Annotated in this window: 108 protein-coding genes and 1 tRNA gene (2 of these 109 cut by a window edge); 55 read left to right on the top strand and 54 right to left on the bottom strand. The window is 70.1% G+C overall.

Translation table 11 applies throughout. From position 1 onward, the window contains the following. From LG391_RS12230 to LG391_RS12190, 9 genes are all read right to left on the bottom strand, one after another. Positions 1–176, bottom strand: the beginning of a protein-coding gene (locus tag LG391_RS12230; protein WP_225768288.1) for a methyltransferase domain-containing protein. Its footprint begins 412 nt before the window's first position; 176 of the gene's 588 nt are visible here — the first part of the coding sequence; it begins with the start codon at positions 174–176; the stop codon falls past the left edge of the window. A gap of 53 nt (positions 177–229) precedes the next feature. Continuing rightward, complete coding sequence (locus LG391_RS12225) at positions 230–2,122, bottom strand: autotransporter domain-containing protein (RefSeq protein WP_225768287.1); 1,893 nt, start codon at positions 2,120–2,122, stop codon at positions 230–232. 107 nt (positions 2,123–2,229) lie between these two features. Next, the gene (locus tag LG391_RS12220) at positions 2,230–2,520 is read right to left on the bottom strand and encodes a hypothetical protein (protein WP_225768286.1); all 291 of its coding nucleotides are present in this window, start codon (positions 2,518–2,520) and stop codon (positions 2,230–2,232) included. 108 nt (positions 2,521–2,628) lie between these two features. Continuing rightward, the gene (locus LG391_RS12215; RefSeq protein WP_225768285.1) at positions 2,629–3,954 is read right to left on the bottom strand and encodes a YbiU family protein; all 1,326 of its coding nucleotides are present in this window, start codon (positions 3,952–3,954) and stop codon (positions 2,629–2,631) included. A gap of 234 nt (positions 3,955–4,188) precedes the next feature. Beyond that, positions 4,189–4,998 (bottom strand): calcium-binding protein, encoded by an 810-nt coding sequence (locus LG391_RS12210; protein ID WP_225768284.1) that lies wholly within the window; start codon positions 4,996–4,998, stop codon positions 4,189–4,191. A gap of 104 nt (positions 4,999–5,102) precedes the next feature. Continuing rightward, positions 5,103–6,524 carry a calcium-binding protein gene (locus LG391_RS12205; protein WP_225768283.1) on the bottom strand — a complete coding sequence of 474 codons (1,422 nt, stop codon included), beginning with the start codon at positions 6,522–6,524 and terminating at the stop codon, positions 5,103–5,105. A gap of 212 nt (positions 6,525–6,736) precedes the next feature. Further along, positions 6,737–7,432 (bottom strand): Crp/Fnr family transcriptional regulator, encoded by a 696-nt coding sequence (locus tag LG391_RS12200; RefSeq protein WP_225768282.1) that lies wholly within the window; start codon positions 7,430–7,432, stop codon positions 6,737–6,739. Positions 7,433–7,706: 274 nt separating this feature from the next. Then, positions 7,707–8,474, bottom strand: a complete 768-nt coding sequence (locus LG391_RS12195; RefSeq protein WP_225768281.1) for a LuxR family transcriptional regulator — start codon at positions 8,472–8,474, stop codon at positions 7,707–7,709. Then, positions 8,467–9,312, bottom strand: a complete 846-nt coding sequence (locus LG391_RS12190) for a response regulator transcription factor (RefSeq protein WP_225768280.1) — start codon at positions 9,310–9,312, stop codon at positions 8,467–8,469. Before LG391_RS12190 ends, LG391_RS12195 begins: the two co-directional genes overlap by 8 nt. A gap of 329 nt (positions 9,313–9,641) precedes the next feature. Between LG391_RS12190 and LG391_RS12185 the strand changes: the two genes are divergently transcribed. Beyond that, positions 9,642–10,553, top strand: a complete 912-nt coding sequence (locus LG391_RS12185) for a LysR substrate-binding domain-containing protein (RefSeq protein ID WP_225768279.1) — start codon at positions 9,642–9,644, stop codon at positions 10,551–10,553. 22 nt (positions 10,554–10,575) lie between these two features. On the opposite strand, the gene LG391_RS12180 is transcribed toward LG391_RS12185, so the two are convergent. After that, positions 10,576–11,013 (bottom strand): SRPBCC family protein, encoded by a 438-nt coding sequence (locus LG391_RS12180; RefSeq protein WP_225768278.1) that lies wholly within the window; start codon positions 11,011–11,013, stop codon positions 10,576–10,578. Positions 11,014–11,091: 78 nt separating this feature from the next. Next, a complete protein-coding gene (locus tag LG391_RS12175) occupies positions 11,092–12,297 on the bottom strand; it encodes a Tm-1-like ATP-binding domain-containing protein (RefSeq protein ID WP_225768277.1) in 1,206 nt (401 codons plus the stop codon). Positions 12,298–12,464: 167 nt separating this feature from the next. Between LG391_RS12175 and LG391_RS12170 the strand changes: the two genes are divergently transcribed. The 4 genes from LG391_RS12170 (at position 12,465) to LG391_RS12155 (ending at position 15,363) form a co-directional block, all read left to right on the top strand. Then, positions 12,465–12,875 carry a VOC family protein gene (locus LG391_RS12170; RefSeq protein WP_225768276.1) on the top strand — a complete coding sequence of 137 codons (411 nt, stop codon included), beginning with the start codon at positions 12,465–12,467 and terminating at the stop codon, positions 12,873–12,875. Positions 12,876–13,003: 128 nt separating this feature from the next. Further along, on the top strand, positions 13,004–13,858 hold the full coding sequence (purU, locus tag LG391_RS12165) for a formyltetrahydrofolate deformylase (protein ID WP_225768275.1): 855 nt from the start codon (positions 13,004–13,006) through the stop codon (positions 13,856–13,858). Between the two features lie 119 nt (positions 13,859–13,977). Further along, positions 13,978–15,060 carry an exo-alpha-sialidase gene (locus LG391_RS12160; RefSeq protein ID WP_225768274.1) on the top strand — a complete coding sequence of 361 codons (1,083 nt, stop codon included), beginning with the start codon at positions 13,978–13,980 and terminating at the stop codon, positions 15,058–15,060. 3 nt (positions 15,061–15,063) lie between these two features. After that, positions 15,064–15,363 (top strand): MoaD/ThiS family protein, encoded by a 300-nt coding sequence (locus tag LG391_RS12155; RefSeq protein ID WP_225768273.1) that lies wholly within the window; start codon positions 15,064–15,066, stop codon positions 15,361–15,363. On the opposite strand, the gene LG391_RS12150 is transcribed toward LG391_RS12155, so the two are convergent. The 3 genes from LG391_RS12150 to LG391_RS12140 all read right to left on the bottom strand — a co-directional run bounded on the left by LG391_RS12150 (position 15,350) and on the right by LG391_RS12140 (position 17,983). Continuing rightward, positions 15,350–16,543, bottom strand: coding sequence for a CynX/NimT family MFS transporter (locus tag LG391_RS12150; protein ID WP_225768272.1), 1,194 nt, complete (start codon positions 16,541–16,543; stop codon positions 15,350–15,352). The two genes, LG391_RS12155 and LG391_RS12150, sit on opposite strands and share 14 nt — an antisense overlap. 82 nt (positions 16,544–16,625) lie before the next feature. Further along, positions 16,626–17,192 carry a helix-turn-helix transcriptional regulator gene (locus LG391_RS12145; protein WP_225768271.1) on the bottom strand — a complete coding sequence of 189 codons (567 nt, stop codon included), beginning with the start codon at positions 17,190–17,192 and terminating at the stop codon, positions 16,626–16,628. A 116-nt stretch (positions 17,193–17,308) separates the two neighbouring features. Next, entirely contained in the window at positions 17,309–17,983 is a 675-nt protein-coding gene (locus tag LG391_RS12140) for an HD domain-containing protein (RefSeq protein ID WP_225768270.1), read from the bottom strand. A gap of 127 nt (positions 17,984–18,110) precedes the next feature. On the opposite strand from LG391_RS12140, the gene LG391_RS12135 reads away from it, so the two are divergent. Then, positions 18,111–19,076: a GlxA family transcriptional regulator gene (locus LG391_RS12135; protein ID WP_225768269.1), complete on the top strand. Its 966-nt coding sequence runs from the start codon at positions 18,111–18,113 to the stop codon at positions 19,074–19,076. 7 nt (positions 19,077–19,083) lie between these two features. Here LG391_RS12135 and LG391_RS12130 read toward each other — a convergent pair whose 3' ends face one another. Both LG391_RS12130 and LG391_RS12125 read right to left on the bottom strand, forming a co-directional pair. Next, complete coding sequence (locus LG391_RS12130; RefSeq protein ID WP_374200749.1) at positions 19,084–19,698, bottom strand: trimeric intracellular cation channel family protein; 615 nt, start codon at positions 19,696–19,698, stop codon at positions 19,084–19,086. A 55-nt stretch (positions 19,699–19,753) separates the two neighbouring features. Then, entirely contained in the window at positions 19,754–20,683 is a 930-nt protein-coding gene (locus tag LG391_RS12125) for a LysR family transcriptional regulator (protein ID WP_304608455.1), read from the bottom strand. 103 nt (positions 20,684–20,786) lie between these two features. Here LG391_RS12125 and LG391_RS12115 point away from each other — a divergent pair, with 103 nt between their 5' ends. Beyond that, a complete protein-coding gene (locus LG391_RS12115) occupies positions 20,787–21,044 on the top strand; it encodes a hypothetical protein (RefSeq protein ID WP_225768267.1) in 258 nt (85 codons plus the stop codon). Positions 21,045–21,105: 61 nt separating this feature from the next. Next, a complete protein-coding gene (locus LG391_RS12110; protein WP_225768266.1) occupies positions 21,106–21,864 on the top strand; it encodes a sulfite exporter TauE/SafE family protein in 759 nt (252 codons plus the stop codon). Positions 21,865–21,899: 35 nt separating this feature from the next. On the opposite strand, the gene LG391_RS12105 is transcribed toward LG391_RS12110, so the two are convergent. Continuing rightward, complete coding sequence (locus LG391_RS12105) at positions 21,900–22,784, bottom strand: YopT-type cysteine protease domain-containing protein (RefSeq protein WP_225768265.1); 885 nt, start codon at positions 22,782–22,784, stop codon at positions 21,900–21,902. Positions 22,785–22,994: 210 nt separating this feature from the next. Between LG391_RS12105 and LG391_RS12100 the strand changes: the two genes are divergently transcribed. Continuing rightward, positions 22,995–24,218: an adenylate/guanylate cyclase domain-containing protein gene (locus tag LG391_RS12100; protein ID WP_225768264.1), complete on the top strand. Its 1,224-nt coding sequence runs from the start codon at positions 22,995–22,997 to the stop codon at positions 24,216–24,218. Here LG391_RS12100 and LG391_RS12095 read toward each other — a convergent pair. Further along, positions 24,215–25,003: a metallophosphoesterase gene (locus LG391_RS12095; protein WP_225768263.1), complete on the bottom strand. Its 789-nt coding sequence runs from the start codon at positions 25,001–25,003 to the stop codon at positions 24,215–24,217. The two genes, LG391_RS12100 and LG391_RS12095, sit on opposite strands and share 4 nt — an antisense overlap. Positions 25,004–25,219: 216 nt before the next feature. Here LG391_RS12095 and LG391_RS12090 point away from each other — a divergent pair, with 216 nt between their 5' ends. From LG391_RS12090 to LG391_RS12080, 3 genes are all read left to right on the top strand, one after another. Then, positions 25,220–25,525: a hypothetical protein gene (locus tag LG391_RS12090; protein WP_225768262.1), complete on the top strand. Its 306-nt coding sequence runs from the start codon at positions 25,220–25,222 to the stop codon at positions 25,523–25,525. A 132-nt stretch (positions 25,526–25,657) separates the two neighbouring features. Then, the gene (locus LG391_RS12085) at positions 25,658–26,095 is read left to right on the top strand and encodes a VirK family protein (RefSeq protein ID WP_225768261.1); all 438 of its coding nucleotides are present in this window, start codon (positions 25,658–25,660) and stop codon (positions 26,093–26,095) included. A gap of 68 nt (positions 26,096–26,163) precedes the next feature. Then, positions 26,164–26,625 (top strand): heme-binding protein, encoded by a 462-nt coding sequence (locus LG391_RS12080; protein ID WP_225768260.1) that lies wholly within the window; start codon positions 26,164–26,166, stop codon positions 26,623–26,625. A 122-nt stretch (positions 26,626–26,747) separates the two neighbouring features. Here LG391_RS12080 and LG391_RS12075 read toward each other — a convergent pair whose 3' ends face one another. Both LG391_RS12075 and LG391_RS12070 read right to left on the bottom strand, forming a co-directional pair. Further along, the gene (locus LG391_RS12075; RefSeq protein WP_225768259.1) at positions 26,748–27,764 is read right to left on the bottom strand and encodes a methyltransferase; all 1,017 of its coding nucleotides are present in this window, start codon (positions 27,762–27,764) and stop codon (positions 26,748–26,750) included. Positions 27,765–27,851: 87 nt separating this feature from the next. Continuing rightward, on the bottom strand, positions 27,852–28,883 hold the full coding sequence (locus tag LG391_RS12070; protein ID WP_225768258.1) for a glycosyl transferase family protein: 1,032 nt from the start codon (positions 28,881–28,883) through the stop codon (positions 27,852–27,854). Between the two features lie 188 nt (positions 28,884–29,071). Between LG391_RS12070 and LG391_RS12065 the strand changes: the two genes are divergently transcribed. The 11 genes from LG391_RS12065 (at position 29,072) to LG391_RS12015 (ending at position 43,571) form a co-directional block, all read left to right on the top strand. After that, positions 29,072–30,685 carry a GMC family oxidoreductase gene (locus tag LG391_RS12065; protein WP_225768257.1) on the top strand — a complete coding sequence of 538 codons (1,614 nt, stop codon included), beginning with the start codon at positions 29,072–29,074 and terminating at the stop codon, positions 30,683–30,685. 9 nt (positions 30,686–30,694) lie between these two features. After that, positions 30,695–31,405 (top strand): SDR family NAD(P)-dependent oxidoreductase, encoded by a 711-nt coding sequence (locus LG391_RS12060; RefSeq protein ID WP_225768256.1) that lies wholly within the window; start codon positions 30,695–30,697, stop codon positions 31,403–31,405. 23 nt (positions 31,406–31,428) lie between these two features. Continuing rightward, positions 31,429–31,914: a class I SAM-dependent methyltransferase gene (locus LG391_RS12055; protein WP_225768255.1), complete on the top strand. Its 486-nt coding sequence runs from the start codon at positions 31,429–31,431 to the stop codon at positions 31,912–31,914. An 85-nt stretch (positions 31,915–31,999) separates the two neighbouring features. Further along, a complete protein-coding gene (locus tag LG391_RS12050) occupies positions 32,000–32,890 on the top strand; it encodes a proline iminopeptidase-family hydrolase (protein ID WP_225768254.1) in 891 nt (296 codons plus the stop codon). Positions 32,891–33,084: 194 nt separating this feature from the next. Then, entirely contained in the window at positions 33,085–34,023 is a 939-nt protein-coding gene (locus LG391_RS12045; protein ID WP_225768253.1) for an ABC transporter permease, read from the top strand. Beyond that, a complete protein-coding gene (locus LG391_RS12040) occupies positions 34,020–34,883 on the top strand; it encodes an ABC transporter permease (protein ID WP_225768252.1) in 864 nt (287 codons plus the stop codon). The genes LG391_RS12045 and LG391_RS12040 overlap by 4 nt, the downstream gene beginning before the upstream one ends. Positions 34,884–34,887: 4 nt before the next feature. Then, a complete protein-coding gene (locus tag LG391_RS12035) occupies positions 34,888–35,865 on the top strand; it encodes an ABC transporter ATP-binding protein (protein ID WP_225768251.1) in 978 nt (325 codons plus the stop codon). Next, positions 35,862–36,842 carry an ABC transporter ATP-binding protein gene (locus LG391_RS12030; protein ID WP_225768250.1) on the top strand — a complete coding sequence of 327 codons (981 nt, stop codon included), beginning with the start codon at positions 35,862–35,864 and terminating at the stop codon, positions 36,840–36,842. The genes LG391_RS12035 and LG391_RS12030 overlap by 4 nt, the downstream gene beginning before the upstream one ends. A 25-nt stretch (positions 36,843–36,867) precedes the next feature. After that, a complete protein-coding gene (locus LG391_RS12025; protein WP_225768249.1) occupies positions 36,868–38,382 on the top strand; it encodes an ABC transporter substrate-binding protein in 1,515 nt (504 codons plus the stop codon). Positions 38,383–38,389: 7 nt separating this feature from the next. Then, positions 38,390–39,493: an FAD-binding oxidoreductase gene (locus tag LG391_RS12020; RefSeq protein ID WP_225768248.1), complete on the top strand. Its 1,104-nt coding sequence runs from the start codon at positions 38,390–38,392 to the stop codon at positions 39,491–39,493. Positions 39,494–39,749: 256 nt separating this feature from the next. Further along, complete coding sequence (locus tag LG391_RS12015) at positions 39,750–43,571, top strand: NahK/ErcS family hybrid sensor histidine kinase/response regulator (RefSeq protein ID WP_225768247.1); 3,822 nt, start codon at positions 39,750–39,752, stop codon at positions 43,569–43,571. A 4-nt stretch (positions 43,572–43,575) separates the two neighbouring features. Here LG391_RS12015 and LG391_RS12010 read toward each other — a convergent pair whose 3' ends face one another. The 4 genes from LG391_RS12010 to LG391_RS11995 form a co-directional block, all read right to left on the bottom strand. Continuing rightward, positions 43,576–45,969 (bottom strand): MFS transporter, encoded by a 2,394-nt coding sequence (locus LG391_RS12010; RefSeq protein ID WP_225768246.1) that lies wholly within the window; start codon positions 45,967–45,969, stop codon positions 43,576–43,578. A gap of 126 nt (positions 45,970–46,095) precedes the next feature. Then, positions 46,096–46,509 (bottom strand): SRPBCC family protein, encoded by a 414-nt coding sequence (locus LG391_RS12005; protein ID WP_225768245.1) that lies wholly within the window; start codon positions 46,507–46,509, stop codon positions 46,096–46,098. A gap of 652 nt (positions 46,510–47,161) precedes the next feature. Further along, entirely contained in the window at positions 47,162–47,539 is a 378-nt protein-coding gene (locus tag LG391_RS12000) for a hypothetical protein (RefSeq protein WP_225768244.1), read from the bottom strand. A 74-nt stretch (positions 47,540–47,613) separates the two neighbouring features. Further along, positions 47,614–48,030 (bottom strand): hypothetical protein, encoded by a 417-nt coding sequence (locus LG391_RS11995; protein WP_225768243.1) that lies wholly within the window; start codon positions 48,028–48,030, stop codon positions 47,614–47,616. 243 nt (positions 48,031–48,273) lie between these two features. Here LG391_RS11995 and LG391_RS11990 point away from each other — a divergent pair, with 243 nt between their 5' ends. After that, on the top strand, positions 48,274–48,609 hold the full coding sequence (locus LG391_RS11990) for a hypothetical protein (RefSeq protein WP_225768242.1): 336 nt from the start codon (positions 48,274–48,276) through the stop codon (positions 48,607–48,609). 8 nt (positions 48,610–48,617) lie between these two features. Here the strand turns inward: LG391_RS11990 and LG391_RS11985 are convergent, their stop codons facing one another. Both LG391_RS11985 and LG391_RS11980 read right to left on the bottom strand, forming a co-directional pair. Beyond that, on the bottom strand, positions 48,618–49,088 hold the full coding sequence (locus LG391_RS11985) for a GFA family protein (protein ID WP_225768241.1): 471 nt from the start codon (positions 49,086–49,088) through the stop codon (positions 48,618–48,620). Positions 49,089–49,301: 213 nt separating this feature from the next. After that, entirely contained in the window at positions 49,302–50,609 is a 1,308-nt protein-coding gene (locus LG391_RS11980; protein WP_225768240.1) for a calcium-binding protein, read from the bottom strand. A gap of 273 nt (positions 50,610–50,882) precedes the next feature. On the opposite strand from LG391_RS11980, the gene LG391_RS11975 reads away from it, so the two are divergent. Continuing rightward, the gene (locus tag LG391_RS11975; protein ID WP_225768239.1) at positions 50,883–51,227 is read left to right on the top strand and encodes an NADPH-dependent FMN reductase; all 345 of its coding nucleotides are present in this window, start codon (positions 50,883–50,885) and stop codon (positions 51,225–51,227) included. A gap of 63 nt (positions 51,228–51,290) precedes the next feature. On the opposite strand, the gene LG391_RS11970 is transcribed toward LG391_RS11975, so the two are convergent. Then, positions 51,291–51,383, bottom strand: a tRNA-Ser gene (locus LG391_RS11970). A 141-nt stretch (positions 51,384–51,524) separates the two neighbouring features. Here LG391_RS11970 and LG391_RS11965 point away from each other — a divergent pair. From LG391_RS11965 to LG391_RS11920, 10 genes are all read left to right on the top strand, one after another. Then, on the top strand, positions 51,525–52,304 hold the full coding sequence (locus LG391_RS11965) for an arginine deiminase family protein (RefSeq protein ID WP_225768238.1): 780 nt from the start codon (positions 51,525–51,527) through the stop codon (positions 52,302–52,304). Between the two features lie 73 nt (positions 52,305–52,377). Continuing rightward, complete coding sequence (locus LG391_RS11960) at positions 52,378–53,592, top strand: glycosyltransferase family 4 protein (protein WP_225768237.1); 1,215 nt, start codon at positions 52,378–52,380, stop codon at positions 53,590–53,592. Between the two features lie 9 nt (positions 53,593–53,601). Beyond that, positions 53,602–54,348, top strand: a complete 747-nt coding sequence (locus LG391_RS11955; protein ID WP_225768236.1) for a hypothetical protein — start codon at positions 53,602–53,604, stop codon at positions 54,346–54,348. A gap of 168 nt (positions 54,349–54,516) precedes the next feature. Continuing rightward, positions 54,517–55,437 carry a hypothetical protein gene (locus LG391_RS11950; protein ID WP_225768235.1) on the top strand — a complete coding sequence of 307 codons (921 nt, stop codon included), beginning with the start codon at positions 54,517–54,519 and terminating at the stop codon, positions 55,435–55,437. Positions 55,438–55,768: 331 nt separating this feature from the next. Next, on the top strand, positions 55,769–56,626 hold the full coding sequence (locus tag LG391_RS11945) for a hypothetical protein (RefSeq protein ID WP_225768234.1): 858 nt from the start codon (positions 55,769–55,771) through the stop codon (positions 56,624–56,626). Beyond that, positions 56,619–57,506, top strand: a complete 888-nt coding sequence (locus LG391_RS11940; RefSeq protein WP_225768233.1) for a hypothetical protein — start codon at positions 56,619–56,621, stop codon at positions 57,504–57,506. Before LG391_RS11945 ends, LG391_RS11940 begins: the two co-directional genes overlap by 8 nt. Positions 57,507–57,609: 103 nt before the next feature. Further along, positions 57,610–59,148, top strand: a complete 1,539-nt coding sequence (locus tag LG391_RS11935) for an MBOAT family protein (RefSeq protein ID WP_225768232.1) — start codon at positions 57,610–57,612, stop codon at positions 59,146–59,148. Further along, positions 59,117–60,088: a hypothetical protein gene (locus tag LG391_RS11930; protein WP_225768231.1), complete on the top strand. Its 972-nt coding sequence runs from the start codon at positions 59,117–59,119 to the stop codon at positions 60,086–60,088. Before LG391_RS11935 ends, LG391_RS11930 begins: the two co-directional genes overlap by 32 nt. Before the next feature lie 47 nt (positions 60,089–60,135). Then, positions 60,136–61,032, top strand: a complete 897-nt coding sequence (locus tag LG391_RS11925) for a hypothetical protein (protein WP_225768230.1) — start codon at positions 60,136–60,138, stop codon at positions 61,030–61,032. A gap of 18 nt (positions 61,033–61,050) precedes the next feature. After that, complete coding sequence (locus LG391_RS11920) at positions 61,051–61,959, top strand: hypothetical protein (RefSeq protein WP_225768229.1); 909 nt, start codon at positions 61,051–61,053, stop codon at positions 61,957–61,959. Here the strand turns inward: LG391_RS11920 and LG391_RS11915 are convergent, their stop codons facing one another. Both LG391_RS11915 and LG391_RS11910 read right to left on the bottom strand, forming a co-directional pair. Continuing rightward, the gene (locus tag LG391_RS11915) at positions 61,960–62,973 is read right to left on the bottom strand and encodes a mitochondrial fission ELM1 family protein (RefSeq protein ID WP_225768228.1); all 1,014 of its coding nucleotides are present in this window, start codon (positions 62,971–62,973) and stop codon (positions 61,960–61,962) included. Next, positions 62,970–63,692: a glycosyltransferase gene (locus LG391_RS11910; RefSeq protein WP_225768227.1), complete on the bottom strand. Its 723-nt coding sequence runs from the start codon at positions 63,690–63,692 to the stop codon at positions 62,970–62,972. The genes LG391_RS11915 and LG391_RS11910 overlap by 4 nt, the downstream gene beginning before the upstream one ends. Positions 63,693–63,888: 196 nt before the next feature. On the opposite strand from LG391_RS11910, the gene LG391_RS11905 reads away from it, so the two are divergent. From LG391_RS11905 to mak, 4 genes are all read left to right on the top strand, one after another. Then, positions 63,889–64,884, top strand: coding sequence for a lysophospholipid acyltransferase family protein (locus tag LG391_RS11905; protein WP_225768226.1), 996 nt, complete (start codon positions 63,889–63,891; stop codon positions 64,882–64,884). Between the two features lie 87 nt (positions 64,885–64,971). Then, a complete protein-coding gene (thrS, locus tag LG391_RS11900; protein WP_225768225.1) occupies positions 64,972–66,987 on the top strand; it encodes a threonine--tRNA ligase in 2,016 nt (671 codons plus the stop codon). Further along, positions 66,980–67,516 (top strand): translation initiation factor IF-3, encoded by a 537-nt coding sequence (gene infC / locus LG391_RS11895; RefSeq protein ID WP_225769339.1) that lies wholly within the window; start codon positions 66,980–66,982, stop codon positions 67,514–67,516. The genes thrS and infC overlap by 8 nt, the downstream gene beginning before the upstream one ends. A gap of 99 nt (positions 67,517–67,615) precedes the next feature. Next, the gene (mak, locus tag LG391_RS11890) at positions 67,616–68,521 is read left to right on the top strand and encodes a fructokinase (RefSeq protein ID WP_225768224.1); all 906 of its coding nucleotides are present in this window, start codon (positions 67,616–67,618) and stop codon (positions 68,519–68,521) included. A 4-nt stretch (positions 68,522–68,525) separates the two neighbouring features. On the opposite strand, the gene LG391_RS11885 is transcribed toward mak, so the two are convergent. Beyond that, positions 68,526–69,002, bottom strand: a complete 477-nt coding sequence (locus LG391_RS11885) for a Rid family hydrolase (protein WP_225768223.1) — start codon at positions 69,000–69,002, stop codon at positions 68,526–68,528. A 208-nt stretch (positions 69,003–69,210) separates the two neighbouring features. Here LG391_RS11885 and LG391_RS11880 point away from each other — a divergent pair, with 208 nt between their 5' ends. Further along, entirely contained in the window at positions 69,211–69,981 is a 771-nt protein-coding gene (locus LG391_RS11880; RefSeq protein ID WP_225768222.1) for an adenylate/guanylate cyclase domain-containing protein, read from the top strand. A 19-nt stretch (positions 69,982–70,000) separates the two neighbouring features. Here the strand turns inward: LG391_RS11880 and LG391_RS11875 are convergent, their stop codons facing one another. The 4 genes from LG391_RS11875 to LG391_RS11860 form a co-directional block, all read right to left on the bottom strand. Then, positions 70,001–70,795, bottom strand: coding sequence for an ABC transporter ATP-binding protein (locus tag LG391_RS11875; RefSeq protein WP_225768221.1), 795 nt, complete (start codon positions 70,793–70,795; stop codon positions 70,001–70,003). A 1-nt stretch (position 70,796) separates the two neighbouring features. Beyond that, positions 70,797–71,717 (bottom strand): ABC transporter permease, encoded by a 921-nt coding sequence (locus LG391_RS11870; RefSeq protein WP_225768220.1) that lies wholly within the window; start codon positions 71,715–71,717, stop codon positions 70,797–70,799. 155 nt (positions 71,718–71,872) lie between these two features. Continuing rightward, a complete protein-coding gene (locus tag LG391_RS11865; RefSeq protein ID WP_225768219.1) occupies positions 71,873–72,838 on the bottom strand; it encodes an ABC transporter substrate-binding protein in 966 nt (321 codons plus the stop codon). A gap of 124 nt (positions 72,839–72,962) precedes the next feature. After that, on the bottom strand, positions 72,963–74,465 hold the full coding sequence (locus LG391_RS11860; protein WP_225768218.1) for an aldehyde dehydrogenase family protein: 1,503 nt from the start codon (positions 74,463–74,465) through the stop codon (positions 72,963–72,965). A 186-nt stretch (positions 74,466–74,651) separates the two neighbouring features. Between LG391_RS11860 and LG391_RS11855 the strand changes: the two genes are divergently transcribed. Beyond that, positions 74,652–75,350, top strand: a complete 699-nt coding sequence (locus LG391_RS11855) for an iron-containing redox enzyme family protein (protein WP_225768217.1) — start codon at positions 74,652–74,654, stop codon at positions 75,348–75,350. A 75-nt stretch (positions 75,351–75,425) separates the two neighbouring features. Continuing rightward, complete coding sequence (locus LG391_RS11850) at positions 75,426–76,235, top strand: bifunctional 2-polyprenyl-6-hydroxyphenol methylase/3-demethylubiquinol 3-O-methyltransferase UbiG (protein WP_225768216.1); 810 nt, start codon at positions 75,426–75,428, stop codon at positions 76,233–76,235. A gap of 114 nt (positions 76,236–76,349) precedes the next feature. Here the strand turns inward: LG391_RS11850 and minE are convergent, their stop codons facing one another. From minE to LG391_RS11825, 5 genes are all read right to left on the bottom strand, one after another. Then, positions 76,350–76,628 (bottom strand): cell division topological specificity factor MinE, encoded by a 279-nt coding sequence (minE, locus tag LG391_RS11845; protein WP_225768215.1) that lies wholly within the window; start codon positions 76,626–76,628, stop codon positions 76,350–76,352. Then, on the bottom strand, positions 76,625–77,440 hold the full coding sequence (gene minD / locus LG391_RS11840) for a septum site-determining protein MinD (RefSeq protein WP_225768214.1): 816 nt from the start codon (positions 77,438–77,440) through the stop codon (positions 76,625–76,627). The genes minE and minD overlap by 4 nt, the downstream gene beginning before the upstream one ends. Before the next feature lie 23 nt (positions 77,441–77,463). Next, the gene (minC, locus tag LG391_RS11835) at positions 77,464–78,174 is read right to left on the bottom strand and encodes a septum site-determining protein MinC (RefSeq protein WP_308013043.1); all 711 of its coding nucleotides are present in this window, start codon (positions 78,172–78,174) and stop codon (positions 77,464–77,466) included. Between the two features lie 301 nt (positions 78,175–78,475). Then, positions 78,476–79,189, bottom strand: coding sequence for an RluA family pseudouridine synthase (locus LG391_RS11830; RefSeq protein ID WP_225768212.1), 714 nt, complete (start codon positions 79,187–79,189; stop codon positions 78,476–78,478). Positions 79,190–79,291: 102 nt separating this feature from the next. After that, complete coding sequence (locus LG391_RS11825; RefSeq protein ID WP_225768211.1) at positions 79,292–79,873, bottom strand: histidine phosphatase family protein; 582 nt, start codon at positions 79,871–79,873, stop codon at positions 79,292–79,294. A gap of 115 nt (positions 79,874–79,988) precedes the next feature. On the opposite strand from LG391_RS11825, the gene LG391_RS11820 reads away from it, so the two are divergent. From LG391_RS11820 to LG391_RS11805, 4 genes are all read left to right on the top strand, one after another. Beyond that, positions 79,989–80,867: a polyphosphate kinase 2 family protein gene (locus LG391_RS11820; RefSeq protein ID WP_225768210.1), complete on the top strand. Its 879-nt coding sequence runs from the start codon at positions 79,989–79,991 to the stop codon at positions 80,865–80,867. Positions 80,868–80,873: 6 nt separating this feature from the next. Continuing rightward, positions 80,874–82,151 carry an NAD(P)/FAD-dependent oxidoreductase gene (locus tag LG391_RS11815; RefSeq protein ID WP_225768209.1) on the top strand — a complete coding sequence of 426 codons (1,278 nt, stop codon included), beginning with the start codon at positions 80,874–80,876 and terminating at the stop codon, positions 82,149–82,151. Positions 82,152–82,185: 34 nt separating this feature from the next. Next, complete coding sequence (locus LG391_RS11810; RefSeq protein WP_225768208.1) at positions 82,186–84,513, top strand: glycoside hydrolase; 2,328 nt, start codon at positions 82,186–82,188, stop codon at positions 84,511–84,513. Positions 84,514–84,605: 92 nt separating this feature from the next. Then, on the top strand, positions 84,606–86,195 hold the full coding sequence (locus LG391_RS11805; protein ID WP_225768207.1) for an ABC transporter substrate-binding protein: 1,590 nt from the start codon (positions 84,606–84,608) through the stop codon (positions 86,193–86,195). Between the two features lie 58 nt (positions 86,196–86,253). Here the strand turns inward: LG391_RS11805 and LG391_RS11800 are convergent, their stop codons facing one another. From LG391_RS11800 to LG391_RS11765, 8 genes are all read right to left on the bottom strand, one after another. Then, positions 86,254–87,276, bottom strand: a complete 1,023-nt coding sequence (locus tag LG391_RS11800) for a GIY-YIG nuclease family protein (RefSeq protein ID WP_225768206.1) — start codon at positions 87,274–87,276, stop codon at positions 86,254–86,256. Between the two features lie 215 nt (positions 87,277–87,491). Continuing rightward, the gene (locus LG391_RS11795; protein ID WP_225768205.1) at positions 87,492–89,273 is read right to left on the bottom strand and encodes an ABC transporter ATP-binding protein; all 1,782 of its coding nucleotides are present in this window, start codon (positions 89,271–89,273) and stop codon (positions 87,492–87,494) included. Between the two features lie 190 nt (positions 89,274–89,463). Continuing rightward, positions 89,464–90,417, bottom strand: coding sequence for an acetamidase/formamidase family protein (locus LG391_RS11790; RefSeq protein ID WP_225768204.1), 954 nt, complete (start codon positions 90,415–90,417; stop codon positions 89,464–89,466). Further along, positions 90,407–92,029, bottom strand: a complete 1,623-nt coding sequence (locus LG391_RS11785; protein WP_225768203.1) for an ABC transporter substrate-binding protein — start codon at positions 92,027–92,029, stop codon at positions 90,407–90,409. The genes LG391_RS11790 and LG391_RS11785 overlap by 11 nt, the downstream gene beginning before the upstream one ends. Before the next feature lie 35 nt (positions 92,030–92,064). Further along, positions 92,065–92,985 carry an ABC transporter permease gene (locus tag LG391_RS11780; protein ID WP_225768202.1) on the bottom strand — a complete coding sequence of 307 codons (921 nt, stop codon included), beginning with the start codon at positions 92,983–92,985 and terminating at the stop codon, positions 92,065–92,067. Continuing rightward, positions 92,985–93,833, bottom strand: a complete 849-nt coding sequence (locus LG391_RS11775; protein WP_225768201.1) for an ABC transporter permease — start codon at positions 93,831–93,833, stop codon at positions 92,985–92,987. The genes LG391_RS11780 and LG391_RS11775 overlap by 1 nt, the downstream gene beginning before the upstream one ends. 3 nt (positions 93,834–93,836) lie before the next feature. Beyond that, positions 93,837–94,436, bottom strand: coding sequence for an ANTAR domain-containing response regulator (locus tag LG391_RS11770; RefSeq protein WP_225768200.1), 600 nt, complete (start codon positions 94,434–94,436; stop codon positions 93,837–93,839). Between the two features lie 2 nt (positions 94,437–94,438). Beyond that, a complete protein-coding gene (locus LG391_RS11765; protein WP_225768199.1) occupies positions 94,439–95,611 on the bottom strand; it encodes a transporter substrate-binding domain-containing protein in 1,173 nt (390 codons plus the stop codon). Positions 95,612–95,843: 232 nt separating this feature from the next. Here LG391_RS11765 and LG391_RS11760 point away from each other — a divergent pair, with 232 nt between their 5' ends. Beyond that, positions 95,844–96,083 carry a hypothetical protein gene (locus LG391_RS11760; RefSeq protein WP_225768198.1) on the top strand — a complete coding sequence of 80 codons (240 nt, stop codon included), beginning with the start codon at positions 95,844–95,846 and terminating at the stop codon, positions 96,081–96,083. Here the strand turns inward: LG391_RS11760 and LG391_RS11755 are convergent. Continuing rightward, positions 96,080–96,565: a Pycsar system effector family protein gene (locus LG391_RS11755; RefSeq protein WP_225768197.1), complete on the bottom strand. Its 486-nt coding sequence runs from the start codon at positions 96,563–96,565 to the stop codon at positions 96,080–96,082. The two genes, LG391_RS11760 and LG391_RS11755, sit on opposite strands and share 4 nt — an antisense overlap. Before the next feature lie 191 nt (positions 96,566–96,756). Here LG391_RS11755 and LG391_RS11750 point away from each other — a divergent pair, with 191 nt between their 5' ends. Then, positions 96,757–97,050, top strand: a complete 294-nt coding sequence (locus LG391_RS11750) for a GYD domain-containing protein (RefSeq protein ID WP_225768196.1) — start codon at positions 96,757–96,759, stop codon at positions 97,048–97,050. On the opposite strand, the gene LG391_RS11745 is transcribed toward LG391_RS11750, so the two are convergent. Then, the gene (locus tag LG391_RS11745; RefSeq protein ID WP_225768195.1) at positions 97,047–98,357 is read right to left on the bottom strand and encodes an MFS transporter; all 1,311 of its coding nucleotides are present in this window, start codon (positions 98,355–98,357) and stop codon (positions 97,047–97,049) included. The genes LG391_RS11750 and LG391_RS11745 overlap by 4 nt on opposite strands. Before the next feature lie 112 nt (positions 98,358–98,469). On the opposite strand from LG391_RS11745, the gene LG391_RS11740 reads away from it, so the two are divergent. The 4 genes from LG391_RS11740 (at position 98,470) to LG391_RS11725 (ending at position 102,423) form a co-directional block, all read left to right on the top strand. Further along, positions 98,470–99,978: a serine hydrolase gene (locus LG391_RS11740; RefSeq protein WP_225768194.1), complete on the top strand. Its 1,509-nt coding sequence runs from the start codon at positions 98,470–98,472 to the stop codon at positions 99,976–99,978. 66 nt (positions 99,979–100,044) lie between these two features. Beyond that, a complete protein-coding gene (locus LG391_RS11735; protein ID WP_225768193.1) occupies positions 100,045–100,563 on the top strand; it encodes a hypothetical protein in 519 nt (172 codons plus the stop codon). Between the two features lie 6 nt (positions 100,564–100,569). Further along, on the top strand, positions 100,570–101,469 hold the full coding sequence (locus LG391_RS11730; protein WP_225768192.1) for a complex I NDUFA9 subunit family protein: 900 nt from the start codon (positions 100,570–100,572) through the stop codon (positions 101,467–101,469). Positions 101,470–101,553: 84 nt separating this feature from the next. Further along, a complete protein-coding gene (locus LG391_RS11725) occupies positions 101,554–102,423 on the top strand; it encodes an NAD(P)-dependent oxidoreductase (RefSeq protein ID WP_225768191.1) in 870 nt (289 codons plus the stop codon). A 467-nt stretch (positions 102,424–102,890) separates the two neighbouring features. On the opposite strand, the gene LG391_RS11720 is transcribed toward LG391_RS11725, so the two are convergent. Together LG391_RS11720 and LG391_RS11715 are read right to left on the bottom strand one after the other, a co-directional pair. Beyond that, complete coding sequence (locus LG391_RS11720; RefSeq protein WP_225768190.1) at positions 102,891–104,006, bottom strand: AraC family transcriptional regulator; 1,116 nt, start codon at positions 104,004–104,006, stop codon at positions 102,891–102,893. Positions 104,007–104,623: 617 nt separating this feature from the next. Beyond that, on the bottom strand, positions 104,624–105,454 hold the full coding sequence (locus LG391_RS11715; protein ID WP_225768189.1) for a helix-turn-helix domain-containing protein: 831 nt from the start codon (positions 105,452–105,454) through the stop codon (positions 104,624–104,626). Between the two features lie 415 nt (positions 105,455–105,869). Here LG391_RS11715 and LG391_RS11710 point away from each other — a divergent pair, with 415 nt between their 5' ends. Then, positions 105,870–106,913, top strand: a complete 1,044-nt coding sequence (locus LG391_RS11710; RefSeq protein ID WP_225768188.1) for a LacI family DNA-binding transcriptional regulator — start codon at positions 105,870–105,872, stop codon at positions 106,911–106,913. Between the two features lie 15 nt (positions 106,914–106,928). Here the strand turns inward: LG391_RS11710 and LG391_RS11705 are convergent, their stop codons facing one another. Continuing rightward, a complete protein-coding gene (locus LG391_RS11705) occupies positions 106,929–107,834 on the bottom strand; it encodes a helix-turn-helix domain-containing protein (RefSeq protein ID WP_225768187.1) in 906 nt (301 codons plus the stop codon). A gap of 848 nt (positions 107,835–108,682) precedes the next feature. On the opposite strand from LG391_RS11705, the gene LG391_RS11700 reads away from it, so the two are divergent. Beyond that, positions 108,683–109,678 (top strand): helix-turn-helix transcriptional regulator, encoded by a 996-nt coding sequence (locus tag LG391_RS11700; RefSeq protein WP_225768186.1) that lies wholly within the window; start codon positions 108,683–108,685, stop codon positions 109,676–109,678. Positions 109,679–109,737: 59 nt separating this feature from the next. Here LG391_RS11700 and LG391_RS11695 read toward each other — a convergent pair whose 3' ends face one another. Next, complete coding sequence (locus tag LG391_RS11695; protein WP_225768185.1) at positions 109,738–110,388, bottom strand: alpha/beta hydrolase; 651 nt, start codon at positions 110,386–110,388, stop codon at positions 109,738–109,740. Between the two features lie 76 nt (positions 110,389–110,464). Further along, complete coding sequence (locus tag LG391_RS11690; RefSeq protein ID WP_225768184.1) at positions 110,465–111,397, bottom strand: ring-cleaving dioxygenase; 933 nt, start codon at positions 111,395–111,397, stop codon at positions 110,465–110,467. Positions 111,398–111,587: 190 nt separating this feature from the next. Here LG391_RS11690 and LG391_RS11685 point away from each other — a divergent pair, with 190 nt between their 5' ends. Next, on the top strand, positions 111,588–112,076 hold the 5' portion of the coding sequence (locus LG391_RS11685) for a LysR family transcriptional regulator (RefSeq protein WP_225768183.1). Its footprint extends 465 nt past the window's final position; the window shows 489 of its 954 coding nt (coding positions 1–489); it begins with the start codon at positions 111,588–111,590; its stop codon lies beyond the right edge, outside the window.

Here is a 112,076-nt window from a genome sequence, read left to right as displayed (position 1 = left end):
ACCCGCAGGCCCGGGCGAGCGTGGACGGCGGCGGCCCGGGCCCGCTCGGCCCAGGACTCCAGCTTGCCCATATCCTCCCGCGACCAGCGGTCGACCAGCGTCGCCCGCTGCTTCGCCGCCGCGATCGTGGCGCGGCGGCGCTCCTCCGGATCGTTGTCCCCGGCCCAGTCCGACATCGGCCTATCCCCTCGAGGGTTGGCCCCTTCCGGCGGCGAGGTTACCCCGTTTCTCAGAAGCGCACAGCGAGGCGTCCGGTCACGGCATAATCGTCGCCGCCGTCGCGGCCTAGCGTGGTCTCGCCGCCGAGGTGCGTCGTCACCGCCGGGATCAGCCGCACGGCGACGCCGCCGGCCAGCCGGCCATAGGCGCCGCCGGACGCCTCGACCTCCTGGACGCGCCCGACATCCGGGACGGTGACGAGCGCGGTGTCGATCGAGCGGCCGCCGCCCAGCAGGTCGCCCTCCACCGACAGCTCCAGATGCGGCGTGACCACGGTGCTGCCGGCCTCGAACCGCGCGGCGGCGGCGATGCCGGCGCTGCCGATCAGCGCTTCCGCCGTCTGCCCCTCGACCGTCATGTCCAGGCCGGGCGCGCCGGATTCGGAATAGCGGTCGATCTCCACCCGCGAATAGCGCAGCCCGAGCACCGGGCCGAAGGTGAAAGCGTCGACGGTAAGGCGATAACCGGCCCGGCCGAAGACGCTGAGGCTGTTGCCGTCCGGGTCGGCCTCGGCGCGCAGCTGCGGCACATAGGTCCGGCGCTCCAGCTCGTAGCTGTCGAAGCCCCAGGCGACGCCGGCGCCGCCGAACATCGCGCCGTCGTCATAGCCGGCCACGGCGCCGATGCGGACCGAGCTGTAGTCGACCGTGCCCCAGCCCCGGTCGAGGTCGGCGTCGCCGTTGTCGTAGGCGGCGACGAGGCCGAGCGTGACCCGGTCGAGCGGCCGCATCGTGACGCCGCCCGTGATCGAGGTGACGCCGTAGTCGAAGCCGGCGGCCCCGCGGTCGAAGCCCTGGCTGCCGAAGGCGCGCTGCAGGGTCAGAAAGCCGTCGACCGGGCGGTCGGACGGGGCCGGCGGGCCAGCCAGCATCGGGCCGCCTTCGCCGCCGACCGCGTCGCCGACCCGGCGCAGGAAATTGTCGCTGGCCAGCAGGGCCAGGCTGGCCTGGGCGCCGATGGTGCTGGGCGCCATCAGCGTGTCGGCGGCGTATTCCGCCAGCAGCTGGTGGCCCAGCGCGGTCGGATGCACGCTGTCCCAGAACAGCCGCCCTTCCGGGTCGCGGCAGACCGATCCGGGCGTGACATAGGAGGGCAGGGACGTGGCGCTGGCGACGCAGGCCTCGGTGACGTTGCCGAAGCCGAAGCGGGCCGGGTCGGCCAGCACGGTCTTGAGGCCGGTGGCGAAATCGGCCACCACGACCTGCACGCCCAGCTCGCGGCCCAGCGCGCCCATCTGCCGGTTCAGCGCCTCGGCATGACTCTCGGACAGGGCGCTGGCCAGGGCCTGGCCGGCGGTGCCGCGATAGGCCGGGGTCGAGCCGAGATCCGGCACGTTCGGCACCAGGATCGTCTTCGCCCCGGCCGCGACCAGCTTGCGAATGTCGGCGTCGATGTTGCCGACAGTGCGGGCCACCTCGGCCTGCACCCCGGCCGGCGAGGGCGTGCCGCCGAGCCAGGCGAAATAGTCGTTGGCGCCGCCGTACAGCACCACCAGGTCATGGGCGCCGAAGCGGCCGCCCGAGCCGGCATAGCCGTCGATCTGGTCGCGGATGCCGGGCAGGGTGACGCCGCCCTGCGCCAGCAGCGGGTTGGCGATGTTGCCGCTGTCGGTCTCGGCGCCGCCGACGGCGAGGTTGCGGCCCGGCTCCGCGTCCAGGCCCAGGAGTCCGGGCAGGCGCTCGGCATAGGTCGGACCGTTCGAGAAGCGGGCGTCGAAATAGGGCGGCGACACCGGGAAGCGCAGCGGGAAGGCCGGGTTCTGCTGCTGGATCAGCCCGGGAATCCGGCCGCGGTCGCTGAGGCTGTCGCCGAACACCGAGACGGAGGAATAGGGCTCCTCGGCCTCGGCCATCGCAGCCGGAACCGCGACGGCGAGCAGCGCCATCGCCATGCAACGCTTCATGAGCAATCCCCCGGACCGGTGGAGCGAATCCTCGACCAGGACCGGATGCTACATGAGCGCAGCGCCGGGCCACACCCGGAATGGCGTTCCGGCGGTCCGGGCCTGGTTCAGCGCCAGCCCATGCGCCAGCCGTAATGCGGGTGCCACCAGCCCCAGCCATAGACCCGGTGATAGCGCCAGAGATAGCCGGGCCCGGGTGCCACACCGACCGGCGCGACATAGACGACGCCGGGAGGCGGCGCGACGGGCTCGACCACCGCGACCGGGGGCGGCGCCGCGACGGCAACGGCCGGGCGGGGATGCACCGGGTAGGCGGGATAGGCGACGCAGCCGGCCAGGGCGGCGACCGCGGCGGCAGCGGCCGCGATCCGGACCAGGGGCAGTGACGTGTGCGGCATCGGGATGTCCATGTCGTGAGTCCGGACCCGGAGGGGGCCGGAGCGTCACGGCGATAACGGACATCGTGGTCGGTCGGCTCTCCGCCTTACCGCGAATTAAGGACCGCGTCAGCCCGCGGCCGCCGCGGCCTCGCGGATCAGGGCGGCGCGGGCGGGGGAGGCGCCCTCCGTCGGCCACGGCTCCAGACTTAGCTGGCGGCGGCCCAGCGTGGTCAGGTCGGCCTCGGTGCCGCGGCCGCGATAGGCCTTCTCGCGATGCTCGGGCGAAAAGTCGGGCGGGGTCTCGCCGGCCAGGAAGCGGGCGCGCTGCCGGGCGGCGTATTCCGCGTTCTTGGCGCAGAGCGGGCCGGCACCGATGAACATGACATTGGAATAGTCGGCGCCGCGATGCTCGTCGCCCACCGCATGGATGCAGTCGGGGTGCCACCACACCGTGTCGCCCGGCTCGGCATAAGGGATCGAGACCTGGGCGTCGACCAGCGGCTGGTGCCATTCCGGCAGGATCGCCTGCGCCTTGCCGCGGGCGGCGCCGCAGATCATGTCCTCCGGCACGTCGGCCAGCAGCGGCCGCAGCAGCAGATAGGCGATCGAGTGCCGGATCATCGGCACCACCTGCAGCGTGCCGTCGTTCTTCCCCTGGCCGGTCAGGGCCAGCCAGCCCTGATAGGAGCGGAAGAAGGTGCTGGTGTTGGGGGCGGGGAACTCGCGCGCCTCGACCCGGAACTCGCCGTCGAACGGGTCGTGCCGCCCCCAGTCGCCGCTGAAGACATGGCGGTAGACGCGGCGGTAGCCGGGATCGAGCCAGCGCTCGATCGAGCCGCCATCCATGTGCGGCGACAGGCCGAGCGTGGTGTCGCCCGGCTGCCGGCGGCGCACCCGGTCGGCATAGGTGACCTCGCGGTCCGGGTCGAAGAAGAACCGGCTCGCCGTCGTCTCGTCGCCGCTGTCGCAGAAGCGCCAGAGCCGGTTCATGAAACGTCGCGCCGCCGCCATGTTCGGGTGCTGCCGCGCCTCGACCTGCGGCCGCGACCAGTAGATGGCGAAGATCTGCGGCGTCTTGGCGCTCAGGCCGCCGAAGTACTTCTGCAGGTTGCCGTCGTCCTTCTGGCTGGCATAGCCGTTGTCGTCGATGTACTGCGCGACCGCATCGTTCCAGCGGGTGATCTGCCCGCGGTCGACCGTGCCGCGGATCAGGGCGGCGCCGCGGCGCCGGATCTCCGCCGCCGTCTCGGCGGGAACCGAGTTTTCGACGATGTCGGCGAAGCGGACCCCCGGAACCGGGGACCGGCCTTTGGCATCGCTCTCGCGGACCGCATCGGCCTCGCGCCGCACCGCATCCTCCAGCCGCCGCCAGACCCCGGCGACGTCGCCGATCGTGCCCCGCAGCTCCCGCTTCATCGCGCGGATCCGCGCGGCATCATCGATCTCGGTCATGGCCCTGTCCGACGCACCGGTGTCATCGGCGGGCACCCTGCACCCGGCGCGCCCCGGCGTAAAGATGCAGGGGCGCGCCGCCCAGGCGCTCAGAGACCGTTTGGAAATGCCACTGGCGCGGCCGTCTGACGGCGGTTTCTGCGCTTCCGGTGCTCACGCACCAGACGTGCGCTGCGCTCCGGTTCTCGAAACCACCGCCAGCCGACTCACGCCAGCGCATTTCCAAACGGCCTCTCAGAGCACGAAGTCCTCGGCGATCACGGCCGGGACGCCCCGGAGCGAGATCTTGAAGTCGGCGAACCCGTCGCCGTCGACATCGCCGGACGCCTGTGCGCCGGTGCCGGTGACGATGTAGTGCAGCTCGCCGGCCCGCTGGCTGAAGGCGGCGGTGCCGATGAAGACGAAGGCCTGGTCGCCCGCCTCGGCGATGTCGGCATCGATGGCGGAGAGGTCCATGCGGTCGCCGGCGGCGCGGTCGTAATCGGTGATCTCGTCGCCGAAGTGAAGAGCGTCGATGCCGAACAGGAAGCGGTCGGCCCCGGCCCCGCCGGTCATGATGTCGGTGCCGTGGCCGCCGATCAGCACGTCGCGGCCGGCGCCGCCGTCCAGCGTATCGTTCCGGTTGCCGCCGACCAGCACATCGTTTCCGCCGCCGCCGATCAGCGTGTCGGCGGCGGAGCCGCCGTCGAGCCGGTTGGCGAGATCCGAGCCCACGAGCAGGTCGCTGAACACGGACCCCACGACGTTCTCCACGCCCTCGTAGTGGTCGCCGGCCGCCTCGCCGGCCAGGCCGATCCCGGCGGAAAGATCGACCGTGACGGCGGCGCCGGCGTGGCGGTAGGACGCGGTGTCCATGCCGTCCCCGCCGACCAGGTGGTCGGCGCCGATGCCGCCGTCGAGATGATCGTCGCCGGCGCCGCCGACCAGCTTGTCGTCGCCCGCGAGGCCGAACAGCCCGTCGTCGCCGTCGAGGCCGAGAATGCCGTCGCTGTCCGCCGTGCCGACGAGACGGTCGGGACGTTCCGTACCGATGATGGTGGTCATGATGGTCTCCCGGCGCCGGCGCCTCGTTCAGAGGCCGGCGCTGACTTGGGAAAAGGGGAAGACAAGGGGAGGCCGCCCGCAACCGCGGCCTCCCGAGGGATCGCTCAGAGATAGAAATCGCTGGCGATCAGGCCCGGCGCGTCGGTGAACTTGATCGTGAAGTCGGCGACCCTGTCGCCATTCACGTCACCGGTCAGCACCGTCTCGACGCCGTTGTTGCTGTAGTGCAGCTGCCCGGCCACGCCGGTGAAGGCGGCGGTGCCGATGAAGCTGAAGGCCTGGTCCCCGGCCAGCTTGGTGTTGGCGTCGATGCCGGACAGGGAGATCCTGTCGCCTTCGGAACGGTGGAAGTCCTTGATGGCGTCGACATCGCCCAGGTCGACCTTGGCGAAGGAGAACCGGTCGGCGCCGGTGCCGCCCGAGACGACGTCGTTCCCGTCGCCGCCTCGCAGCAGGTCGCTTCCGATCCCGCCATAGAGCGTGTCGCTGCCGGCATCGCCGGAGAGCTGGTCATCGCCGCCTTCGCCGGCCAGCCCATCGTCGCCCGCCCCGCCGAACAAGTAGTCCCTGCCGTCGCCGGCGTAGACGAAGTCGCGGCCGTCCTGCGTGGTGATGTAGTTCTCGGCGCTCGATCCAATCACGGTGTCGTTGAACTTCGATCCCTGGAAATCCTCGATGTCCTTGCCGAGGTAGTCTCCTTGGGCATCGCCGCCGCTGGCCGTGCCGCCGCGCAGATCGACCCAGACTCCAGCGGTGGAGTTCAGGTAGCTCACGGTGTCCTCGCCGGCACCGCCATACATGGTGTCGGCGCCCTTGCCGCCGATCAGGCGGTCGTTGCCTTCATGCCCGGAGAGGTAGTCGTCTCCGGTATACCCATCGAGGGTATTGCCGGCAGCGTCGCCGAGCAGGTAGTCGCCATGGCTGGACCCGTTGAGGTTTTCCACGCTCGAAAACGTGTCCCCCTCGGCGGTGCCGTAATAGCCGCGACTCCTGAGATCCACCCAGACATAGGTGGCGCTGTCACCGTAGGTGGCCGTGTCCGAGCCGGACCCTCCGGACAGGTAGTCGGCGCCGGCGCCGCCTTCCAGAATGTCGTTTCCGTAGCCGCCGACGAGCGAATCGATGCCGCCGGCGCCGTAGAGATAGTCGTCGCCATTGAGGCCGCCGAGGACGTTGCCGGACGCGTTGCCTATCAGGAAGTCGGCGTGGTTGGACCCGACCAGGCCCTCGACGTCGCTGGCGACGTAGTCCCCTTCCGCGGTGCCGCCCATGCCGTGGCCACCGATCACGGCCCACACGCCCGTCGCGCTGTCGTCATAGTAGGCGTAGTCGAAATCGGCACCGCCGGCCAGGTAGTCGGCGCCGAGGCCGCCTCTCAGGACGTCGTAGCCCGAGCCGCCGAACAGCGAGTCATTGCCGCCGAGGCCGAAGAGCGTATCGTTGAGCCCGAAGCCCGAGATGGTGTCGCCGTCCTGGGTGCCGTAGAGCACGTCATGGACGTTATCTTTTCCTGGAATGTAAGCCATGGTTTCTCCCTTCCGGCTCCCGTCTCGCGGGTGCCGCTCTCAGTCATGGTGTGATCTCTGGTAGCCGTCTCTCGATCGGCCGCCGTTGTGCTGCAAAGATCGAAAAAATGTCCTTGCATGATCTGGTTTGACAGAAGAGAGGCCAGGTTCGTGTTCCCTGCGGAACGTCTGTTCCTATTTTTACTATGGCTTTTCTGTGGCGGCCCGGACGATCAGGCGTCGCCGGATTCGGCGATGTCGGCCAGCTGCTCGAGATCGTGCAGCACCAGCCCGCCGCGCTCCCGGCGCAGGATGCCGTCGCTGATCCAGCGGCCGAGCTGCAGGTTGACCTTGGAGCGGCTGGCGGCGATCAGCAGGCCCAGGTCGCGCTGCGACAGCACCGGCGGCAGCGCCGGGCGGCCGGAGACGGAGCCGGCGAGCGGCGTCTCGCTGAGGTCCAGCAGCAGCCGCGCCAGCCGCGCCGGCAGGTTGAACAGCGCCACCCCTTCGAGCTGGTCGCTGGTCCGCCGCAGGCGATCCGTCAGTAGCTCCATCAGCTTCAGGCAGGTGTCCGGCGACTGGCGCAGCAGCCGCAGCATCTCGCGCCGCTCCAGCACCAGCAGCCGGCAGCCGCCCAGCGCGACGGCGTCGGCGCTGCGGCCCCGGCCGTCGAGCAGCGACATCTCTCCGAGGAGGTCGCCCTCGGTCAGGATCGCCAGCAGGATCTCGCGTCCCTGCGGCGAGGTCCGGCGCAGCGCGACGCGGCCGGAGGCCACGATCATCACGCTGTCGCCCGGATCGCCGCGCAGGAAGATCGTGTCGCCGTCGGCATAGCATCGTTCGATCAGCCGCGCGGCGGCGGCATCGCGCAGCGCCGGCGGGCAGGCGGAGAACAGCGGTGTTCCGGCCAGGAGGTGCTGGCCTCGCACCGAAGGTGTCATGCAGTTCATGGCGATCCCCAGCGGCCGTTCGGAGAACGGCCGTCCATGTTGACGTCGGTGGTGCAGGGGGCGGTCTCGCCGCAGCGCCGTCGCGCAGCGACGATGATCGGCCATGATCGTGGACCATGGACCCGGTCGTTCCGAGTGCCTGCCGATCAGGTACCCCTCACGTTCGGCCATTATCCGGGGCGGAGGCGGGCCCCCTCAATACCTCACAAATAGGGTATCGGGAGGCGGTGCGTTGCCGGTCGGTGCAGGAGGATCAGCCCTCGATCAGGCCCAGCTGCAGGGCTGTGGCGACGGCTTCGCTGCGGCTGGTCGCCTTCAGCTTGCGCCGGGCCGAGGCGAGATAGTCGTTGACGGTGTGCATCGACAGGCCGAGCCGCCGGGCGATCTGCTTGCTCGAGGCGCCGCGGGCGACCCAGGCGAGGCAGTCGAGCTCGCGCGGCGCGACGACATCGGGGCCGATGGCGGCCGGCGGCCTGGGCTGCGCGGCGGCGAGCCGCCGCCTGATCGCCAGCGCCCGGCCGAGATGCGGGCCGAGATGGCGCAGCAGCTGGATCTCATCGTCGCCCCAATCCGGACGGCGCCGGGTCCGCCAGAGCGAAAGGTGGGCCGCCAGCCCCTGCCGGTCGACGTCGATCCAGTAGAGCCCGCTGTGCCGGCCCTGCGGCCGCGCATAGTCGGCGTAGAACTCGGTCCGCAGGAAGGCGGCGTCCGGCACCAGCATGCGGTCGACGAAGACCGCCCCGGCCGACAGACGCGGCAATGCCGGCAGGACCGGCCAGGTGGCGTGGTAATGCGCGTTGTAGAGCGGCACGTAGCCGGGGTCGACGCGAAGGCGGACGGCTTCGTCGTTCGGCAGGGGCGTCCCGGTCGGATGCAGCGCCGCCGCGGAATCGCTGCCGAGCAGCTCCGCCAGGCCGGTGAGCAGCGCCGTCCAGCTCTCGCGGCCGAGGGCGGCGTCGTAGGCCTGGGCGATCAGGGCCGAGAGGGCGCCCTCGCCGGAATGCCGGGCCGGGTCAGCCATCGATCAGCCCCGAGGACAGAGCCATCGCAACGGCCTCGCTGCGGCTCGCGGCCTTCAGCTTGCGTCTGGCCGTGGCGAGATAGGCGTTGACGGTGTGCATCGACAGGCCGAGCTGCCGGGCGATCAGCTTGCTCGAGGCGCCGCGGGCCACGCCGGCCAGGCAGGCACGCTCCTGCGGCGCCAGAAGCTCGGCCGCGGCCGCCGGGGATCGGGGAGAACGTGCGGTGAGGCACTGTTCGATCTGCAGTGCCCTGGCAAGGTGCGGCCCGATCGCGCCCAGCACGCGAAGCGCCGTCGCCTCCCAGGCCGGCTGCCATCGCTGCCGCCACAGGCAGAGGAACTTCCGGCCGGCCCCGTCGCCATCGCCGACCCAGATGAGATTGCTGTACTTGCCCTGCGGCCGGATGTGGTCGTGGTAGAATTCCGTCCTCGTATAGACCGCCTCCGGCACCAGCATGTGGTTGGTGCAGACCGATCCGGCCGGCAAGCGGGACATGACCGGCAAGGTCGGCGACAGCCGGTGGTAGTGGTCGTTGTAGGGCGGGATGAAGGCCGGATCGCAGCCGACATGGACCGAGCGCTCCGCCGGTGCTTCGTACCCGGCCGCGAACAGCGCGCCGGACTCGGCGCCCAGCAGATCCCGCAGGCTGGTCAGCACCGTTTCCCAGGCGTCGTCGCCAATGCCGGCGTCGTAGGCCTGGCCGATCAGCCTGAGAAGCTCGTCCTCGCCGGGAGGGGAAGAGGGCGGGATGCGCGGCTCGGCCCGCAGCCGGCTTCGGCCGGGGGCGGCGGTCATCCCGTGAAGGGCGGCGGCGGACGGATCAGGACAATCGAGCATCGGCCTCGTGGGGATGCGGAGCGCGCGGGCGGCGCCCATGGTGATGCCGGGGACCGGCGTTCCCGATCCGCCGGGCATCATTGCGTTTGAGAAGCGGTCTCAGTGTTACCCGGGTCACACCCACGCCACCTCGACGTCCCGCACGGTCGGTCCGGCCCGGGATCCGGATCGGGCCGCTCCCATAGCGCTATGACTTGGCAGGGGGGTGCCGGACAAGCGATCATTTCCGCATCAATGAATGAGGCGGGCTCATCCATGGGGCTGACGACGCTCGCGACGCCTCCGGACGCGCGGCCTGCCGCGGGGGACGGCCCGCCGGCCGTGGTTCGATGCCGACGGTGACGCGGCGGCTGCCGCCGCTGGAATCGCTCCGCGCCTTCGAGGCGGTGGCCCGGCTCGGCAGCTTCAAGCGCGCGGCCGAGGAGCTGGCGGTCACCGCCAGCGCTGTCAGCCATCGCGTCGCCGACCTCGAGGCGGAACTCGGCGTGGCGCTGCTGGTCCGCCATGTCCGCCGCGTCGAGCTGTCGGTCGAGGGCGAGGCCCTGGCCGCCGGGATGGGCCGGGCCCTGCAGGAGATCCGCCGCACCGTGGCCGGCGTCGACCGGCGGGGGCGGGCGCGGCTGCGGGTCAGCGCCATCCCCTCGCATGCGGTCCGCTGGCTGGCTCCGCGGCTGCAGCGGTTCCGGGCGCAGCATCCCGATATCGACATCGACATCATGGCCGACCTCGCCCTGGTCGACCTGTCGCAGCGCACCGCCGACATCGCCCTGCGCTTCGGCGGTGGGGCCTATCCGAATCTCCGCGTCGAGCCGCTGATGGCCGATGCGATCTTCCCGGTCGCCAGCCCCGGCTACATCGCCGCGGCCGGGCCGGTCGCCACGCCGGCCGACATCCTGCGCCTCGACCGGCTGATCGACACCACCGCCCGGGATGACCAGAGCGGTGCGCATTGGCAGCACTGGTTCGAGACCAACGGCCTGCCGCTCGACGCGGTCAATGACGGGATGAACCTGAACGGGTCGCTGCTGACCCTCGAGGCCGCGGTGAACGGCCTCGGCGTCGCCATCGCCCGCAGGACGCTGGTCGAGGAGGACATACGGACCGGGCGTCTTCTGCGCCTGCTCGACGCCGAGATCCCGACCAACTGGAACCACTACGCCGTGACCTTGCCGTCGCTGGCCGACTGGCAGCCGGTCCGCCGGTTCATCGACTGGCTGAAGGCGGAGGCGGGCGGCCCCTGAACCGCCGCGCCACCGCCCGGCGTCAGCCGCCGAAGCGCTGCTTCAGGGAATCGAAGCCGGTCTGGAACACACCCTGGCCGATCAGCTTGCGCATCGCCGCCTCGTTCTCGGCCGCCACGTCGAACTCGGCGGTCCATTCGGCGAAGCTGCGGTTGCCGTCGGTGACCGGCAGCAGGCGCAGCGTGGCGACGTAGTTCTCGACCGGCATCGGCGCGGCCAGGATCGCATAGGTGACGCTGTGCTCGGAATCCGAGAGGGTCAGCAGCCTTTCGCGGACGGTGCCGCCGCCGGCCAGCTCCATGCTGCGGACGCAGCCGATGCGGTCGGGGCTGCCGCCATCCTCGACCTTGCTGCTGGCGATGGCGGGATGCCAGTCGGGCAGGGCGTTGAAATCCCGGATCGCCTGCCACACGGTCTCGACCGGGGCGTTGATCACGCTGCTGGTGGTCACTCGGATCATGCTCGCTTCTCCTGGTTGGGACGTCGGAACGAGACCTGCTCGGAGGCGCGGGCCGTGCGAAACGGCCATGGCGTGGCGTCAGTGATGGGCGATGGCGCGGAACTCGCGCACCAGCGCGGCCGCGAACTCCGGGTCGTTGATGGCGTGGGGCAGGCGGATCAGCCGCCGGTTCGGGGTCTGCCGCACCGTCGCCTCCAGCGCCTGGAACAGGGCCTCGTCGGCGGCCGGATCGTGGAACGGCTTGCCGGGCGCATCGATCAGCGACACGCCGCCCTCCGGAATCAGGAAGCGCACCGGTCCGTCCATCCGGTTCAGCTTGGCGCCGATCCAGCGGCCCATCTCCACATTCTCCTCCACCGTCGTCCGCATCAGCGTCACCTGCGGGTTGTGGACGTAGAGATTCCGGCCCAGGAACTTCTCCGGGACCGTCTCCTTCGCCCCGAAATTCACCATGTCGAGCGCGCCGCAGGAGGCGACATAGGGGATGCGGGTGCGGATGATGCTGTCGAAGCGGTCCTCGCCGGCCGGGAACACGCCCCCGACCAGCAGGTCGCAGACCTCGGTCGTGGTGATGTCGATGACGCCGCCGACCAGGCCGGAATCGACCAGCTTCTCCATCGACCGGCCGCCGGTGCCGGTGGCATGGAACACAAGGCAGTCGTATTCGCCCTCTAGATCCCGGCTGACCTGCTCGACGCAGGGGGTGGTGACGCCGAACATGGTCAGGCCCAGCGCCGGCTTGTCGGCGTCGCTGCGCGGCGCCGGATGCGCCACCATCCCGGCCAGGGCGTGGGCGGCGTTGCCCAGCACGGCGCGGGAGATGCGGTTGATCCCGGACACGTCGGTGACCGAGTACAGCATCATGATGTCGGCCGGCCCGACATAGGGCGCGACGTTGCCGGAGGCGACGGTCGAGACCATGATCTTGGGCACGCCGACCGGCAGGTCGCGCATCGCCGGGGTGACCAGCGCCGTGCCGCCGGATCCGCCCAGGCCGATGACGCCGCCGATGTCCGTGCGGCTGCCCAGGAAGCCGCGCAGCGCCTCCGCCATCGCCGTCACCGCACGGCCGCGGTCGTCGCTGAACACGGCGTCGATGCCGCCGGGATGGTGCAGGGCCACCTCGCGGGCGGTGACGTCGATGGGCAGGCCCGCGCCGGGGCCGCCGGGGCCCGTGCCGACATCGACCAGAACCGTCGGGACGCCAAGCGCCTCGACCAGCCCCTTCACATAGGCCAGCTCGCGGCCCTTGGTGTCGCAGGTCCCGATGACATAGGCCTTCATGGCGCATCCTTCCCTGAGGGGGCGCCGGCATCGCCGCGCCGGTTCTTGCCTTCGGTTGTCGGACGCGAATGCTTTCGATGCAAGGGGGTCGCGGGATCAATGTTCTGGCTTCTTTTGTCGGACAACCAGGGTCTATGCTGCGGCAACGAGCAGCCGGGAGAACGCCCATGACCAGCCTGACGCGCCTGGACCACGTCAACATCTGGACCGCCGACCAGAAGCGGCTGATCCGCTTCTACCGCGATGCGCTGGGCCTGGAGCCGGGGCCGCGGCCGGATTTCCCGTTCCCCGGCGCTTGGCTCTATCTCGGCGACCAGGCGGTGGTGCATCTGGTCGAAGTGAAGGAGCGGCTGCATCCGGAGCAGGTGCAGCTGTCGCATTTCGCCTTCCAGAGCAGCGGCAACCTCGACGACTTCCTGGCCCATCTGAAGGGCCTCGGCATCGAGACCAAGCTCGGCCGGCCGCCGCGCAGCGGTCTGATCCAGGTCAATTTCCACGACCCGGACGGCAACCACGTCCATGTCGACTTCAAGGACGGGACCACGCCCGACCTGGTGCCGTACCGGGAAACCGCCTAGCCAGACCGGCGCTGCGTCGGCTCCAGGCATCCGGCCGTCGCAATCGAGCCTCAGGCGGGGCCCGCTGTCGTGCTAGGTGTCGATGATTGCTTCACGGCCCAGGCCCTTCAGCGAGACGACGCGGCACCATGGCGAAACGGCTGATCCTCAAGCTCTCCTGCACCGACGTCCCCGGCATCGTCGCCCGGATCTCGGACTTCGTGTTCCGCTCCGGGCTCAACATCCTCGAGAGCGCGCAGTTCTTCGACCGCGACACCGGCCGCTTCTTCATGCGGGTGGTGGCCGAGGCGGTGGAAGGCTCGATCGATCTCGACGAGCTGCGCGAAGGCTTCACCCCGATCGGCAGCGACTACGGCATGGGCTGGGAGATCCATGACGCGGACCGCAAGATCCGTGCCCTGGTCATGGTCTCGAAGTTCGACCACTGCCTGGTCGACCTCCTGTACCGGGTGCAGATCGGGGCGCTGCCGATCGAGATCCCGGCCGTGGTCTCGAACCACCGCGACAGCTACCAGCGGGTCGCCGCCGCCGGCATCCCGTTCCACCACCTGCCGGTGACCCGGGACAACAAGGCGCAGCAGGAGCGCCGGCTGCTGGAGCTGGTGGACGAGGAGAAGATCGACCTCGTCGTCCTGGCCCGCTACATGCAGGTGCTGTCCTCCGACCTGTGCCGGAAGATGGAAGGGCGGGTGATCAACATCCACCACTCCTTCCTGCCCAGCTTCAAGGGCGCCAAGCCCTACCACCAGGCTCATGCCCGCGGCGTCAAGCTGATCGGCGCCACCTCGCACTACGTCACCGACGACCTGGACGAAGGGCCGATCATCGACCAGGACGTGACCCGGGTCGATCACACCGCTTCGGCCGAGGACCTGGTCGGCATCGGCCGAGACGTCGAGAGCGTGGTGTTGGCCCGCGCCCTGAAATACCACTCCGAGCATCGCGTGCTGCTGAACGGCGCCAAGACGGTGGTGTTCCGCTGACGACCCTCGCCCGGTTTGACAGCGGTCTCGCCCTGCCATAACTTAACTGAAAAGTTAAATATGGGATCCGCCGGACCCAACCATAACAACGGGTCCGGCGGGGCGAGGGAGAGACGAGCATGGCACACCGGATCCTGGTCCTGGTCGGGACCAAGAAGGGCGCGTTCATCGCCGAGAGCGACCCGACGCGGCGGTCGTGGCGGCTGCGGGGGCCGTTCTGCGAGACTTGGCCGATCAACCATGTCGTCGCCGATCCGGCCTCAGGCACGATCTACGGCGCCGGCGGCAACGAATGGTTTGGCCCGGCGGTCTGGAAATCCACCGATCTCGGCGAGAGCTGGACCCATTCCAGCGAAGGGCTGGCCTATGCCGAGGGGCAGGAGCCGATCAAGGCGGTGTGGAGCCTGGGCGTGCGCAACGACCGGGTCTATGCCGGGGTGCAGCCGGCGGGGCTGTTCCACAGCGACGACGGCGGCCAGTCCTGGACCCATGTCGAAGGGCTGCAGCGGCACCCGACCCGGCCGGAATGGAGCCCGGGAGGGGCGGGGCTGATCCTGCATTCGCTGGTGCTGCATCCGGACGACCCGGACAAGATCTGGGTCGGCATCTCCGCCGCCGGGGTGTTCCACACCGCCGATGGCGGCGAGACCTGGGAGACCCGCAACCGCGGCACCCGCGCCGACTTCCTGCCCGAGGACCAGCGCTATCCGGAGTTCGGGCAATGCGTGCATTGCCTGGTGATGGCGCCGGGCAGGACGGAGCGGCTGTACCAGCAGAACCATTGCGGCATGTATCGCAGCGACGACGGCGGCCGGCGCTGGGACAGCATCGAGGCGGGGCTGCCCTCCAGCTTCGGCTTCCCGGCCGCAGCCCATCCGCGCGACGCCGACACGCTGTTCCTGCTGCCGCTCAACGGCGACATCAAGGGCCGCTTCGTGCCGGACGGTCGCGCCGCGGTCTGGCGCACCCGCGACGCCGGCGCCAGCTGGCAGGATCTGCGCCGCGGGCTGCCGCAGGAGAACGCCTATTTCGGCGTGCTGCGCCAGGCCATGGCGACTGACCGGCTGGACCCGGCCGGCGTGTATTTCGGCACCTCGGGCGGCGCGCTGTTCGCCAGCGCCGACGAGGGCGAGAGCTGGGACTGCGTCGCCCAGCACCTGCCCTCGATCCTGTCGGTCGAGACGCTGGTGGTCGACCGCTGAGCGATGGCCGAGCCGAGGACAAAGCCGGAGGAGGCGCCGGCCGTGCTGGTGCGGCTGCCGACGGCGCTGACCATCCTGTTCCCGGGCGCGCCGCCGCGGGTGGAATTGCGCGCCGGCACGGTGGGCGAAGCGATCGACGGGCTGAACGCACGCTGGCCGGGGATGGGCGACCGGATCCGCGACTCCAGCCCCGCGATCCGGCGCCACATCAACATCTTCGTCGACGGCCGGCGCGCCAGGCTGGAGACGCCGCTGGCGCCGGGGACGGAGGTGTTCGTGCTGACCGCGATCAGCGGCGGCTGACCGCCGCCACGCCGTCGGGACCGCGCTGCGCCAGGGCGAGCAGCAGGAGGCACAGCGCCGAAGCGACGAGGCCGGCGCCGGCCGCGGCCGGCCAGCCCCAATGGCTCGCTGCGGCCGCCAGCAGCGGCGGCCCCAGCAGCGACCCGGAGGCGCCGCCCTGGGCCAGGAGGCCGTTCGCCGTGGCCATGTCGCCGCCGGGCCCGACTGCATCGGGCAGGCGGGCGAAGACCACGGCCGGCACGGCGCCGGAGATCGCGTTGAGGATCGTCGCCGCCATGGCCGGCCACAGCCAGGATCCGCCCGACGGTGTGAACACGGCGAAGAGCAGCAGCGCCGGCACGACGACGCCGACCGCGGTGAAGCCGCCGAGCGGCCGGTCCCGCCGCATCCACCAGGCCGCGGCCAAGCCGCCCAGCACCGCGGAGAAGGCGGCCAGGCCGGTGATCAGCCCGGCCGTGGAGGCCGAGACGCCGCGCTGGTCCGTGAAATAGGCCGGCATCACCGCCAGCAGCCCGACCTCGAACACCGTGTAGCAGGCGAAGCCCACTGCCATCAGCCAGGCCCCGAGCGGCGCGCGAAGGGGATGGGCACCGTCCTTCGCGGCCCGGCGCGGCGCGGCCTCGGGCGGCGTCGGCAGGCGCCAGGACGGCAGCAGCAGCAGGGCCGTCAGCCCGGCGCTGCCCAGCAGCACCCAGCGCCAGGGCGCGGCCTCCACCCCCAGCCCGGCGAGGATGCTGCCGACGGCGAAGCCGACCGGGAAGAAGGTGCTCCACAGCGCCAGGGCGGTGGCCCGCTGCGCCGGCGATGCCGTGGCGATGGTCAGGGTCGGGGCGGCGACCGCGACGGCGAGATAGGCTGCGGCCTCGACGATCCGCCACAGGAACAGCCCGGCGACGGCCGAGGTCACGGCCATGCCGGCGGCGGCGACGGCGAGCAGCAGCAGCCCGGCCAGCAGCGCGCGGCGGGAGCCGACGCGGCCGATCACGACGCCGGCGAACAGCCCCAGCGTGGCGCCGCCGATCTCGAGCAGCGACACCAGCAGCGCCGCCGTGGTGAGGTCGAGGCCGAGGTCGCGCTGCATCGGCGGCAGCAGCGCCGACAGCTTGCCGAGCTGCGCCGCGGCGATCACGCCGGCGGCGTAGATCACCAGAATCGCGGCCCAGGATCCGCGGGACGACATGATCACTCCATGTGCAGGATGGGGCGATCCTAGCGGAGGAGCGGGGGAGGGCGGCTGAATAAGATATTCAGGCGCCGGAGAGTCAGGCCAGCGTCTCGGCCAGGCGCACGAAGGCCCCGTCGGACAGCTGCAGCCGGGTCCAGCGCATCCGGCCTTCGCGGATCGGGACGATCGGCGATCCGTTGGCGCTGGTCGCGATCTCGACCGCGGGCGGTTCGGCCTCGAACCAGCCCTCGCCGGTCAGGGCGGCCTCGGCGGCCTGGATCTCCGGCGTGGCGAAGCGCCAGAGCGAGACGCCCAGCAGCTCCGGCGTGCGGAAGTTCCAGTCGCGGCTGCGCCCGCGCGACGCCGCCAGCAGCCGATGCGTCAGGTCGCAGACCAGATGGGCGCTGCCGGAAGATTCCGTGACCAGCCGGGCCAGGGCGTGGTCGGCGGCGCTGTCCAGCCGGGCGCTCATCAGCCGGCGCAGGCGGGCCTGCTCCTCGGCATCGGGGACCAGCGTGCCGGCCTCCCAGCGCGACACCATCGCCTGCGACACGCGCAGCAGCTCGGCGGCATGGGCTTGCTTCACCCGCCGCAGCGCGCGCCACAGCCGCAGCGACCGGCCGAGGCCGTCGGCGGCGCAGATGCTGTATCCCGGAGCGGTCATGATGCCGTGAAGATGGGCCGAGCGAGGGAGAGAGTCCAGGGCCGAGCAGATCCGAGCAGATCCGAGTCCCCCTCCCGCGAGGGGAGGGGGGACTCAAGAGGAGCGGCGGCAGTCCCTCAGCTCTCCCAATCCGAATTGAGGATCACCTCGGTGAAGTCGACCCGCTTGTAGGTCGGGTCCATCCGGGCCAGGACGTCGGCCTTGACGTTGCCGAAGGTGGTCTGCGGCTTGCGGATGGTGCCGTGGGCGAAGGCCTCGATGATGCCGTGCTTGAAGTCGGGGCCGCGCGGATGGGCGTGCACCACCTGGCGGCGCTGCTCCTGGGTGAAGTCGTGGAAGGCGAGGCCCAGCACGTCCATCTCCACCCCGGCCGTCACCAGCGCCACGACCGGGTGCTTGTGCTCCGGGATGCCGGGCGTGGTGTGCAGGGCGATCGCGTCCCAGACCAGGTCGATGTCGGCGGCCGGAATGCCGTGCCGCTGCAGGAAGTCGCGCGCGGCGTTGGCGCCGTCGACCTCGAAGCGCAGGTCGGGGCTGGCATAGGCGTCGGTCAGCCCCATGTCGTGGAACATCGCCCCGGCGTAGAGCAGCTCGGGATCGAACTTCAGCCCCTTGCGCTGCCCGGTCAGGGCGCCGAACAGGTAGACCCTGGTCGAGTGGTGGAACAGCAGCTCGCTTTCGGTGTCGCGCACCAGCTCGGTGATCTCCCGCGCCATGGCGCTGTCGGGAATGCGGATGCCGGCGATGGACATGGTCTCTGACCTTCCGTCGAAGAGTTTCGGTGCCTTCATGTGAGCCTCCGGCATCGGGAGCCTCAACGCGGCCGGAGCGGCGCTTCCGGACAAGCGCACGCGGAAATCGGACATTGCGGCCGGGCGGCGACCGTGGGATCGGTCGGCGACAGCAGGAGGGCACGGAATGCCGGTGCGGACGGTCGCGATCGCCATCTTCCCGGGCGTCCAGGCGCTGGACGTCGCCGGCCCGGTCGACGTCTTCGCCGAGGCCAACGCCTTCATCGATGCCGGCGATCGCTACGAGACGCTGCTGGTCGCCGCCGACACGGCGCCGCTGCGCGCCTCGAACGGCATGCAGATGGCCGCCGATCGAAGCTTCGGCGAGGCTGTGGAGCCGTTCTCGATGGTGCTGGTCGCCGGCGGCCCCGGCCTGCCCACGGCGGCGCCCGACCCGCTGCTGTCCGCCTGGCTGGCCGAGGCCGCGCCGCGGGCCGGGCTGCACGGGTCGATCTGCACCGGCGCGTTCGCCTTCGGCCATGCCGGGCTGCTGGACGGCCATCGCGTGACCACGCATTGGCAGAACGCCCAGCGCCTGGCCGAGCTGTTCCCGCGGGCGCAGGTCGAGCACGACCGGATCTATCTGCGCGACGGGGCGCTGGTGACCTCGGCCGGCGTCACCGCCGGCATCGACCTGGCCCTGGCGCTGGTGGCGGAGCATCACGGCGCCCGGGTGGCGCTGAGGGTGGCCAAACGGCTGGTGGTGGTGGCGCAGCGCCAGGGCGGCCAGTCCCAGTTCAGCCCGTTCCTGACCGCTCCGGCCGACCCGGAGTCGCCGATCGCCCGGGTGCAGGCGCATGTCCTGCAGAACATCGGCGCCGGCTTCACGGTCGAGGCGCTGGCGAAGGTGGCGGGCATGAGCGGCCGCAACCTGGCGCGGCTGTTCGTGCAGGAGACCGGCGTGACGCCGCACGAATTCGTCGAGCGCGCCCGCGTCGACGCCGCCCGCAACCTGCTGGAGGGCAGCGACCGCGCGCTCAAGGCGGTGGCCTATGACTGCGGCTTCGGCAGCGCCGACCGCATGCGCATCGTCTTCGCCAGGCGCCTCGGCGTCACCCCGGCCCAGTACCGCGCCAGCTTCCGGGTGCGATAGACGCCGATCAGTGGAGATCGTGCGTATAGACGAATTTCGGCATGCTCCAGTTGAACCGGAGCGCGAGGAGGCGGAGCGTCAGGCCGACGATCATGGCGGCCGCGGTGACGAGGTCGTGGCCGATGCCGGCGGACAGCCCGGCGACATAGACGCCACCGGTCACCACCGACACGGTGGCGTAGAGCTCGCTGCGGAAGAGGAGCGGGATGTCGTTGCAGAGGACGTCCCGCAGGACGCCGCCGACGCAGCCGGTGATCATGCCCGAGGCGATGACGATCACGATCGGCAGGTCCAGCGCCATCGCGACATTGACGCCGATCACCGTGAAGACGACGAGGCCGATCGCGTCCAGTAGCAGGAACAGCTTGTGCAGGTGATGCATGAAGCGGGCGGCGGGGATGGTCAGCAGGGCGGCGCCGCCGGTGAGGAGCAGGTAGGACGGATGCTCCACCCAGGACAGCGGGTGGTGGTCGAGCAGGATGTCCCGCGCCGAGCCGCCGCCGAGCGCGGTCACGCAGCCCAGCAGGCAGACGCCGACCCAGTCCATGCTGCGCCGCCCGGCCGCCAGCGCCGCCGTCATCGCCTCCGCGACGATCGCGATCAGATAGAGGGAATGCAGCAGCATCGGCGGATCCTCGCTCGTCCGGCGGGGACCATGTCAGGGCCTCCGCCCCTGATCAAGCCGACCGGCCCGCCGGGCCTTCCGTCTCGTGGCCGAACTCCTGTCCGGCCCAGCGTCCGGCCAGAAAATCGGTGAACAGGCGGATCTTCGGCGACAGCAGCCGGCTGGGCAGGAACAGCGCCTGCACCGGCGTCGAGGGACGCTCGTAGCCGATCAGCACCGGCTTGAGCCGGCCGGCGGCCACCAGGTCCGCGACCTGCCAGGACGGGGCGCGGACCAGCCCGGCGCCGGCCAGCGCCGCGGCGACGGCGGCGTCCAGGTCGTTGGCGCGGATCCTGGCCGCGACCGGGACCGTCACACTCCCCGCCGGTGTCCGGAACGGCCAGGAGACGGGGCCGGGAGCGGTGGCGAAGACCACGCAGTCATGCCCGGCCAGATCCTCGGGCACCGACGGCGCGCCGCGGCGGGCGAGATAGCCGGGCGCGGCGCAGACCCTCATGCGGATGCCGCCGAGCCGGCGCACGATCATGCTCGAATCCGGCAGCCGGCCGATTCGGATGGCGAGGTCGACGCCGTCCTCGACGAGGTCGACCGGGCGGTCAGTCAATGTGAGGTCGACGGCGAGGCCGGGATGAAGCGCCAGGAAATCCGGCAGCAGCGGCGCCAGCTTCAACCGGCCGATCAGCGTCGGCGCGGCGACATGCAGCCGACCGATGGCTTCGGACCGATGGGCGGTCAGCGCCTGCTCCGCCTCCTCGACCTCGCCCAGGATGCGCCGGGCCTGGTCGTGGTACAGGCGGCCCGCCTCGGTCAGGGCCAGGCGCCGCGTGGTGCGGATCACCAGCCGGGTGCCCAGGCGCTCCTCCAGCGCCGCGAGCTGGCGGCTGACCGAGGTCAACGACAGGCCGAGCCCACGCGCCGCCGCTGACAGGCTGCCGGCCTCAGCCACCTTGACGAAGACGGCCATCGCCGCGAAGCGGTCCATGGGCATCCTTGCGGTTTCCGGAAGGATGAAATCCGGGAAAGCAGGATACTCCCGACCCTCGCGCTGGCATACGGTCCACGTGATGCGTCGATGGAGGATTGCGATGTCCGTCCTGTCTCATCTCCTCGATCCGGCTCCTGCCGTGGAAACTGCCGCTTGCCGGCGGGCCGCGGCGAAAGACGACCGATCCTCCCTGGCCTGCGTCTGCGGCATATCCGCGGCGGGGCTGGCCCTTGGCCTGATCGCGGCGCTCGGCCCCGCGGGCAGCGATGTAGCGGTCGCGACGGCGCTGATCACAGTGCTCGGTACCGTCAGCGCCATCGGCCTCGGCATCGGCCTGGCGGCGGCCCCGTGGCGATGAATTGCCCTCGGCGCAATCGGATGGTTGAGCGAAGCGGGCCGGTCCGGCCATGGTCGCGCTGATGCCGACCGATCCCGTCCTTCTCGCGGTGCTGCTGGGCACCATCTTCGTGATCGCCTTCACCAAGGGCGGCTTCGGCGGCGGCTTCGCCATCCTCGGCATCCCGGCGCTGTCCTTCGTCATGCCGGCGGTGGACGCCGCCGCGGTGATCGCGCCGCTGGTGCTGCTGATGGACGTGTTCACCGTCTGGGCCTTCCCGCCGCGGACCTGGAGCCGGCCCAACCTGCGGGTCCTGGTGCTGCCGCTGCTGTGGGGCATCGCGCTCGGCGGCTTGACCTTCGCCCTGGTCGACCCGGCCTGGGTGACGCTGCTGATCGCGCTGGTCACCCTGGTCTTCGCCCTGCGCTGGTTCGCCCGCCGCCGGCTCGACCAGCCGCGGACCGCCCCTTCCGGCCGGCGGGCGGCGCTGTGGGGCACGCTGACCGGCTACACCACCTTCGTCGCCCATTCCGGCGGGCCGCCGCTGGCGATATACCTGCTGCCGCAGCGGCTGGACAAGACCGTGTTCGCCGGCACCTCGGCGATCGTCTTCATGCTCTGCAACATCGCCAAGCAGGTGCCCTATCTCTGGCTCGGCGTGCTGGAGCCGCGGAACCTCGCCGCCATCGCCGCGGCGGCGCCGGTGGTGCCGCTCGGGGTCTGGATCGGCCGCCGCTTCCACGACCGGATCGACGAGGCGCGGCTGTACCTCTGGTGCCACCTGCTGCTGGTGGCGATCGGGCTGAAGCTGCTGGTCGACGGCGTGCTCGGGGTGCTGTGACGCCCGCAGGCGGATCCGATCGCCCCGGTTGGGGCCTAGAGGTTCATTCCGGCCAATCCGACCCTCTCATCCAGAAACGTCAGGGTCGTGAAGCTGACCACATCGTCATAGGCCAGATTTGCCGATTTCCGCAGCACGGCCCTGAAGCGATCTATGGATTCGGCTTTGAAGAAACCGAGATTTGTGTCGATGAACGTATAGAGCCCCCTCTCGTGGTCCATGATCGCGCCGACGCTGTGCTTGGAATCGCCGAGATCGAGGTTGACCAGTCGGTAAAGGCAGGAATAGTCCGGTTGCGGATCGATCTCGGAAACCAAATCCACGAACTCGTCCGTGTCGAAGTCCCGGTCGGGCGATGTCAGCCGGTGTCCGAGGCCGGCTTCCTCCAGCAGCCCTCCGATCACGCCGCGGAAATCGGGAGCGGCCGTCTCCTGCAGCCTGATCCCCATTCGGCCGCGGCGGTACCCTTCGTATCTCAGCTGATCATTCATCACCGACGAGATGCCACCGGGGCTCCTGATCCAGTCGAAGAAGGCGCCGTCCGTTCCCTGGGCGTGCATCCGCATGTAGTGGCAGGTCAGCGCGGCACAGACCCCTTCTTCCGTGAGCGGAAAACGGCTGATCTCCCGGCCGTTGTTGCGCGCCGCCACCTTCAGGGGCATCCACGGAAAATCTTCGGCCTGGTTGAAGACCTTGAGCAGAAGATCGCCGTGCCGCTCGAATCCGGATTCATCCGCCGTCTCCCCGATATTGTCTGTGGCTTGCAACACCGGCCCGTTCACGGGCTGGGCGGAGCGCGCCGACGTCCTGGAGGGAACCGCCTTCGCGGGGCGCCCTCCGGGGCTGGCCAGTATCCAGGCCTCGGGCGGGACAAGCGTAACCTTCTCGCACCAATCGCGGAATTCCGCCGACAGCTTCAAGATCTTCTCCTTGATCGATGCTTCTACTCTTCGGTCACGACGTCTGCTGCTGCGATATAGGTATCGATGGGATCGGGGGGCGGCCAGGGCCGGCCCCATGCCCGTTCGATATGAGGTCATGCCGACCCAGGTCACAGCGGTGCACGCCGGCGCCTCGGCGCTGCGCCGGCCTCCCGGTTGGTGTAAAGCATTCTCCATCGGGGAGAATCGATGGACGACTCCAAGCTTACCGCCCTGTCCGCCTGGATCACCGAGGCGGGGCTGATCGGCCTGCCGGAGACCGAGCTGCTGGCCGGCTTCTGCGCCCGGGCCGTGTTCGCCGGCCTGCCGATCGCCAGCGGCCTCCTGGTGATCGACACGCTGCACCCGGTCTATGAGGGCAATGCCGTGCGCTGGCGCTGCGGCGAACCGGAGGCCAGCTTCACCGGCTACGGCCGCACCACGCCGGGCGAGCGCGAGGAGAAGTGGCGCGCCAGCCCGTTCTTCCACCTGATCGACACCGGCGAGGAGTGGATGCGCCGGCGGGTGACGCCGGAGAGCTGCGCCGAGTTCCCGGCCGTGGCCACGGCGGCGGCGGAGGGGATGACCGACTATCTCGGCGTCCTCAACCGCTTCGAGGCGGAGGGCGCGATCGCCGATTGGGACGGGCTGTTCTCGGCCTGGACCACCGACCGGCCGGGCGGCTTCACCGACGAGGAGATCGCGGCGCTGCTGCGGCTGATGCCCGGCCTCGCCATGGCGATGAAGGCGATCACCCTGGCCCGGATGGCCAGCACGCTGCTGGACACCTATCTCGGCCGCGACGCCTGCGACCTGGTGTGGTCGGGCCGCATTGCCCGCGGCGTCGCCGACCGGATCGACGCGGTGCTGTGGTTCAGCGACCTGCGCGGCTACACCAAGATCACCGACACGGCGCCGCCGGAGCAGATCATCCCGCTGCTGAACGACTATGCCGACGCCGTGATCTCGGCGGTGCAGGCGGCGGGCGGCGACGTGCTGAAGCTGATCGGCGACGGCGTGCTGGCGATCTTCCGGCCGGAGGACGGCGGGGCCGAGGCCCGCGCCCGGGCCCGCCGGGCGGCGCTGGATGCGGTGCGCCAGGCCCGGGCGACGATCGCGATTCTGAACCCGCAGCGCGAGGCGGCCGGCCAGCCGGTGACCGAGATGTATGCCGGCCTGCATATCGGCGAGGTGTTCTTCGGCAATGTCGGCAGCGCCAGCCGGCTGGACGTCACCGTGGTCGGCCCGGCGGTGAACGAGACCAGCCGGATCGCCGAGCTGTGCCGGTCGGCGGACCAGCCGATGCTGGTGTCCTCCGCCTTCGCCGCGGCGGCGGGCGGGGCCGAGGCCGGCCTGGTCTGCGTCGGCCGCTACGCCCTGCGCGGCGTGCGCATGCCGCAGGAGCTGTTCACGCTGGAGCCGGACCGGGGCTAAAGCCGCCAGACCCGCAGACCGCGCATCCGGTCGCCATGGATCAGCACCGCCGACAGGCAGCCGGTGGCGAAGGCGCCGGTGTCGACGTCGATGCGGTGCGGATGGTCCAGATCCAGCCGGTCGGCCGGGGTGTGGCCGTGGATCACCGCGACGCCCTCCGGGAAGGGGCCGGGCCAGTCCAGGAACGGGTCGCGGATCCACAGCAGGGTGCGGCGGTCCTGCTGCGCCAGCGGGACCTCCGGGTCGATCCCGGCATGGACGAAGAACAGGTCGCCGATCCGGTGGGTGACGGGGCAGCCGCGCAGCCAGCCCAGCAGCTCCGGCCCGATCGCCGCCCGCACCCGGGCGCGCCAGTCGCCGCCGAGAGCGGCGACGCCGCATTCGGCCAGCACCCGGTCGCCGCCATAGCTCAGCCAGAACTGCAGGGAGGCATGGTCTGCGGCGCCGTCCAGCAGCGCCAGCATGCGGTCGTCGTGATTGCCCAGGAGGGTGATCGTCTCGGCGCCGGGGAGGCCCTGCCGCGCCAATGCGAGGGCCCGCAGATTCTCCGGGCCGCGGTCGACCAGGTCGCCGAGATGGATCAGCGTGCAGCCGGTGCCGCCGGGCAGGGCCGCGAACTCCGCCGACACCAGCCGGTGCATCGCCTCCAAGAGGTCGGCCTGGCCGTGCACGTCGCCGATCGCCGCCACCGCCCGGCCCGGCGGCAGCGGCCGGATCGCAGGGCGCCAGGGATCGTGGCGCGGGTCGAGATGGCGCGGCAGCCGGTCGAGGTCTTCCGGCTTCATGGCAGGGCGTCGCGTGTCGATCGGATCATGCGCCCATCATAACAACGGTCCGCTGGGGTTGCAGGATGTCCTGCGGCGCTTAGGTATGTCGTGCGGACCGGCCGACAATCGCACCACCGGCAGGTGGGAGGCCCCGCCACGCGCCGCGGCATGCGGCCCGGCGCGACCCGATCGACAAGCCGCCCCGAGGGGCGGCGCCATCGACAGGAGCAAGCGATGAAGCTGAACACCGCGCTGGTCGACCGGACGGTGACCCGGTTCGGGGCCCAGGCCCTGCCCGAAAACCATCCGGCCATGCCCCAGCTGAACACCATGTTCGGGGAGCACACCTTCCTGCTCGACGGCGACGGCCTCTACATCCTCGAGGCGGTCGAGATTCCGCCGGCCGGCGCTCCGGCGGGGCAGGTGATCAAGCTGGCCAGCTGGGCGGATGCCGAGCGGACGACGCTGGCGCCGCACGAGCCCGAGCCGACCGACGTCGTGATCGAGCTCGGGCCGATCGATCCGGACGAGAAGGTCTGAGTTCGCCGGGCGGCCGGGCAGGAGTCCGGCCGCCCGCTTCCTTCGCGGCTCGCCGTCGGCGCGAATCGGGTAGGATCGCCGTCCCATGGCCGGATCTCTGGCCGCCGCATCCACCGGAAGGACTTGCTGCCGATGACCCGCCGTCCGTTCCGTCGCGCCTCGGCCGCGGCGCTGCTCGTCCTGCTCACCGCCGCGGCTCCGGCCCGGGCCGGCTGGGACTACGCCAAGCTCGACCGCGAGCTGCGCGAAGGCGACAAGCCGAGCGTGGTGATCGACCTCGCCAAATGCCTCGACCCGTCCGGCGCCGGCGGCCCGCCGGTGGTCGCGGTGCCGACCTTCACCACCTTCAACCTGACGCCGCAGTTCATTGCCACCTCCGAGACCCACGCCTTCGAAGCGGCGAACGGCGCGATGTCGCTGGAATACATCCGGCTGCGCATCTTCCCGGACAGCACCGCCGAACTCAGCCTGAAGCATCTGAACCCGTCGACCTATGAGCCGGTCGGGGCGGCGACGGTGCTGCGCTGCCGGCTGAACGACGGCTCGATCACGCTGCGCGACGGCGACTGAGACACGGCCATGGCGCATCGCCGCCGCGGCTGTGGCAGGATCGGTTCCGGAGAGTCGAGGAGGGACCGATGACCGACCATGCCGCCCGTACCGCCGAGCTGGAGGCTGAGGAGGCCCGGCTGGCCTTCGACCGCTTCGACTTCGCCGAGGCCTGGACGATCGGCCAAAGGCTGCTCGAGACCGCGCCGGCGCCGGTCGCCATCCGCATCCAGGTCGGCGACAAGGTGCTGTTCGCGGCGGCGCATGACGGCACCTCGGCCGACAACCAGGTCTGGCTCGACCTGAAATCCGCCGCCGTCCGCCAGTTCGGCCACAGCTCGCTGTGGCTGCACCACCGGCTGAAGGCGCGCGGCCGGACCCTGGCCGAGAGCCCGTCGGTCCGCACGCCGATGATCGACCATGGCGGCGGCTTTCCGATCCGCATCGGCGCCCAGGTGGTCGGGTTCATCGGCGTCTCCGGCCTGCCGCACGAGGACGACCACCGGCTGATCACCGGCGCGATCGCGGCGTACAAGGCGGGGCGGCTCTAGGACGAGACGAATCGAGATCCGGTCACATCATGGCCTGACCGGATGTCGAGCATCCTCGCCGTCCTGCAGACCGAATCCCGGCGTCCGGTCCGGCCATGGACTCAGCCTGAATTCATTCCGATTCAGGGCGCAGGCGCCGCCTCCAGGATGGTGACGGCCGAGCCGGTCGGGACCGCTCGCGTCAACGCGAACCCCGCTTCATCCAGCAGCCGGCCGAACTCCGCCTCGGTCCGCTCGCGGGCGGTGCCGAACATGGCCATCATCTGCATGTCGGTCAGGTATTCGGTCGGCCGTCCCCGTGACGGATCGGGCTCGATCAGGCCTTCGACCACCAGCAGCCGTGCCTCCGCCGCCATGCCCGACCGGCACGACCGCAGGATCCGCGTCGCATCCTCGTCCGGCCAGTCGTGCAGCACGCGGACCAGAAGATAGAGGTTGGCGCCGGCCGGGACTCCGTCGAAGAAGCTGCCGCCGCGCGGCGTGATCCGGCCGCCGGCCAGCGCCTCGGGCGGGATGGCGGCGACCACGTCGGCCCGGTCGAAGACGATGCCCTTCGCGGCCGGATAGAGCGCCAGGATGCGACGCAGGGTCTCGCCGTTGCCGCCGCCGATATCGGCGATCAGGCGGACGCCGGTGAAGTCATAGGCGGTGGCGATGGCGGCGTGGCGGTCGTCCGGGAAGTTCGCCATGAAGGCGTCGAAGATCCGCGCTTCGTCGGGGTGGCTCCGCAGGTAATCGAAGCGGCTCGTCCCCCAGGCCGCCTGATGCGGGTTCCGGCCGTGCAGGGCGGCGTCGAGAGCCTCCCAGGCCCGCCAGGATCCGGCGGCCGTCCAGAAGCGCGCCGAAGGGTGCAGGCTGTCCGGCGCGTCGCTGCGCAGCAGCAGGGATCGCGGCGTGTGGCAGGCCATGCCGCCGGCGTCGACGCGGAAGATGCCGAAGGCGGCGAGGGCGCGGATCGCCCGCAGCAGCGGCTCCGCCAGGACGCCGCTGGCCGCGGCCAGATCGGCGACGCTGGACTTGCCATCCGGCGCGATCCGGTCGGCGATGCCGAGATCGGCGACGAGCCGGATCGTCCGCGAGACCTGGAAGCCCCGGATCAGCAGATCCACCGCCAGTCGGTCGTCCTCGGGACCGGCCATGCCTTTTGCAGCCTTTCGGCCGCAACCGTGACGCGACGAACCGGTGCAGGATACGCCAAGGCGGCCCGCGGCTCCACCGGGCGAAGGTCAGCCGTTCCGCTCCCGCCACAGCGCCGCCGCCCGCTCCAGGTGGCGGGCATGGGCGGCCTCGCCGCTGTCGCCGGCGATCACCGCCAGCGCCACCGCGGCGGTGCCGACCACCGTGGCCTCGGCAGCGGGATCCTCGGCGGCGCCGGTCCAGACCGCGCGGAAATGCTCCAGGTCGCGGCGCTCCAGCCGTTCGCCGCGGCCTTCGCCCAGGATCGGCGGCACCGTCTCGTCCAGCGCCTCGCCGGCCACCAGGCGCTGCAGCGACAGCGCCTTCAAGGGCGTGCGCTCGGCCTCGCCGCCGGCGCCCTTGACGACGCACAGGTCGCCCTGGCCCAGCAGGCGGGCGGTGTCGCGGTGCAGGTCCTGGTAGGCCGGGTGGAAGACGCCGACGAAGCTGGCCCCGGCCTCGAACGGGTTCAGCAGGCGCGCTGCCGAGTTGACCGGGCTGCGCAGCCCCAGCACCGGCCGCAGCTCCATCAGCTCGGTCAGGGTGCGGCTGACCGCGCGCAGCGGCAGATAGGCGAAGCGGGTCTCATCCAGGATCCGGGCCGCCTCGGCCGGGGTCTCCGGCACCGGCAGGCCCAGCGCCCGCACCGCATCCTCGGTCTCGATGCCTTCGGTGACCCGGACGTTGATGCCGTGCATCAGCACCGGATGGCCGGCGCGGGCGACCAGCAGGGCGGACAGCAGGAACCAGGGCGCGCCGCGGGTCTTGCCGGCGGCGTAGGACGGCCAGTCGAGCGCCGGCCGGGTCGCCGGGGCGGCGGTGACCACGGCGCGGGCGGCGCGGATCATGCCGGCCAGCTCCGCCGCCGTCTCGCCGCGATAGCGCTCCAGCAGCAGGAAGGCGCCGACCTGCATCGGGTCGGCCTCGCCGGACAGGATGATGGCGAAGGCATCCTGGGCCTCCGCCTCGGTCAGCGGCCGCGACCGGCCGGGGCCGCGGCCGATCGCCGCCAGATGCGCCGCCATGCGCTGCCGCGGCGGCGAGTCCGGGGTGGCGGTCACGGTTTCGACGTCGCTGGCCATGGCCGGTGCTCTCTCGAGGATATGACTGCGAATGGTTAGCGCGGGAGGACCGGCCCGTCGAGCGCGCCTTGGGTCGCGGTCGCCCCGGCTGCAATGATTGTATGGCCGCCGGCCTTGTAGGAAGATCGGCATCGACAAACCAGGAACCGGGGCGGATCGGGTATGGTGCTGAAGACGACGGCGGGCCGATGACGCGGACGATCGGAACGTTCGACACCGTCATCGTCGGGGCCGGCTCCGCCGGCTGCGTGCTGGCCAACCGGCTGTCGGCCGATCCCAAGGTCTCGGTGCTGCTGCTGGAGGCCGGGGGGAAGCCCGGCACCATCTGGGTCCACATCCCGGTCGGCTATCTCTACACCCATGGCGACCCGCGCCTGGACTGGTGCTTCAAGACCGAGCACGAGGCGGGCCTGGGCGGCCGGGCGATCAACTATCCGCGCGGCAAGGTGCTGGGCGGCTGCTCCGCCATCAACGGCATGATCTACATGCGCGGCCAGGCGCGCGACTACGACCAGTGGCGGCAGCTCGGCAATGCCGGCTGGGGCTGGGACGACGTGCTGCCGTACTTCATCAGGTCCGAGGACCACTGGCAGGGCCGCTCGGCCGTCCACGGCGCCGGCGGCGAATGGCGGGTCGAGCCGCAGCGCCTGTCCTGGGCGATCCTCGACGCCTTCCGCCAGGCCGCGGCCGAGACCGGCATCCCGCCGACCGAGGACTTCAACACCGGCGACAACGAGGGCTGCGGCTATTTCCAGGTGAACCAGCGCCGCGGCATCCGCTGGACCACGGCCAAGGGCTTCCTCAACCCGGCGCTGAAGCGGCCCAATCTGAGGGTCGAGACCCATGCCCAGGTGCTGAAGCTGCATCTCGAGGGCAAGCGCGTCGCCGGCGTGGTGTTCCGCCGGCCGGACGGCACCGAGGCCTACGCCGCGGCGGGGGAGGTGGTGCTGGCGGCCGGCGCCGTCGGCTCGCCCGCCATCCTGCAGCATTCCGGCATCGGCCCGGCCGACCTCCTGGCCGCGCATGACGTGCAGCCCGTGCACGACCTGCCGGGGGTGGGCGAGAACCTGCAGGACCATCTGCAGCTGCGCCTGGTCTACAAGGTCCAGGGCGTGCCGACCCTGAACGAGCGGGCCAACCGGCTACTCGGCCGCATCGGCATGGGCGTAGAATACGCGCTGTTCCGCAGCGGCCCGCTCAGCATGGCGCCCAGCCAGCTCGGCGCCTTCGCCCGCAGCGACCCGGCGCAGGAGACGGCCAATCTCGAATACCATGTCCAGCCGCTGAGCCTCGACCGCTTCGGCGAGCCGCTGCACCGCTATCCCGCCTTCACCGCCTCGGTCTGCAACCTGCGGCCGCACAGCCGCGGCTCGGTTCGGATCAAGAGCCCGGACCCGACCGCGGCGCCGGCGATCCGCCCGAACTACCTGTCGGAGGAGGCGGACCGCCGCGTCGCGGTCGACGCCATCCGGCTGACCCGGCGGATCGCCGCGGCGCCGGCCCTGGCCCGCTACGCGCCGGAGGAGGTGCGGCCCGGCCCGGCGCTGCAGGACGAGGCCGATCTGGTGCGGGCGGCGGGCGACATCGCCACCACCATCTTCCACCCGGTCGGCACCTGCAAGATGGGCCGGGACCCGCTGGCCGTGGTCGACGAGCGGCTGCGGGTGCGCGGCCTGTCGGGGCTGCGCATCGCCGACGCCTCGATCATGCCGACCATCACCTCGGGCAACACCAACTCGCCCACCATCATGATCGCCGAGAAGGCTTCGGCGATGATCCTGGAGGACCGCAGTTCTCCCTGAGGAGGCCCCATGGAATTCCGTGATCGTCACGTGGTCGTGACCGGCGGCACCGGCGCGCTCGGCTCGGCCGTGGTCGGGCTGCTGCTCGAGGCCGGCGCCGCCTGCCATGTCCCGGTCCGCGACCTCAAGGATTCGCGCCGCTTCGCGCATCGCGGCCATGACCGGGTGGTGCTGTCGCCGGTGCCGGACCTGACCGACGAGGCGGCGGTGGCGGCGTTCTACGCGGCGCTGCCCGAACTCTGGGCCTCGATCCATGTCGCCGGCGGCTTTGCCATGGCGCCGATCGGCGAGACCGACAAGGCGATGCTGCAGCAGCAGCTCGACACCAACCTGGTTTCCGCCTTCCTGTGCTGCCGCGCCGCGGTGCAGGCGATCGGCCAGGGCGGCGGAAAGGGGGGCGGCGGCCGCATCGTCAACGTCGCGGCCCGGCCGGCGCTGGAATGGCGCCAGGGGGCCGGCATGACCGCCTATACGGCGTCGAAGGCGGCGCTGGCCGCCCTGACCGTGGCCCTGGCGCAGGAGGTGGCGGGGCAGGGCATCCTGGTGAACGCCGTCGCGCCCTCGATCATGGACACGCCGGCCAACCGCGCCGCCATGCCCAAGGCCGACCACTCCGCCTGGCCGAAGGTGGAGGAGGTGGCTGCGACCATCCTGCACCTGGCCTCGCCGGCCAACCAAGTCGCCCGCGGCGCGATCGTGCCGGTGTACGGCAAGGCGTGACCACGCCGATCTCTCCCAGAATCATGGCCGCGGTCGACCTGCTGGCGCCGCGACCGGGGGAAAGGTTGCTGGAAATCGGCTGCGGCACCGGCCAGGCGATCCAGGCGGTGACCGCCCGCCAGCCGGCCGTGACCGTCTCCGCCATCGACCGCTCCGACACCGCCGCGGCGCGGGCGCGGATCGTCAACGCGGCGGCGATCGCGGCCGGGCGGGTCAGCATCGCCAGAGGCGACATCGAGCACGGGCCGGTCGTGCCCGGCGGTTTCGACCGGATCTACGCCATCCGCGTCAACAGCTTCTGGACCCGCCCCGGCCTAGCCCTGCCGCATGTCGTCGGCAGCCTGCATTCCGGTGGCGAGATCTGGATCATCTACGACGAACCGGCGGCCCGGGTTGTCGAGACCGTCCGGTCGTCGCTCCAGGACTTTGGCCTGCAGGATATCCGCACCGAGCAGCGCCCCGGCGCGCTCGCCGTCGTCGCGAGGGGCCCTGGCGACCGCCGGTTATAATCTTCCTCCACAGGCTGTCTTGTCTGACTTGTCCGATCCGTCTAGCGTTTCGCGACGCAAAAAAGATCATGACGGGGAAGGCAGGATGTGGCGGGAAATCGCGCCGGACCGGCGGGACGAGATTCGTGTCGACGGCTACAAGGTGGTGGCCTACAGCTTCGGCTCGGGGCCGGAGACGGTGCTGTGCCTGAACGGCGGCCCGGGGCTGCCCTGTGACTATCTGCGCGACGCGCATTCCTGCCTGATCGACCGGGGCTACCGGGTCGTCGCCTTCGACCAGCTCGGCACCGGCGCGTCGGACCGGCCGGCCGATCCCTCGCTGTGGACCATCACACGCTATGTCGCAGAGGTGGAGACGGTGCGCCAGGTGCTCGGGCTCGGCCGGGTGCATCTGCTGGGCCATTCCTGGGGCGGCTGGCTCAGCGTCGAATACGCGCTGACCCACCCCGAGGCGCTGAAGACCGTGATCCTGGAGGACACGGCGGCCGACATCCCGCACCTGATCGGCGAGCTGGAACGGCTGCGCGCGGCGCTCGGCCCCGAGACCGTGGCGATGATGCAGCGGCACGAGGCCGAGGGTACGCTGGACCATCCGGTGTACCAGGCCGCGATCACCATCCTGAACCACCGCCATGTCTGCCGGCTGGACCATTGGCCGGCCCCGGTGAAGCGGTCGCTGGACGACTGGAACATGGGGCCCTACGGCACCATCCAGGGCCCGAACGAGTTCCTCTACACCGGCAATCTGAAGGACTGGAACCGGCTGCCGGACATGCACCGGATCACCGTGCCGGTGCTGATCACCTGCGGCGAGCATGACGAGCTGACGCCGGCCTGCTCGCTGCGCATGAAGCTGGCGCTGCCCAACGCCCGGCTGCACGTCTTCCCGAACTCCAGCCACATGCCGTTCTACGAGGAGCCGCACGCCTACTACCCGGTGCTGCTCGACTTCCTCGAACAGCACCGGGGCGCCTGATGCCGGGCTGTCCCGACCGCGGATGGGCCGGAGCCGCCCCCTCACCCGAAATCGCCAAGGCGATTTCGACCTCTCCCCAAGGAGAGGTGAAAAGTCCCTCTCCTTGGGGAGAGGGAGGGGCCCGACGCCGAAGGCGGCGGGAGGGTGAGGGGGAGAACCGGCCTCGCCTGAGTGCAGGAAGGGCCTGACCGGCGATGCACCGCTTCCGCTTCGTCCTGACCCGTCCGCTGCAGCTGATCCCGGTGCTGTTCGGCATCAGCGTCATCACCTTCGTGCTGATCCGCTCGATCCCCGGCGACCCGGCGCGGGTGCTGCTGGGCACCAAGGCGACGCCGGACGCGATCGCCCGGATCCGCGCCCAATTCGGGCTCGACGAGCCGCTGTGGACGCAATACGGCCTGTTCCTGCAGAACCTGGCGAATGGCGAGATGGGCCGGTCGATCCTGTACAAGGTCCCGGTGCTGCGCCTGATCGCCGAGCGGATCGAGCCGACGCTGCTGCTGGTGTTCGGCGCCGTGCTGCTGTCGCTGCTGATCGCCGTGCCCTTCGCCGCCATCGCCGCGCGCCGCCGCGGCCGGCTGGCCGACCACGCCATCCGCATCGTCTCCACCACCGGGCTCGGCCTGCCGCCGTTCTGGCTGGGGATCATGCTGATCATCCTGTTCAGCGTGACGCTGGGGCTGTTCCCGGTGGCGGGGTACGGCGACGACTGGGCCGACCGGCTGCACCATCTGGTGCTGCCCTGGCTGACCATCGCGCTCGCCCTGTCGGCGGTGCTGACCCGGACCCTCAGGGCCGCGATGATCGCCGAGCTGCGCTCCGACCAGGCCACCGCCGCACGGGCGCGCGGCCTGCCCGAGGGCATGGTGTTCTGGCGCCATGTCGTGCCCAACGCCATCGTGCCGACCATCAACCTGCTGGCCGTCAACATCGGCTGGCTGATCGGCGGCACCGTGATCATCGAGAACGTGTTCTCGATCCCCGGCATGGGCCAACTGCTGGTGCGCGGCATCTTCACCCGCGACTACATGGTGGTGCAGGGCGTGGCCATGGCCTTCGCCGTGGCCAGCGTCACGGTGAACTTCCTGGCCGACATCCTGACCGTCGCCATCGATCCGCGGGTGAAGCTGTGAGCGCCGTGGCCGACATCCCCGCCATCCGGTCGCGACTGCGCTTCAGGCTGCCGCGTGTGCCGGGCGCGCTATGGTGGGGCGCCGGCATCGTCGGGTTCTTCCTGCTGGTGGCGCTGCTGGCGCCGGTGATCGCGCCCTATAATCCGATCCAGCAGGACACCGCGAACGCGCTGCTGCCGCCCGGCCCCGGGCACTGGCTCGGCACCGACAATGTCGGCCGCGACGTGCTGTCCCGGCTGATCTGGGGCACGCGGCTGGACCTGATGATGGGCGTGCTCGGCGTGCTGATCCCGTTCCTGATCGGCACCGCAATCGGCTGCGTCTCCGGCTATTTCGGCGGCTGGGTCGACGCGCTGGTGATGCGCGTCCTCGACATCGTCCTGGCCTTCCCCTTTCTGGTGTTGATGCTGGCGATCATCGCCATCCTCGGCCCCGGCCTCGGCAGCTTCTTCATCGCCATGGCCCTGGTCGGCTGGGTGTCCTACGCCCGGCTGGTCCGGGCCCAGGTGCTGGTCTTGAAGGCCAGCGACTTCGTCACCGCCGCGCGCAGCCTGGGCTACGGCCATCTTCGCATCATGGCACGGCACATCCTGCCGAACGCGATGGTCAGCTCGATCGTGTTCTCGATGTCCGACGTGGTGCTGACCATGCTGCTCGGCGCCTCGATCAGCTATCTCGGCCTCGGGGTGCAGCCGCCGACCGCCGAGTGGGGCGTGATGGTGGCGGAAAGCCAGAACTTCATCATCCGCGCCTGGTGGATCGCCGCCTTCCCGGGCGTGGCGCTGGCGGTGATCGCGCTCGGCTTCAGCCTGCTCGGCGACGGGCTCGGCGAATGGCTCGGCCAAAATGGCTCGAGGTGAAGGAATGACCGTGCCGCTGCTGGAGGTGCGCGACCTGTCGGTGGCCCTGAGGCGGGCGGGGGAGGAGACGACCATCGTCGACCGCGTCTCCTTCGCGCTGGAGGCGGGGCAGGTGATGGGGCTGGTGGGCGAGAGCGGCTCCGGCAAGAGCGTCACCTGCCGGGCGCTGATCGGCCTGCTGCCGGGAAGCCTGCGCATCGCCGGCGGCTCGGTGCTGCTCAAGGGCCGCGACCTGGCGGCGCTGGAGCCGGAGGCGCTGCGCCGGGTGCGGGGGCGGGAGATCGGCATGATCTTCCAGAATCCGACCAGCCATCTCGATCCGGTGATGCGGATCGGCGACCAGATCGCCGAGGGCATCCGGCTGCATCGCGGCGCCTCGAAGCGCGAGGCCCGGGCCGCCGCGGTGGACCTGCTGCGCCAGGTCGGCATCCCGGATCCCGAGCGGCGGGCCGGCGGCTACCCGCACGAATTCTCCGGCGGCATGCGGCAGCGGGCGATGATCGCCACGGCCCTGGCCTGCGACCCGGAGGTGCTGATCGCCGACGAGCCGACCACCGCGCTCGACGTCACCGTGCAGGCGCAGATCCTGCGGCTGCTGCTGGACCTGCGCGACCGGCGCGGCCTCGCCATCATCCTGATCACCCACGACCTCGGCGTGGTGGCGCAGAGCTGCGACCGCATCGCCGTGATGTATGGCGGCACGCTGTGCGAGGCGGGGGCCAAGCGGGCGGTGCTGGCGGCGCCGCGCCACCCCTACACGGCGCGGCTGATCGCCTGCCAGCCTTCGCATGGCGACGGCGGGCACCAGCTGCCCTTCATCCCCGGCCAGCCGCCGGCTTTGGCCGACCTGCCCTCCGGCTGCCGCTTCCACCCGCGCTGCGACCGGGCCTTCGACCGCTGCACCGCGGTGCGGCCGGACGCGTCCTGGCCGGAGCCGGGACATATGGCGGCCTGCCACCGGGCCTTGGGAGACGCGGCATGACGCTGCTCGACGTCCAGGACCTCGAGGTCCATTTCCGGGCCGGCGGCCTGCCGCTGCCGGGGCGTCCGCCGCGGCTGGTGCGGGCGGTGAACGGCGTCTCCTTCACCCTGGCGCCGGGCGAGGCGCTGGGCCTGGTCGGCGAATCCGGCTGCGGCAAGAGCACGCTGGGCCGCGCCATCCTGCGGCTGGGCGAGATCACCGGCGGCGCCATCCGCTTCGGCGGCGCCGACGTCGCGTCGGGCGGCCGCGACGGCGTGGCCCGGCTGCGCCGCGAGACGGCGATGGTCTTTCAGGACCCCTATGGCGCGCTGAACCCGCGCATGGCGGTGGGCGAGGCGATCGCCGAGGTGCTGCGGGTCCACCGCAAGGTGCCGCGCGACCGCGTGCCGGCGCGGGTGGCGGAGCTGCTGACGCTGGTCGGCCTCCGGCCCGAGCACGCGGCCCGGCGCCCGGCCGAGCTGTCCGGCGGCCAGTGCCAGCGCGTCGGCATCGCCCGGGCGCTGGCGGTGGAGCCGAAGCTGATCATCGCCGATGAATGCGTGGCGGCGCTCGACGTCTCGATCCAGGCTCAGATCATCAACCTGCTGATCGAGCTGAAGGTCCGGATGAACCTGGCCCTGATCTTCATCGCCCACGACCTCGCCGTGGTCCGGCGCCTCTGCGACCGGGTGGCGGTGATGTATCTCGGCCGGATCGTGGAGGAGGGGGCGGCGGAGGCGGTGTTCGCGACGCCGAAGCACCCCTACACCCAGGCCCTGATCCGGGCGATCCCGGAGATCGATCCCGACCGCGCGCTGCCGGCGGACCTGCTGGGCGGCGAGCCGCCGAGCCCGCTCGACTTGCCGCCGGGCTGCGCCTTCCATCCGCGCTGCCCCTTCGCCATGGCGGAATGCCGGGCCGGGGCGCCGCCGGCGCTGCGGCCGGTCGACGGGCGCTTCACCGCCTGCCATCTCTATCCTGCAATCCCCGCACATTGAGACGGGGCAACACCGGAGGCTCACGATGACACGGAACCATCTCGGCATCGCCATGGCGGCGTTCCTGGCGGCGCTCGTCGCCGGCGGGGCGGCGGCGGAGGCGGCGGGCGTGCTGACCATCGGCCGGCGCGAGGACGGCACCACCTTCGACCCGATCAAGACCTCTCAGAACGTCGATTTCTGGGGGTTTTCGAACGTCTTCGACGTGCTGGTCCGGGTCGACAAATCCGGCCAGACGCTGGTGCCCGGCCTGGCCGAAAGCTGGACCACCTCCGACGACGGCCTGACCTACACCTTCAAGATGCGCGACGCGAAGTTCTCCGACGGCAGCCCGGTGACGGCGGCGGACGCCGCCTTCTCGCTGACCCGCATCCGCGACAACCCCGGATCGCTGTGGAGCGACACCTACAAGGTGATCAAGACGGCCGAGGCCAAGGACGACCGCACGCTGGTTGTCACGCTGACCCAGCCGATGGTGCCGTTCCTGGCGACGCTGGCGATGCCCGGCGCCTCGATCGTCTCCGAGAAGGCGATGAATGCGATGGGCGAGGACGCCTTTGCCGAGAAGCCGGTCGGCTCCGGCGCCTTCCAGGTCGAGGAATGGCGCCGCGGCGAGAAGGTGGTGCTGAAGAAGAACCCGAACTTCTGGCAGGCGGACCAGGTCAGCCTCGACGGCGTCGAATGGATCTCGGTGCCCGACGACAACACCCGCATGCTGAAGGTGCAGGCGGGCGAGCTGGACGCCGCGATCTTCGTGCCCTTCGCCAAGGTGGCGGAGCTGGAGAAGGACCCGAACCTGGTGGTCCACAAGGACCCCTCGACCCGCGAGGACCACCTGCTGCTGAACCACTCGCACCCGCCGCTCGACAAGCTGGAGGTGCGGCAGGCGATCGACTTCGCCATCGACAAGAAGGCGATCGTCGACACGGTGACCTTCGGCGTCGGCACCGTCGCCAACTCCTACATCCCGACGGGCGCGCTGTACCATACCGCGGACAACGGCGCCCGGCCCTATGACCCTGAGAAGGCCAAGGAGCTGCTGAAGCAGGCGGGCGTCGGCACCATCACCCTGACCTACCTGGTGCAGACCGGCGATACCGTCGACGAGCAGGTGTCGGTGATGGTGCAGCAGCAGCTGGCCAAGGTCGGCATCACCGCCAACCTGCAGAAGGTCGACCCGAGCCAGACCTGGGACATGGAGGTGGCGGGCGACTACGACATGGCGATGAACTACTGGACCAACGACATCATCGACCCCGACCAGAAGACGACCTTCGTCCTCGGCCACGACACCAACATGAACTACATGACCCGGTACCAGAACGACCGGGTGAAGGCGCTGGTGGCCGAGGCCCGGGTCGAGACCGACCCGAAGAAGCGCGAGGCGATGTATGTCGACCTGCAGAAGACGGCCAAGGCGGACGCCCATTGGATCGACCTCTACTACAGCCCGTATCTGAGCGTGTCGCGCAAGAACATCGAGAACTTCGGCCAGAACCCGCTCGGCCGGTTCTATCTGGAAGAGACGAAGAAGAACTGAGGACGGAATGGCTTCCATCATCGTGATCGGCGCGGGCGTCATCGGCGCCTCGGTGGTGTACCGCCTGGCGCAGGGCGGCGCGTCGGTCACGGTGCTGGAGGCGACGCGCATCGGCGCCGGCACCTCCGGCACCAGCTTCGCCTGGGTCAACTCCCACGGCAAGACGCCGCGGGCCTATCACGAGCTGAACGTCGCCGGGATGAAGGCGCATGCGGCGCTGCGCGACGAGTTCGCGGCGACGCCCTGGCTGCACCTGAACGGCAGCCTGGAATGGGCCGACGAGGCGGGGCGGGAGGAGCAGCGCCGGCGCTTCGACCGGCTGCGGGACTGGGGCTATGCCGCCGAATGGATCTCCGCCACGCAGCTGCGCGAGCTGGCGCCCGACATCGATCCGGGGGCGGTGGGCGACGCGCCGGTCGCCTGGTTCCCGGAGGAGGGCTGGGTCGACCCAGTGGTCTATGCTCATTCCATGCTCGCCGCGGCCCGGCGCCTCGGCGCGCGGGTCGAGATCGGCGCCCGCGTGGCGCGGGTGGAGCTGCGGTCCGGCCGCGTCACTGGGGTGACCCTGGCGGACGGCCGGACGCTGGGCGCCGACCTGGTGGTCAGCTGCACCGGCCGCTGGGCCGATGACGCCGGTTTCGATCCGGCGCTGCGCATCCCGCTGGCGCCGACCGCGGGGCTGCTGGCCTTCACCCCGCCGGTCGCGGTCGGGCTCGAGTGCCTGCTGAAGGCGCCGGGCTGCGATATCCGGCCGGACGGCGCCGGGCGCCTGCTGGTCTGCCGCAACGACGACGAGTTCGATCCGGCCACGGCACCGCAGCCGAGCGTCGACCTGCTGGAGATGCGGGAGCTGATCCGGCGCGCCCGCGCGATCCTTCCCGCTATGGGGCCGGTGGAGCCCGAGGCGGTGCGCCTCGGCATCCGCGCCATCCCGAGGGACGGCTACTCCGCCGTCGGCCCGCTGCCGCAGGCCGAAGGCTATTACGCCGCGGTGACGCACAGCGGCGTGACCCTGGCCGCCTTCCTCGGCGTGGCGGTGGCTGACGAGCTGCTGCGCGGGGTTACTCGACCCGAGTTGGCCACCTTCCGCCCGGCGCGGTTCTTCGGCTGACTTGATCGCGGCGGATGGGCCGGAGCGGCCCCCTCACCCGAAATCGCTGACGCGATTTCGACCTCTCCCCAAGGAGAGGTGAAAGGAGCTGCGGCCCTGTTTTCCCTCTCCTCGGGGAGAGGGAGGGGCCCGTCGCGTTGGCGACGGGAGGGTGAGGGGGGAGGTCTCTCTGCCGAAACGCTCGGCGCGCGGCCCCGGCCGGCTTATGCTGGCACCATGACAGGGAGGAACAGGCCCAACGGGCGGGGAGCAAGCGGTGGCTGACTGGCTGCTGTGGCTGATCGCGCTCGGCTATCTCGGCCTGCTCTTCGCCGTCGCCTTCATCGGCGACCGCAGCCCGGCCTATTGGCGGTCCGGCCTGCGCGAGCCGGCGGTCTACGCCCTCTCGCTCGCGGTCTACTGCACCTCCTGGACCTTCTACGGCGGCGTCGGCCGGGCCGCGTCGCACGGGCTCGACTTCACCCTGATCTATGTCGGGCCGATCCTGGTGATCACGCTCGGCTTCCCGATGATGCGGAAGATCACCCGGGTGGCGCGCGAGCAGAACATCACCTCGGTCGCCGACTTCATCGCCGCCCGCTATGGCAAGAGCCGCATCGTCGCCGCCGTGGCGACCGTGATCGCGCTGGTCGGCGTCCTGCCCTACATCGCGCTGCAGCTGCAGGCCGTCTCGCTCAGCTTCGGCGCGCTCGCCACCGGGCCGGGGCGGACGGTGGCGACGCCGGTGTGGGCCGACACGGCCCTGCATGTCGCCCTGACCATGGCGGTCTTCGCCATCCTGTTCGGCGTCCGCCACGTCCAGGCGAACGAACGGCACCAGGGCATGATCCTGGCCATCGCCTTCGAATCCCTGGTCAAGCTCGGCGCGATCCTCGCCGCCGGGGCCTTCGTCACCTTCGTCATGTTCGACGGGCCGGGCGACCTGGCGGCGCGGCTGCTGTCGGTGCCGGCGCTGCAGGCGCGGCTGGAGGGCTTCGCCGTCGGGCCGGAATGGGTGTCGATCACGGTGATGTCGGCGCTGGCCTTCCTGTGCCTGCCGCGGCAGTTCCATGTCGGGGTGGTGGAGAGCGGCCGGCCGGCCGACCTGCGCACCGCGCGCTGGCTGTTCCCGGCCTATCTCGGCGCGATCAACATCTTCGTCCCGGCCTTCGCCGTGGCCGGCCTGCTGCTGTTCGGCGCCACCGCCAACCCCGACCTGTTCGTGCTGTCGCTGCCGATGGCGGCGGGCGACCCGCTGCTGTCGCTGGCCGTGTTCCTGGGCGGGCTGTCGGCCGCCACCGGCATGGTGATCGTCGAGACCGTGGCGCTCAGCACCATGATCAGCAACGAGCTGGTGCTGCCGCTGCTGCTGCGCGGCGGCATGGCCGCACGGGGTGATGGTGCTCTAGGGCCGACCGTGCTGCGCATCCGCCGGATCGCGATCTTCGGCATCCTGCTGCTGGCCTATGCCTATTTCGCCATGATCGGCGGCAGCATGCCGCTGGCGTCGATCGGGCTGATCGCCTTCTGCGCCGTGGCCCAGCTGGGGCCGGCGCTGATCGCCGGGCTGTACTGGCGCGGGGCGCATCGCCACGGCGCCTTCGCCGGCATGGCCGGCGGCTTCCTGGTCTGGGTCGTGGTCTTCCTGGCGCCGACCCTGACCGGGGTCGACTGGGTGTCCGCGGTGCCGCTGCTCGGGATCGAGGGCGCGCTGTGGGGGATCGGCGACAACGTCGACGCCCTGACCCGCGGCGCCTTCTGGAGCCTCGCGCTCAACACCGCGCTGCTGGTCGGCGTGTCGCGGCTGGCGCAGGCCGGCGAGCGCGACCGGGAGCAGGCCGAGGCCTTCGTCGGCCCGGTGGTCGAGGCCCGGCAGCGGCCGCAAGCCACGCACCGCGCCGCCGCCTTCGACGACCTGAAGACCCTGGTCGCCCGCTTCATCGGCCCGGAGCGGGCCGAGCTGGCCTTCGGCGGGCCGGCGGCGGCGCTGCGCGACCGCGACCTGGCCGACCACACCGAGCGCCTCCTGAGCGGCGCGATCGGCGCGGCCTCGGCCCGCATCATGGTCGCCGCCACGATGCGCCGGCACCGCACCGCCCTCGGCCGGTCGCAGACCCTGCTGCGCGAGGCGTCGGAGGCGATCCTCTTCAACCGCGACCTGCTGAGCGCCACGCTCGACAATATCGGCCAGGGCATCGGCGTGTTCGACCGCGAGCTGCGCCTGGCCGCCTGGAACCGCCGCTTCGTCGAGATCCTCGGCCTGGCCGAGCCGCAGGTCGCGATCGGCATGCCGCTCCAGGCGCTGACGGGGCCGGGCGGCGGCCTCGGCCTTTCGGTGCTGCTGGAGGAGCAGCGCGACCCCGAGCGGCGCCGGCGCGCCCACAGCCATGAGCGGCGCGGCGCCGACGGGCGGGTGCTGGAGCTGCAGACCAACCCGATGCCGGATGGCGGCTTCGTCCTGGTCTGCACCGACGTGACCGAGCGGGTGAAGACGCTGGACGCGCTGCGCGAGAGCGAGCGGCGCATCCGCATCTACACCGACAACGTCCCGGTGCTGATCGCCTATGTCGACCGGGAGGAGCGCTACCGTTTCACCAACCGGCCCTACGAGCAGGCGCTGGGGCTCGAGCGCGGCGAGGCCAACGGCCTGTCGATCCGCACCGCCCTGGGCGAGGACCGCTACGCCCGGCTGAAGCCCTATATCGACGCGGTCCTGGCCGGGCGGCACCAGGTGTTCGAGATCGAGTTCGCCGCGGCGGGGGCCGAGCTGGCGCGCGGCACCTACATCCCGCACCGGGACGAGCAGGGCAGGGTCATCGGCTTCTTCACCCTGTACCAGGACATCACCGAGCAGCGCCGGGCCGAGGCCGTGCTGCGCGAGACCGCGGAGACGCTGGAGCGCCGCGTCGCCGAGCGTACCAGCGAGCTGACCGAGCTGAACGAGGCGCTGGCGGCGGCCAAGGCGGCGGCGGAGGCCGCCAATCTCGGCAAGACCCGGTTCCTGGCGGCGGCGAGCCACGACCTGCTGCAGCCCTTCCACGCCGCGCGCCTGCTGACCGCCACCCTGGCGGAGCGGCTGGGCCGGCGGCCGGAGGCCTCGCTGGTCGGGCATATCGACAGCTCGCTCGGCACGGTGGAGGAGCTGCTGCAGGCGCTGCTGGAGATCTCGAAGCTCGACGCCGGCGCCTTCGAGCCGCAGCCGCGGGCGGTGGCGGTGGCCGAGATCCTGCGCGCCGCGGCGCTGCCCTTCGAGCCGATCGCGCGGCGCCGGGGCCTGAGCCTCAAGGTCGCCCGGTCGACCGCGACCGTGCTGACCGATCCGGCCCTGGTCCGCCGCATCGTGCAGAACTTCGTGTCCAACGCCGTGCGCTACACCCGGCAGGGCACCGTGCTGGTCGGCTGCCGGCGGCGGGCCGGGGCCTTGGCGATCCAGGTCTGGGACACCGGGCCGGGGATCCCGCCGGAGCAACTGTCCGCCATCTTCGAGGAGTTCCGCCGCCTCGGTCCGGGCGGCGAGGACGAGCCGGCGGGGCTGGGGCTCGGCCTTGCCATCGTCGAACGCATCGCGGCGCGGCTCGGCCACAAGGTCGCCGTGCGCTCCTGGCCCGGCCGCGGCAGCGTATTCGAGGTGGTGCTGCCCCTGGCGGAAACCCGGGTTCCGGCGCGGCCGGCCAAGGCGCCCCCGCCGCGCCGGCCGGCCGCCGACCTGGCCGGGCGGCTGGTCCTCTGCGTCGACAACGACCACGCCATCCTGACCGCGACCCGGCTGCTGCTCGAGGGCTGGGGCTGCACCGTGCTGGCGGCGACCGACGCAGCCGGGGCCCGGGAGGCGCTGCAGCCGCTCGGGCGCGCGCCGGACATGGTGCTGCTCGACTACCACCTCGCCGGGGCGGAGACCGGGCTGGACGTGCTCACGGTGCTGGAGGCGGCGGCCGGCCGTCCGCTGGCCGCGGCGCTGGTGACGGCGGACCGCACCGAGGCTCTGAAGGCCGCCGCCCGCGCCCGCGGCCTGCCGCTGCTGCACAAGCCGCTGAAGCCGGCGGCGCTGCGGGCATTGCTGGTGCAGCGCCTGGCGTCGCGGCCGGTGCCGGCCGCCTGACGGATCAGTGGCCGTCGATGGACCCGAGCTGGCGCACCGCGATCACCGCCTGGGTCCGGTTCTGCACCCCGAGCTTGCGGAAGATCTGCGACAGATGCGCCTTCACCGTGGCCTCGGTGATCGACATCTCGAAGGCGATCTGCTTGCTCAGCTTGCCCTCCGTGAGCAAAGCGAGGACGCGCAGCTGCTGCGGCGTCAGCTCGGCGACGCGGCGGCTCAGCTCGCTGCGTTCCGGCGCGTCGGCGGAGGGGCCGGTCGCGGCCTCGGGGAACCAGACGCCGCCGCCCAGCACGCTCTCGATGGCGTCTCCGATCTCCGCCAGCGGCGTCGATTTCGGCAGGTAGCCGGAGGCGCCGAACTCCGTCGCCTGGCGTATCGCGGCGGGCTCCTCATTGGCCGAGACCATGATCACCGGAACGGCCGGGAAGGCGGCGCGCAGCGCGGCCAGGCCGGTGAAGCCGTTCATGCCCGGCATCGACAGGTCCAGCAGCAGCAGGTCGACGGTGCGGTCGCCGAGGACGGCCAGGACCTCGGGGAAGCTGCCGGCCTGGAGGACGGCAGGGGCGGGCGCCATCACCTCGGCCAGCGTCTCGGCCAGGGCGCGCCGCACCAGCGGGGGGGCGTCGGCGATCAGAACGACGGTCGCATCAGTCATATCGGACCAAAGAAAGAAGGCCGCGCCATTCTGGGCGCGGCCTTCAGGCCGATACAAGCCGAGGTTTTGCCGGGGGCAGTTCGCCCGGATATCGACCGACTTGGTCTCGCGCACGAACAGCGTGCCGACGACGAGGGTGATGCCGGCGACGATGATCGGGTACCACAGGCCGCTGTAGATGTTGCCGGTGGCCGCGACGATGGCGAAGGACGTGGCCGGCAGGAAGCCGCCGAACCAGCCGTTGCCGATGTGGTAGGGCAGCGACATCGAGGTGTAGCGGATCCGGGTCGGGAACAGCTCCACCAGCATCGCCGCGATCGGGCCGTAGACCATGGTCACATAGATCACCAGCACGACGAGGATCAGCGTCACCATCACGTGGTTGATCTGGGCCGGATCCGCCTTGGCGGGATAACCGGCGGTCTTCAGCGCATCACCAAGACCTTTGGTGAAGGCCGGGCCGACGGTGGCGGCGTCCGCGCCGGTCGGGTTGTAGGCGGTGATCCGGGTGCTGCCGACGTCGATCTCCGCCACGGCCCCCGCCGGCCCTGCCTCGTTGCTGTACGGGACGCCGGCCTTGACCAGCGCCGCCTTGGCGACGTCGCAGGAGGTGGTCGGGGTCGGGGCCTTCACCGGGTTGAACTGCACGCTGCACTCCGCCGGGTCGGCGATGACCTTCACCGGGGACGAGGTCTGCGCCGCCTCCAGCGCCGGGTTGGCGTAGTGGGTCAGGGCCTGGAACAGCGGGAAGTAGGTCAGCACGGCCAGAAGGCAGCCCGCCATGATGATCGGCTTCCGCCCGATCTTGTCGGACAGGGCGCCGAACACCAGGAAGAAGGGCGTGCCGATCAGGAGCGACAGCGCCACCAGGATGTTCGCGGTCTGGCCGTCGACCTTCAGGGTCTGGGTCAGGAAGAACAGGGCGTAGAACTGACCCGTGTACCAGACCACCGCCTGCCCCGCGGTCAGGCCGAACAGGGCCAGCAGCACGATCTTCAGGTTCGACCAGCGGGCGAAGGATTCGGTCAGCGGGGCCTTCGAGCCCTTGCCCTCGGCCTTCATCTGCTGGAACAGCGGCGATTCGTTGAGCTGCAGCCGGATCCAGATCGAGATGCCGAGCAGGATCACCGACAGCAGGAACGGGATGCGCCAGCCCCAGGCGTCGAAGGAGGCCGGGTCCATCGACAGGCGGCAGGCCAGGATCACCAGCAGCGACAGGAACAGGCCCAGCGTCGCGGTGGTCTGGATCCAGGAGGTGTAGGCGCCGCGCTTGCCGTCCGGGGCGTGCTCGGCGACATAGGTGGCGGCGCCGCCGTATTCGCCGCCCAGCGCCAGGCCCTGCAGCAGCCGCAGCAGGATCAGGATGATCGGGGCGGCGATGCCGATCTGGGCGTAGCCCGGCAGGATGCCGACGATCGAGGTCGACAAGCCCATGATCACGATGGTGATCAGGAAGGTGTATTTGCGCCCGACCAGGTCGCCGAGCCGGCCGAACACCAGCGCGCCGAACGGCCGGACGAAGAAGCCGGCGGCGAAGGCCAGCAGCGTGAAGATGAAGGCCGCGGTCGGGTTGACGGCGGAGAAGAAGTGCGTGCCGATCGAGGCGGCCAGCGAACCGTACAGATAGAAGTCATACCACTCGAACACCGTTCCCAGCGACGATGCGAATATGACCTTTCGCTCTTCCCTCTTGCTGATGGTCTGGGTCGGCCTCTGAAGTTCGGCACCTGACGCAGCGGTCATCGGCGCATCCTCCCTGATCATTGTGGTCGGCGCGCCGGTTTTTGTGAGGACGAACGCCCCTATAGTACGACGCGCTATCGTGCAACTTTAACAGTCGCGTCGTCGCGGGGCGTATTCGACGTTCGTCTATGCGCCCGGCCCGGCCTCCAGCACCCGCTTCAGGGTCGCCAGGTCCCGCTCGACCCATTCGGCGTCGCGGGCGAAGCGGGCGTCGTCCATCTCCGGCAGGCGGAACAGGTGGAACGTCACCTCGCTGCCGCCGCCATTGGCCAGCACCCGGATCGGCAGGGAGATCTCAGGCCCGCTCGTCGGGATCACCCAGTGGTCGGCGATGCGGAACGGGTTCGGCGGGGTGAAGCGCACCCGCATCGTTCCCTCCGGCGTCTCGGCGACCCAGCCGTCGCCGTCGCGCCTGAGCGAGGCGGCCAGGCCGCTGGCCCATTGCATGAAGTTCTCGGGGACCGAGAGGAAGGCATAGACGGCGTCGGGGTCGCGGTCGATCCAGACGCTGAGGGTGCGGGAGGGGAGCGGCTGCGGCATGGGGCTGATCCGATGTGGGGGCGCGATCGCATCAGCCTGCGCCTTCGCCGCCCACCTGTCTTGAACGGAACGGACAACCCGCGGGTCTTCAGCCGCCGCTGCCGCCATCCCCGCCGTCACCGCCATCGCCGCCGGCCCCGCCGTCGCCACCATTGCCGCCGTCGGGGCCACCGTCGCCGCCGTTGCCGCCGTGCCCACCGCTGCCACCGGCTCCGCCCGGGCCGCCATCGCCGCCCCTGCCGCCGTCGCTACTGCCGCTGCCCGGGCCGCCGTCGCCTCCAGCGCCCCCGTTACCGCCCGACCCGCCCGATCCGCCTGCACCGCCATTGCCGCCCGGGCCGCCGTCCTTGCCCGGCCCACCATTGCCGCCCCGACCGCCATCCTCCCTGGGCCGCCCGGGCCGCCGGGGCCGCCATCCTCGCCCGGTCCGCCATTCCGTCCGGGACTCCCGGCGGCGACACGCAGGAGATCCGCCGGGCGATCGGCTTCGCGATCGTGTCCCCGGGAGGGGACGGCGGCGGTCGGAGCCCGGTCGGCGAAAGCCGCGGAGTGAAGCAGCGAGAGGAGCACCCCGGCCACGGCCAAAGCCGTCATTCGCTTCGCCATCTGTTCCCTCGAGTGATGGGTTTGCTGCGCGATCGCTGCAGACAGATCAGCCGCCCGATCCGTCCTGGCCGGGCTGGCCATCCTGGCCCGGCAGCCCGCCGGCGCCGGCCGCGCCACCCCGGCCGGGGGCACCGCCCTTGCCGCCCGCTCCCCCATTCCCGCCGTTGCCGCCGTTCCCTCCGTTGCCGCCATGCCCGCCGGCCCCGCCCGCGCCGCCGTTCCCGGCGCTGCGTGATGTCGCATCATGGCCCGGGGCTGCTGACGATCCGGTCGGGCCGGACACGGCGGGGGGAGACGGCTGGGCCTCGGGAAGCGCCTCCGTGGTCTGCGCCGTCACGGCCGGCGACGCCGTTGTCGTCTGCGCATCGGCCGAGGCCGCGGCAAGCAGGGGAAGGGCTAGAACGATCGGCAGGCAGGCCTTCATCGCTGGTCTCCATCATGGTTCCGGGAGAAAGGGCGTGCCGTCACGCCCTTCCCGTGGATGAGATCGGGTTCTGATCAGTCTCCACCGCCGTCGCCGCCACCGTCTCCGCCGTCGCCTCCGTCCCCGCCATTGCCGCTGCCGCTGCCGCCGCTGCTGTTGCTTCCGTTCCCGTCGTTGTTGCCGTTGCCGCTGCCGTCGTTGCTGCCGTTGCCGTTCCCGTCATGATTGCCGTTGTCGTTGCCGTTGTTGTCGTTGCCGCCGTTGCCACCGTTCCCGCCGTTGCCGCCATGTCCGCCGAGGCCGCCATTGCCGCCGTTCCCGCCATTGCCCCCGTTGCCGGCGAGGATCAGCAATCTCTGGTGGTCCTGCTGTTGGGCGCTTCCCCCTCCGGGCGAAGTATTGCCTGGCATAGATCCGGCAGATGCCCAGGACGCCACCGAAGTCCCAAGAACGACGGCTAGAATCGAAACAGATCCGACATATTTCATCATGGCTATGCTCCGACTGTTGGAGTCTGACGATCGACTCTTGATGGGATTCGGGCAACTTACCCTTCCGTAAGGATAAAAATCCTTTTTGTTTCCCTGCGGGTCGCCGTGTGGGATGCGGGGTGATCTGAGCGGGCAGGGCAGTTCCCGAAATGTTCCTTTTGCTGGACTCCTCCTCCCGTTCGCTCTATGTTCTCTCCTGCCGGCCGCGGGGACAGCGCGGCCCAGGACGGAGGAGATCCGGAAATGGCGGTCACGCGGGAAGTCCGGGAACGGGATGGCCTGAAGCTCTACCGCAACGCCCTGTCGCGGCGGCTGCTGGCGGCGGAGGGCACGGCGGCGATGCTGCAGGCGGCGCTGCGCGAGTTTCCCGACCTGCTCGGCTTCGACCTGTGGCGGCACCCGTCCGGCGCGCTGATGCTGTGCCGCACCGACAACCGGCCGGCGGCGCTGGCCAAGGACAAGGCCTGGGCGATGGCCCGCCCGGACGTGCTGTTCGCCCCGGTGCCGGCGGACACGATGCCGGCGGCCGCGGCGCTGCCCCGGGGCTTCGGCGAGGGCGCCCGTCCGGCCTTCGCCTGAGGCGGTGGTCAGCCGCCCAGGGCGGCTCGCCGGCGTTCTAGGCTGGCTCGGGGCCAGAGCGTCTGCAGGTCGTAATAGACCTCGAAGGCGGGCACCCCCTCCGGCAGGATCACCCAGGGCAGCTTCGACCGGGTGAAGATGTGCACGTTGGGCGGCAGCGCCGCCGGATCGTCCAGCGTGCCGACGCGGACGAAGAGGATCTGCGTGCGGCCGCCATAGGTGCTCCACAGCGCCGTGCGGCAGGCGGGGCAGCGATGGATGACATGCGGCTCGCCGCTGTCGGTCGGCACGCCGACGGGTTCCGGCTCGCCCGACAGCAGCTCGACCCGGTCCGCCTCGATCAGGGCGTTGAGCACGAAGGCGCTGCCGGTCTGCCGCTGACAGTCGCGGCAATGGCAGCAATGCACGAATATCGGCGGCGAGAGCAGACGGTAGCGGATGGATCCGCAGGCGCAGCGGCCGTCCCGGACATCACTCATCTCAGCCTCCTGTCATGAGGAGGAGTGGCGACATCATAGGCTGGCCCGACGACGGATGGTCCGGATTCGGATGTGGCTGGAGCGGATCTCGTGACGGTCTTCACCGACGAAAGAGGCCGGCCCCGAGGGGCCGGCCCGGTCGATGACGGCGACAGGCGTCATGGTCGATCACGATGCCTGTTGCCGATCGGCTGCTGACGACACGGATATCGTTCAGAGCACGAAGTCGCCCGCGGTCAGGGTGATCGACCCGAGGAGGCGGATCTGCCCATCGGCCCAGCCATCGCCGTTGGCGTCGATATAGACGTTGGTCTCGTCGGCTCCCGCCACGAAGCGGACCTCGCCGGCTGTGCCGCTGAACGCCGCCGAGCCGATGAAGCTGCCGGAACCGCCGGTGATGCCCGACACGTCGATCTGATCGTTCTGGCTCTGGGAGAAGTCGGTGATCAGGTCGAACGCGATCTTGGCCCGGGAGTCGGCGACGGCGGAGAAGACGAAGGTGTCCGCACCGGCACCACCGACAAGGCGGTCTGCACCGACCCCGCCGGTGAGGGTGTCGCCGCCGCCCAGGCCGATCAGGTAGTTGGCGGCGGCATTCCCGGTCAAAACGTCGTCGAAGGCGCTGCCGAAGAGGCTCTCGATGCCGCTATAGGTGTCACCGGCGGCGTCGCCGGTGTTGCCTGCGGCGTCGGCCAGGCTGGCGGTCACGCCGGCGGCGGCATTGTCGTACAGGGCGGAGTCGAAGCCGTCTCCGCCGATCAGAACGTCGGCCCCGGCACCACCGATCAGTTGGTCGTTGCCGGCACCGCCGTCGAGCGTATCGGCGCCGTCCACGCCGGACAGGCGGTTGGAGCCGGCATCGCCGGTCAAAGTGTCGTTGAAGGCGGAGCCGCGCAGGTTCTCGATGCTGGTCAGGGTGTCGCCTGCGGCATGGCCGCCGCTGGCGGTGCCCGCAGCCAAATCGACATTCACCGCAGCGTTCGAGATCAGGTAGTCCGCCATGTCGGTCCCGGCGCCGCCATCCAGGACGTCGGCTCCCGCGGCGCCGGCCAGACCATCATTGCCGGCGCCGCCGACGAGGGTGTTCTCGTTGTTGTTGCCGCCCAGGTAATCGTTAAAGGCCGATCCGGTGAGATTGGTGATGCCGATCAGGCTGTCGCCTTCGGCATCACCACCTTGGCCGGTGGTAACGCCCGTCAGGCCCAGATTGATGCCCAGGATATCGATGTCGAGGTTGCCGGTTTCATACAGCAGGACGGCCACACGGGCAGCGGACGTCGAGTAATCAGCCGTGTCGACGCCGGAGAGCTGGATATCGCCGATGCCGCCGACGACGTTGAGGATGCCGCCGATGATCACGTCTGCGCCGGTGCCGCCACTGATGACGTCATTGCCGGAATAGCCGGCGAGCAGGTCGTCGCCTCCCAAGCCGTTGATCGTGTCGTTACCGAGCGCCTGGACCGGGCCTATCAGCAGTGTCGGGACAATATCTGCGCCTTCAGTGCCCGTGAAATTCGCCATGATCTGTCTCCGGTTAACGCGGAAAAACGAGAAATTCTGATCACCGGAGCCGAGATATCTCAACGAGGAACTGGAGATACTTAAAATCCAATTTTCTTTTACTCTTGTTTGGGAAATATAATTGCCATTTAGACTAAGAAAATGAAATATAAGCAAAATATCCTTTTTAGATAAATAATCCTATAATTGACGGCAAGGTTTCCTGACGCGAATCGGCAGACACCTTGTCAGCGCTCTGTTGTGGAGGAAGGCGGCGGCTTCGGGGACGGGCCGGTGGGGCGGCGCTGCGTCGGGTCTGGCGATGAGCGTCGACTTCGCTCTCCAAGCGCCCGGTGGCACTATCGCGAATGGAACGAGAAGGCGGCGGGCTTCGTCGGCCATGGCGGGCTCGGCACGGCGAGGGCGGGCGAACAGCTCCGCCCCGTGCTCGCCGAGGTGAAGGTGGCGACGGTCCGGACGCAGGTGCTGCTCTCGAAATACTCCGGCCGGGCGCTCTTCACCGATCCCGAGGCATGGTCGCCCTCGGCCGAACAGGAGGCGGCGCTGGCCGCGATGCTCAGGGAGGTCGTCGCCTGGTCGAGGGCGCTCCGGACGGTGCGGGTCGGGGCTGCGGTGTAGAGCGGACGGCGCTGATCTTCGCCCGGCCTCTCTACAGATGGCCTGCCACCCGAAGCCGCAGGATGGCGGAGGGGAAGGGATTCGAACCCTCGATACGGCTCAACACCGTATACCCGCTTTCCAGGCGAGCGCCTTCAACCACTCGGCCACCCCTCCGCTGGAGGCGCCGACAATAGCGATGAGGGTCGGGCTCGGCAAGCGGCCGTTTGCGTGAAATGCACGAGGTTTCGGGCATGGCAGCTCATCGAACCACGCGATAGAGTCTGCCCCGCAAAACAGGGAAACCGGGAGAAAATGATGGCCGAGGTGTTCCGGTTCGATCGCGCCCTGGCGCGCCAGCCCGCCGGGTCCGCGGTGGACGGGCTGCGCGCCGTCGACCGGGGGACGCCGGACATCGCCCGGTTCCGGGCCGAGCACGCCGCCTATGTCGCGGCGCTGGAGCAGGCGGGCGTGGCGGTCGAGGTGCTGCCGCCGCTCGATGCCTTCCCCGATTCCGTCTTCGTCGAGGACCCGGCGCTGACCTTCCCCGAAGGCGCCATCCTGCTGCGCCCCGGCGCGCCGTCGCGGTTGGGCGAGGCGGCGGAGATCGCCCCGGCCCTGGCCGCCCGCTTCGAACGGGTGCTGGCGCTGGAGGCCGGCTTCGCCGAGGGCGGCGACGTGCTGGTGACGACGCGCGCCGTGATGATCGGCCTGTCCGCCCGCACCGATGCCCGCGGCGCCGGCGCCCTGGCGGCCCTCCTGGCCGAGCTCGGCCGCAAGGCGGAGATCGTGACGCCGCCGCCCGGCGTGCTGCACTTCAAGACCTCCTGCTCGCTGCTCGACGGCGAGACCGTTCTGGCGACCGAAGCCCTGGCCGGCTTCTTCCCCGGCATGCGCGTGGTGCGCGTGCCCGAGGGGGAGGAGGCGGCCGCCAACGCCCTCAGGGTCAACGACGTGGTCCTGGTCGGCGCCGGCTTCCCCCGCACCATCGAGGCGCTCGGCCGGCTCGGCTATCGCGTGGTGCCGCTGCAGGTCGAGGAGACCGGCAAGCTCGACGCCGGCCTGTCCTGCATGTCGCTCCGGTGGGGAAAGCCCTGATATTGCGGCAATGGCGCGCCCCTCGCCGCTGATGTAGGGTGCGCGCCCGTTTCGACCGGACCTTTCGTAACCCGTGACCGCTCATCTTCTCCCGCCCGACGCCGCGACCGACGCATCGCCGACCGCCCCGGTCGACCTGCGCGGACGCACCATCCTGCAGGTGCTGCCGGCGCTCGGCACCGGCGGGGCGGAGCGCGGCTGCGTCGACGTCGCCGCGGCGATCGAGGCGGCGGGGGGCAGGGCGCTGGTGGCCTCGGCCGGCGGCGCCATGCTGCGCGATCTGGCGCGGACCGGGGCGGAGCACATCGCCCTGCCGCTCGTCGGCAAGAACCCGGTCACGATCTGGCGCAACATCCGCCGGCTCGAGGCGGTGATCCGCGACCGCGGCGTCGACCTGGTGCATGCCCGCAGCCGCGCCCCGGCCTGGAGCGCCCACGCCGCCTGCCGGCGCCTGGGCGTCCCCTTCGTCACCACCGTGCACGCGCCCTACAACCAGCACAACGCCGCCAAGCGGCTGTACAACTCGATCATGGTGCGCGGCGACCGGGTGATCGCCATCTCCGACTATGTCGCGCGCTACATCGTCGACAGCTATGGCGCCGACCCGGCGCGGATCCGCACCATTCCGCGCGGCGTCGACCTGCGGCAATTCGCGATCGAGGCGGTCTCGGCCGAGCGGATGATCAAGCTGGCCCGCGCCTGGCGGGCGCCGGACGACCGGCCGGTAGTGCTGATGCCGGGGCGGCTGACCCGGTGGAAGGGCCAGACCGTGGTGATCGACGCGCTGGCCCGGCTCGGCCGGCACGACCTGTGCTGCCTGATCGTCGGCAGCGACCAGGGCCGCAGCGGCTACCGGCAGGAGCTGATCGACAGGATCGCGGCGAAGGGGCTGAACGGCGTGGTGCAGCTGGTCGACCATTGCGACGACATGCCGGCCGCCTACATGCTGTCCGACGTCGTGGTGCACGCCTCGACCGATCCCGAAGGCTTCGGCCGGGTGGTGGTGGAGGCGATGGCGCTGGGCCGGCCCGTGATCGCGACCAATATCGGCGCCCCGCCCGAGGTGGTGGCCGAGGGCGAGACCGGCTGGCTGGTGCCGCCCGGCGATCCCGATGCCCTGGCGGCGGCGATCGACCGCGCCCTGTCGCTGTCGCCCGAGGAGCGGGAATGGATGGCGGAGCGTGCGATCGCGACGGTCGCGACGCACTACACCCGGGAGGCGATGACCGGCTCGACCCTGGCGGTGTACCGGGAGCTGCTGGGCACCCCTGCCGCGGCGGAGGTTTGAGGGATCGCGATGCTGCCGCTGCTCGCCAAGACCTACGCCCTGGCCGGGGCCCTGGCCGCGCCCGGCCGCACCCGCCGGATCATGCAGCTGAAGGACCGCCATCGCGGCCAGCGCTGCTTCCTGCTCGGCAACGCGCCGTCGCTGCTCGACTTCGACCTGTCGAAGCTGGCCGGCGAGCAGTTCTTCGTGGTCAAGAAGGGCTACAAGGCGCTGGAGCACGGGCTGCCGGCGCCGATTCCCTATTACGTGCTCAGCGATCTGCGCGGCTGGGACCGGATCAAGGCGGATGTCTCGACCCTGCCGGTCGAGACCTATCTGGTGCGCGACACCATCGCCGCCCGGCCGGAATTCCGGCCGCCGGCGGACCGGGTGGTGACCTTCCCCAGCTATCGTGGCGGCCTGCGCAAGCAGGGCTTCCGGCATCACCCCTGGCAGGGGCTGGGCAACGATTCGACCGTGATCCTGTTCGCCGCCCAGATCGCCTGGTACATGGGGTTCGCCGAGGCCTACATCCTCGGCGTCGACCTCGACTACGCCCAGGCCACCACCTATTTCTACGCGGCGGGGCAGAGCGAGACGAACCAGTATGCCCGCCCCGAGGACGAGATCTATCGGCAGGAGTTCGGCCTCCTGCGCCGGGCCTTCGAGGCGGATGGCCGGATCCTGCGCAACGCCGGCCGCGGCGGCGCGGTGATGGGGCTGGAGCGGGCCGACTACGACGCGGTCCTGGCGACGCCGAGGCCCCTCCGCGGGTGAGGCCGGCGACGAGTCCTGCTCGTGCCGCGGATCATGGGAACGTTTTCGGAGGAGGGCTGGCGCGTCCGTCGGCCCGCGTTTTCTCGCGGGATGGCGGGCCGTTCGACACTTCGATCGTCTAAGGGTACCGGCCAAAAATTGATATCGCCGATACTTGTGGAACCCTTTATGCTCGCCGCCAACCGGGGATGTTCTTATAAAGAAACGCACGTGATGACTTTTCGGCCTGCCAGGGGGCAAGGGCGCAGGTTCGCTGTGGTCACGACCTGCAACGCCGCAGGATATGAAGCCTATGGGCGGCGCATGGTCGAGAGCTTCGATCGCCACTGGCCGGTCGAGGTGCCGCTGCTGCTGTATTGCGAAGGCTTCGCGCCCAGGCTTCCCGGCGGCCGGATCGTGGTGCGCGACCTGATCGACAGCTCGCCTGAATTGGCCGCGTTCAAGCGTCGCCACGCCGACAACCCGCTGGCCCATGGGCTGACGCGACGGCCGCGCTTCCGGCTGAGCTATGATCTGGCGCGGCTGCGCTTCAAGCTCGGCGAGAAGCGCTGGGGGGAAGGCTACCGCTGGAATGCGGTGCGGTTCGCGCATAAGAGCTTCGCGATCTTCCACGCCGCCGCGGCCTCGGACGTCGACGTGCTGATCTGGATCGACGCCGATACCCGCTTCTTCGCCGATGTGAGCCGGGAGGAGATCGAGGGGTTCGTTCCGGCCGACTGCTTCGTCGGCTATCTGCGCCGCCGCATCCACTCCGAATGCGGCTTCGTCGCCTATAATCTGAGCCATCCGGCGACGCGCAAGATGCTCGCGGAATTCGAGCAGCTCTACGTCCGGGACGAGATGTTCCGCGAATACGAGTTCCACGACTCCTACCTGTTCGATCTCGTCCGCAAGCAGACCGAGCGCCGGGGCCACAGGTCCTACGACATCGCCGAAGGCCTCGGCCTCAAGGTCCCGCATGTGCTGATCAACTCCCGCCTCGGCCGGTTCATGGACCACCTCAAGGGCGGACGGAAGGATCACGGCAGGAGCCGTGTCGCAGACCTGGTCATGGAGCGGCAGGAGGCGTATTGGCGCGAATCCGGCTGATCCGGAAGACGCCGGTGGTTGCGGGATGGGCGGCGCTGCCGCGGAGACCGTATGACGTTCTTGGCCCTGCCATCTTCGTGCCCTTCTGTTGGGCCACAAAGTGCGGTGCGGGCGGCGGGGCGCAAAGCGGATGTGATGCCGGGCGCAGTGTGGTATTTCTCGTCCCGCAAGCCCGCCGGTGAGGGGTGCACCCGCAGCGGGAGGTGACAGACGATCGCCGCCGCGTCAAAGGAAATGGGATTTCGGGCAAGACGTCATGAGCGGTCATTCACTCAAGAGATTGTCCCGATGGTTCTTAAGACGATTGTCCTTCTCTGTTCTTCTGGAGAATTTGACCGACTCGCCGGCGAAAGCCGCCGTGAAGGACTATCGATTGAGAATTCGCGGCAATACGCCGGACATGGGGACGCCGGGGGTCCTGTTCTGCGGCTGTGACGACGGCTATTACAAGAAATTTGCATCGAGCTTCCTCCTGTCCGCCGAGCAGCTGGCCGAACCGCTGCACATCCATATCCATCTGTACGGCCCCAGCCAGGAAACCCTCGACCACATCGACCGGATGCGCCGGTCGATGTGCCATGTGAGGCTGTCCTTCACATGGGAGGACGATTCCTACCGGCGGCTGTCGCTGCCCGGGCCGGTCTATTTCTCGGCGGCGCGGTTCCTGGTCCTGCATCATCTGCTGCTGGCCTGCAAGGCGCCGATCCTGTGCGTCGACATCGACGGCATCGTCCGCCGGCCGCTGGGCCAAGTCTTCAGGATGATCGAGCGGGCCGACGTGACGCTGCATTTCCGGCTGGGCGAGCGCCGGGTCTGGCGCCGGGTGATGGCCGGCGCCGTCGGCGTCAGCCATTCCAAGGAGGCGCTCGGCTTCTGCGAGAAGCTGGCATCCGCCGTATGGCAGGCGCTGCACATGCGGCCCAGCGACCATATCGACCAGCCGGTGATCTACTACCTCTATGTCATCCGCCGGCGGCTCAAGCCGCGGATCCGGTGGCAGCACATGCCGGCCGGCCTCGTCGACGTCGCGTTCGGCGAGAACAGCTTCATCTGGTCGGCGAAGGGCGCGCTGAAGGAGGGGGCGGCCTTCTCCCGCGCGGCCTCGGCGCTCGAAGCGAACTACGCGCTCGACCTCGAGCAGCCCCATGCCATCTATGCCGAGGCTCGCGGCGACGGCACGCATGGCTAGAATTTTTGTCTTCTGGGGCGTGTCGATCGGCAAGCCCGGGGCGGCGCTCGCCGAAGGCGCGGCGCGCCTCGGCACGGTCCATATGAGCACGCCGACCCGGTTCGAGCCGGACGACATCGCGATCCTCTGGGCGCCGTTCCGCGGCACCTTCCGCAGCGATATCTATCGCCAGATCCGGGCGGCGGGGGGGCGGGCGATCATCGGCGAGAACGGCTGGCTGTCCCCGATCCAGGGCCGGAAGTACTTCCAGCTCGCGCTGCACGGCTGGAACGGCACCGGCGACTTTCCCGCCGGCGACGGCAGGCGCTGGGACTCGTGGGGCGTGCCGCTGCGCGACTGGCGGCGCGACGGCGACAGCATCCTGGTGGTGGAGCAGCGGCCGAAGGGGATCAATCTCGACCCCCGCGCCATGCCGCCCGGCTGGGCGCAGAGCGTCGCGCCCAGGACCAGCCGCAGGGTGGTGCGGCGGACCCGGTTCACCGAGACGCCGCTGGACCGGCAGCTGGACGAGGCCTTCGCGACGCTGACCTGGACCAGCACGGTCGCGATCAAGTCGCTGATCCATGGTGTCCCGGCCTTCTATTGCGGACCGCACATCAATTGCGGCGAGCTGATGCGGCGCGGCCTCGAGGTCGACGATCCGATCTACCCGGACCGCGAGCCGGTGTTCCGCCGTTACGCCTGGATGCAATGGACCGAGGACGAGATCCGGTCCGGCGAGCCCTTCGCGCGGCTGCTGTCGCTGCCGCATGACGGCCGGCCCGAGATCCTGATGGATCCCGATCCGGTCCCGTCCGCCTGGACCGTGGCCGGAAGGGTGCGGGCGGCCGTGGCGGGGCACAAGCCGCTGGCCCGCATCGCCCAGCGCCTGATCGGATAGGAGGCTTGCGAATCGCCGGTTCCGGCGGATCAATCGTCCGATCTGTGCGTTGTCAGGGCGCCCGGGCGGATGATCTCGGGCCGTCCGAGGTCTCCCGCCGTCCATGCTGTTCAATTCCTACGCTTTCATTTTTCTCTTCCTGCCGCTGACCTATGCGCTGTGGACGGTGGCGCGCCGCTTTGCCGGGGTGTCCTGGGCCATTGCCGCCCTCCTGGCCGCATCCCTGGTGTTCTATGGCGCCTCCGCCCATCTCGAGCTGCTGCTGCTGCTCGCGGCGATCGTTCTCAACCACCATCTCGCCGGGGTGATCCACCGGCACCGCCTGACGCCGCGCGGGCGGGCCTGGATGCGGCTGGCCGTGGCCGGCAACCTGCTGTTCCTGTTCGTCTTCAAATACACCGGCTTCGTCACCCAGACGGCGGCGGATGCTTTCGGCTGGCCCGCGATCGCGATTCACATCGCCCTGCCGATCGGCATCTCTTTCTACACGTTCCAGCAGATTGCCTATCTCGTCGACGTCGCGCGTGGCGAGGGCGAGCCCTGGCCGCTGCCGCGCTACGCGCTGTTCGTGGTCTTCTTCCCGCATCTGATCGCCGGCCCGATCGTCCACCACCGCGAGCTGATCCCGCAATTCGCCAGCGGCGCCAGGACGGCGCGGCTCGACGATCTGGCGATCGGCCTCTCGATCTTCACCATCGGCCTGGCCAAGAAGGTGCTGGTCGCCGACAGCTTCGCCCTGATCGCCTCGCCGGTGTTCAACGCCGCGGCGCAGGGGGCGCAGCCCGAGCTGCTCGACGCCTGGGCGGCGGCGGTCGCCTATGCGCTGCAGATCTATTTCGACTTCTCGGCCTATTCCGACATGGCGATCGGCCTCGGCCGGATGTTCGGCATCCAGATGCCGATCAACTTCGCCTCGCCCTACCGGTCGCTGTCGATCGTCGAGTTCTGGCGGCGCTGGCACATCACCTTGTCCCGCTTCCTGCGCGACTATCTTTACATCCCGCTCGGCGGCAACCGGCGCGGACCGGCGCGGCGCACTCTCAACGTCTTCGTCACCATGCTGCTCGGTGGAATCTGGCACGGCGCCGGCTTCACCTTCATCCTGTGGGGGGCGTTGCACGGCCTGCTGATCGTCGCCTGCCAGGCGTGGCGGGCCAGCCGGTTCCATTTGCCTCTGCCGGCCGCCCTGGCCTGGCTTCTGACCACGGCGACGGTGATCCTGGCCTGGGTGCCGTTCCGGGCCGCCGACATCGCCACCGCCGGCCGAATCTATGCCGGGCTGTTCGGCTTTGCCGGGGATCTGCACGCGCCGGCGCTGGACTATGCCCCGTCGGCGACGCTGGAGACGGTCCTGGGCACGCTGCACCCGGGCGTCGCGTGGAATGTCTGGCTGTCCCTGGGGGCGGGGGCGGCCGGCCTTGCCGCGTGCCTGTGCCTGCCCAATATCCAGACGCTGTTCCGGCGCTACGGCGTCGGCCTGCCGACCCGCGGCTATGCCGACGGGATCGAGCCGCCGGCGCTCGGCCGTCTCGTCCCGGCGTGGCGGCCGCATCCGGTGGCCGCCGCCACCATAGGCCTCCTGCTCGCCGCCTGCATCCTCAAGCTGAACGATGTCTCCGAATTCATCTATTTCCGCTTCTGAGGCGCGCCGCTACCTGCTGACCGGCGCCGCGGCCGCCGTGGCGCTGGTGGTCGCGATCTGCGCGCTGTCGCTGTGGGGCATGCAGAACGGCCTGTCGGAATGGCGGGAATCCGAGCTGCTGCGGTACCAGATCGAAAAGATCGAGGAGACCCGGCAGGTCGACATCCTGCTGGTCGGCGACAGCTCGCTCGGCAACGCCATCGACGCAAGGGACTGGAGCCGCCGGCTCGGCCTCTCGGTCATGTCGGTGCCGCTGGTCGGCACCTATGGCTTCGAAGGCACGCTGAACATGCTCAGGCGCGCGGTGCGGGAAGCCCGGCCGCGGGTCGTCGTGGTGATGCAGACGCTGGACATGATGCGGCGCAAGCCGTCCTGGCCCGGCGCGCTCTACACCGCCGAGACGCTGGGCGACCTCGCCGACGTGCCGCCGCGGGAGATGCTGACCTCCCTGGCGACCTGGGACATCCCGGCCGGGATGCTGAAGGCGGCGGCGATCGGAGAGGCGATCGACCCCGCCATCGCCCGGATCGACTATGTGCCGCAGAACCCGGCCCGCTTCGGCGGACCGCTTTATCCCAGGACCTATGCGCCCGACGCGGTGCGCAAGGATGCGGCGGCATCGCTGCGCCGCATCGGCGATTTCTGCCGGCAGCAGGGCCTGACCTGCCTTTACGCCAGCGGCCCCTATCTGAACCCGCAATGCGCGGACTCCCGGGGCTATTCCGCAGCCGTCGCCGAGGCCGCCCGGAAGGCCGGACTGACCCCGGTGGCGGGAACCCCGGTCTGCATGCCGCGATCCGATGTCGGCGATTCCGAGGATCACGTGAACCCGTCTCGCCGGCCGCAATACAGCGAGATCCACCGGGCGCTGATCCTGGCGGCGATCGAGGGCACGGGCGTCGGAATCCGGCGCCGTCCCGTCTCCGGCCCGGGCACCTGAGCACAGGCTTGCCCTGTTCGGCGAGTTGTCGGATACCGATCTGTAATATGGGATCGACGCCTCGCTTCTTCGTCTATCTGCCGCAGGGCGACCGCAAGCCGTGGCGCGAATGCATCGCCGCCTGCAAGCGCTTCGGGCCGGCCGCGGCGGAGCTGCCGGAGCGGTTCGGGCCCGAGGACGTGCTGATCACGTGGTCGCCGTTCCGGCTGTCCAAGCGCTGGGCGGCGGTCCGCGATGTGCGCGCGGCAGGCGGCCGGGCCGTGATCCTCGAGAATGGCTGGCTCTCGCCACCTGGCGGCACCCGGTATTTCCAGTTCGCCCTCGACGGCTGGAACGGCACCGGACGGTTTCCGGACGGCGGGCCGTCGCGCTGGGCGGCCTGGGGCGTGACGCTGCAGGACTGGCGGCGGCAGGGCGGGCATGTCCTGGTCCTGGGCCAGAAGGCGCAGTCGATCGGGGACGCCCGGCGAATGCCGCCGGGATGGGCCCAGAGCCTGCGCCTCCAGACCCGCCGGCCGGTGCTGCGCCGGATGCCGGGCGCGGCGCGCCCGCTGGAGGAGGATCTGCGCGGCGCCTGGTGCACGGTGACCTGGACCAGCACGGCCGCGATCAAGGGCCTGATCGCCGGCATCCCGGCCTTCCATTGCGGCCCGAACACGCTGTGCCCGGAGCTGTCCAAGCCCGGCCTGGACGTCGAGGCGCCGATCTACCCCGACCGGCAGCCGGTGTTCGAGCGCCTCGCCTGGTGCCAGTGGAGCCCGGCGGAGATCGCGACCGGGGAGCCGCTGGCACGGCTGCTGGACCTGCCGCATGACGGCGCCCCGGTGCGGCTCGAGGAACCGGCGGCGGTCCGACCGCATTACACGCTGCTCGGCCGCGTCCGCGACCTGGCCCTGCGCCTGCCCGGGGACCATCCGGTCCGCCGCCGGCTCGGCATGTCCTGACGCCGGGGTCAGCGGCGCATGCGCATCTTCATCGTCCTCGGCGACCCGCCATCCGCCGGGCAGACCAACGTCAAGCCCTATGACGAGGTGGCGGCCGGGGCGCGCCGGCTCGGCCCGGTCACGATCGGCATGCCCGACCGCGACGCCGGCCCGGACGACGTCCTGATCTGCTGGTCGCCTTTCCTCGGCACGGACCGGCTGGCGGCCCTGCGCACCATCAAGGCGGTCGGCGGCCGCGCGATCGTGATGGAGAATGGCTGGCTGTCGCCGATCGGCTCGCGCCGCTTCTTCCAGGTGGCGCTGGACGGCTGGAACGGGGAGGGGCGGTTCCCGCCGGGCGGGCCGGAGCGGTGGCGAAGCTGGGACGTGCCGATGCGGGATTGGAGCCGCGGCGGCGAGCATGTCCTGATCATCGGCCAGAAGCTGAAGGGGGCGGACCAGGATTTCCGGCGGATGCCGGAGGGCTGGGACTACAGCCTGACCCTGCCGACCCGGCGCCCGGTGGTGCGCCGGACGCGCAAGACCACAGTGCCGCTCGACGAGCAGTTGTGCGGCGCCTGGTGCACGGTGACCTGGACCAGCACCGCCGCGATCAAGGGGCTGATCGCCGGAGTGCCGGCCTTCTATTGCGGCCCGACCCTGATCTGCCATGAGCTGTGCCGGCGCGGCACCGATGTCGACCACCCGGCCTATCCGGAGCGCGAGCCGGTGTTCGAGCGCCTGGCCTGGTGCCAGTGGACGCCGGAGGAGATCGCGACCGGCGAGCCCTTCGCCCGGCTGCTGGACCTGCCGCATGACCGGGTGCCGCAGGCGATCGCCGAGCCCTTCACCCTGCCGGCGGCGGTGACGCCGCGCGGGGTGCTGCGCGAGCAGCTGGACCATGCCCGCCGGCGCTGGCGCCGCCGGCTGGCGCGCTGGAAGAGCTGATCAGCGCCCCGGCCGCCGGGCGGCGAGGCGGTCGCGGATGATTCCGGCGATGCGGCCGGCTTCGTCCAGCGGCGTGTAGGCGTAGGGCTCGATCGTGCCGGTGAAGGGCCGGGTCACCCCCAGCGTCTCCTGCATGTCGCGATGGAAGCGGTGGAACTTCCCGAGATAGGGGCCGGGCGTCTCGTCCAGCGGGATCGAGAAGACCGGCGTTCCGGTCGAGGCCGCCTCGCAGGTCATGGTGATCGAGTCCACCGTCACCAGCACGGCATCGGCGATCGCGAGGAATTGGAAATAGGGGTTCTCGCCGGTGCGATCCCAGACGAAGCCGCGGTCGCCGGCCAGCGCCTGCTGCAGCCGCGGCAGCACGGCGGGGTCGGAGCGGCGCGAGGTCGTGACCAGCAGGCTCCACCCCTCGGCTTGCAGCCCGCGCAGCTGGGCGACGATGGCGTCGATGCGGTCGGCGGAATAGCCGTAGCCGGGGTTGGGGCCGCCGATCATCACCGCCGCCCGGCGGCCGGGCAGGGCGCCGAAGCGCTGCTCCGCCGCCGCGCGATGACCGGCCACCAGCGCCGCGTCGACGCGGTGCGGCGACCCCACCATCGGCAGCACGTCGTCGCGGCCGTCGAACTCCGGCCGCCAGTCGTGCCGGCCGACGAAGCACAGGTCGAACCGGTCGAAACCGACCGTCGGGATCTGCAGATGCACGGTGAAGATCGACCCGCCGGACCGGCGGGTGGCGGCCATCACCGCCGGCTCCGCCTGGCGGCCGCAGGAGATCGCGAGATCCGGCCAGGGCGGCCGGATCCGGTTCAGATGGACGTTGCGGATATGGGTCCAGCGGCGGTTCAGGCGCCGGGCCAGCCCGGTCTTCGCCGGATCGGGGCGCTGCACCAGCCGCGTCTCGGCCGCGACGCCCAGCTTCTCCGCCACGCCGCGGCACTGGGCGATGGTGCCGGCCTTGCTTTCGCTGACGATCCAGCAGCGGAGCGCGGGGCTGTCGGCCGGGTCGGTCAACCCCAATGCTCGGCGACCCAGGGGGTGGGGCGCACATGCTTCGACCAGCGTCCCGGCCAATGGCCGCTGATCGCGTATTCCGGCTTCGGGTCGCCATGGAACACCACGATGCGGGCCCCCTCGGGGCGGCGCGGGGTCATGAACCAGTTGAACAGGCCGAACGGGCCGCCGGGCATGCAGTGCTTCTTGAAGCTCCGGCACCAGGCGTCGGGCCACCAGGTGATGTCGCCGATGTGGTCGGAGACATAGGTCTGCGAGTTGCGGTAGCGCGCGAAGATCTGGCGGTGGTTTGCGACCAGGTTGTCCAGCACGTCCTGATGGGCCCCGATCTCGAAACGGTAGACCGAGGTGTTGCCGACGCGGCGGTCCGGATGGGTCCAGTTGTGGATCACGCAGAACCGGCCCGGATGGTCGAAGAACGGGTCCAGGCTGTCGACGATGACGATGTCGAGGTCCAGGAACAGCGTCGGCCCCTCGAGGTCGCCGAGCGGCTGGCCGAACAGCGTCACCTTGCGCCAGGGCAGGTTGCGGTGCGGCTCCGGCACCTGCAGGACCGGCATCGGGAAATGCTCGACCTCGGGCGCGAGCCCGGTCGGATCGTCGGTGAAGCAGACGAAACGGTGCGGCCGCGCCAAGTTGCGGCTGACCATCGACTTCAGCCGATTGACGTATTCCGGCCCGTATTTCGGGCCCCATTTCGCGCAGATGACATTGACCATCGAGATATTTCCGTTCGCTCGACCGCCGAGTTAGCATGCGGGTCCGGTCCGGCTCAAGCGACGTGCCGCCGCGCCCGGCGGGTCGGCCATCCCTGCATGGCTCCCTTCACCCGTCTCGAACTTGCCTTTGTCCGGCAACATTCCCAATTTCGGCGTTGAACGAATCCCGATCCCCCGATTTCCTCCGATGAGCGGATTGCGCGACAGACTGAAACCACTGCGGAAGGCGTGGCCGCGCCTGGTGCGGACATATGTGGTGCATCCGCTGCAGGCGGCCCTGGCCTACAGCGCCTACGGGCTGCTGCGCTGCGTGCCGATCGAGATGGCCTCGAACATCGGCGCCTGGGCAGCGCGGACCATCGGCATGCGGATCGGCGCCACCCGGCACGGCGACCGCAACCTGCAGCTGGTGATGCCGGAGCTGACGGCGCCGGAGCGGCGCCGGATCCTGGCCGGCATGTGGGACAATCTCGGCCGGGTGATGGGCGAGTATCCGCATCTGCGGGCGCTGGGCCGGGCGGAGACGCGCCGGGCCGACCGGATCATCGTCGAGGGCGCCGAGAACTACGAGGCCGCGCGGGCCGACGGCCGGCCGGTGATCATGGCGCTGGCCCATTACGGCAACTGGGAGGCCGGCCCGATCGTGGCCACCCGGCACGGCGCGCCCCTCAGCATCTTCGTCCGGCCGCTGAACAACCGGCTGGTCGACCGCCTGGTCCGCGGCGTGCGGCTGTCGCTGGGATCCGAGCTGCTGGAGAAGCGCATGGCCGGCAACGACGCCCGCCGGGCGCTCGGCATCCTGCGCAACGGCGGGGTGCTCGGCGTCATGGTCGACCAGCGCTACACCGGCGGGCTGAAGGTGCCGTTCATCGGCCAGGACGCGCTGACCTCGCCCGCCGCGGTCGAGATGGCCTACCACTTCAACTGCGCCCTGCTGCCGATGCGGGTGGAGCGCACGACGGGCGCCCGCTACCGCGCGGTGATCGACCCGCCGCTCGACATCCCCCGCACCGGCGACCGCAAGGCCGATGTGGAGGAGGGCGTGATCCGGCTGAACCGCGTGGTCGAAGGCTGGATCCGCGCCCGGCCCGAGCAGTGGCTGTGGCTGCACAAGCGTTGGCGCCTGACCCCGAAGCGGCCGATCAAGCCGCCGCGGGTGATGCGCCAGCCCTCGCCGTCGCAGGCGGCATGAGCCGGCTGCCGTCCGGGCCGCTTGACAGGCCTTTCCTGCCCCTTACAGTGCCTCGCCCTCTCCGGACGAAAGAACGTGGATAGACAAATGGCCGAGGTGTCGAGCCCTGGCGGCATCGCCATCACCCTGCCCGACGGCGCGGTCAGGCAGTATGACCGTGCGATGTCGGGCGCCGACATCGCCGCGGACATCTCCAAGAGCCTGGCCAAGGCGGCGATCGCCATGACCTTGGACGGGAAGCTCGTCGACTTGGCGACCGTGGTCGACCGCGACGCCAAGATCGGCATCGTCACCCGCAGCTCGCCCGAGGCGCTGGAGCTGATCCGGCACGACGCCGCGCATGTCATGGCCGAGGCGGTGCAGGAGCTGTATCCCGGCACCCAGGTGACGATCGGCCCGGCGATCGAGAACGGCTTCTACTACGACTTCGCCCGCGACGAACCGTTCACGCCCGACGATCTGGAGAAGATCGAGGCGAAGATGCGGCAGATCATCGCCCGCAACGCGCCCTTCACCCGCGAGGTGTGGGACCGGACCGAGGCGATCGAGTTCTTCAAGGACAAGGGCGAGAAGTACAAGGCCGAGATCATCCAGGACCTGCCGGAGACCGAGACCATCTCGATCTACCGCCAGGGCGAATGGCTGGACCTGTGCCGCGGCCCGCACATGCCGACGACCGGCGGGGTGGGGCAGGGCTTCAAGCTGATGAAGGTGGCCGGCGCCTATTGGCGCGGCGACCACCGCAACGCCATGCTGCAGCGGATCTACGGCACCGCCTGGCGCGACCAGAAGGAGCTCGACGCCCATCTGCACCAGCTGGAGGAGGCGGAGCGCCGCGACCACCGCAAGCTGGGCCGCGAGATGGACCTGTTCCATCTGCAGGAGGAGGCGGCCGGCAGCGTGTTCTGGCATCCGAAGGGCTGGACCCTGTACCGGACGCTGGAGAACTACATCCGCGAGAAGCTGGCCCGGGCCGACTATGTCGAGGTGAAGACGCCGCAGCTGGTCGATTCCAGCCTGTTCAGGGCGTCCGGCCACTGGGACATGTACGGCGACAACATGTTCAAGGTGGCGATCGGCCAGAAGGAGGACGGCTCGCCGGAACGGCTGGCCGGCATCAAGCCGATGAACTGCCCCTGCCATGTGCAGATCTTCAAGCAGGGCATCGTCAGCTACCGCGACCTGCCGATCCGGATGGCGGAGTTCGGCAGCTGCCACCGCAACGAGCCGTCGGGCGCGCTGCACGGGCTGATGCGGGTGCGGGCCTTCACCCAGGACGATGCCCATATCTTCTGCACCGTCGAGCAGTCGGTGACGGAGTCGGCGCGCTACATCGCCCTGCAGTACGAGGTCTATCGCGACCTCGGCTTCCCGGACGTGGCGGTGAAACTGGCGCTGCGCCCCGATGTGCGGGCCGGGTCGGACCAGCAGTGGGACATCGCCGAGCAGGCGCTGCGCGACGCCCTGGTGGCGGCCGGGCTGGAGTTCGAGGAGCTGCCGGGCGAGGGCGCCTTCTACGGCCCGAAGATCGAGTTCCACCTGACCGACGCGATCGGCCGGACCTGGCAGTGCGGCACGCTGCAGTTCGATTCCGTGCTGCCGGAACGCCTGGACGCCACCTATGTCGGCGAGGACGGGGCGAAGCACCGGCCGGTGATGCTGCACCGGGCGATCCTGGGGTCGCTGGAGCGCTTCATCGCCATCCTGATCGAGAACTATGCCGGCAAGCTGCCGCTGTGGCTGGCGCCGGTGCAGGCGGTGGTCACGACCATTACCAGCGAGGCCGACGGCTATGCGCGGGAGGTGCATGCGGCGCTGCTGAAGGCCGGCATCCGCGCCGAGATCGACCTGCGCAACGAGAAGATCAACTACAAGGTCCGCGAGCACAGCCTGAAGAAGGTGCCGCTGATGCTCGTGGTCGGGAAGCGCGAGGCGGAGAACCGGAGCGTCGCCCTGCGCCGCCTGGGCGGCGAGGCGCAGGAAGTCCTTGCCCTGGGCGAGGCGCTTCATAAACTTGTGGAAGAGGCGCGATCCCCGTTGACATCCACGAGGGGGGAGGTGCAGACGGGGGCGCAGCAATTGACGGAGGCTATCCATAGCTAGACTACCCACGAATGCCCTGCCGACCCGCGAAGGGCCGAGGGTGAACCGCGAGATCGACACGGCCCAGGTCCGGCTGGTCGGTGCGGATGGCGAGATGATCGGCGTCGTGCCCCTGCGCGAGGCGCTGTGGGCTGCGGAGCAGGCCGGGCTGGATCTGGTCGAGATCTCGCCCAACGCCGTGCCGCCGGTCTGCAAGATTCTCGATTACGGCAAGTTCAAATTCGAAGCGCAGAAGAAGAAGAACGAGGCGCGAAAGCGGCAAAAGGTCATCGATGTCAAGGAGATCAAGCTCCGCCCGAACATTGATGACAATGACTATAACGTGAAGATGCGCAGCGCGCGGCGCTTCCTCGAGGAGGGCGACAAGGTCAAGGTGACCATGCGCTTCCGCGGGCGTGAGCTGGCGCACCAGGAGATCGGCATGAACGTGCTGGTCAAGGTGCGCGACGAGCTGCAGGACCTGTCGAAGGTCGAGCAGATGCCGAAGATGGAAGGCCGGCAGATGATCATGGTGCTCGCGGCGAAATAGCCGCGGGCGCGCATGCGGACGGTGCGGTCCCGCAGCCTGGTGCGGGGCCCTTTTTCTGGCGTGATGGTCCTTTTGGCTTGGTGATGGGCGGAGGCGGGTATGCGGATCGGCGTCGATCTCGGAGGCACGAAGATCGAGGCGATCGCCTTGGACGATGCCGGGACGGAGCTGCACCGCCAGCGCATCCCGACGCCGCGCCACTATGAGGGCACGGTCCAGGCGATCCGCGACCTCGTCGGCGCGGTCGAATCCGCGGTCGGCCAGCGCGGCACGGTCGGCGTCGGCATGCCCGGCGTGCTGTCGCCCCAGACCGGCCTGGTCAAGAACGCCAACTCCACCTGGCTGATCGGCAAGCCCTTCGACAAGGATCTCAGCGCCGCGCTCGGCCGCGAGGTGCGCTGCGAGAACGACGCCAACTGCCTGGCGGTATCGGAAGCGACCGACGGCGCCGCGGCGGGGCTGGGGCTGGTCTTCGCCGTCATCATCGGCACCGGCACGGGGGCCGGCATCGCCGTCGGCGGCCGCGCCCATCGCGGCGGCAACGGCGTGGGCGGCGAATGGGGCCACAACCAGCTGCCCTGGGCCACGCCCGATGAGCTGCCGGGCCCGGACTGCTATTGCGGCAAGCAGGGCTGCCTCGAGACCTGGATCTCCGGCACCGGCTTCGGCAAGGACCATGTCCGGGTGACCGGGCAGGAGATCTCCACCCACGAGGTGGTGGCGCGGGCCGAGGCGGGGGACCCGGACGCCTCGGCCACGCTGGAGCGCTACATCAGCCGGCTGACCCGCGGACTGGCCCATGTCGTCAACCTGCTCGATCCCGACGCCATCGTGCTGGGCGGCGGCATGTCGAACGTCGCGCGCCTTTATGACGAGGTGCCGCGGCGCCTGCCGCCGATCGTGTTCGGCCGGGAATGCGCCACGCCGATCCTGAAGGCCAAGCACGGCGACAGCAGCGGCGTCCGCGGCGCCGCCTGGCTGTGGCGGCAGGGCGAGACCGGCTGACCGGCTACCGGTCGTCCCGCGATCCCAGCGGCGCGAAGGCGGTCGCCTTGATCTCGACCAGGCCGCCATCCGGATTCAACTCCGCCACCGCCAGCTCGACCGCGGCGGGATAGGGGGCGGGAAAGAACTCGTCCCGCACCGCCGCGATCGCCGCCAGCTGCCCGGCCTTGTCCAGCGCCAGCCGGCCGCTGCCGAACACATGGAACATCTGCAGCTCGACCACGTCCTCGAGGCGCGCGTCGCAGGCGCCCAGCAGGGCCTCGATCTGCCGGAAGACGCGGCGCAGCTCCTCGCGAAAGCGCTCCGCATCCAGGGGCTGCGGCTGCCGGCTGCAGGCGACGATGCCCGACAGGAAGACGAAATCCCCGGCCCGGCGCGCCGGCGCGTAGTGGAACTGGTCGACATCGGCCTGCAGTCCGGCCGGGATGGCCACCATGCCGGTGCGGGTTGCGACGGCGCGAATGTCCGCATGGACGTCCATGGGTGATTCCTATTCTGTAATAGATAGTACAGAATTTCTGGCTGAGGCCGTCCTGTGGGTCAAGCGATTTATGAAGTGATGATTACAGAATTCTGATGGGCCGGCGAGGGCCGCGGGAATAGGTTTATGTTCATGAAATGTTCATAGAGGGCTCGCGGCGAGGCCCGCGGTGCAGTATGATCTGCCCCTGACCCGCCGCGAGAGACCCATGTCCCAGCCGGAACGCCGTCTGACCGCCATCCTCTGCGCCGATGTGGTCGGCTATTCGCGGCTGGTCGGGCGCGACGAGACCGGCACGCTGGCCCGGCTCGACGAAGCCCGCGGTATCCTGCGGAATGCGATCGAAGGACAGGGCGGCCGTGTCTTCAACCTGGCGGGCGACGGGCTTCTGGCCGAATTCCCCAGCGCGCTGGCCGCGGTGCAGGCCGCGATCACGGCCCAGGACAAGCTCGGTGTCTGGGCTGAGGGCCAGCCCGAGGACGATCGCATGCGGCTGCGCATAGGCGTCAATCTCGGCGATGTCGTGGTCAATGGCGGCGACCTGCTGGGCGACGGTGTCAACGTCGCGGCCCGACTGCAGGCACTGGCTCAGCCCGGCGGCATTTGCTTGTCGGGCGCCGTCTATGACCAGGTGCGCGGACGGATCGAGATCGGCTTCGCCGATCTCGGCCCTCGGGCGATGAAGAACATCGCCGATCCGGTGCGGGTTTATGCCCTGCGGATCGGGCCGGACGCGCAGCGAGTGGGATCGATGGCGCCTCCGGCCGAGGTGCCGCAGCAATCTTCGCCCTTCGACGGTTTCCGGCGCCGTCTGCTGGGTTACCTGTTGATCCTGGCCCTGCTCCTGGTCATCAACCTGATGACGAGTCCGGACTACCTCTGGGTTCGATGGCCGGCTCTCTGGTTCGCCTTCATGCTGTTCTGGCCGCTCCTGCGGACTCTACTCTGGGGCCGGCCTGAGAACGCCGGCGGCAAGTAGCGCTTCGCCGGCGAGCTGATCACGCCAGCAGCAGGCTGTCGTCGTCCAGCTGCTCGCCGCGGACCTTGCTGAACAGCTTCAGCAGGTCCGGCACGTCCAGGCCGCTGCGGTCGTCATTGGCGACGTCGAAGGCGACCCGGCCCTCATGCAGCATCACCGTGCGGCTGCCGTGGTCGAGGGCATGGCGCATCGAATGCGTCACCATCAGCGCCGTGAGGTTCTGCTCCTCGATGATCTGGCAGGTCAGCCGCAGCACGAAATCCGCGGTGCGGGGGTCGAGCGCCGCCGTGTGCTCGTCCAGCAGCAGGATCTTCATCCCGGCCAGCGTCGCCATCAGCAGGCTGACCGCCTGGCGCTGGCCGCCCGAGAGCAGGCCCATGGAATCGCCCAGCCGGTTCTCCAGCCCCAGCCCCAGCACCGCCAGCTTGTCGCGGAACACCGACCGGCGCGGCCCGTCGAGCGAGGCGGCGAGGCCGCGGGCCCGGCCGCGGGCATAGGCCAGCGCCATGTTCTCCTCGATCGACAGGCCTTCGCAGGTGCCGGCCATCGGGTCCTGGAACACGCGGGCGACGAGGCCGGCGCGCTTCGGCGCCGGCCAGCGGGTAACGTCGATGCCGTCGATCTCGACCCGCCCGCGCTCCGCCACCGCGTCGCCGCTCAGCACGTTCAGCAGGGTCGACTTGCCGGCGCCGTTCGAGCCGATGACGGTGACGAACTGGCCGGCCGGGATGGTCAGGTCGAGGCCACGCAGGGCCCGGTTCTCGAGCGGCGTGCCGCGGCCGAAGGTGACGTGGACGTCCTGGACTCGGATCATCTCAGGCGCTCCGCCGGAACAGGGTCTTTAACGGGTTGCGGACGCCCGGCAGCATCAGCGCGATGCCGACCAGCACGGCGGTCACCAGGTTGAGGTCCGAGGATTGCAGCCCGAGCCAGCCGGTGTTCAGCGCGAGCGCGATGGCGATGCGGTACAAGACGGCGCCGATCACGCAGGCCAGCAGCATCATCACGATCGACCGGGTGCGGAAGATGGTCTCGCCCAGGATCACCGCGGCCAAGCCGCTGACGATGGTGCCGGTGCCGACGGTGACGTCGGCGAAGCCGGCGGTCTGGGCGAAGAGCGCGCCGGCCAGGGCCACCAGCGCGTTCGACAGCGCCATGCCGACATAGATGTGCAGCGTGGTCGGGATGCCCTGCGCCCGGGCCATCCGGGGGTTGGCGCCGGTGGCGCGCATGGCCAGGCCGAACTCCGAGGTCAGGAAGCGGCCGAGGACCAGGCCGACGATCAGCACGATGATCGCCAGCACCATCACCTTCAGCGTCGCCCGCACCGGCAGGCCGGTGGCCTCGATCACCGGCGACAGCCAGGCGAACAGGCCGATCACCGTGTCCTGGTTGATCAGCGCGACGTTCGGCTTGCCCATGATGCGCAGGTTGATCGAGAACAGCGCGATCATGGTCAGGATGCTGGCCAGGAGATGCAGGATGCCGAAGCGGACGTTGAGCCAGGCGGTGACGAGCCCGGCCAGGGCACCGGCCGCGACCCCGACCAGCGTGGCCGACACCGGGTCGAGGCCGGCGACGATCAGGGTGGCGGTGGTGGCGGCGCCGAGGGGGAAGCTGCCGTCGACGGTCAGATCGGGAAAGTTCAGCACCCGGAAGGACAGGAACACCCCGAGCGCGACGAGGGCAAAGATCAGCCCGATTTCGATCGCGCCGAGAAAGGCGATCAGACTCATCAACACATCCTGCGGGGCGGCCGGCGGCGGCCGCGGAAACGAGAAGGCCCCGATATACGGGCTTCGGCCGGATCTGTCATGTCCGGACGGCCGTATCGGGGCCGCGTGCATGCAGGTTGGGTTCGCCGGCGCGAACCCAACCTACGCGTTCAAGCCTACTCGATCACCTTCTTGGCGCGGCTCAGCACCGCTTCGGGGACGGTGACGCCCATCGCCGCGGCCGACTTCTTGTTCACGAACAGATCGGTGCCGCTGGCGTTCTTGACCGCGATGTCGCCCGGCTTCTCGCCCTTCAGCACCCGGGCCACGACCGCGCCGGTCTGCCGGCCGACCTCGAAATAGTCGAAGCCGACCGAGGCGATGGCGCCGCGGGCGACGCTGTCGGTGTCGCCGGAGAAGACCGGGATCTTGTTCTCGGTGCCGACCGCGATCACCGCCTCGAGCGCCGAGACGATGGTGTTGTCGGTCGGGACATAGATCACGTCGACCTTGCCGACCAGGCTCTGCGCCGCGCCCTGGACATCGGCCGATTTGGACGCCGCGGCGGTGACGATGTCGACCTTCCACTCCGGCGCCATCTCCTGCAGCGCCGCCACCAGCGCCGCCCCGTTCGCCTCGCCCGGGTTGTAGGGCACGCCGATGGTCTTCACGTTCGGCACGATCTCCTTGATCAGGTTCAGGTGGTCGGCCAGCGGCGACAGGTCCGAGATGCCAGTGACGTTGCCGCCCGGCTTGTCCAGGTTCTTCACCAGCTGGGCGCCCGCCGGGTCGGTGACCGCGGTGAACACCACCGGGATGTCCTGGGTCGCCGCGACCACGGCCTGGGCCGAGGGGGTGGCGATCGGCACGATCACGTTCGGGTTCTCGCCGACGAATTTCTGCGCGATCTGCGCGGCGGTGGCCGGGTTGCCCTGCGCCGATTCCCACTGGAAGACGAGGTTGTCGCCGTCCTTGTAGCCGGCCTCTTCCAGCGCCTTCTTCACGCCGTCGCGGGTGGCGTCGAGGGCCGGGTGCTCGACGATCTGCGTGACCGCCACCGTGACCTTCTCGGCGGCGACGGCCGCCGAGGACAGCAGGGCCAGCGCCGCGCCCGCCGCCAGTGCCAAACGGCTGATATGCATGAGGATCCCCCCGTGTTTGTCTCCCCGGCTGACGGTGCCGGGCGTCTGTTGCGCATTAGCGCAGGCGGCCGGGGACCCGTCAAGGAACCGCCGCCCGCCTGCGTTTTGTCGGATCTGTGAGGCGTCAGCCCAGATCGAAGACGATGCCCTGGGCCAGCGGCAGCTCGCGGCTGTAGTTCACTGTCGCGGTCTGCCGGCGCATATAGGCCTTCCAGGCGTCGGAACCGCTCTCGCGCCCGCCGCCGGTCTCCTTCTCGCCGCCGAAGGCGCCGCCGATCTCGGCGCCCGAGGTGCCGATGTTGACATTGGCGATGCCGCAGTCGCTGCCGGCCGCCGACAGGAAGGTCTCGGCCTCGCGCATATCGGTGGTGAAGATGCAGGAGGACAGGCCCTGCGGCACGTCGTTGTGCAGCATCAGCGCCTGGCCGAAGTCCCGGTACTTCATGACGTAGAGGATCGGCGCGAAGGTCTCGTGCTTGACGATGTCGCTCTGCGCCGGCATCTCGGCGATCGCCGGCCGGACATAGAAGCCGCCCTGCGGCACGCCCGAGGTGACCTGCTCGCCGCCGGTGACGGTGCCGCCCTGGTCGCGTGCGGCCGCCAGCGCTTTCTGCATGCCGTCGAACGATGCCTGGTCGATCAGCGGCCCGACCAGCGTGCCCTGCTCCAGCGGGCTGCCGATGCGCACGGCGCCGTAGGCCTGCTTCAGCGCCGGGACCAGCTTGTCGTAGACGCTGTCATGGACGAACAGCCGGCGCAGCGTGGTGCAGCGCTGGCCGGCGGTGCCGACGGCGCCGAACAGGATGGCGCGGACCGCCATGTCGAGATCGGCCGACGGGCAGACGATCATGGCGTTGTTGCCGCCGAGCTCGAGCAGCGAGCGGCCCAGGCGCTGGGCGACGCGTGGCCCGACCTCGCGGCCCATGCGGGTCGACCCGGTGGCGGAGATCAGCGGCACCTTCGGGCTGTCGACCAGTTTCTCGCCGATGGCACGGCCGCCGATCAGGATCTCGGCCAGGCCGTCCGGCACGCCGCCGAAGCGCTCGGCCGCCTTGCGGAAGATCGCCATGGTGGCCAGCGCCGTGACCGGCGTCTTCTCCGACGGCTTCCAGATCACCGGGTCGCCGCAGACGAAGGCCAGCGCCGCATTCCAGGACCACACGGCCACCGGGAAGTTGAAGGCCGAGATGACGCCGACGGGCCCGAGCGGATGCCAGGTCTCGGCCATGCGGTGGCCCGGCCGCTCCGAGGCGATGGTCAGGCCGTAGAGCTGGCGGGAGAGGCCGACGGCGAAGTCGCAGATGTCGATCATCTCCTGCACCTCGCCCAGGCCTTCCTGCAGGATCTTGCCGGCCTCGATCGAGACCAGCCGACCCAGCTCGGCCTTGTGGGCGCGCAGCTCCTCGCCGAACAGGCGCACCAGCTCGCCGCGGCGCGGGCCCGGCACGGTGCGCCAGTTCAGGAAGGCGTTGGACGCGCGCTCGATCGCGGCATCGACATCGGCTTCCGAATGCTCGCGCAGGCGGGCGATCTCGGTGCCGTCGACCGGCGACCGGACGACCAGCGTGCCGCCGGTCAGGGCGTCGGGATCGAGCCCGAGGCTGCGGATGAGATCGTGCAGCTCCATGAAACACAACTCCGGAGAACGGGAGCGCCGAAGGCGCTGATGGGCGGCATTCGTATCGTCGCCCGGTCCGCGGGGCAAGCGTAGCGACTAAGGGCAGGGTCGGAGGGATGTGCCACCAAAAATGGTATTGCCTTCCTTATAAAATAGTGTTTACGATTTGTTCATATCCTGAAAATGGTGATGCGGATGGGCGCGACGTTCTTCGATGTGCTTCATGCCGAGGCCGTGGCCATGGTCGTGGCGGTGCGGCAGACCCGCAGCGCCCGCAGCCTGCTCGACGGCTCGGCCGGGATCGCGACCTATGCCAACACCCTGCGCGAGGCCTATCACTATCAGCACGCGCTGCAGCCGACCCTGGCCCTGGCGGCGGAACGGATGCTGGATCATGGCCGGCACATGCCGCTGGCACTGCTGCTGCAGGAGAAGGCGGGCGAGGTGGCGGGGCTGGACCTGCGGGTGCTGGACGACCTCGAGGCGCTCGGCTTCAGCCGGGCGGATGTGATCACCTCGACGCCGGCGCCGCCGACCCAGGCATGGATCGCCTGGTTCCGGTTCCTCGGGCGCAGCGACCATCCCGCCGGTTTCCTCGGCATCGCCTATCTGCTCGAATATCTCGCCGCCACCTGCGCCGGGGCGGCCGTCGACGGCCTGCTGCGCACGGCGCGGATCGCCGGCATCCGCCGGGCGGTCGGCTTCCTGCGCAACCGCGTCGAGGCCAGGGAAGGCCATGTGCGGACTCTGGCCGCGGCGCTGCCGGCGCTCGACGATCAGGCCGAGATCGACGCGGTCCTGACCTCGGCTCGGGTGACCCGCATGCTCTATGCCGGCATGCTCCGCGCCGTCGACGGCATGTCGGCGATGCCGGCCCGCCGCGCCCCGGGATAACGGGCCTCCGGTTGTCGGCTTGCTGCACCTTTTGGTAGAAGCCGAAGCCGACGAAGAGCGGGAAGGGAGGGACAGATGCACGAGGGCGTTGCGCTCAACCGGGCGAACTGGGACGAGCGGGTAGCGGTGCATCTCCGCTCCTCTTTCTACAATGTCGACGGCTTCCGGCGCGGCGAGACCGATCTGGGGCCGATCGAGGCGGCGGAGATCGGCGACATCGCCGGGCTGCGCGTGGCCCATCTGCAGTGCCATTTCGGCATGGACACGATGTATCTCGCCCGGCGCGGCGCCCGGGTCACCGGCCTCGACTTCTCCGCCAACGCCGTCGCCGCGGCCCGCGACCTCGCGGCCGAGACCGGCAGCAGCGCCGAGTTCGTCGAAGGCGATGTCTACGACGCGCCGCGCCTGCTCGGAGAGGGCCTCTACGACCTCGTCTTCACCAGCTGGGGCACGATCATCTGGCTGCCCGACATCGCCCGCTGGGCGCAGGTGGTGGCGGCGCTGCTGAAGCCCGGCGGCCGGCTCTATTTCCTCGACGACCACCCGGCGGCGAGGCCGCTCGACCAGGCCGGCCCGGGGGCGCCGATCGTGCCGACCTACGCCTATTTCGGCGGAGCGCCGGTCGAATCCGACGCGCAGGGCAGCTACGCCGACCGCGACGCCGTCTTCACCCACACCCGCTCGGTCGAGTGGATGCATCCGCTCGGCGCGATCGTCGGTGCGCTGCTGGCGGCCGGGATGCGGCTGACGGCGCTGCGCGAGCACAATGCCACCGCCTGGCGGATGTGGCCCTGCCTGGTGCAGGGGGCGGACGGGCTGTGGCGGATGCCGGCGGACCGGCCGAGCCTGCCGCTCAGCCTGGCCATCGAGGCGGTGAAAGGCTGACGCGCCGTCGAGGTGCTTTGGAGAGGAGCCCGGCCGGGTCGGCTGCGCAGTGGCCGGAACGGCGTCTCACCGGGGCCTTCCGCATCGCCCCTTGTCAGGTGAGACCGAGGGCGCTCAGCCCCGCGCGGCGATCCGGGCCGGGCCCGAGGGGGTGGGGATCTCGATATCGACTTCCAGCGTCGACACCGAGTCGCCGCGGTCGAGCTTGACCTGCACCTTCTCGCGGTCGACCGCGATGTGCTTGGCGATCACCGCCAGGATCTCCTCCTGCAGGATCGCCATCAGATCCGACCGTCCGCCGATCACCGACCGCTCATGCGCCAGCAGGATCTGCAACCGCTCCCGCGCCACCGGGGCGGAGTTGCGCTTGGTGAAGAAGCTGAACAGGCTCATGCAACCCTCCGGCCGAACAGCTTGGCGAAGATCCCCTTCCTGTCGCTGGGCACCGACATCTCGATCGTCTCGCCCTTCAGGCGTTTGACCGCGTCGAAATAGGCCCGGGCCGGGGCGCTCTGCGGGGCGTTGAGCGTGACCGGCGCGCCCATGTTCGAGGCCCGCAGCACCTCCTCGCTCTCGGGGATGATGCCGAGCAGCGGGATCGACAGGATCTCCAGCACGTCCTCGGTCTTCAGCATCTCGCCGCGCTCGGCCCGGCCCTGGTCGTACCGGGTCAGCAGCAGGTGCTTCTCGACGCGCTCGCCCTTTTCCGCCTTCTCGGTCTTGGAATCGAGCAGGCCGATGATGCGGTCGGAATCACGGACCGAGGAGACCTCCGGGTTGGTCACGACGACCGCGGCATCGGCATGCCGCATCGCCAGGACCGCGCCCTTCTCGATGCCGGCCGGGCTGTCGCAGATCACCCAGTCGAACTTCTCCTTCAGCTCGCCGATGACGCGCGACACGCCCTCCATGGTCAGGGCGTCCTTGTCGCGGGTCTGCGACGCGGCCAGGAGAGACAGGGTGTCGACCCGCTTGTCGCGGATCAGCGCCTGCGGCAGCTTGGCGTCGCCCTGGACGACGTTGATCAGGTCGAACACGACCCGCCGTTCCGACCCCATCACCAGGTCGAGATTGCGCAGGCCGACGTCGAAGTCGACGACGACGACGTTCTGCCCGGTCTGGGCCAAGGCCGCGCCCAGCGCCGCGGTGGAGGTCGTCTTGCCGACCCCGCCTTTTCCGGATGTCACGACCAAGACCTTGGCCATATTCGCTTCTCTCCTCTAATGCCTCAGTCCAGGGCTGCCAGAACCATGGCGTCGCCGTCGAGCCAAGCCTGCACCGCCCTGCCGCGCAGCTTCGGCTCCATGTCGTCCGCGGTCTTGTAGAGACCGTCGATCGCCAGCAGCTCGGCCTCGAGCTTGCGGCAGAAGATCCGGGCCCGGCCGTTGCCGGTGGATCCCGCAATCGCCCGGCCGCGCAGCGTGCCGTAGACGTGGATCGACCCGCCGGCGATGATCTCGGCCCCCGAGGCGACGGACCCGACGACCGTGACGTCGCCCTCCGGGAAGATCACCGACTGGCCGGAGCGCACCGGCCGGTCCAGCAGCAGCGAGGCGGCGGGCCGGGCCTCGGCCGCCGGCGCCGCCGCGGCGCCGTCCGGCACCTCGATCATCCCGGCGGGGCGGCTGCCGGTCATCATCGGCGGCCGGCCCCAGGCCTCCGAGCCGAGCCAGGACGGGTCGGCGCCTTCGATCCCGATCAGGCGGATGTCGCGCTGCTGCAGGTCCTCGATCAGCGCCGTCAGGTCCTGCTTGCGCATCGGCAGGGCCGACAGGTCGACCACCACGGGGCGGCCCTGGAAGAACGCAGGCGAACGCTGGATCTGGGCGTCGAGCTCGGTGAGCCAGTCGGTGATCGGCGGGTCCGGCGCCAGAACGAGCGCCATGAAGGAGCGACCACGGAAGCGGATGGCGGGGCGGGTGCGGGCTGCTGTTGTCACGGTCAGGGGCGTAGCCGGGCGCGATCCGGCCGTCAACACGGGGGTTCTCGACCATTGAACCCGGTTCGATCCGGATATGCAACAGGTTGTGGTTCCCAGGGGCTGAGACCGCGATGTGTTGTGTCCCGATCGGTCCTGTCCCGGCCGGTTTCCGAAGCTTTCGCCGCCCGCTCCGGTGGCGCGGTCATCCGGCCTGGGCCCGGCGGGGGCGTCCTCCGGGGACGGCAAGCGAGCGGGAGAGCCGGGCGACTCGGAGCCGACGGGCGATGTGTCGGCCGCAACCGTGCCAGGAACGAGTCGGTCAAGCGGTCGCGCCGGTGCCGAAGCGTCGCAGCGTCCCGGCCAGATGGGGTGGCGGCGGCGCCTCGGCGGTGACTGGCGGCTTCTTCGGGTAGAGCGGGACCGACACGGCGCGGGCGTGCAGGTGCAGCGGCGGGGCCTCCGGACCGCGGCCGGCGGTGCCGTAGATCGCGTCGCCCCGGATCGGGAAGCCGGAGGCCGAGCAGTGCAGCCGCAGCTGATGGGTGCGTCCCGTCAGAGGGCGCAGCTCCAGCCAGGCCAGGCCCTCGGCGCGGCCGAGCACGCGGAACTCGCTCTGCGCCGGCTGGCCGGCGGGGTCGACCTTCATCCACCAGCCGCGCTGCGCCGACCGCTTGGCCAGCGGCAGGTCGATCCGGCCCTCATCCTCTGCCGGGCCGCCTTCCACCACGGCCCAGTAGGTCTTCGCCACCCGGCCGGAGGCGAACAGCTCGCCCAGCGTCGCCGTGGCCTTGCGGTGCCGGCCCAGCACCAGGCAGCCGCTGGTGTCCTTGTCCAGCCGATGGGCCAGGGCGGGCGGGTGCGGCAGGCCGAAGCGCAGCGCGTCGAGATGATGGTCCAGCACTGGCCCGCCCTTCGGCCCGGCATGCACCGGCAGCCCGGCCGGCTTGTCGAGGATCAGCATCAGCCCGTCGCGGTACAGCAGGCGGGCCAGGATCTCGGCGTCGGTCAAGATCGGGGGCGGGGCGGCGATCATGACGGCGTCATCGCACCGGCACACGGCCGGCGCAATGGGGACGGCCCAAGATGGACCGAGGATGATCTTAGGAACGGCCGGCATTCTATTGATATCGAGCAACTATTCGTCGATCGGCTGCCAGCCGTGCAGCAGCCGGCGGTCCTCCGCGGTGAAGGCGTAGTGGTGGCCGCCCTGGCCGGCGGGCTGGTCGGCGGCGCGGCTGATAGGCCGGTTCTCGAGATGGCACAGCAGCAGCGCCCCGACGCCGCCATGCGAGACGATGGCGATGTCGCCTTCGGCCGGCGCCCGGCGCAGGATCTCGTCCAAAGCGGCGACGATGCGGCGCTGGGCGTCGGCAGCGCGCTCCCAGCCGCGCACGCTCTCCTGCGGCCGGGCGAAGAAGGCATCGGCCGTCGCCTCGAACTCGAGCTTCGGCAGGTAACCGGTTGAAGAACGGTCGTTTTCGCCGAGATCCTCAAGCTCCGTGACCGGCAGGCCCAGGGCCGCGGCGAGGATGGCGGCGCCGTCCCGGGCCTTGCGCTCGGTGCTGCAGAACAGGCTGCGCAGCCGCGGCGCCCAGGGCTGGTCCAGCACCGCCCGCATGCGCTCGCGGCCGCGCTCCGACAGCGGCCAGTCCGGCACCGGCACAGCCGGGTCGATCAGCACGTCGGGATGGGTGATGAAATGGACGTGCCGGGTCATGCGGATCCTCGCTGCGGAAGGCGCGGCATCATCTCCGATTTGCCAGACCGACGAAATTCCTGCATCGATCGCCATGCGGGCCGCTTCGGCGCGCATCGATCGGGGAGGGGAACGGATGGTCAAGCTGGGCAAGCTGGCGAAGCGGTACCGGATCGAGGACGGCGACGGCTTCCGCCTGAAGGACTGGGATCCGGCGGACACCGCCTGGCTGGACGACAAGGCGGTGGCGCAGGAGGCGCTGGCCCAGAGCGTCGCCAGGCTGGCGGAGATGCAGGACAAGCTCTACGCCCAGGACCACTGGTCGGTGCTGCTGATCTTCCAGGCGATGGATGCGGCCGGGAAGGACAGCACCATCAAGCACGTGATGTCCGGGATCAACCCGCAGGGCTGCCAGGTGACGTCCTTCAAGCAGCCTTCGGCGGAGGAGCTGGACCACGACTTCCTGTGGCGCACCACCCGGCACCTGCCGGAGCGCGGGCGGATCGGCATCTTCAACCGCTCCTACTACGAGGAGGTGCTGGTGGTGCGGGTGCATCCCGACATCCTGGCCAACCAGCACCTGCCGCCGAAGCTGGTGACGAAGAAGATCTGGAAGGAGCGGTTCGAGGACATCAACGCCTTCGAGCGCTACCTGGCCCGCAACGGCACGCTGGTGCTGAAGTTCTTCCTCAACGTCTCGAAGGACGAGCAGAAGAAGCGCTTCCTGGAGCGGCTGGACGAGCCGGAGAAGCACTGGAAGTTCCAGCCCTCGGACGTGGCGGAGCGCCAGCTGTGGTCCGACTACATGAAGGCCTATGAGGAGATGATCCGGGCCACCGCCACGCCGCATGCGCCCTGGCATGTGGTGCCGGCCGACAGCAAGTGGTTCACGCGCCTGGCCGTCGCCGCCGCCATCGTCGATGCGATGGAGGGGCTGGACCTCGCCTATCCCAAGGTCGAGCCGGAGCTGAAGGACAAGCTGCAGGCCTCCCGGGCGGCGCTGGAGAACGAATAGCCGATCGTGACCGAGCCCCTGTCGATCGCCGTCTGCGGCTGCGGCCCGGCCGGTCTGGCCGCCGCCTGCTTCTTGCACGATGCCGGGCACCAGGTGCGGCTGCTCGAGCGCTTCGCCGAGCCGCGGCCGATCGGCGCCGGGCTGATGCTGCAGCCGGCCGGCCTGGCCGCGCTGGGCCGGATCGGCGCGCTCGACGCGGCCCTGGCCTATGGCCAGCGGATCGACGGGCTCTATGCCCGCTCCGAGCCGTCGGGCCGGGTGGTGTTCGACCTCAGCTACGCTGCGGTCGATCCGGCGCTGCACGGCCTGGCGATCCACCGCGCCGCGATCTTCGAGGTGCTGTGGCAGGCGGCCGCGTCGCGCCGCATCCCGGTCGAGACCGGGGTCGAGATCGCCGCGCTGGCGGCCGATGCAGAGGGCCGGCCCGTTCCGGTCGCCGCCGCCGCCGCCGGCCGCCGCCTGCCGGCGGTCGACCTCGTGGTCGACGCGACCGGCAGCGGCTCGGCGCTGCGCCCGCTGGCCCACGCCCCGGTCCAGCCGAAGCCATACGCCTATGGCGCGGTCTGGGCGACGGTGCCGGCCGCCGGGCTGCGGCCCGACCGGCTGGAGCAGCGCTTCCGCGCGGCGCGGGAGATGCTGGGCCTGCTGCCGGTCGGGCGGATGCCGGGCGACGATGTCCCGCGCGCCATCCTGTTCTGGAGCCTCAAGGTGGCCGAGCATCCGGCCCTGCTGTCGGCGGGGATCGCGGCCTGGCGGCGCCGGGTCCTCGACCTGTGGCCCGAGATCGAGCCGGTGATCGCCGGCATCACCGACACCGCCCAGCTGACGCTGGCCCGCTATGCCCAGGCGACGCTGCGCCGGCCTTTCGGCGACCGCATCGCCTTCATCGGCGACGCGGCCCATTCCACCAGCCCGCAGCTCGGCGCCGGCGTGACCATGGCGATGCTGGACGGCGCCGCCCTGGCCGATGCGCTGGCGGCCGAGCCGGATATCCCTCGGGCGCTGGCCGCCTATGGCGAGCGGCGCCGACGGCATATCCGCTTCTACCAGCGCATGAGCGCGCTGCTGACCCCGGCTTTCCAGTCCGACAGCCGCTGGATCGGGGCCTTGCGCGACCGGACCTTCCATCCGTCGACGCGGCTGCCCTGGCTGCGCCGCCGGATGGTCGAGACCTTCGCCGGCCTCGCCCTCGGCCCCTTCGCCAAGACCCATCCTGCCACCCTGGCCGGGATGCCTTCGACGGCATCGGGTACCGCTTCCGAGGAATTGAGAATCTTACGCTAATACAGCTTGTTAGGTTCCTTTATTGAGATTCCGGATGATAGTCGATGCAGGCAGAGTCCGCCGGTGGGCGGCGTCGCTCGCGAGGCGCCTGGTTTCCGTTCTGGCCTTGCTGGCTTCGGCCGGGCCGGCCGCGGCGGCGCCGGACGGCTCGGTGGTGCTGCCGGCGCCGGCCGGCGAGTTCCGGATCGATCCGGCGACGCTGGCGGTGTGGTTCCGTCCCGCCGGCGGGGACGAGGCGGCGCTGGCCGTTCCGGCCATGGATCCGGGGCAGGTGACGGACGGGACCGGCCATGGCTGGCGGCTCGCGGCGGGCAGCGACGCCTTCACGATCGAGGCGGCGGTCGAGGGCGAGGCGCTGCGCCTGTCGATCCGCTCCGACCGGCCCGCGACTCTGGCTTGGCCGCAGACCGCCGACCCGGCCGCGATCACCGCCTATGCGATGCCCTTCGGCGAGGGCAGCTACATCCCGGCCGACGACCCCGCCTGGCTGGGCTGGCTGACCCGGCGCTACGAGCCGGCCGGCCTGGCCGAGCAGCTGTCGATGCCGTTCTGGACCGAGCTGCGCGCCGGCCGGTCGATCACCTGGCTGGTCGAGACGCCGTTCAACACCTGGTTCGCGGTCGTCGAGGAATCCGGCCGGCCGCGGCCGGTGCTGGCGCACGACTTCACCCGGCTGGCACCCGGCGCGCCCTATGTCGTCCGCATCGTGCCGGGGCCGCCCGATCCGCTGGCCGGGGCGAGGACGTATCGGACCTGGCTGCAGGCCGGCGGCGGCTTCGTCCCGCTGACGGAGAAGATCGCGGCGTTGCCGGATATCGCCCGGCTCGGCGGCGCGCCGCACATCTATCTCGGGGGCAAAGGGCCGCTGAAGCCGGAGGATGTGCTGCAGTGGCGCGCCTTCGTCCGGCTGGTCCAGCAGAAGAGGGACGATCCCGGGCATCTCGCCGGCCGGCTGTGGCAGGCCTTCGGCGCGGAGGCGCGGGCCGAATTCGAACGCGCGTTCAAGGACGCGGCCGGCGCCGGCGGCTTCGTCTCGGTTTACAGCCGGGCGGCGCTGACCCGCGCGGTCAACGAGGCTTTGCGCCGGGCCGTGCCGATGGCGCCGGTCGATCCGCTGCCGGGCGGGCACGATCCCGCGGCGGAGGCCGCCTGGGCCACCGGGCCCCTCCGGGCGGCTCTGGCCGAGACCTTCGGCCCGCTGCTGGCGCCGCCGGAGCGCTGGGGCGGCGGGCTGTCTCTCGACACGGTCGCGGCGCTGCGGACCGCCGGGCTCACCCGCGCCTGGCTGGGCGTCGAGGATTGGCGCGACGCGCTGTGGCATCCCGAGGCCGTGGCCGCCGCCAAGGCCGCCGGCTATCTCGTCGGCGCCTATGACAGCTATGGCAGCGCCCATCCGCCGGACCTGCCCGAGACTTGGCCGACGGCGCAGATGGGCGCCGACCTCGCCGCCGCCGGCTATGTCGACAGCAACGGCAGGACCATCACCGGCTTCGCCGGCCGCGGCGTCTATGCCAGCGCCGTGGCGGCGGAGCCCTATGCCCGGCGCCGGATCGCGGCGGCGGCCAAGGCGGCGGGCCTCGACAGCCTGTTCCTCGACGTCGACGCCACCGGCCTGGTGTTCGACGACTATGCGCCGGGCCGCGAGACCGGCGAGGCGCAGGACGCGGACGCCAGGCGCCGCCGCCTGGCCTTCGCCGCGTCGCTCGGCCTCGTCGTCGGCAGCGAGGGCGGCTCCGCCCTGTTCGCGCCGCAGATCGCCTTCGCCCACGGCATGACCACCCAGCCCTTCGCCTGGATGGTGCCGGAGATGAAGGACAAGGCCTCGCCCTACTACCGCGGCAACTACTGGCCGCCGGAGACGCCGTCGCTCTACTTCAATCCGGTCCGGCTGAAGCCCGAAGTCGCGCGCTTCGTCGCCGATCCGCGCTTCCGGCTGCCGCTCTACGAGATCGCGCTGCACGACAGCGTGGTCACCACCCATCACTGGGAATACGGCTCGCTGAAGTTCTCCGACCAGCGCGAGGCGACGGCGCTGCTGCAGCTGCTCTACGCCGTGCCGCCGCTCTACCACCTGAACGCGGCGGTGCTGGACCGCGACCTGCCGATCATCGCCGCCTATGACCGGGTGTTCCGGCCGCTGCACGAGCGGGTCTTCGCCCGGCCGATGATGGACTTCGCGGTGCTGTCGCCTGATCGGCTGCTGCAGCGCTCGAGCTTCGGCGACGGCACCACGGTCACCGTCAACTTCGACGCGAAGCCGCGGGCGCTGCCAGGCGGGGCGACTCTGCCGGCGCAGTCGGCCCGGATCGAGGCGCCGGACCAGCCGTCCCGGACGGTCGAGATCGGTAAGGTCGTCAAATAGGCGGATGCGACAAGTCCTGAGCGAATCCGCCTAGTCGGCGCCGCGGGGCGGGCCTACGATCGCCTCCGCACGTCAAACAGGGGGTGCATCCAATGAGAACAATCCTGCGCAGCGCCATCGCCGCGATCCTGCTCGGCTGCGCCGCGCTGCCGGCCCGCGCCGAGATGCCGAAGGACACGCTGGTCCAGGCCTACCGGATCGACGACATCATCACGCTCGACCCCGCCGAGGTGTTCGAGTTCTCGACGACCGAGTACATCAACCAGGTCTATGACCGGCTGATCTACTACAACGCCCAGGACCCGGCGAACTTCCTGCCGGGGATCGCCGAGAGCTGGACCGTCGCCGATGACGGCAAGAGCTACACCTTCAAGATCCGCGACGGGGTCAGGTTCCACTCCGGCAACCCGCTGACGGCGGAGGACGCAGCCTATTCGCTGCGCCGCGCCATCAAGCTGAACCTGTCGCCGGCCTTCATCGTCGGCCAGTTCGGCCTGACCGCGGAGAATGTCGACGCGATGGTCACGGCGCCGGACGCGCGGACGCTGGTGTTCAAGACCGACAAGGCCTACGCGCCCAGCTTCGTGCTCAACTGCCTGAGCGCCACCGTCTCCTCGGTGGTCGACAGCAAGGTGGTGGAGGCGAACGCCAAGGACGGCGATTTCGGCCATGCGTGGCTGAACACCCATTCCGCCGGGTCCGGCCCCTATGAGCTCGGCGGCTGGAAGCCGAATGAGAGCCTGGTGATGAACCGGTTCGACGACTACTGGCGGGGCAAGCCGGGCTTCAAGCGGATCTTCTTCCGCCATGTGCTGGACCCGACCTCCCAGCTGCTGCTGCTGCAGAAAGGCGATGTCGACATCGCCCGTGGACTGACGGGCGAGCAGCTCGAATCGCTGAAGTCGAACCCGGATGTGACGGTGCAGGAAGTGCCGCGCGGCACCCTCTGGTACCTGTCGATGAACACCCAGACCGAGCCGCTGAAGAAGGTCGAGGTGCGGCAGGCGCTGAAGAACCTGATCGACTACCAGGGCATGGCGGACAGCTTCATGAAAGGCCTCGCGGTCCCGCATGAGAACTTCCTGCCCAAGGGCTTTCTCGGCGCCCTCGACGACATGCCGTTCAAGCTCGACGTCGACAAGGCCAGGCAACTGCTGGCCCAGGGCGGCTATCCCAACGGTTTCAAGGTCAGCATCGACGTGCCGAACGGGTCGCCCTATCTGGAGATGGCGCAGTCGATGCAGGCGACCTTCGCCAAGGCGGGGGTGGAGCTGCAGATCATCGCCTCGGACGACAAGCAGCAGACCAGCAAGGTCCGCAGCCGCAAGTACCAGACCGCGATCGGCCGCTGGGGCCCGGACTATCAGGACCCGCACACCAACGCCCAGAACTTCGGCATGAATCTCGACAATGGCGAGAACCCGCCGATGAAGACCACCGCCTGGCGCACGGCCTGGGACATCCCGGAGCTGACCAAGCAGACCGAGGCCGCGGTGCTGGAGACCGACACGGCCAGGCGCCAGGCGATGTACGCGGACCTGCAGCGCCAGATCCGCGACACCGGTCCCTATGCGTTCATGTTCCAGCAGGTGGAGGCAGTCGCCGCGCGGAAGAATGTCCAGGGCCTGGTCTGGGGCCCGGGGACGGAGAACGACTTCTTCTGGCAGGGGAAGAAGGAGTAGGTCTCAGGGTGGGTTCGCTTCGGCGGATCCACCCCTGTGCGACCTGCGATATGGCCGATCAACGCCTGTCGCGCGGCTTCCGGAAGCGGCTCCAGAACAGAGCTTCCCGGGTCTCGGGATCCGGTGCTTCGTAGGCGGCGGTGACGAGGGCGTAACAATGCGATCGGCTGAAGTTGGTCGGTCCCTTGTTCATCAGCCGAAGATTAAACAGGCGGATGCTTCTGGCGACATCCTCGTCTCGGAGAATGCGCAGCGGATCATCGTTCCAAAATGCATGCAGTGAGATCTGATCAGATCCGCCTGGCTCGTAATGAAAATCATAAGGCTCTGCATCTATGCGGCGGGCAACTTGCGAGAGGCCGCCGGGGGCCGCCTCCAGGGGCGATCTTGCGCATCTGATCCATATTTCCGCATCCTCGCCATCACCAGAGACCGACATTACCTCTTGCCAAAACATGTTGAGGCGGTAGAGGACCCCCGGCCATTCCTTTGTGCCTCCTCCAAGAGCGGTGAGTGACCAGAAGGAGATTTCCGAACTCCTTGGGGACGGGATGAGGTTATCTATGTAGTATCTCAGGAATGATAGATGCGGATCGATCGTGCATGCCTTCTGAAGCCTATCGAACGATCGTAGAGACCGGGCGTCGATTGTTGAATCTTGAGCGCGATCAACCCTTCTATCTTCCTTGAGCATCTTGTCCAGCCAGAGGGTTTGCTGGTCTATCGGCATGATCCCCTCAAAGTCCGACCCAGGCTGTGGAATGCTCGTGAAAGTGACGTTTCTCAGGCCGAAGCCGGCTCGCTCAAGTCGATAAATCAGTGAACGTTCGCTTTGATCGAGCTCGGATTTCTTGAGCTTCTGAAATCTGATCGCCCTGATGTCCTGATGAATTTTTCGGTGCTGCCCGTATCTTCGAGCGACATCCGAGGTCTTCCCAACATACAATTCGTCATTTTGGAATTCGATGATATAGATTCCGCATCTTCTGCTCTTTCTAAACAGATCGGCGATTGAAGGGCGATTCAAAACATCGTGGGGAGGTGTAAAATTTAAATCACCTATGTGATCGTCGAGAATCATAAATCAGCCTTATGCTGTGTCGTGGGAAAGGAAATGGTGGAGCGATATTTTAATTGCCGATAGACGGTGCGTCGACAATACACCTTCTCTCTAATTCTGTCATTGCCGGGCTTGACCCGGCAATCCAGACAACATCGACATCTTCTGGATGCCCGGGTCAAGCCCGGGCATGACAGGATGAGAGGGCGTACGAGCCCTCCGCTCGAAGGCGGCCGCTACGCCGCCTCCCGCGCCACCAGGTGCCCGTCGCCGACATCGGCCAGGTCGACCAGCACCGGGCAGTAGTCGACCGATCGCACCGGGCTCGGCACCTCGCCGGACAGGCGCTGGAAATGGTCGCGGCGGCGGCGCGGATCGGCGATCGGCACCGCCTGCATGAGCGTCTTCGTATAGGGGTGGCGCGGGTCCTCGAAGATCTGGCGGCGGGTGCCGGTCTCGACGATCTGGCCGAGATACATCACCGCCACCCGGTGGCTGATCTGCTCCACCACCGCCATGTCGTGCGAGATGAACAGATAGGCGAGGCCGAGATCGGCCTGCAGCTCGTGCAGCAGGTCCAGCACGCGGGCCTGGACCGAGACGTCGAGGGCGGAGACGGATTCGTCGGCGATGATCGCCTTGGGCGACAGGCTCAGCGCCCGGGCGATGCAGATGCGCTGGCGCTGCCCGCCGGAGAATTCGTGCGGGTGGCGGTGGCGCAGCTCCGGCGCCAGCCCGACGCGGCGGAACAGCCATTCGACCCGGTCGGCCAGCTCGCCGCCCCTGGCCAGGCCGTGGATCACCAGCGGTTCGGCCACCAGCTCGCCCACGGTCATGCGCGAGTCGAGCGAGGCGTAGGGATCCTGGAACACCATCTGGATGTTCCGGCGCAACGGCTTCAGCGCGGTCGGCCCCAGCCCCGCGGCCTCGACCCCGGCGATGCGGATCGAGCCGCGCCAGGGCACCAGCCCCATCAGCGCCTTGCCGGTGGTCGACTTGCCGCAGCCGCTCTCGCCGACCAGGGCCAGCGTCTCGCCCGGTTTCAGCGCGAAGGAAAGATGCTCGCCCGCGTGGACGCGCTTGATCGTGCGTTGCAGCAGCCCGCCGGCGATGTCGAAGCGGACGGTGAGGTTCTTCACCGCCACGACCGGCTCGTTCGCGCCAGGGGGCAGGGCAGGGGCTTCGGCGCGCAGCGGCGCGTCGCGGCCGGCCATCTGGCCCAGCTTCGGCACGGCCGCCAGCAGCTGCCGCGTATAGTCCTGGCGCGGCGCCTCGAACAGCGGCACCACCGGGCCGCTCTCCACCACCCGGCCCTGGCTCATCACCACCACCCGGTCGGCCATCTCGGCCACCACGCCCATGTCGTGGGTGATCAGGATCAGGGCGGTGCCGAACCGGCGCCGCAGGTCGCGCATCAGCTCCAGGATCTGGGCCTGGATGGTGACGTCCAGCGCCGTGGTCGGCTCGTCCGCGATCAGCAGCTTAGGCTGGCAGGCCAGCGCCATGGCGATCATCACCCGCTGCCGCATGCCGCCCGACAGCTCGTGCGGATACTGGCGTAGCCGCCGCTCGGGCTCGGAGATGCGCACGGCCTCCAGCGCCTCCAGCGCCGCCCGCCGGGCCTCACCGGCATCGACCTTTCGGTGTGCGCGGACCGCCTCGGCGATCTGCCGGCCGACCGACATCACCGGGTTCAGGCTGGTCATCGGCTCCTGGAAGATCATCGCGATCTCGCCGCCGCGCACCCGCCGCATCTGCCGCTCGGGCAGCGCCAGCAGGTCGCGCCCCTCCAGCAGCACCTGGCCGCCGGCGACCCGGGCCATGGGCTGCGGCAGCAGCCCCATGATCGACAGCGAGGTCATCGACTTGCCGCTGCCCGATTCCCCGGCGATGCACAGCGTCTCGCCGGGGTTCAGGTCGAAGCTCAGATCCTCGACCACCAGCTTCGGCCCCGCCGGCGTCGCCACCTGGGTGCTGAGGTTGCGGACCTGGAGGAGGGGGGTGTTTCCCGCAGTCACGATGGCTTGCCGGTTTGCTGCGTTGCCTCTCCCGCCTGGCGGGAGAGGTCGGGCGTCCGCAGGACGACCGGGTGAGGGCTGGCCCAGGCCTCGACAAACGCCCTCACCCGGAGCCGCTGGCGCGGCTCCGACCTCTCCCGCAAGCGGGAGAGGCACGACAACTGCGCTGCATCTCGTACCAGTCCTGGCCTCATTCGAAGACGATGCGCGGGAAATAGAACGACACCACCCAGTTCGGCTGGTCGACGATCTCGCTGATCCTGAGGTCGCCGCAGACCGAGCACAGCATATAGGCGTCGACCGCGGCCATGCCGCGGGTGCGGCACAGCAACTCTACCATCTCGGCGACGGCGATGCGGGCCCCCTCCATCAGGTCGGGGCCGACCCCGGTCGTCACCTCGTAGCCTTTGCCGTCGAGATGCCGCGTCACCGGGCCAGGCGTGGTGAAGCGCGGCATCCGGAGGTTGGCGCCCTTCACCAGGTCCAGCGTCAGCGTCACCTTCATCGGGCTCTCGATGGCGGTGCCGCAGACCTCGCCGTCGCCTTGGGCGGCATGAGTGTCGCCGATCGAGAACAGCGCCCCCGCCACCTCGACCGGAAGGTACAGCGTCGCCCCGGCCGCCAGGTCGCGGATGTCGAGATTGCCGCCGACCCGCCGGGGCGGCACCACCGAATGCAGCCCGGGCTCGGCCGGCGCCACCCCGATGGTCCCGGCGAAGGGCTTCAGCGGCACCTTCGCCAGAGTCGAGAACAGGGCCGGGGCCAGCGTGTCGGCCTCGTAGCGCCAGACATGCAGCGCCGGGTCCTTGAACTGGTCCGCCAGCAGGCCGAAGCCGGGGATGTTGGCAGTCCAGCCGAAGCCCGAGGGCGCGTACTGGTCCAGCGTGATCTTCAGCGCGTCGCCCGGCTCGGCCCCGTCGACCAGGATCGGCCCGGTGACCGGGTTGACCTTGCCGAAGTCGAGCGTCGCCACATCCGCGACCGTGCTGGACGGCGTCAGCTGCCCGGCCGAGCTGTCCAGGCAGTCGAACTCCAGCGTCGTCCCTGGCGCCACCGTGGCCACCGGCGGGAAGTCACGGTTCCAGCCGAAATGGTGGTGCGCGCCGTGGATGGTGTGGTGGTAATGGTGGGGATTACTGGGCATCTTTGGCGTACACGTTGTCGTAGTTGACCGGGATGTGGACCGGGTCGACGAACAGGGCGTCGTCGCCGCCCATCCGCTCGGACCGGATGGTGTAGCGCTGCTCGTTGAACACCGGCGCCCAGGGCGCGTCCTTCATGACGTCGAGGAAGATGCCGCGCCACTTGGCCTCGCGCTCCGCCGCCTTGGCCGGGTCGGCGATCGAATCCGCCTCGGCCGCGCGCTTGTCGAGGTCCTCGTTGCAGTACCAGGACCAGTTCCAGCCGCCGGGCACGGCGCCGCCGCAGCCCAGGATCGGGCCGTAGAAGTTGGAGGGATCCGGGAAGTCGGCGATCCAGGCCATGCCGCCCGACCAGATCATGGTCGACTGCTTCTCGTCGCCGCCGGCAGCGATGACGTTGGCCTGGGCCAGGGCCTTGATCTCGGCCTTGATGCCGATCTGGGCCAGGTCCTGCTGGATCGCCTGGGCGATGCGCGGCTGCGGGTCGGTGTTGGCGACGTAAAGGTCGGTGGTGAAGCCGTCCGCCAGCCCGGCATCGGCCATGAGCTTCTTGGCGCCGGCGACGTCATAGGCATAGCCCTTGTAGTCGGCGGCGTAGCCCGGCATCGACGGCGGCAGCGGCTGGTTCGCCGGCTTTGCACGGCCGTTGATGATGCGGATGATGCGGTCCTTGTTGATCGCCATGTTGACGGCCTGGCGCACCCGCACATCGTCGAAGGGCTTCGCCTTGACGTTCATGGTGATGTAGCCGGTGTGCAACTGGTTGCCCTGGATGATCAGGTCCTTATAGGCCGGGTCCTGGGTCACCTCGAGGAACTTGGCCGGCGGGATGCCGTCGCCGGCGATGTCGACCTCGCCGCGCTGCAGCCGCAGCAGCGCCACCACCGGCTCCTGCCCGACCTCGAACACGATCTTGTCGAGATGCGGCAGCCCCTTCTGGAAATAGTCCGGGTTGCGCTCGAACACGATGCGCTGGCCCAGCGTCCATTCGGTCATCTTGAAAGCGCCGGTGCCGACCGGGTGCTTGCCGAAATCGGCGCCGTATTTCTCGACCTCCTCCTTCGGAACAACATGCGAGAAGTTCAGCGCCATCTTGTGCAGGAAGGGCGCGTCCGGCTTGGTCAGGCGGAAGACGACGGTGTAGTCGTCCGGCGTGGTGATGCCGCTCAGCTCCTTGGCCTTGCCACCGGAGACGTCCTCGAAGCCCTGGATCGAATCGAAGAAACCGGCGCCGGGGCTCTGCGTCTCCGGCTGCACCACGCGGTCGAGCGAATACTTGACGTCGGCGGCCTTCAGCTCGCGGCCGTTGTGGAACTTGACCCCGTGCCGCAGCTTGAAGGTGTAGGTCAGGCCGTCGGCCGAGACCTCGAAGCTCTCGGCCAGGTCCGGCGCCAGCTCGGTGGTGCCGGGCTTGCAGTCCATCAGCCCGTCGAACAGGCTCTTGATCATCGACCAGTTCTGCCAGTCGTAGCCGATGGCGGGGTCCAGGGTGGTGACGTCGTCCTTGTAGGTGACCGTCATGGTGCCGCCCTGCTTGATGTCCTGGGCCATCGCGGGCGAGGCGAGGGCCAGGGTGAGCGCAGCGGCGCCGGCGAGCAGCAACGACTTCAGCATGAAACCTCCTGTCTTTGGTTCGGGGCGGCTGTGGGTCACCGCAGCTTGATCCTCGGGTCGATGAAGGGGGCGATCAGGTCGGCCAGCAGGTTGCCGAGCACGATGGCGACGGCGGAGACCAGCGTGACGCCCATGATGATCGGGATGTCGACGCGCTGGATCGCCTGCCAGGTCAGCTGGCCGATGCCGGGCCAGCCGAACACGGATTCGACGACGACGATGCCGCTCATGAACAAGCCGATGTCGATGCCGATCATGGCGATGATCGGCAGCAGCGCATTGGGCAGGGCATGCGCCAGCACCACGCGCCATGCACTTAAGCCCTTGGCCCGGGCGGTGCGCATGTAGTCCTGGCGCAGCACGTCCAGCATCGCCGACCGCATCATCCGCGAGTACCACCCGGCGCCCAGCAGCCCGAGCGTGAGCGAGGGCAGCACAAGATGCGAGAAGCTGCCGTAGCCGCCGAGCGGGAACCAGGCCAGCTGCCAGGCGAAGACGTAGAGCAGCAGCATGCCGACCACGAATTGCGGCGCCGAGACGCCGATGAAGGAGGTCAGCATCAGCGCGTGGTCGGTGCCGGTGTTCCGCCGCAGCGCCGCGGCCACGCCCATGGTCAGGCCCAGCGCCAGCTCGCACAGGATGGCACCGACCATCAGCAGCAGGCTGGCCGGCAGGCGGCTCATGATCAGCGTCGCCACCTCGGTCCGCTGCAGGTAGGAGCGGCCGAGATCGCCCCGCAGCAGGGCGCCGAGATAGCGCAGATACTGCTCGTGGAACGGCCGGTCGAGGCCGAGCTGGGCGCGGATGCTGGCCACCACCTCCGGCGTCGCGCTGCGGCCGGCGATCTGCCGCGCCGGGTCGGCCGGCAGCAGGTACAAGAGCACGAAGGTGACCAGGCTGACCCCGAGCAGGATCAGCACGGCCTGGGCCAGGCGGCGGAGCAGATAGGACGTCATCAGTGCCGGCCCTTCTGCGTCGGGTCCAGGATGTCGCGCAGCGCGTCGCCGACCAGGTTGAAGGCCAGGGCCAGGAGGATGATCGCGGCGCCTGGGATGAACACCAGCCAGGGCGCGGTCGAGAAATAGGTCTGGTTCTCGAAGATGATGTTGCCCCAGCTCGGCGTCGGCGGCTGCACCCCGATGCCGAGGAAGGACAGGGTCGCCTCCAGCAGCACAGTGGTGGCGATGCCGAGCGTGCCCCAGACGATGGTGGTGGACAGCAGGTGCGGCAGGATGTGGCGCAGCAGGATGCGGGCGCGGGAGGCGCCGAGGGCCCATTCCGCCTCGATGAAGTCGCGCTCCGCGATCGACCGGGTCTCGGTGTAGATGATCCGGGCGATCTGCACCCAGTTCACCATGGCGATCACCAGCGCCACGATCCACAGCGACGGCCGGAAGATCGCGGCCAGCACGATCGCCAGCAACAGGGCCGGGAAGGCCATCATCAGGTCGGTGAAGCGCATCATCGCGGCGCCCAGCCAGCCCCCGACGAAGCCGGCGACGACGCCGAAGAAGGTGCCGATCAGCACCGCGGCGCCGTTGGCGACCACGCCGATGATCAGCGAGGTCTGGGCGCCGTAGACCAGGCGCGAGAACATGTCCCGGCCCAGCAGGTCGGTGCCCAGCCAGAAGCGGCCGTCCGGCGGCAGGGGAGCGCCTTCCAGCGTCAGCCCGTCGAACAGCTGCTCGTCGGGCGGGAAGGGCACGATCCAGGGCGCGAGGAGGGCGGCGGCCACCACCACCAGGATGACGAGCAGCCCGAACAGGGCGAGCTTGCGGCGCAGCAGCTGGCTCAGGATCGCCACGGCTCAGCCTCCACGCCGGCCGGCGGCCGGGTCCGGGACGCCGGCGGCGAGGTCGAGGCAATGCTCCTCGATGCTGCGCCGGCGCTGCATCGCTGCACTGCGGATCTCGCGAAAGGCGTCCGCCTCGCTCAGGCCCCGCTGCGCCATCAGCATCAGGATGGCGCGCACCACCACGGGCCGGAGGCGCAGCCTCGTCTCCAGATCGGCGATCCGGGCCTCGCGGTCGCGGCGCTCGGCGAAGCCGTGCTCGGCGATGACCAGCGCGCTGAACACGCCCCCCGAGGCGACCGGCTTCAGCAGATGGGCGGTGGCGCCCTGGGCCAGCACCCAGTCCAGCCGGCCCGGCGCCTCCGACCCGATCAGGGCGACCAGCGGCATCGGCGGCGAACTGGCCGGCCAGGGGAACTGGCCGTCATGGGCGGTGTCGGCGTCGAACAGCACGAAGTCGGCGGCCAGGTCGGCCTCGGCCAGCACCGGCCAGGCCGGCCGCGCGGCGATGCCCAGCCGTTCGAGCTGGCGCAGGACGGCGTCGGCGGCGGCGTGCGGCCGGTGCAGCACCACGGCGCTGCGGCCGCGGAAATTCGGGGTGGGGACGCGGCGCATGCTCACTTCACCCGCTTCAGCCGCGGGGCGGCGCCGGGCCCGAGCACCCGCCGGGCCAGGGCCGCGGCGTCGAACTCGACCAGATAGGGGTCGGGCGCGACCGGCGCCTCGGCGCGGTGGAGGATCTCGAAGCCGCCATCGGCCCCGATCCGGCCCAAACAGGGCGTCAGCGCCGCGTGGTTGGTGCGCGGGTCGATGCCGAGCGGCCCCAGCGGCGTGGCGAAGCGGCGGGCGTGCAGCACCGGCCGCAGCGCCTCCGGCGCGTCGGTGCCGGCCTCGCGGATCGCCTCGGCCAGCATCCGGACCGCAGCATAGCCGCCGGCCAGGAAGGCGGAGCTGCGCCGGCCGGCGCCGAAGCGCGCCTGCACCCGGTCGCGGAAGGCGCGGTTCTCCGGCGTGTCGACGCTGTCGAAGTAGATCGCGCTGCTGAGATGGCCGAGGCCGGCCGGACCCACCAGAGCCAGCTCGCATTCGGTCAGGTTGCAGCTGACGATCGGACAGCGGTCGGGCCCGAAGGCGGGTTCGCTCTCCGCCAGTGCCTGATAGGCCTGGAAGAAGGCGTAGCTGGACGGGCCGATCAGGTTGTTCAGGATGAAGTCAGGCCGCTTCTCCCGCACCTCCTGCACCAGCCGGCCGACATCCTCGCTGCCGATCGGCAGGTAGCGCTCGGCCAACACCTCGCCGCCGCAGGCGCCGATCAGCTCCCGCGCGACGCGGTTGACCTCCCAGCCCCAGATGTAGTTCGAGCCCAGCAGGGCGGCGCGGGCGCCCCAGCGCGGCAGCACATGCTGGAACAGCGGCACGATGTGCTGGTTCGGGGCGGCGCCGGTGTAGATCACGGCCTCGCTGCTCTCGAAGCCCTCATAGGGGCAGATGTACCAGAGCAGCGCGTCGTGCTTCTCGATGGTCGGCAGCACCTCCTTGCGCGACAACGAGGTGATGGTGCCGACGATCTGGCGGCAGCCGCCCTCGCGGATCGCCGCCTCGCACAGCGTGTGGTAGCGGTCGATCACGCCCTCGGGATTGGCGGCGACGGGGCTGAGGGTGAAGCCGAAGGCGTCGTCGGCATTGACCTCTTCCAGCGCCATCACGGCACCGTCCAGCGCCTCGCGCCCGATCGCGCCATACGGCCCGGTGGTCGAATAGAGAAGACCGATCGCGTAGCTCGCTCGCACGTGCCGCCTGTCCCCTGAACGCAGAAAGCCCCATCGCTTGCCGTCGCCGGCCTGCGGATGGGGCTTCATTGCCGCTCCTGCCCGTCGGGCAAGAAGAATGTCGTGTTGTTGGGCCCAGGATAAGGCCCGGCCGGTTTCTGTCAATTGCGATGCAACATTGCGTCCGATGGCCGTGGAGGGTGATGGTGGATTGGGTCTGGCTTCTTCTCTGTATCGAGATATGATCCCGAATATGAGAGATTCGCCATCGCAGCTCCTCGCCGGACTCGGCCACAACGGCGGACCGCCGCTGGAGGAGGAGCATCCGGATTCCGCGGCGTCCTGGCGGCACTTCTGCTGGAAGAAGGCGCATGCCGCGGCCTGGAAGACGCCGCCGCGCGAGGTGACGCTGCGCCGCCTGGCCCGGGCCGAGGAGCTCGGGATCAGCTATCGCGACTACACGCTGGCGATCATGGAGGGGAGATATCTCTAGCCGGCCGCCATCAGCAGCACGTAGCAGAGGATGACCATGGCCAGGCACCGGAACGCCCAGGCGACGTAGCGGTACTTGGCCTGACAGATCGCGGCCAGGTTGCGGGCGTTGGCGGTGTATTCCGCGGCGATGAAGCCGGGCTCCGTGCGGCGGGCGGCGTGCTCCAGCCGCTCCCCGGCCTGGGGCCAGGCCGCCCAGTACAGGCAGGCGCCGCCGTTGCGCTTGCGCGGCAGCAGCACCAGCGCCACGCAGACCAGCCCGGCGGCCAGGGCCGCCACCAGCACCAGGCACAGGCCCCATCTCGCCGAGGGGAAGGGGACCGTCCGGGTCCAGGTGAAGACCGACCGCATCTCCGGCGACCACGCCACCAGCGCGATCAGGAAGGTGAAGATATAGGCCGCCTTCTGGTCGGCGATCTTGATCTGCTCGTGGAAGGTCTGGTTGATCGTCTTCAGGTAATCGATGTGATCGGCGGTGTTCATCGTCGGCCCGGAACCAATGACTGATGGAAATACGGTGGCTGGGAATAAAGGCTGGGCCTGGAATTGGCAAGCCGCCGGCGCCCTATAGTCCTGTACGCGCCGCTGCGCCGGCGGTGCTAATATTCCGTGCCGGCCCGCGGGGCCCGGGCTCCAGGTCAAGCGCCTCCCGGTGCCGGACAGGGAGTGCAACCATGGCAACCTACATCTTGCTCGGCAACTGGACCGAACACGGGATCCGTGCCGTCGCCGACTCGCCCAAGCGGCTCGACACGGCCAAGTCTCTGCTCCAGGAGATGGGCGGCCAGTTCAAGGCCTTCTACATGACCATGGGCGAGCACGACTTCGTGCTCGCCTACGATGCGCCCGACGATGCGGTCGCGGCCCGCTTCACCTTGATGACGGGCCGGCAGGGCTTCGTCCGGACCAGGACGCTGAAGGCGTTCCCGGAGGCGGCCTATCGCGAGATCATCCACTCGGTCGGCTAGCCGGCCGAGCGCTCGCGGGCGGATGTCGGGGGCGCAGCGCGGAGGTGCCGCGCCATCAGCAGCGCGATCGCCGCGGCGACGGCGAGGCTCGCGGCCAGCAGGGCCAGGCCGGCGGTGAAGCTGCCGGTCGAGTCCCTGATCCAGCCGACGGCATAAGGACCGACGAAGCCGCCGAGATTGCCGATCGAGTTGATCAGGGCGATGCCGCCGGCCGCGGCGGTGCCGCCGAGGAACACCGGCGGCATGGTCCAGAACGGCCCGAGCGTGGCATAGATGCCGATCGCGGCGACGCCGAGGAAGACCAGCGACAGCACGGCCGAGGACGAGGCGATGCTGCCGGCGAAGCCGATGGCGCTGACCAGGGCCGGCAGGGCGACATGCAGCACGCGCTCGCCGGTGCGGTCGCTGTGCCGGCCCCAGAGCAGCATCGCGCCGGCGCTAACCAGATAGGGCAGGGCGATGATCCAGCCGGTCTGCACGGTGGAGAAGCCCATGCCCTTGACGATCTGCGGCAGCCACAGGCCGATGCCGTAGAGCCCGATGACGATGCCGAAATAGACCAGGCCCAGCAGGATCACCCGCGGGTCGGCCAGGGCCGGCCACAGCTCGTGCAGCGGCGGATGCTGCGCGGCGGCGCGGTCGCGCGCCAGGTCGGCGGCGATGGCGGCGCGCTCGGAGTCGTCGAGCCAGGGCGCCTTCGCCGGCCCGTCCGGCAGCCACGCCAGGACCAGGAGGCCCAGCAGGCAGGCCGGCAGCCCTTCGATGATGAACAGCCACTGCCAGCCCCTGAGGCCGAACCAGAGATGGGTGGCGTCGAGGATCAGGCCGGAGATCGGCGCGCCGACGGCGCTGGCCAGCGGCACCGCGGCCATGAACAGGGCGACGAAGCGGGCCCGCCGCGCCGCCGGGAACCAGTAGGTCAGGTACAGGATCATGCCCGGCAGGAAGCCGGCCTCGGCGGCGCCGAGCAGGAAGCGCAGGATGGTGTAGCTCCAGATCCCCTCGACGAAGGCCATGGCGGCCGAGATCAGCCCCCAGGTCACCATGATGCGGCAGATCCACAGCCGCGCCCCGACCTTCTCCAGGATCACGTTGCTCGGCACCTCGAACAGGAAGTAGCCGAAGAAGAAGACCCCGGCGCCCCAGCCGAAGACGTAGGGCGAGATGCCGAGATCGGCGTTCATGGTCAGGGCGGCGAAGCCGACATTCACCCGGTCGAGGAAGCTGACCAGGTAGAGGATGATCATGAAGGGGATCAGGCGCAGGCTCACCTTGCGGTACAGCGCCTCGCGATCGGTGCCCGGCACGTCGATCCCCCCCTCTGCCCGTGACTCGGCGGCAAGCGTAGGAACGGATCGGCGATCGAGGAAGCCAAAAGCGGCGATCCTGCCTATAACGGTGCGAAACGGACGGGAGGCGATGATGGGGGAACTGCGCTGGTCGGCGGCGGCGGAGGCGGCGGCCGAGATCGCCGCGGCCTGGGGACCGGGCGAGCCGGGCGGCGGCGTCGCCGTGTTCGATGCGCGGGAGCTGCGGGTCGAGGCCTGCGGCGGGGGCGAGAGCCTGGCCGGCGGCACCGCCTTCTCCGGCGACACGGTGGTGCGATACGCCTCGGGCACCAAGCATGTCTTCGCCGCGCTGGCGCTGTGCCAGGACGGCATCGGCCTGGACGATCCGCTCGGCCGGCTGCTGCCGGGGCGGCGCGGCGACCTGGCCGCGGTCACGGGCGGCCGCGCCCTCGACATGACCGGCGGGCTGCCGGACCTGCGCGAGACCCTGTCGCTGCTCGGCGTGCCGCAGGGCGCCGCGGTGAGCCGGGAGGAGAGCCTCGAGTTCCTGCATCGCCTGACCGAGCTGAACTTCCCGTCCGGGCATGAGATCTCCTACTCCAACACCGGCTACCGGCTGGTCGACGCGGCGCTGCTGCGCCGGGGCCTCGGCTTCGCCGAGTTGGTGCGCGACCGCGTCGCCGAACCGCTCGGCATCGGCTTCCGCGTGCCGGAGACCTGGTTCGACCCGATCCGCGGCCTCGGCCCCGGCTACTGGAAGGACGGAAGCGGCGCCTGGCAGCTCGCCGCCTCGGGCCAGCACCTCTCGGCCTCCGGTTGCCTGACCGGCAGCCTGCACGACCTGGTGCGCTGGCAGCAGACGGTTCTGGCCGACCGCGGGCCGGGGCAGGGCGTGCTCGCCCGGCTCGGCGCGCCGCGTCCCCTCGCCGACGGACGGCCGACCGGCTACGGGCTCGGCCTTGCCTGGTCGCGGCTCGGCGCGCACCGGCTGGTCGGGCATGGCGGCTCGCTGCTCGGCTACAAGACCTACTTCCTGCTGGACCCGGAGCAGGGTGTCGGCGCCGCCGTGGTGTCCAACCGCGAGGACACGGTCTCGTTCGGCACGGCGCTGAAGCTGATGGCGGCGCTGCTCGGCGAGGAGCTGCCGCAGCGCGGCACCGCGATCCCGGACGGGCTCTATGTGGCGGAGCAGGGGCCGGAATGGCTCGAGCTGAAGGATGGCGTCGCCAGCTTCCTCGGCACCGGCGAGACGCTCCATTGCGGCGAGGACGGCTGGTCGGTCTCGCTCTCCGCCCATTTCCCGATGCGGCTGCGCTGGACCGGCGAGGCGGTGGAAGGCGAGATCGGCCACGCCGCGCGCCGCTTCCGCCCGATCGCGCCGGACGGCGTGCTCGACCGGGTGCAGGGCGAATGGCTGTGCCCGGAGCACCACGCCGCCTTCACCATCGCCGGCGAGCGGCTGGAGATGGGCACCGGCCCGATCCGGACTTCGGCCGCGCTGGTGCCGCTGGGCGGCGGCCGCCTCCTGGCCGAGGGCCGGGACGAGCCCTGGCCGAAGCGGATCGGCCTGGCCTTCGACGGCGACACTGTCCGGCTGGCGCTCAACCGCAGCCGGATCCTGCGCTTCCGGCGGGGCTAGGCGCGCGGAACGGGGACCTGCCGCGTGCCGTTTCCTGGGCGGAGGGGCTGCCGAGGAGACGATGCGATGCAGCAGGCCCGTCAATGGAACGTCACCGCGCTGTTCGATTCGCGGAAGGATGCGGAGGATGCGGTCGAGCGGCTGGTCGCCACGCGCATCCCGAAGGACCGGATCCGCCTGGTGCCCGGCAACGAGATCGACCCGAAGGGCGATCCCGACGCCTGGGACGAGGAGGCGCCCGCGCCGGAGCAGCGGATGGGGATCCTGGAATCCCTGCGCGGCCTGTTCTTCCCGGACGACGAGCGCTTCACCTATGGCGAGCACCTTCGCCGCGGCTGCTACCTGGTTTCGGTCCAGGTGACGGATGCGGAGCACGACCGCGCGCTCGACATCCTGGACGACGAGGGCACGGTCGACATGGATGCGCGCGAGGACCGCTGGCGCGCCGGCGGCTGGGCCGGGCCGGTGGTGCCGCTGACCGCGGCCAATGAGGACGATTCGGTCTGGCGCCGCGATGTCGAGCGCAGCCGGCCGCGCGTCCGCTCCTATGTCGGCGGCGCCGCGGCGGTGAACACCGGCGGCTGAGCGGCTGTGGCGCGACCGCTGGCCACGGTGTTCGGCGGCACCGGCTTCCTCGGCCGGCGCGTGGTGCGGCATCTGGCGGAGCAGGGCTTCGCCGTCCGGGCCGCGTCGCGACACCCCGGCCATGATCCGCCGCAAGCCGGCGACGGCGCGGTCGAGCCGGTGCGGGCGGATGTGGCCGACGACCGCTCGGTGGCCGCGGCCCTCGCCGGCGCCCGGGCCGTGGTCAACGCCGTCAGCCTCTATGTCGAGCATGGCCGGGCGACCTTCCGGTCCATCCATGTGGACGCCGCCGCCCGGGTGGCGCGAGAGGCGCAGCGGGCCGGCGTGGCGACCCTGGTCCATCTGTCCGGCATCGGCGCGGATCCCGCCTCGCGCTCCCCCTACATCCGCAGCCGCGGCGAGGGCGAACGGGCGGTGCGTGCGGCGTTCCCGGAGGCGATCCTGATCCGGCCCGCCGCCATGGTCGGGCCGGACGACGCCCTCCTGGTGCCGCTGGCCCGCATGCTGCGCCGGGCGCCGGTGTTTCCGCTGTTCGGCCGCGGCCGGACCCGGCTGCAGCCGGCCCATGTCGAGGATGTCGCGGCGGCGATCGTGCGGGCGATGGCGGGGCAGGGCGGTGTCACCTACGAGCTCGGCGGCGGCGCCGTCTACGAATATCGCGAGATGATCGAGCTCGTCGCCCGGCATGTCGGCCGCCGGCCGCTGCTGGTGCCGGTGCCGTTTCCGGCCTGGCAGGCGCTGGCCCTGGTCGCGGAGCAATTGCCGCATCCGCCGATCGCGCGGACCCAGGTGGAACTGATGGAGCAGGATAACGTCGCCGATCCGGACATGCCGGGGTTCCCGGCCCTGGACCTGACGCCGTCGTCCGTCCGCCAGGTTCTGCCGCTGATCCTTCCGTCCGGCTGAGGGTTCACGGCCCGCTCGGATCGCGCCATGATCCCCCGGCCGGGGCCAGAAAGGGGCGGCCGCCGGCAGAGCGGAGGAGATCCGATGAAACCGACCATCGCCGTCATCGCCCCCGGAGCGATGGGCAGCGGCGTCGCCCGGCGTTTGACCGAAAGCGGCGCCGTCGTGACCACCCTGCTGGACGGCCGCAGCGCCGCGACCGTGGCCCGCGCCCGGGCCGCCGGCATGCAGGCGGCCGACGAGGCCGCGGTCGCCGCCGCCGACATCATCCTGTCGATCGTGCCGCCCGGCGAGGCGATGGCGCTGGCCGAGCGGCTGGCGCCGGCCCTGCGGGCCGCGCCGCGCAAGCCGGTCTATGTCGACTGCAACGCCGTGAACGTCGAAACGGTGCAGGCGATCGCCGCGCTCGTGGCGCCGACCGGCGCCGGCTTCGCCGATGGCGGCATCATCGGCGGGCCGCCCGCGCCCGGCGGAGCCGGAGGGGCGGGGCCGGTGCTGTACCTGGCCGGGCCGGAGGCGGCACGGCTCGGCGTGCTCGGCGATCTCGGCCTGCGCATCCGGGTGCTCGACGGGCCGGTCGGCGCCGCCTCGGCGCTGAAGATGAGCTATGCCGGCATCAACAAGGGCCTGACCGGGCTGGCCGCCGCCATGATCCTGGCGGCCGACCGGGCCGGTGCCGGCCCGGCGCTGCATGCCGAGCTGGCGGACAGCCAGCCGCAGCTGCTGGCCAGGTTCGAGCGGTCGGTGCCGGACATGTACGCCAAGGCCTATCGCTGGGTGGCGGAGATGCGCGAGATCGCCGATTTCCTCGGCCCCGACGACCCGGCCCGGCCGATCTTCGAGGGCATGGCCGGGCTGTACGAGCGGCTGGCCGCCGACATGGCGGGAGAGAAGCGGGACATCGCGGCACTGGACGCTTTCCTGGCGATCGGAAAGGCCGACGCGGCGGCTTAGGCATGGGCGTTGTCGCAAGGCGCGCAATCTCTCCCGCCTGGCGAGACCCTTTCAGAATTCGGCCGTCAGGGGCGGCCTGTCCCTTCCATTCTTCCCTTTCCTTGCGGGAGGGGGCAAGGGGAGGGGGTCTCTCGGCTTGACCCAGCCCGGACTGTCGCAAGCCGGCGCGGACGGCGGGTTTGGTGTCCTGCCCATACGCGCACGGACGCGCGCAGCCCCTCCCCCTTCCCCCTCCCGCAAGGGGAGGGGGAGAATTAAAGGCATAGGTCGACCCGGACGGCTGAGTTCTGAAAAGGTCTCGCAAGCGGGAGAGGCCGCCTGTGCGTACGCCCGCCCGATACCGCCTATCGATGTGTCGATGCCGGAGCGCCTTCACGGGAATGACGACAAGGGACAGGCCGCGGTTCCGAAGGATCTCGCGCAGGCCTGCCGGTGCCGCGGCTGCAGCAGGCGCCGCGGCCGCCGGCTCACTCCGCCGGCGCGGGCGCCAGGCCGGGCCGCGGCTCCCGGACGGCCGGCCCCGCAGGCTTGCGCCAAGCCTCGCGGGCTTCGCGCGGGCTGTAGCCGAATTCGCGGCGGAACGCCCGGGTGAAGTCCGAGGCCAGCTTGAAGCCGCAGCTGTAGGCGATGTCCTGGATCCGCCGCCCGCTCTCATGGGTCAGGGCGGCGTGGGCGGCGAACAGGCGGCATTGCTGGATGTAGCGCGACACACCGCCGGCCTGCTCGAACACCCGGTAGAGATTCGAGCGCGAGACGCGCAGGTCCTGGGCCACGCGCTCCGGCGTCAGTTCGGGGTCGCCGAAATGGGCCTGGATGTGGGGGCGGGCACGGTCGAACAGGATCGAGGCGATGGTGCCGCGCGCCTGCTCCTGCCGGTCGCGGGACGGCCCGACGCAGGCCGCCAGCATCTGGGCGGGGGCCCGCCCCGCCAGCACCAGATCCTCCACCGTCATGCCGATCAGCCGCGCCTCGAGGCTGCGCAGATAGTCGACCAGCAGGGCGGCGAGCGGGCCGGTCAGCACGGCGCCCGAGGCGCTGTCGAAGTTCGCGGCGGCGGCGGCGAACATGTCCCGCGGCAGCGTCAGGAACAGCCCGCCATAGCGGGTCGCGCGCCCCCGGAACGGCTCGTCCAGGGACATCAGGAACAGCTCGCCCGGCCGGACATGGGTCTCGCCGTCCGGGCCTTCGACCCAGAGTTCCCCGACCGTCAGCAGGATCAGGCTCCAGCAGCCGACCGGGGTCCGGCGGGCCCCGGGACCCGACTGGCCCAGGACATGGCTGTAGGAATAGGCGTCGGCATGGCCGAAGGCCACGGACAGGCCCCCCAGGCCGCAGACCATGAATTCCGCAAGGAAGCCGGCCGCCGGCGTCACCCCGGGCGGCAGGCGGGCGTCCAGCATCGAGCCGAGATGGGAGCGCCAGACCTCGAATTGCTGCTCCGGCGCATAGGCCAGGGTCGAGATGCCGCGCGGCACCGACGGCCGGCGGTCGCCGAGATCGTGCGGCTGCGGCGGGAGCGGCTCCCACTCCAGCACGTCGCGATAATGGTCGAGCTGGACGCGGTCTTCCCATCCCGCGCACACGGACGGCCGGGGCACAGGCCGAAGGCGGGGGCCTTCGCGCGACAGCGCCGGCCGGGCGCCGAGGCCGAGCGACGCCCCCATCGGCGGGAGCGAAAGGTCCGCTGCAGGCCCGCCCGGGATCGCGGGGACGAGCCCGGGCGGAGCGCCGGCGGCCGCACCGTTTCCGAAAGACCGATCGCCCGATCGGTTCATTCCGCCCCTCCCGCGCCGAGATGGGCCGAAATCCTCGAAGCTCGATGTCTGTCGGCTCGACGGCACGGGCGACACCGCCGTCCTGCACGGCATGCCTTCCTATGGTCTGCACCGGCAGCCCAGCATGACGAAATGATGACAACATCTTCGGAAATATGACTCTGGAACATCGTCCCTCGATCAGGGTCGCCCCCGAGAACATCTGCATATTTCCGGATGCTGCATCACCAGACGTGGCATCTGGTGCAGACTGGTGTCCTAGAATGAGCAATTGTCTTCGCAGACAGCGCATTCTGGGTGGCAATCATCAGATTTCTGATGTGCTGATATTAATAATATTTTATTTTTTATTTTATGAAACAAGAAGAATTCGGATCTCCGGAGAATCGCTTCACGCTGTTTCTTTGATCCTGGAGCGGCGCCCGCTATGCGCGCGGCACGCGGCCGAAATGGCGCTTGTAGTTGCGATAGAAGGTCGATGGGTTGGAGAAGCCGTGATCCAGGATCACGCTCGCCACCTTCTGCCCGCCCGCCTCGATCTCCCGCCGCGCGGCTTCGAGCCGTGCGGTCATGATCGTCTCGTGCAGGGAGGCTCGGCTGTCGTAGAAGATGCTGTACAGCTTGCGCTTCGAGATGGCGAACTCGCGGGCCAGCAGGTCGGCGCCGAGAGCCTGGTTCTTCACGTTCCGGTCGATGAACGCCCTGATCCTGTGGTAGAGGCCGTGGTCGCGGCGCGGCCCCTCCTCCCTCTCCTCCTGCGCCAGATAGTCCCGGATCGCCACGCCGATATAGTCGAAGATCGGGATGTCCCGCTGGCACGGCCCGATGTCGCCGCCTTCCGGCTGGACCAGTTCGGCCAGGCCGACGATGTAATCCGCCAGCGAGGCGCTCTTCGTCACCCTGACGCCGGATGCCTTCGCCAGGGCCGGCGGCTCGGCCCCGGCCACCTGGAGCAGATCCAGCTCGCAGCTGCCGGCCTCCCCGGCCGACAGGGCCAGGCTGAACTCCAGGTCGCCGCTGAGGACGGCGACCGAGTTCGGCGACAGCGGCCGCCGGGCCCCGCCCGCCGTCAGCAGGCCGTTGCCGCGCAGGACCAGGACGAGGACATGCGGCCCTGCGTCGCCACCCCGGCCGCCGCGGCGCGTGAGCACGCCCGGGGTGATGCGCAGATGCGCCGCCCCGCTGCTGCCGAGGATGCTGAACCGGATCGCGGCGCGGAAATCCTTGCCGTCCGGCTCGAACGCCGCCCTGAGCACGGGGCCGCAGACCTGGCAGGCGAACGCCTCCGCATCCGCGTAGAGAATCGATCCGGAGACGGAGCTGCCTGGTCTTGGGGTGACGGGGGACGCTTGCCGGGGCATCGGTCGGTCGATGTGAATGCAGGGTCGGCGGCCCCGGCAGGCAGAGCTGCCTGCGTCCGGGGCCGGGGCGGGCCGGCATCGCGGACCGGACGTCGTTGCCCGTTCCGGCCGATGCATGGCAATCGTTTGCCGACCATAATGATCGTCGGACTGTTTGCAAGATCTTTCTTCCGGCCCGCCGCGCTCCGCTGTACCTCCACCGCCGGCCGTCACATTTGCAACACTCTGCTGGCGGATGAGACTGGGCGGATGAGAACATGGACGAGCCATGGCAGGACGACGCGGGAACGGCCGGAGTTGTGGACCGCTGATGAGCGACGTCGCACGGTTGGCGGGCGTCGCGACCTCGACGGTCAGCCGCGCCCTCGCCGTTCCAGGCCGGGTCAACGAGGCGACCCGGCGGCGCATCGCCGCCGCGGCCGAGCAGCTCGGCTATATCCCGAACGCCGCGGCACAGAGCCTGCGCGCCGGCAGATCCACGAACATCATGGCCACCCTGCCGGGCCCGAACACCAATTTCGGGGTCGCCCAGATCATTCCGGCGGTGGTGCAGAGCCTCTCCGCCACGCTGTCGGGAAGCGGCTTCGATCTCCTCTTCTGCAATCGCAACTCCCCGGCCGCGGAGAGACACATCCTCGGCCAGGCCTTCGACGGCGCCATCCGCGGCGTGGTCGTGTTCGGCGCTGCGGCCCTGCCGTCCTACGGGCGGCGGTCGCTCACCGATGCCTACATCCCGATCGTGTCGCTGCTGATCGACCGCAGCGAGGCCGGCATTCCGAGCGTCGTCACCAACGATCGCGGCGCGATGCGCGACGGCGTGCTTCACCTGATCGCCCTTGGCCATCGGTCGTTCCTCTATGTCGCCGGCCCGCCAGGCAGCTATCACGAGGCCGAGCGATTCGCGGGGGTGCTCGACGCCCTGGCGACGGCAGGCCTCTCCGCGCGGGCCGTCATCCGCCATGGGGGGTGTCTCGGGTTCAACGCCGGCCTCGAGGCCGGTGTCGAGGCGGCGCAGACGTATCTGGCGATGGAGCGGCGCCCCACCGCCGTCGTCTGCTGCGCCGACGACGCCGCGATCTCGTTCATCGGCACGGTCCGACCGCATGGCGTCGCCGTGCCCGGCGACGTCTCGGTCCTCGGCTTCGACGGGGCCGCCGTCGGCGCATTCTGCGATCCGCCCCTGACCTCTCTGGCGCAGCCGACCCGGGATCTCGGGATTCGGGCCGCGGACGTCATGCTGCAGCTCCTGGAGGACGTCGCCGCCGTGCCGCCGCTGAAGACGACGCTGCCGAGCCGGCTCCTCCTGCGGGCCAGCACGGGCGCCCCGCGGAGGGCGCCGGGAGAGCGCACCTAGGCCAGGCCGCCTGACCTATCCGGCCCGCGGTGTCCGGCCGAAGCGGCGCTTGTAGTTGCGGTAGAAGGTCGACGCGTTGGTGAAGCCGTGGTCCCGGATCAGGCTCGCCATCTTCTGTCCGCCGGCCTCGATGACCCGATGCGCCGCTTCCAGCCGCGCCTCCATGATCATGTCGTGCAGCGAGGCGCCGTTGTCGCTGACGACGGCGTACAGCTTCCGCTTCGAGATGCCGAATTCCCGCGCGATCAGATCGGCCCCCAGATGCGGGTGCCGCACATGGCCCTCGATGAAGGACCGGATCCGGCGGAGCAGCCGCAGCCCCTCGGGCTCCGCCGCATCCGCCTGCTGCACATAGTCCCTGATCGCGCGGCGGATGTAGTCGAAGATCGGCATCCGCGCCGCCAGCGGCTCGTCCGTCCCGGCCTCCTGGACGATCAGCCTCGCATGCTTGGAGACGTAGCGGGCCAGCATGCCGCTGGTCAGGGCGATGCAGCCGGCCATCCGGCGCAGCTCGGGCGGGCCGGGGGCGGCGATGTGCAGCCAGTCGACCACATGGCTCTCGCCGCCCGCGCCGCCCAGCTGCAGCTCGAAGCCCTGATCGCCGTCGATGGCGGCGACCATGCCGGGGACGAGGATGCGTCGCTGCTGCCCCGTGATCAGCAGGCATGCGCTCCCGGGCACGAGGATGAGAAAATGGTCGCCGAGCCGGGCCGCCCCCCCGGCCGGGCGACGGATCGCGCCGGGGCCCGAACGGATGTGGATGGCCCTGTGCCGGCCGATGAAGCCGAACCGCAGGTCGGCCGGAGCGGACCGATCGCCCAGCGGATCCAGCGAGGAATCGAGGAGCGGCTGGCACAGCCGCCGGAAGTGCTCGTCCAGGCGGGCGCAGAGGATGGATCCACAGGCGGAACTCTCTCGCATCTCCCAATGCCTGCAGCGTCATTCATGCGATGCAGTCTTTTGGCCCTTGTTTAGGATTTTACTCTCATGAAGAGCATAGGGCCATCCTCCGCCGCAGGCCTCGCGGCATCGGCACCAGAGGCAACTCCAGGACGGGCGTCTTCGGCCCTCGGCCGGAAGCCCGGTCAACGGCCGCTCCGCGCCGGCAAGGACTGGCTTGCGCCCAGCTGAATCGCGGGCGCCCGATCGGGAAAGCGAGACAGGTTCACGTAGCCCATGGATGCCCCTCTACTTCCCCGTCCTCGACCCGCATCGATAACTAAGCATGCTTCATTTAAATAACAATAGTTTTCTTTGAGGGTGTTTTTGGGAATATTTTTTCATTTTACACTCCGGAAAAACATCATGATCTGGAGAAAAAAGCTGGGGCCGCTTGTACACTGGCTCATCGGTCTTCGCTACATGGCTGCCCTGACCCTAAAGGGAACGTTCCCCGAAAGCGAGGATTCCCGCGGACCGGCCGGCGACCCGATCGTCACGACATGTCTTTTGTTAAAATAAAAATCTCGGGCAGTGATTGCGTCGGGGCAAATCTTGGTCCAAGGCATGAGACAAGGGTGACCGTCTCGCCGGGCAGGGCCGCAATGTCTCATCCGGCGCAGCCCGCAGACCGCCGCAGCAAACGATAATGCCTTGCATAATTTGATAATATATCTGCGCGGGACGACATCCCAAGCCGCGCCAACCGGCCCGGCAACCCCGCTATATCGGATGCATGCAGATGACCCGCCCCTCGCCGCCTGACCTGGCGAGGCCGAGGTCGCGAATGCCGCACCGCCCCCTCCTCCCCCTTCCGGTGACGCAGGACGATGGCCATCCCCCACCAAACCGTCTCGGCCGGGCAGCGGGTCACGACATCCGGCTCGATGCTGTACGAAGGGGGCGTCGACTATTTCCGGTCGCAATTCTGCCAGCCGCTGCTGCACGCCGACTTCGTGCCGACGACCGATGTGCCGTTCCGGGTGACGGCCAAGCTCGGCATCGTCGAGGACCATCGGTCCCTGCGCCTCTTCTGCACGCCCGGAATCCTCCGCCGCCGCAGCGGGCCCGGCATCCCCGCCCACTGCCTCGTCATCGCCACCGGGAACAGCTGCGCGCTCCTGATCAAGGACCAGACGGTCCGGCTGAAGCCGGGGGCAGCCGTCGTCATCGACGGCGGCTGCGACTTCGACCTGGTCCTGGAGAAGGATTCCGGGCGCTCCTGCCTCCTCGACTGGCTCCACATCACCCAGGATGCCGAGATCCTGTTCCCTGGCCTGGACGCCCTGGCGGTGATCAACAGCGAGGCGATCACGACCTATATCCGGTTCCACAACGAGCTGATGACCACCGACCAGGGGGCGGAGCTGACCTCCATTCCGGAGGTTCCATCCTTCAATCATCTGGTCGAGATCATCCGCGCCTACCTGCTGGGCATGGCTCCGTCGAGGCCCCACGACAGGGACCGGCTGCTGTATGAGCAGATCAAGATGCACATCGCCGAGAACCTGGCCAGCCAGGTGCTCTCGTCCGAGTCCATCGCCCGGCATTTCGAGATCTCGCCGCGGAAGCTGTACGGCCTGTTCGAGCGGATGGGCGTTTCCCTGCGCGAGACCATCATCACCATGAGGCTGGAAGCCGCCCACCGCGAGCTCGAGCTCGGGACGAAGAAGGTGACGACCGTCCTGCTCGACTACGGCTTCAGCAACGCGTCGACCTTCTACCGGCTGTACAAGAAGCACTTCGGCGGGCCGCCCCGGTCCGGCCGCGGAAAGGGACCAGCGACGGGCATGCTCCCGAAGACGCGGCCGGCGGACGACCGATAACGCGGCGGCATTCTTGGGAGAGGGCTTGCCGATCTGGGCGTCGCCTTCGAACGGGGCCCTTAGCCGTGCTGACCGGCCGGGGACGGCGATGCCGCTGCGAACTCCTGGAGCCAGGCGCTCGTGGTCGCGACATCGGCCTGCGACAGGCCGTGTCCGGTCGGCAGGATCCGATGCTGGACGACGGCGCCGGCGTTTCTGAGCAGCCCGGCAAGGCGCGCCGCGTTGTCGGCCGGCACGATCGGGTCCAGCTGGCCCGACAGCAGCAGCACCGGCTTGCCCCGCAGCTGCGCCGGCGGAGGATCGCCGAGCGGTACCATCGCCCTGAGCAGGATGGCGCCGGCCAGCGCCTCCGGCCGCAGCTGAAGCACGGCGGCGGCGATGTTCGCCCCGTTGGAGAAGCCGAGCGCCACCGGCGCCTGCAGCCCGTAGGCGGCCCGGGCCTCGGCGATGAAATCCGCGAGCTCATGCGCCCGGGCCCGGACGTCCTCCTCGTCGAACACGCCCTCCCGAATCCGGCGGAAGAAGCGCGGCATCCCGCCCTCCAGCACCTTGCCGCGGGGCGACAGCAGCGCCGAGCCCGGGGCGACGGCCCGGCCCAGCGGCAGCAGGTCCGCCTCGTCGCCGCCCGTGCCGTGCAGCAGCAGGAGCGGCGGCGCCCCCGGCTCCCGGCCGGGCTCGAACCGATGGATGAAGGACTGCGCCTGGGTCATCGCGCAAGCTCCGTTGTCTGGCATGAAGGGGACCGGACGCGGCGGCGGTCGCAGCGTCCGGCAACGGTGATGGAGGTCAGTCGACCGTCGGCAGGACCCGCTCGATCTCGGCACGATGCGGCTCGAGGAACTGCGGCAGCTTCAGGGCCTGGCCGAGCGTGCCCGCCGGCTCGTCGACCGCGAAGCCCGGGATGTCCGTGGCGATCTCGAACAGGACATGCCCCGGCTCCCGGAAATAGACGGAGCGGAAATAGTTGCGGTCCTTCTGTTCGGTGGTCGGCAGCCGGTGGTTCTCGGCCAGCCGCTTCACCATCTCGGCCTGGGCCGCATCGTCGGCCGCGCGGAAGGCGATGTGGTGCACCGACCCGGCGCCGGGGCGGCTGGGCAGGAACCCGCCGGCCGCCCGCAGGTCGACGATACCGCCGATCGCGGTGTCGCCGGCCCGGTAGCGGACCACGGCCCCCTCCCGCCCGACCTCGGTGAAGCCGAATACGTCGGCCAGCACCGCACCGGTCGGCGCCGCATCCTCCAGCAGCAGGCTGACGCTGTGGAAGCCGCGGACCGCATGCTCCGCGGGGACGTCGCCGCCGGCCCAGCCGGGCTCGGCCTCGATCCCCGGCACCGCGACGAGGGCCAGGCGCATGCCGTCCGGGTCCTTGAAGGCCAGCACCGTCTCGCCGAAGCGCTGCTCGACGGCCTGGTGCGGCACGCCCTTCTCGACGAAGCGCTGGACCCAGTAGCCGATCGACCCTTCCGGCACGCGGAACACCGTCTCCTGGGTCTCGCCGACGCCCAGGCGTCCCGGCGCGACATGCGCCCAGGGGAAGAAGGTCAGGATGCTGCCCGGCTGGCCGGTCTCGTCGCCGTAGTAGAGGTGATAGGTGCCGGGATCGTCGAAATTGACCGTCTTCTTCACCAGGCGGAGCCCGAGCACCCGGGTGTAGAATTCCAGGTTCCGCCGGGCCGGCCCCGCGATCGCCGTGACGTGATGAATGCCGTTGCTGCGCATGATATGCCTCCGGATCGCGAGCCCGATCGGCCCGCCGTGGCCCTTCAGATAATGCCTCCGGCGCTGCGGGCCGATGGCCAACCGCTTGCGTCCATGCAAAGATGCTCCTGCATTTTGGCAATTCGACTTGCGCAGCGGAAAGGACAAACCTCGCCGCATCGCTGTTCACGACACGCACGGGATCGGGGATATGGGCGAGCCCTTCGGCAACATCTCCTGGGACGATTTCCGCCTGATCAAGGCGATCGCGGATGCCCGGGGCCTGCCCGGAGCGGCCGCCCAGCTCGGCCTCAACCACTCCACGGTGTTCCGGCGCCTCGGGCAGGTCGAGCAGGCCCTCGGCACGACGCTGTTCGAGCGGCATCGCTCCGGCTACGTCCTGACCCCGGTCGGCGAGGAGATGGTGGAGCTGGCGACCCGTCTCGACGACGACATCACCGGCTTCACCCGCAAGGTCGCGGGCCGGACCATCTCGCCGGCCGGCGAGCTGCGCGTCACCACCAACGATTCCCTGCTGATCCATCTGCTGACCCCGCTCTTCGCGAAGTTCCAGCGCGAATGCCCGGACGTTCGGCTGGACGTCGTGCTCAGCAACGAGCCGCTGAACCTGTCCAAACGTGACGCCGACGTCGCGATCCGGGCCACGGACAACCCGCCCGAGACGCTGGTAGGGCGCCGG

The sequence above is a fragment of the Inquilinus sp. Marseille-Q2685 genome (assembly GCF_916619195.1).
Classification (GTDB): Bacteria; Pseudomonadota; Alphaproteobacteria; order DSM-16000; family Inquilinaceae; genus Inquilinus.
This window is presented reverse-complemented; position numbering and strand designations above follow the sequence as displayed.

What these genes read in the sequence shown, in the direction of transcription:
- LG391_RS12035 (WP_225768251.1), top strand. Translation starts at nt 34,888, where the DNA reads ATGACCGTGCCGCTGCTGGAGGTGCGCGACCTGTCGGTGGCCCTGAGG.
- LG391_RS12140 (WP_225768270.1), bottom strand. Translation starts at nt 17,983, where the DNA reads ATGAAGGCACCGAAACTCTTCGACGGAAGGTCAGAGACCATGTCCATC.
- LG391_RS11755 (WP_225768197.1), bottom strand. Translation starts at nt 96,565, where the DNA reads ATGAACACCGCCGATCACATCGATTACCTGAAGACGATCAACCAGACC.
- LG391_RS12220 (WP_225768286.1), bottom strand. Translation starts at nt 2,520, where the DNA reads ATGCCGCACACGTCACTGCCCCTGGTCCGGATCGCGGCCGCTGCCGCC.
- LG391_RS11935 (WP_225768232.1), top strand. Translation starts at nt 57,610, where the DNA reads ATGCTGTTCAATTCCTACGCTTTCATTTTTCTCTTCCTGCCGCTGACC.
- LG391_RS11870 (WP_225768220.1), bottom strand. Translation starts at nt 71,717, where the DNA reads ATGAGTCTGATCGCCTTTCTCGGCGCGATCGAAATCGGGCTGATCTTT.
- LG391_RS12170 (WP_225768276.1), top strand. Translation starts at nt 12,465, where the DNA reads ATGACCAGCCTGACGCGCCTGGACCACGTCAACATCTGGACCGCCGAC.
- LG391_RS12195 (WP_225768281.1), bottom strand. Translation starts at nt 8,474, where the DNA reads ATGGCTGACCCGGCCCGGCATTCCGGCGAGGGCGCCCTCTCGGCCCTG.
- LG391_RS12225 (WP_225768287.1), bottom strand. Translation starts at nt 2,122, where the DNA reads ATGAAGCGTTGCATGGCGATGGCGCTGCTCGCCGTCGCGGTTCCGGCT.
- LG391_RS11700 (WP_225768186.1), top strand. Translation starts at nt 108,683, where the DNA reads ATGGCCATCCCCCACCAAACCGTCTCGGCCGGGCAGCGGGTCACGACA.
- LG391_RS11965 (WP_225768238.1), top strand. Translation starts at nt 51,525, where the DNA reads ATGGCCGAGGTGTTCCGGTTCGATCGCGCCCTGGCGCGCCAGCCCGCC.
- LG391_RS12155 (WP_225768273.1), top strand. Translation starts at nt 15,064, where the DNA reads ATGGCCGAGCCGAGGACAAAGCCGGAGGAGGCGCCGGCCGTGCTGGTG.
- LG391_RS12180 (WP_225768278.1), bottom strand. Translation starts at nt 11,013, where the DNA reads ATGATCCGAGTGACCACCAGCAGCGTGATCAACGCCCCGGTCGAGACC.
- LG391_RS12110 (WP_225768266.1), top strand. Translation starts at nt 21,106, where the DNA reads ATGCCGACCGATCCCGTCCTTCTCGCGGTGCTGCTGGGCACCATCTTC.
- LG391_RS11940 (WP_225768233.1), top strand. Translation starts at nt 56,619, where the DNA reads ATGGCTAGAATTTTTGTCTTCTGGGGCGTGTCGATCGGCAAGCCCGGG.
- LG391_RS11705 (WP_225768187.1), bottom strand. Translation starts at nt 107,834, where the DNA reads ATGCGAGAGAGTTCCGCCTGTGGATCCATCCTCTGCGCCCGCCTGGAC.
- LG391_RS12160 (WP_225768274.1), top strand. Translation starts at nt 13,978, where the DNA reads ATGGCACACCGGATCCTGGTCCTGGTCGGGACCAAGAAGGGCGCGTTC.
- LG391_RS12095 (WP_225768263.1), bottom strand. Translation starts at nt 25,003, where the DNA reads ATGAAGCCGGAAGACCTCGACCGGCTGCCGCGCCATCTCGACCCGCGC.
- LG391_RS11925 (WP_225768230.1), top strand. Translation starts at nt 60,136, where the DNA reads ATGGGATCGACGCCTCGCTTCTTCGTCTATCTGCCGCAGGGCGACCGC.
- LG391_RS11740 (WP_225768194.1), top strand. Translation starts at nt 98,470, where the DNA reads ATGATGGGGGAACTGCGCTGGTCGGCGGCGGCGGAGGCGGCGGCCGAG.
- LG391_RS12070 (WP_225768258.1), bottom strand. Translation starts at nt 28,883, where the DNA reads ATGGCCAGCGACGTCGAAACCGTGACCGCCACCCCGGACTCGCCGCCG.
- LG391_RS11800 (WP_225768206.1), bottom strand. Translation starts at nt 87,276, where the DNA reads ATGATTCTCGACGATCACATAGGTGATTTAAATTTTACACCTCCCCAC.
- LG391_RS11805 (WP_225768207.1), top strand. Translation starts at nt 84,606, where the DNA reads ATGAGAACAATCCTGCGCAGCGCCATCGCCGCGATCCTGCTCGGCTGC.
- LG391_RS12175 (WP_225768277.1), bottom strand. Translation starts at nt 12,297, where the DNA reads ATGAAGGCCTATGTCATCGGGACCTGCGACACCAAGGGCCGCGAGCTG.
- LG391_RS11985 (WP_225768241.1), bottom strand. Translation starts at nt 49,088, where the DNA reads ATGAGTGATGTCCGGGACGGCCGCTGCGCCTGCGGATCCATCCGCTAC.
- mak (WP_225768224.1), top strand. Translation starts at nt 67,616, where the DNA reads ATGCGGATCGGCGTCGATCTCGGAGGCACGAAGATCGAGGCGATCGCC.
- LG391_RS11810 (WP_225768208.1), top strand. Translation starts at nt 82,186, where the DNA reads ATGATAGTCGATGCAGGCAGAGTCCGCCGGTGGGCGGCGTCGCTCGCG.
- LG391_RS11695 (WP_225768185.1), bottom strand. Translation starts at nt 110,388, where the DNA reads ATGACCCAGGCGCAGTCCTTCATCCATCGGTTCGAGCCCGGCCGGGAG.
- LG391_RS12085 (WP_225768261.1), top strand. Translation starts at nt 25,658, where the DNA reads ATGACCCGCCGTCCGTTCCGTCGCGCCTCGGCCGCGGCGCTGCTCGTC.
- LG391_RS11725 (WP_225768191.1), top strand. Translation starts at nt 101,554, where the DNA reads ATGAAACCGACCATCGCCGTCATCGCCCCCGGAGCGATGGGCAGCGGC.
- LG391_RS12125 (WP_304608455.1), bottom strand. Translation starts at nt 20,683, where the DNA reads ATGGACCGCTTCGCGGCGATGGCCGTCTTCGTCAAGGTGGCTGAGGCC.
- LG391_RS12075 (WP_225768259.1), bottom strand. Translation starts at nt 27,764, where the DNA reads ATGGCCGGTCCCGAGGACGACCGACTGGCGGTGGATCTGCTGATCCGG.
- LG391_RS11955 (WP_225768236.1), top strand. Translation starts at nt 53,602, where the DNA reads ATGCTGCCGCTGCTCGCCAAGACCTACGCCCTGGCCGGGGCCCTGGCC.
- LG391_RS12150 (WP_225768272.1), bottom strand. Translation starts at nt 16,543, where the DNA reads ATGTCGTCCCGCGGATCCTGGGCCGCGATTCTGGTGATCTACGCCGCC.
- LG391_RS11735 (WP_225768193.1), top strand. Translation starts at nt 100,045, where the DNA reads ATGCAGCAGGCCCGTCAATGGAACGTCACCGCGCTGTTCGATTCGCGG.
- LG391_RS11690 (WP_225768184.1), bottom strand. Translation starts at nt 111,397, where the DNA reads ATGCGCAGCAACGGCATTCATCACGTCACGGCGATCGCGGGGCCGGCC.
- LG391_RS11760 (WP_225768198.1), top strand. Translation starts at nt 95,844, where the DNA reads ATGAGAGATTCGCCATCGCAGCTCCTCGCCGGACTCGGCCACAACGGC.
- LG391_RS12030 (WP_225768250.1), top strand. Translation starts at nt 35,862, where the DNA reads ATGACGCTGCTCGACGTCCAGGACCTCGAGGTCCATTTCCGGGCCGGC.
- LG391_RS12020 (WP_225768248.1), top strand. Translation starts at nt 38,390, where the DNA reads ATGGCTTCCATCATCGTGATCGGCGCGGGCGTCATCGGCGCCTCGGTG.
- LG391_RS11885 (WP_225768223.1), bottom strand. Translation starts at nt 69,002, where the DNA reads ATGGACGTCCATGCGGACATTCGCGCCGTCGCAACCCGCACCGGCATG.
- LG391_RS11990 (WP_225768242.1), top strand. Translation starts at nt 48,274, where the DNA reads ATGGCGGTCACGCGGGAAGTCCGGGAACGGGATGGCCTGAAGCTCTAC.
- LG391_RS11910 (WP_225768227.1), bottom strand. Translation starts at nt 63,692, where the DNA reads ATGGTCAATGTCATCTGCGCGAAATGGGGCCCGAAATACGGGCCGGAA.
- LG391_RS11780 (WP_225768202.1), bottom strand. Translation starts at nt 92,985, where the DNA reads ATGACGTCCTATCTGCTCCGCCGCCTGGCCCAGGCCGTGCTGATCCTG.
- LG391_RS12205 (WP_225768283.1), bottom strand. Translation starts at nt 6,524, where the DNA reads ATGGCTTACATTCCAGGAAAAGATAACGTCCATGACGTGCTCTACGGC.
- LG391_RS11995 (WP_225768243.1), bottom strand. Translation starts at nt 48,030, where the DNA reads ATGATGAAATATGTCGGATCTGTTTCGATTCTAGCCGTCGTTCTTGGG.
- LG391_RS11860 (WP_225768218.1), bottom strand. Translation starts at nt 74,465, where the DNA reads ATGGAGCTGCACGATCTCATCCGCAGCCTCGGGCTCGATCCCGACGCC.
- LG391_RS11785 (WP_225768203.1), bottom strand. Translation starts at nt 92,029, where the DNA reads ATGCTGAAGTCGTTGCTGCTCGCCGGCGCCGCTGCGCTCACCCTGGCC.
- purU (WP_225768275.1), top strand. Translation starts at nt 13,004, where the DNA reads ATGGCGAAACGGCTGATCCTCAAGCTCTCCTGCACCGACGTCCCCGGC.
- LG391_RS11950 (WP_225768235.1), top strand. Translation starts at nt 54,517, where the DNA reads ATGCTCGCCGCCAACCGGGGATGTTCTTATAAAGAAACGCACGTGATG.
- LG391_RS11875 (WP_225768221.1), bottom strand. Translation starts at nt 70,795, where the DNA reads ATGATCCGAGTCCAGGACGTCCACGTCACCTTCGGCCGCGGCACGCCG.
- LG391_RS11770 (WP_225768200.1), bottom strand. Translation starts at nt 94,436, where the DNA reads ATGCGCCGCGTCCCCACCCCGAATTTCCGCGGCCGCAGCGCCGTGGTG.
- LG391_RS11980 (WP_225768240.1), bottom strand. Translation starts at nt 50,609, where the DNA reads ATGGCGAATTTCACGGGCACTGAAGGCGCAGATATTGTCCCGACACTG.
- LG391_RS12185 (WP_225768279.1), top strand. Translation starts at nt 9,642, where the DNA reads ATGCCGACGGTGACGCGGCGGCTGCCGCCGCTGGAATCGCTCCGCGCC.
- LG391_RS11930 (WP_225768231.1), top strand. Translation starts at nt 59,117, where the DNA reads ATGTCTCCGAATTCATCTATTTCCGCTTCTGAGGCGCGCCGCTACCTG.
- LG391_RS11855 (WP_225768217.1), top strand. Translation starts at nt 74,652, where the DNA reads ATGGGCGCGACGTTCTTCGATGTGCTTCATGCCGAGGCCGTGGCCATG.
- LG391_RS12025 (WP_225768249.1), top strand. Translation starts at nt 36,868, where the DNA reads ATGACACGGAACCATCTCGGCATCGCCATGGCGGCGTTCCTGGCGGCG.
- LG391_RS12215 (WP_225768285.1), bottom strand. Translation starts at nt 3,954, where the DNA reads ATGACCGAGATCGATGATGCCGCGCGGATCCGCGCGATGAAGCGGGAG.
- LG391_RS12100 (WP_225768264.1), top strand. Translation starts at nt 22,995, where the DNA reads ATGGACGACTCCAAGCTTACCGCCCTGTCCGCCTGGATCACCGAGGCG.
- LG391_RS11825 (WP_225768211.1), bottom strand. Translation starts at nt 79,873, where the DNA reads ATGACCCGGCACGTCCATTTCATCACCCATCCCGACGTGCTGATCGAC.
- LG391_RS12145 (WP_225768271.1), bottom strand. Translation starts at nt 17,192, where the DNA reads ATGACCGCTCCGGGATACAGCATCTGCGCCGCCGACGGCCTCGGCCGG.
- minD (WP_225768214.1), bottom strand. Translation starts at nt 77,440, where the DNA reads ATGGCCAAGGTCTTGGTCGTGACATCCGGAAAAGGCGGGGTCGGCAAG.
- LG391_RS11750 (WP_225768196.1), top strand. Translation starts at nt 96,757, where the DNA reads ATGGCAACCTACATCTTGCTCGGCAACTGGACCGAACACGGGATCCGT.
- LG391_RS11920 (WP_225768229.1), top strand. Translation starts at nt 61,051, where the DNA reads ATGCGCATCTTCATCGTCCTCGGCGACCCGCCATCCGCCGGGCAGACC.
- LG391_RS12135 (WP_225768269.1), top strand. Translation starts at nt 18,111, where the DNA reads ATGCCGGTGCGGACGGTCGCGATCGCCATCTTCCCGGGCGTCCAGGCG.
- LG391_RS12045 (WP_225768253.1), top strand. Translation starts at nt 33,085, where the DNA reads ATGCACCGCTTCCGCTTCGTCCTGACCCGTCCGCTGCAGCTGATCCCG.
- LG391_RS12115 (WP_225768267.1), top strand. Translation starts at nt 20,787, where the DNA reads ATGTCCGTCCTGTCTCATCTCCTCGATCCGGCTCCTGCCGTGGAAACT.
- LG391_RS11820 (WP_225768210.1), top strand. Translation starts at nt 79,989, where the DNA reads ATGGTCAAGCTGGGCAAGCTGGCGAAGCGGTACCGGATCGAGGACGGC.
- LG391_RS11710 (WP_225768188.1), top strand. Translation starts at nt 105,870, where the DNA reads ATGAGCGACGTCGCACGGTTGGCGGGCGTCGCGACCTCGACGGTCAGC.
- thrS (WP_225768225.1), top strand. Translation starts at nt 64,972, where the DNA reads ATGGCCGAGGTGTCGAGCCCTGGCGGCATCGCCATCACCCTGCCCGAC.
- LG391_RS12065 (WP_225768257.1), top strand. Translation starts at nt 29,072, where the DNA reads ATGACGCGGACGATCGGAACGTTCGACACCGTCATCGTCGGGGCCGGC.
- LG391_RS12000 (WP_225768244.1), bottom strand. Translation starts at nt 47,539, where the DNA reads ATGAAGGCCTGCCTGCCGATCGTTCTAGCCCTTCCCCTGCTTGCCGCG.
- LG391_RS11865 (WP_225768219.1), bottom strand. Translation starts at nt 72,838, where the DNA reads ATGCATATCAGCCGTTTGGCACTGGCGGCGGGCGCGGCGCTGGCCCTG.
- LG391_RS11850 (WP_225768216.1), top strand. Translation starts at nt 75,426, where the DNA reads ATGCACGAGGGCGTTGCGCTCAACCGGGCGAACTGGGACGAGCGGGTA.
- LG391_RS12050 (WP_225768254.1), top strand. Translation starts at nt 32,000, where the DNA reads ATGTGGCGGGAAATCGCGCCGGACCGGCGGGACGAGATTCGTGTCGAC.
- minE (WP_225768215.1), bottom strand. Translation starts at nt 76,628, where the DNA reads ATGAGCCTGTTCAGCTTCTTCACCAAGCGCAACTCCGCCCCGGTGGCG.
- LG391_RS12210 (WP_225768284.1), bottom strand. Translation starts at nt 4,998, where the DNA reads ATGACCACCATCATCGGTACGGAACGTCCCGACCGTCTCGTCGGCACG.
- LG391_RS11790 (WP_225768204.1), bottom strand. Translation starts at nt 90,417, where the DNA reads ATGCCCAGTAATCCCCACCATTACCACCACACCATCCACGGCGCGCAC.
- LG391_RS12080 (WP_225768260.1), top strand. Translation starts at nt 26,164, where the DNA reads ATGACCGACCATGCCGCCCGTACCGCCGAGCTGGAGGCTGAGGAGGCC.
- LG391_RS12055 (WP_225768255.1), top strand. Translation starts at nt 31,429, where the DNA reads ATGGCCGCGGTCGACCTGCTGGCGCCGCGACCGGGGGAAAGGTTGCTG.
- LG391_RS11880 (WP_225768222.1), top strand. Translation starts at nt 69,211, where the DNA reads ATGTCCCAGCCGGAACGCCGTCTGACCGCCATCCTCTGCGCCGATGTG.
- LG391_RS12005 (WP_225768245.1), bottom strand. Translation starts at nt 46,509, where the DNA reads ATGCCGCAGCCGCTCCCCTCCCGCACCCTCAGCGTCTGGATCGACCGC.
- LG391_RS11830 (WP_225768212.1), bottom strand. Translation starts at nt 79,189, where the DNA reads ATGATCGCCGCCCCGCCCCCGATCTTGACCGACGCCGAGATCCTGGCC.
- LG391_RS12060 (WP_225768256.1), top strand. Translation starts at nt 30,695, where the DNA reads ATGGAATTCCGTGATCGTCACGTGGTCGTGACCGGCGGCACCGGCGCG.
- LG391_RS12090 (WP_225768262.1), top strand. Translation starts at nt 25,220, where the DNA reads ATGAAGCTGAACACCGCGCTGGTCGACCGGACGGTGACCCGGTTCGGG.
- LG391_RS12190 (WP_225768280.1), bottom strand. Translation starts at nt 9,312, where the DNA reads ATGCTCGATTGTCCTGATCCGTCCGCCGCCGCCCTTCACGGGATGACC.
- LG391_RS12010 (WP_225768246.1), bottom strand. Translation starts at nt 45,969, where the DNA reads ATGACCGCTGCGTCAGGTGCCGAACTTCAGAGGCCGACCCAGACCATC.